We start from the raw sequence: 110,560 nt of genomic DNA, 5'->3' as shown, positions 1-110,560 counted from the left end.
TCTCCCAAAAGGGAGAGACCCCTATATTACGCGAGGGTGGGACTAAACAAAGTCCCACCCTGCCGTAAGGATGGAGCGTCGGATCAGACGGCGAACATCAGGAGCAGAGCGACGAGGAACGAGAAGATCCCCAGAGCTTCTGCGAAGGCCATGCCGATGAAGAGCGTCGCGGTTTGCGAAGCAGCGGCGGACGGGTTGCGCAGAGCGCCGGAGAGGTAGTTACCTGCAACGTTGCCCACACCCATTGCTGCGCCGCCCATGCCGATAGCGGTCAGACCAACACCGATGTATTTGCCGAGTTCTGCGATATTGCCTTCCATTGTGGTATCTCCTTACGTTGGAATTGGCTGGAATTGAGTTCGAACCTGAGTGCTTGCGGTCTTAGTGGACCGGGTGCAGCGCGTCTTTCAGATAGACACAGGTCAGAATGGTGAACACGTAGGCCTGGATGAAGGCCACGAGGATTTCGAGACCGTACATGGCGGTGATCGCCAGAACGGAAACCGGGGAGATCGCAGCGATAGCGGCGAAACCGGCGAAAACTTTGATCACGGCGTGACCTGCCATCATGTTACCCGCAAGACGGATGGAGTGGCTGACGGGACGCACGAAGTAGGAGATCAACTCGATCACCGCGAGAAGCGGGCGCACGGCCATCGGCGCGGAGCTGACCCAGAAGAGAGCGAGGAACTTGGTGCCGTTTTTCGCAAAACCGAGGATGGTCACGAAGAGGAACACCAAGAGAGCCAGAACGCCGGTGACGGCGATGTGGGAGGTCGTGGTGAACGAGAGCGGCAAAAGGCCCAGCATGTTCGAGAAAACGATGAAGATGAAGAGCGTCATCACATACGGGAAGTATTTCACGGCATCTTTGCCGGTCACGTCCTCGATCATCTTGTAAACGAAGCCGTAGGTCAGTTCCGCGATGGACTGGCTTTTCGACGGCACGATGGCGCGGCCACGGGAGCCGACGACCAGCAGAAGGATAACGCCGATGACGGAAATCGCCATCCAGAGCGTCACGTTGGTGATGGTGTACCAATGCACTGCCCCGTCGCCAAAGAGCGGCGTGACCTTGAACTGGTCCATCGGGTGAAACACCAGGCTGCTTTCCGAACCGTGAGCCTCAGTCGCCATGTTTGTCCCTCTCAGTACCTGCGGACGTCTCCGCGTTGTCATCTTCGGCCGCGTTCTGTTCAGCGACCTGTTGTTTTTCAATGTCCCGCGCGGTGCGCATCATCGTCTTGACGCCGGCCGCGAGGCCAAATCCGATAAAGATCACGAGAAACAGGGGCATTGTGCCCAAAAGCTTATCCAGCCCGTATCCCATGCCGAAACCGATCAGAAGACCGGCCACAAGTTCCGTCACCATCCGCCAGGCCATGTTCGCCTGAGAAAAGTGTTCTTCGCCGCGGGAGGTTTTAGGCTTTTGCGCCTCTTTCACCCTCGTCAGCCGCTCTTCCAAAGCGCGCAAACGCTCGGGATCATGCGGTTCGGACATGTGAAAGGCCCCCTACGGTCAGTTGCGGGCAAGCTATGCGGGGGAGGGTTTAGAGTCAACGCGGAATTGACCCTTTCGAAAACCAGTTAAGGCATTGAGTTTATTTAGAGTTTAAACACCATAGGAAACACAAGATCACCACAAAGGGCACCGTTAGCGCAAAAGGCTCGCGTTTTCGTTATTCAACCAAATGGTTGACCAAACTCGCCCGCGCGCCTATCGGCAAGATATGACAAACACCCCGACGCATGATCTCGACCTCATCTTCGCAGCCCTTGGAGACCCGACCCGTCGGGCCATCCTGTCGATGCTGTTGGAGGACGACATGGCGGTCACCGACGTGGCCGACCCCTTCGAGATGTCTTTGGCGGCGGTGTCCAAACACCTGACAATCCTCACCCGCGCAGGCCTCATCGCGCAGGAAAAGCGGGGGCGGGTAAAGTGGTGCAAGCTGGAGCCGGACGCGATGCGCGCGGCCTCTGTGTGGATGCAGGGCTTTGGACAATTCGACGAGATTGATCTGGACGGGCTGGAACGGTTTCTGGAGCGCGAGTTGTCGCCTCTTTCTGGCGCAGAAGACCCGGACCCACGCTAACCCGCCGCGCGATAGGCAAGACGGTTCTCACACATGTATTCGGTCTGGATCAGCCAGTCCGGCATCGTGCGCGCCAATTTGGCGTCTCCGCTCAGATATAGCCGCTCCGACTCCAACTCCCGTTCGATCGACGTCCGGGCCAAAAGAATCGCAGTGAGCGAGGGACTTGTGGTTTCGACATAGAGATGCACGTCGAAATCCGGAATCTCAGTACAGATCTCAATTGTCCCCTCCTCATGGATCAGTGCCCAATAGGTATCGTACTCGAGCCCCTCGTCATTGAAATGAAACCTGATCACCACGCGCTTTCGTGGCAGGAGCGCCGGATCGATGTGCTCCCGCATTTTCCACATCAGGGTCTCGACATCGACGCCGGAGACAACGGTTTCCGCCTTCACATACTCTTGTGACCAGTTTGCCAAGGCATTGAGCGCTGGCTCCAAAGCAATCGCCATCGGGGTTCGAAAGTAGTCCACCGTGCCTTGCGCCCGATCCTCAACCCGTTCGACGAGACCGAGCGCCTCCAACTCTTTGAGCCGCTTCGACAGGAGGCCGGGGGAGATATGACCGACGCCACGTCGGATGTCGTTGAACCGTGTCGATCCGCACCATAGCTCCGCCAGGATCGGGATGGTCCAGCGCGGCTCCAGAATTTCGCAGGCTTTGGTGATCGGACAGATCAGCCCATAAGGTTTGATCGACATGGCGGCCTCCTCTTCTCACAAGGCTAGGCGAAAACACCGATGTCAGACCAGTTCAGAATCTGTATCGGGCGTGGTTCACATCCTGCACTACGCACCCTGCCCCACCGTGTTGCACAGTCAGACCACACGCTCAGAACCACAAATGAGCGCCTCTGAGAAAGGCCGCACACATGACATATACACTTCCTTTCAAGGCATATCTCTCCGCCCACACCCTGCCGCTCTCCGGCTTCTTCGCCAAGTTCAGACCCCACCTGTCGCGCCGCTTGCCCCAACCGCATCAATGCGCAGGCGATGGCGACACGCTCCCGCCCGAGGGGTTGTGGGACGATCTTGGCCTCACAGAACACCAACTGCGCAAGATGGCCGGACGCGCCCAGCACCAGACTCTGCCGCATCCCACCACCAGACACGACCTCGAGGCCGCGCGGCGGTTTCAGTTTTATTGATCGGATTTTATGAAAAAGCCGACGAGGCTTCAAAGCCGATGCCCGAAACAAAAACACGCGGAGCATCACTGCTGCGCGTGTTTCTGACTTGTCTGTCGCGTGTCGGCGACGATCAAAAGACAAAGCTCAGGATCGCACCAACAACCACGACGAGACCAACAAGGTAGATGATGGAGTTCATGACTCTTCTCCGTATGTGTTCAGTTAGAGACACAACACAGGAGACGGGCCAAAAGTTCCCTCGGGCCTTATCGCACCACGAACACCGACATCTTGGCGTGCGATGCAAGCGTGCCGGCGTTCGAGCCAAAGATATATTCGGCAAAGCCCGGCACATGGCTGGCCATGACCACCAAATCAGCGCTCAGCTCATCGCTGACCTTCATAAGCAGCGCATCAAGATCGATCCGCAAGTCGGTTGCGATCACCGGATGGGGTGTGACGGGCCGCCCGTAACGGTCAGACAGGTCGGCAGCGAATTTCTCAAGCGCTGCCTTATATTCGGCTGGTGTATGCCCCAAGGCGTGCGGTGTCTCGGGGGCGACCCCCACCACATGCACAGCAGAGTCGTATTGTGCGGCAAGGTCACCTGCGACACTCAAAGCCTTTTCGAGACGGTCAACATGGCCGAGATCAACGGGGATGACGATTGTTTTAAACATGGCTCCTCCTTCCAAGCTGCCTTTTCAGACTGCTTCCAGCATACCAGAAACAGACGGCCGCTGATTTGCGGGAGGTCAAACCGTTACGCTTCGTGCTTGAGCAACAAATAAAGCGCGAGGATCGTCAGGCCGATGCCGCCAAAGACCAAGGCGGGCGGCGTCCCGTGGCCCAGCGCGATTTCCCAGATGATGACCCAAGAAGGCACGAGATAGGTGTAGGCCATGACCTTGGCCGCCGCCAGCCGCACGGAGGCATAGGCCAGAAGCGAGGCCGTGATCGTAGTGGCGAAGATCGTGATATAGCCCAGCGTGAACCAGACGATCGCAGGCAGGTTCGCCCAATCGGTCTCAAGCACATCGCGCCATCCGAAGAGGAAAATCGCGATGGAGGCAGAGGCGAGGATGAAGAACGTGAACACCAATGTGCGTTCGCCACGATGGAAACGGGGCACCAACGGCGTGTAGAGCGCGTGGGCCACCACGCCGACGAAATAAATCGCCTCGCCCCGCCCGACGTGAAAGGCCAGAGCCGCCTGAATATCGGCCCGGAAAATCACCCAAAGCGCCCCCACGGCCCCGATGGTCAGGGCGATGGCGATGCGGCGCGTGGTGATCTGACGCATGATCATATAGCCGAAACCCGCGGCGAGAAGCGGCGTCAGCGTAAAGACAGCGGCGGCCGAGACCGGCTCTGCGGTTTTCAGGCCGAAGAACATCATCACAAAATAGAGCGCGAATATGCCGCCCAAGATGAGATAGCGCCACGGCTGGCGCGTCGCTTCGCGCGGGATGCCGCCCGTGACCATGGCCAAAACACCGATCACAATAGCCGCCGCGACGAACCGCACACCGTTGAGCGCCAAGGGCGTGATCTCATTGGCAACCATGGCGCCCAAAGAGAACGACCCGGCCACGAGACAGGAAAAGGTGAGCATCGCCAGATGGCCATTGCGGCGATCCTTGGCGGCAGCAATATGGGGCACGGCGGCGTGTCCTCTCATAAAATCAAACGAATGCGCGTGTTTTAGCGACTGCCGCCGACAAGGTCCATGAGCCGCTTTCGCACAGGCTCCCCGCGCATTCCGTCAGAACAGACGTCTATTCGCCGATCTAAAGTTAGGACTGAGGCCATTCTTTCGCGCGCGCCTTCAGGAAGGTCAGGAAGGACTGAACCTTTGGCGTGCGGTGCAAATCGACATGGGTCACCAACCAGTTCTGGCTTTCCCATTCCGGTTGCGGTGGCATGATCTGAACCAGATCGGGATTGTCATGCGCCATCCACGTCGGCAGGAACCCCGCGCCTGCGCCCGCAAGGATCGCATCGGACATCGCCGTCATATCGGAGGTGCGGAACACGATCCGGTCCGAAGGCACATGATCGTTCATCCAGACCATGAAGGGCGCGCGGGAATTGACATCATCAAGCGAGACAAAGCGCAATTCATGCGCCAGCGCTTCGCCCTCGCCCTGCGGCGCCCCGAAAGCGTCGATGTAGCTTTGATGGGCGTAAAGGCCGAAGCCTTGGCGATAAAACGGCTGCACCACATTGTCGGGTTCCTGCGGCGGCTTGCCGCCCCGGATCGCGATATGGGCCTCGCCATACTCAAGACGAAACACCCGCTCGCCCGCGAGATAGCGCACGGTGAGACCGGGGTGATCGCGCTGGAACTCGGCCAGCACCGGCGCCAAGAGCGGCCCCATCCCTGGCAAGGAGGTCACAACCAACTCGCCAACCACCTCTTCGCCCCGGCCTTTGATCCGGGACACGAGTTGAGAGAATTGATCGTCGGTGGTCTGTGCCACTTTCAACAGGTCGATCCCCGCCTCGGTCGGCGTGTAGCCGCGGGCGTGGCGCTGGAACAGCTTGACGCCCAGACGGCCCTCGAGCGCATCAATGTGGCGGATCACGGTGGCGTGGTGGACGCCAAGCGCCTGAGCAGCGCCGGAGACGGTGCCCATTTTTGCGACCTGAAACGCGGTGCGGAACTCATCCCAATTTTCGACGGACATAGTGGCCTCATGTGCAGAGGGGAACGGTTGGCGCCGATCATCGTGAGACCTGTTCGGAATTACAAGCTATTTTGCAGCGGAGCGGTTTCTTAATTCGGCCCAGACCCGCGCCGCCTCCGGCAAATCCGCGTCTTTGGCCCATTCTTCGGCCAGAGCTTCGCGCTCGACCTTGAGAAGCGCTTCCAGGGTTGCGATCCGGACACCGCGCGCCTCATCGCCCTGTCCACGCATATGATCCTGAAACCGATGCGAATGCAGGATGGTCGGCACGGCGTCCAAAGGCTCCCAGGCATCGAGCATGGTCACCCGGCGCAGATTGAACTCCGGCGGCAGGACATAATAACGCAGATCGCTTTCCCAGAGCAGGTCCTTCAGGATGATCTGATCGCGATGAATGTCGTCGTCGGCAAAGAATCTCTCGGCCCAGTCATTGAGAAAGTCCAGCATCTCGGGGCTGTTGCGATAGAGGAAGACGCCGGAATTGTGCTGAGGAAAGGCGTAGGGCGTGGTGTGATCCCGGCCCTGCCGAATAAGCGCCCAGTCGCGGCGCACATCATGGCAGAGCGCACATTCGAAGCGGTCGAGAATCCCGAAGAGATCGCCCAGAGGCGCTACAAAGAGCGTGTCACTATCGACGTAAAGCGTGCGCTCGAACCGGCTCGCGGGCATGGCGCGGAGTTTCTCGCGCGGGTGCATGTCGTAGCTGGCGGTGACCCGATCAAACAGCCCGGAGGGCAGGTTTTCCGGCAGGTCCGTCACCAGATCGATGGCAATTCCGGGTTCATGGTCGCGCAAAGAGCGCGCCGATTGAATGGCCAGATCGACATAATCCTCGCCGCCCGCCACATAGAGCACACCGCAGGTCAGGCCGTCCTGTTCAGAAATCGCAGGCTGTAGGTCTTGCATCCGTCCCTCCCACCGGGTTCATAAACGGGCTCATAAGGAGTGTAGCGCAACAGACCCCGCAATCCAGTCGGCCATATGCGCTTTGTCTTGACTCCGCATACGCACGCGCGTAGAGACCGGATCAAATTTCCCGGAAGTGTGCATCTTCCGGTCCTCAGGCCACAGGCCAGGATCGCCCCCCGTCAGCGTTATACGCCCACGGGGGCAAATGTGCATTTGCCGCGTTGTCAGTGTGAGCTGGCGGTGCTCGGGGTGTAAAATTCGCCGCTTCGTCCCCAGATGGAGCATATCGTCAACGGCCCCTTTAAAGGAGAACGGCCCATGTTTGAAAATCTGTCCGACCGCCTCTCAGGCGTCTTCGACAAGCTCACCAAACAAGGTGCCCTGTCCGAAGACGATGTGAAAACCGCGCTGCGCGAAGTGCGTGTTGCCCTTCTGGAGGCCGACGTTTCGCTGCCGGTTGCCCGCGACTTCGTCAAGGCGGTGACCGAGAAAGCCACCGGCCAAGCCGTGACAAAATCCGTCACGCCGGGTCAGCAGGTCGTCAAGATCGTGCATGACGAGCTGGTGCATGTGCTGCAAGGCGACGAGGCCGACATCGGGTCTCTCAAGGTCGACAACCCGCCCGCCCCGATCCTTATGGTCGGTCTGCAGGGTGGTGGTAAAACCACGACGACAGCGAAACTCGCGAAGCGCCTCAAGGAAAAACATGGCAAGCGCGTGCTGATGGCGTCGCTCGACGTTTATCGCCCCGCCGCCATGGACCAGCTCAAGGTCTTGGGCGAACAGATCGGCGTCGACACGCTTCCGATCGTGCCGGGTCAAAGCCCCGCCGACATCGCCAAACGTGCGAAACAGCAGGCCGCGATGGCCGGCTATGACGTCTACATGCTCGACACCGCCGGTCGTCTGTCCATCGACGATGCGTTGATGGCCGAGGTCGAGGAGGTCAAACAAATCACCTCGCCGCGCGAGACGCTGTTGGTGGTGGACGGTCTGACCGGTCAGGACGCCGTGCACACCGCCGAGAACTTTGATGGTCGCATCGGCATCTCCGGCGTCGTGCTGACCCGGATGGACGGCGACGGTCGCGGTGGTGCGGCGCTTTCCATGCGCGCGGTCACCGGCAAGCCGATCAAATTCGTCGGCCTTGGCGAAAAGATGGACGCTCTTGAAGAGTTCCACCCGGACCGCGTCGCGGGCCGTATCCTTGGCATGGGCGACATCGTGGCCCTCGTCGAGAAAGCACAGGAAACCATCGAGGCCGAGCAGGCCGAAAAGATGGCCCGCCGCTTTGCCAAGGGTCGGTTCAACATGAACGACATGAAGATGCAGCTCGAGCAGATGCAGAAAATGGGCGGCATGGAATCGATCATGGGCATGATGCCGGGCATGAAAAAAGCCGCCTCCCAGATCAAGGAAAGCGGCTTTGACGACAGCGTTTTCAAACGTCAGGTCGCGCTGATCAACTCGATGACCAAGAAAGAGCGCGCCAACCCGCAGCTTTTGCAAGCCTCGCGCAAGAAACGCATCGCGGCAGGCGCGGGTCTTGAGGTTTCTGAGCTCAATCAGCTTATCAAGATGCACCGCCAGATGTCGGATGCGATGAAAAAGATGAGCAAGATGAAGGGCGGCATGTTCAAACAGGCGCTGAAAGGCATGTTGGGCAAAGGCGGTCCGCAAGGTCTTGAGGACATGGATCCCGCGAAAATGGCCGAGGCGACCAAAGCTTTGGGTGGCGCGATGCCCAAAGGCATGGGTGGACTTGGTGGCCTGCCGGGTCTGGGCGGCGCGTCCTTGCCGCCGGGTCTGTCGGGCTTCGGGAAGAAGAAATAATATGACCCTCGCCCCCACCATAGAAACCCAGCGCCTGCGGTTGCGCGGCCATGTCGAGGCGGATTTCAACGCCTTCGCCGACATGTTTGCCTCTGACCGCTCGCGCTACATGCACGGCCCGCTCACGCGGCGTCAGGCATGGTTTGCGTTCTGTGGTGACGTGGCACAATGGCAGCTTTTCGGGCATGGTGCCTGGGGCGTTGAACGTCTGGACGATGGCGCTTTCGTCGGCCAGGTCGCGCTGAACAAACCGCCACACTTCCCCGAACTTGAACTGGGCTGGTTCGTGGTCGAGGGCTTCGAGGGCCAAGGTTACGCGTTCGAGGCCGCCACGGCCGCCCGCGATTACGCCTATGTCGAGATGGGGCGTGACACGCTTGTGTCCTACATCGATGCGGCAAACACCCGCTCGGTCGCTTTGGCCGAACGCATGGGGGCCGAATGCGACGAGATGGCGGAGACCCCGGACGGGGAAGACTGCCTCGTCTACCGTCATCCGACACCCGAAGCGCTGCAAGACGGCGGTATGGAGGCCTACGCATGAACGAGACCCAAATCCGCGCCCAAGAGGTGCTCAAGGAGCACCGCGAAAGCATCGACCGTCTGGACGCGATCCTCGTCTACACACTGGGCGAGCGGTTCAAACACACGCAGGCCGTGGGGAAACTCAAGGCCGCCCACGATCTTCCGCCGTCGGACCCGGCGCGCGAAGAAAAACAGATTGCCCGGCTCGAAGAGCTCGCCGTTGCGGCAGATCTCGATCCGGAATTCGCAAAAGAGTTCCTGAAATTCATCATTCAGGAAGTCATTCACCACCACGAAAAACACCAGGATTGCTAAGGCCTTACCCGGACCTTGGCTCAATAGTCAGACTTAGGAGAAACACATCATGGCTATGAAAATTCGTCTCGCCCGCGGCGGTTCCAAAAAACGCCCCTTCTACAGCATCGTTGCCGCAGATTCCCGCATGCCGCGTGATGGCCGCTTCATCGAGAAACTGGGCACCTACAACCCGCTCCTGGCGAAAGACAGCGAAGAGCGCGTGAAAATGGATCTGGAGCGCGTGCAATACTGGCTCGGCCAAGGCGCCCAGCCGACCGACCGCGTTTCCCGCATGCTCGAAGCTGCTGGCGTGCTCGCGAAAAAAGAGCGCAACAACCCGAAGAAAGCCGTTCCGGGCAAAAAAGCTCAGGACCGCGCTGAAGAGAAAGCTGCAAAAGCTGCCGAGGCCGCTGAAGCTGCTGCTGCTCCGGCTGAAGAAGCCGCTGAAGAGTAAGCACACCCGGAATATTCTTCCGTGTGAGCACACTCACATGAGAGCGCAGATGGCCCGCCCATCTGCGCTTTTCTCTTTTCCTCGTTGCCTTTGAGCAATAAAACACGGCTGCGTCCTACATTTGCGCAGGGTCTAAAATGACCCCCCAAATCAACCCGTTACGCCACCGCCATATCTGAGCACTCCCAAGGGATCGAAGATGACCAACACCGCTGCAATCGGACAGTTTTCTGCCGCTTTTCGTAAAGATTTTTCCGAACTCATGCGTTGGCGCCGCGATGTGCGCAGCTTTCAGGACACGCCCGTGGACCCCGCCGCACTCGAGCGTTGTCTCGACGCGTTCAAACTTGCGCCCTCTGTCAGCCTGACCCAGCCTTGGCGTCTCGTTGACATCAAAAGCAACGGCGCTCGCAAGGCTGTCTTAGAGAATTTCAAAAATTTCAACGCCAGCGCCCTGTCGGGTGCGGACGGTGAAACCGCGCAAGGCTTTGCCACGCAAAAGCTGAAGGGCCTCGAGGCCGCGCCGGTGCAATACGCGGTGTTCAGCGACAGTGCCGCGACCGAAGGACATATGCTTGATCTCTCTTCCATCCCACAGGTGCTGGACTATTCCGTCGCTGCCGCGATCATGCAATTCTGGCTTGCGCTGCGGGTCGAGGGCATCGGCATGGGATGGGTCTCGCGCTTTGATCCGGCGCAGCTTCAGGCCGATCTCGACATCGCGCAAAGCTGGAAGCTGGTGGGCTATCTCTGCATCGGTTACCCGACCGCAGACAGCACCGAGCCGGACCTGCAAACCCGCGGCTATGAGACGCGCACGGCAGAACTTGAACTTCTCGCACGCTAACTTCTGCGCAAAGACCTGCAATTTTGCGTCAGGCGGGTGCTTCAAACCCGCCTTAAAACGCTTTAGGTTGGCGCAACCCGTCTCAAAACCCAAACAGCGAGCCAAACATGAGTGACACGCGGATCATCGTCGGAGCCATCGCGGGCGCCTTTGGCGTTCATGGCGAAGTGCGTATCAAAAGCTTTTGCTCTGACCCCGAAGCCATCGGCGACTACGCGCCTTTGACCTCGGAAGACGGCACGCAGACCTTCGAATTGACGCTGACCCGCGCGATCAAGAACGGCTTTGCCGCCGAGATCGAAGGTGTGGACAGCAAAGAAGAGGCCGATGCGCTCAAGGGCGTGACGCTGTTTGCGGACCGCGACGCGCTGCCCTCGCTGCCCGATGACGAATATTACCACGCCGATCTGATTGGCCTCACCGTACTGGACACCGGCGGCACCGAGCTTGGGCAGGTCCGCAATGTGCTCAACCACGGCGCGGGCGATCTGTTGGAAGTACATGGGTCGGGGCTCAAGGCGCCGGTGCTTTTGCCCTTCACCATGGCCAATGTGCCAACGGTCGATTTGGCCGCCGGACGCATCATCGCCGACCCGCCCGAGGGGCTGTTCGAATGAGCGATATGGACGACACACCCGCAGAGGAAGCGCCTGCCAAATCCCATGGCCGCCTCGCCGTGCGCCCGACGCTGCGCCCGCGCGAGTTGATGACAAACACGCCCGATCTCGTCGGCGTCTGGAAGGCCAAGGTGATCACGCTGTTCCCCGAGGCCTTTCCCGGCGTTTTGGGCGAAAGCCTGACCGGCAAGGCCCTGCAGGACGGCAAATGGCAGCTCGAACAAATCCACCTGCGTGAGTTCGGTGAGGGCAAGCACAAGAATGTCGATGACACCCCTGCAGGCGGTGGCGCGGGCATGGTGATCCGCCCCGACGTGATGGGCAACGCGATTGATTTCGCGATGAACGGCACCCCGCCGGATCGTCGCGAGTGGCCTATGGTCTATCTGTCGCCGCGCGGCAAACGGTTCGACCAAGCGACCGCGAAACGATGGTCCGAGGCGCGTGGCATCACGATGATCTGTGGCCGGTTCGAGGGCGTCGATGACCGCGTGCTGTTTCACTACGGGATCGAGGAAGTCAGCCTTGGCGATTTCGTCCTCACCGGCGGCGAGATCGCGGCGCAGGCGATGATCGACGCCACCGTGCGCCTTTTGCCCGGGGTCTTGGGCAATGCGGAAAGCATCGAAGAAGAGAGCCATTCAAACGGGCTTTTGGAGCACCCGCAATTCACCCGCCCCGCCGAATGGCGTGGGATGGCGATTCCCGAGGTTCTCATGTCCGGCCACCATGGAAAGATCGCCGAATGGCGTCACAAAATGGCTGAAAAAATCACCCGCGACCGTCGCCCCGATATGTGGGAGGCCTATGAGGCGGAAAAGTCGAAAGACTGACGCTCCCGGTCAGGATCAAGGTTCTGTCCCCTCTCCTATGATAGAATAGGGTAAAGGGAGAGTATGTTATGCGTCTATCGAGACAGATGGTCGTGCACGGAATATGGTTGTCGGGGCTGGGCCTCACAATCGGCCTCGGCATTCTCGCGCGCGAGACTCTCAGTGCACGCGGTGTGGACGTTGTGTCCATTGAACGGGGCATCAAATTACTCCTCCCCTTTGCGATCTGGGCCAATATGCCCTTCTTCGCTCTCGCGACCCTTGTCGCATGGCGACTGAAAAAGACACTGACAACCACACCGAACGACTTTAGCAAAATGGTCTTGATCTCTTTGGGATCATGGGCCGGGACAGCCGTTGTGCAGGGCATATCCCTGTTTCAGGCGATGACCTACACAGGTCCCGGCGGCTTCGCAGAAGTGGTCGGCATGATGATCGCCTTGTCCGTCATCACGATCCCTGCGATGATCCTGTCTTGTGCTGTCGGCGCGGCCATTGGCGGGGTGCTGGGTGCCCTCGTTTATGCACTGATCCTAGGGCCAAAATCGGGCACAGCTGACTGAGGCGAAAACCGCACTGAACCCCTTGCCACATGGGCTTTGAGCGCCTATACACCGCCCGTCTGGCACCGGGATTCGGCGCACAGACCTTTTTGCTATTGGCCGGACGGTTTCTTCTCTGTCCACCACGGCCTCGGCAGATTGAACAAAGCAAAGACGACCTGAACCCTCCGGCGGGCATATCTATGGACCCGATCGAAGACGCGGAGCTCTGAGGCAGTTGAAACCTTCGTGGACAAAACCACGAGCAAATTGGAGAACAAGCGATGGATCTTATCGCCCAGCTTGAAGCCGAGCAAATCGAAGCTCTCGGCAAAACCATCCCGGATTTCAAAGCCGGTGACACCATCCGCGTCGGTTACAAAGTGACCGAAGGCACGCGCACCCGTGTGCAGAACTACGAAGGTGTCTGCATCTCCCGTAAGAACGGCAAAGGCATTGCCGGTTCCTTCACGGTTCGCAAAATTTCCTTTGGTGAAGGTGTGGAACGTGTGTTCCCGCTCTACTCCACCAACATCGACTCCATCGAGGTGGTGCGTCGCGGTAAAGTTCGCCGCTCGAAACTCTACTACCTCCGTTCGCGTCGCGGCAAATCTGCCCGTATCGCCGAAGTCACCAACTACAAGCCGCTCGAAGCCTGAGGAGTATTTCGATGAAAACCGATATCCATCCCGATTACCACTTCATCGACGTCAAAATGACCGATGGCACGATCGTGAAAATGCGCTCCACCTGGGGTTCCGAAGGCGACACGCTCGCTCTCGACATCGACCCCTCTGCGCACCCGGCCTGGACCGGTGGCAGCTCCCGCCTCATGGATGCTGGCGGCCGTGTGTCCAAGTTCAAAAACAAATACGCAGGCCTCGGCTTCTAAGCCCTGCCCTAAGCGAATACATGAAAGGCCCGCCATTTCGGCGGGCCTTTTTCTTTGCTCCAGCATCGTCGCTAAGAGCCTATCTCACTGACCGCTCGCAACCACCTCACCCAGAAGCGGCGTGATCACCCTCACGGCGGCGCGACGGTTGGCGCGTTCGGCATCCACGGTCGGCACTTTAAGATAGCGTTCACCATAGCCTTGGATGATCATGTTTTCCGGCGGCACGTCGAAATACTCGGTCAGGGCCAGAGCAAGGCTCTCCGCGCGGCGATCCGACAGGGCGAGGTTGTAACTCGCATTGCCGACGGCATCCGTATGGCCCTCGACCAAGAACACCTCACGCGGGTTCTCAGCGATGGCATCGCGCATGGCGCGCCCCAGAGCGGCCAGTTCCTCGGCCTCCGACGGCGTGATCGCGGCAGAGCCAGAGCGGAAATTCACATTGGTCAGCTCGATCTCCGGCGCCAGCTCACGGACGGCGCGGATGGATCGGATTTGGTTGAGGGAGAAACTGCGATTGAGCCCTTCAGCACGCGCTTGGCTGGCGGCAAGGGCAGCACGCAGGGCGTCCTCTTCCTCATCCTCCGCATAGCGATAGGTCTCAGTCCGTTGCGGGCTGTCCGGCAAAGCCGACACATCCACCGCCTCAACGCGACGCGTGTCGTCGAACAGCGTCACCACAGTGCCGTCGGCCAACACCCGATCCCGACGCAGCACACGACCATCGGCGGCGCGCACGGTGATCACTTTCGAGCCATCCTCACGGGTGGTTGTGGTGCGGGCTGAGCCATCCGGAAAGCTTTCCGTCGTCACTTGGCTACCGGGCTGGCGCAGCAAGACGTCGTCATTTTTCAGAACGCGGAGTTGGCCGTTGTTCTCGACCACCACACGGTCGCCCGTGTTGGACACAACCTGATCGTCATTGCCCAGGATCTGCGAAAGAACCACGGCGCTCACGGCCCCTAGGAGCAGCTTCTCACGATCGCTCATCCCGCCATCGTCATTCTTGGACCGGTTGTTCGTGGTCAAAATCTCATCGGCTGAGCTGCGCGCGGTCTCTTCGGTCACGGTCTCAGTAACAACATCGACCTCCGCTTCAGCTTCCGGGTTTTCCATCGCAGCAGCGGCCGCGCTGTTCTGTTCCGCCTCAAGATCAGCCGCCATTTCGGCCTCTTCCGCGGCCTGTTCGGCCTGCGCTTCTTCGGTCATCGCCGCTTCAAGGCTCTCGTCGGTTTGACGGTCCTGCAACAGGGTCTCCGCACGGTCCAAAAGCGCACCTAACGCCCCTTCTTCCTGCGCGTCATCCGCCATTAGGGTCTCGCTCTCAGCCTCAGGCGCTGCCTCTTCGGCAACTTCCGGAGCGGCAGGCGCGTCGCCGACAGCTTCCTCGGTTTCCATCACGATCTCACCGCTGGCCGGGTTTTCCACTGTTTCAGGATCAACTTCCGCCTCTGCGACCGGATCAATCGGTGCCTCTTCCGCATCTTCCGCGACCTGCGCGTCTGCCTCCGGCACCTCTTCGGCCAGCTCCTCGGCGATTACCTCTTCTTCGACCACCTCGGCATGTTCCATGTCTGCCACGGCTTCTTCGCCGGCGGTGGTAACCTCCTCCGGCGCCGTCTCCTCTGTGGCCACGTCCTCGGCCATCTCTTCGCCCACTGCGACCTCCGCCTCGACCTCTGCACGCGGCGCGGCAATCCCGAGCGCCTCATAGGCCTCTTCAAGTGACACTTCTGTGCCATCCTTCAGCATGACGGTATTGTCCGACGTCATACAGGGCGGCGCGATATCGTCGCAGGCCTCCAGCTCAAGCTCTGCTGCCAGTTCCGTTTCAAGAGCAGCGTCCTGCGCATAGGCGGGCCATGTTGCACCGAGGCTCGCAAGGCAAAGCCCGGTCGCAGCGGTGCCGAAAATCATACGTTTCATGGAAGTCCTCCAGTCTTTCCTCTCAAAGCGCCCAACAGCCAAGACCAGAGCGCCACTACTTCAGCTTAACGCACAAACCCAACAAATGGTTTCAGAGGTCGCCCCAGAGCAGGACGGCAACAGTTTCAGTTAAGCCGTCGAAACGCTCTTGCACGGGGCGGGAAAGAGAGGTCATACAGAACTCCAAAGCAACATGAACGCGCGGAAAAATGCGCGTCGAAGCGGACGGGAATTCGGGAACGTGGCGCATATCATTATCGTCGGAAATGAGAAGGGTGGAGCGGGGAAATCCACCGTCTCCATGCATGTGGCAACCGCTCTGGCTCGCATGGGCCATCGGGTGGGCGCGCTGGATCTGGACCTGCGGCAAAAGACCTTTGCGCGCTATCTGGAGAACCGGTTGAGCTTTTGTTTGCGTGAAGGGTTTGAACTGGCAACGCCCGAGTATCGCGATCTGCCGCAAGTCGAAGCGACCGATTTGGCCGAGGGCGAAAACATCTATGACCGCCGCCTCTCCATGGCTGTGGCGGGTCTGGAAGAAACCTGTGATTTCATTCTGATCGACTGCCCCGGTTCACACACCCGCCTGTCTCAGGTGGCGCACACGCTCGCCGATACGCTGATCACGCCGATGAACGACAGTTTCATCGACTTCGACCTTTTGGCCCGCGTCGATCCCGATTCAAACAAAATCCTCGGGCCGTCGGTCTATTCAGAAATGGTTTGGAACGCGCGACAGTTGCGGGCGCAGGCCGGATTGAAACCCATCGACTGGGTCGTGCTGCGCAACCGTCTTGGCGCGCAGGCCATGCACAACAAAAAGAAAATCGGTGACGCGTTGGAAGAACTCAGCAAACGCATTGGCTTCCGCGTTGCGCCTGGATTTTCCGAGCGGGTGATTTTCCGTGAATTGTTCCCGCGCGGCCTGACGCTTTTGGATCTCAAAGACATTGGCGTCAAATCCGCGCTCAACATTTCCAACGTCGCCGCACGCCAGGAATTGCGCGATCTGATGAAAGAGTTGTCCCTGCCGGGCGTCGAGATCGACATCTAAGTCCTGATCGGGTCTATCAGGCCGGACCACCACAGCTTCACGAGCAACCCCCTGCGCAGCCAATTACGCCGCGCAGGGGTTGAACAATGGTGTCAGGCGTGATGTCAGGCCAGCCGATCAAGACGACGCATAAAAGCATCGCCCTTTTCCCGCGCCACAACATGACGCTCCCCCGGCACAATAGATGCCATTTCGGCCTGTTGCGGGGCGCGCACGAGACCGCTCTGGGATTTCTCCCGGCTGCGCTGCCACAAGAGGGCGGCGACGGCAAAAATCATCAGGCCAAATCCGATCGCCAAAAGCGTCACATGGTCGGCTGCGGTCAAACCTGCGGCCCAATCCTGATAGATTGCCATGATATCCATTCACCGGTCTCCTTCGCCTTCGGTCTTTGACCCAAATGTCACTCCGCAAAGCGGCAAAAATCGGGCCAAGGCGTGGAAAAACCTGTCGAATTTCGTGTTGAATTAAAGTTCAACGCTTGAAAGGCATTAAACCCGCGCCGCCCAAAGCGCGGCGGCTTTGGCCTCGGCCTCCGCGACGCCCAGCGTATCCAGCGCAAGCGCCGCCGTGGCCAGCACGATGCCCTTGGCAAAAGGATCGTCCAATTCCCCCGACCAAAGCGCCGAAATCCTCGCGAGATCGGTTTCGCCATCGTTGAGACGCCGCGCGTCGTCTTGGCTGGGCGGCACGAGCATGTCCCAGGGCTCGCCGTCTCTTAGGCCAAACACCTGAATATCCTTCGAAGGATTGCGTTCAAACTCGCCACCGCCGCCTTTGATCACCGACATGGCGTTGAGGCGCAAGAGATGCGAGGCATCGGCCTGAAGCTCGCGATACGGCGGATGAAACACGCCCTGAACCGAGGCCCCTGCCCCGCCCGGATTGAGCATCCGTGCCACAGTATTAAGACAGGACCGCAGCCCGAAATCCGCCCGCAGTTGCAACAGGCGCAACAGTTCCGGCGAGAAATTTTCCAGCGGCAGATAGGCAATGTTGTCGCGCGCCAGAACCTCAACGGCTTCATCCGGACCGGCGCAGCTCGTGATCCCGGCATAGGGCAGGCCGTCGCGCACCAGATGACCGCGCTCACTTAACCCGTTCCAGCCATGCATCAGGACTTTATGCCCGCCCTGCGCCACCAAGCGCGCGGCGAGCAAGAACCAAGGCAGCCCCCGCGTGCGCCCGGCAGCATAGGACGGCCAGTCGAGATCAGGGGTTGGCACTTTGGTCAGCACCTCACGCAGCGCAGCGGTAAAGCCCGCAAGCTCCTCGGGCACCTCGCCCTTCATACGCATCAGCATCAACATGGCACCAATGCTTTCCGGCGCCGCCTCACCACGCAGCACGCGCGCCATGGCCTCACGCGCCTCCTCTTGGGTCAAAGAGCGCGAGCGCCCCGGACCACGGCCAAGGATGCGGACGAATTCAGCGATGCTCATCAGGTGCCTCTCAGGTCTGAAATCAGGCCTTGGGAGGGCCTCATTCTGCGGCTTCTTTGCCTTCTGCACGTTTGATGAGAGCCGCGATCTCGGAGCGACAGGAGCCACAATTCGTGCCCGCCTGCAGCGCCTCGCCAATCGCATCGACCGTCATTAATCCGCGCGTCTCGATGGCGTCGAGAATAGTATTCACTCCGACATTGAAGCAAGAGCAGAGCGTAGGCCCCGGATCAGGTTGATCGGCAGGTGACTTGCCCGAAAGAACCATGGGCGCCGCCTCTCCCGGCAGGTTGGCAAGATAGTCTCGCATCACGGCCACAGGGCCGCGTGAGATGAACAAAGCGGCCTTGAGCGCACCATCTTGGTGAAGCGCGATGCGCGCCGTGCCTTTGGCCGGGTCGAGCATGGTCTGGACATCCGCATCGGGTAAGCCAAAGATTCGGCGCGCTTCATCGACCCAATCTTCCGGCGTCTCTTTTCCAGCCATTTCAACGCGATAGCCCGCATAAGTTTTCGCCAGCGCCCAATAGTCGGAGGTGGCATGCACCGGCGCCTGCGAGATCGCAAAGCCATACCATTCGGCCTCAAACGGCGCGATGGAGGCGACCGAGCCTTTGCTCTCCGGCTGGCCCGAAACGGGATCGGTGACGGGCGCCACCAGCGCATCAACCCGCGCGGCGGGGGCGTTTTCGCCGGTCCAATGCATCGGCGCGAATACCTCGCCACGCGCAATCCGATCGGTGATCATCGCGCGCAGGATCGCCGTGCCATTGGGCGTTTTCACCTCGACAAGAGAGGTCGGGCCAATGCCTTTCGCCTTGGCGTCTTCGGGGTGAATCTCAAGGAAGGGTTCGCCCAGATGCGCCGACAAACGCGGCGAGCGGGCCGTGCGGGTCATCGTGTGCCATTGGTCGCGAATCCGGCCCGTGTTGAGCCGGAACGGGTAGCGCGGTTCTTGTCTCGCCACCGGCGGCTTCCAAGTGACGGGCAACATCCGGCCCTTGCCATCAGGGGTAAAGAACTTGCCATCGGCAAAGAACCGTCCACCCGCTTTGCCGTCCGTCACCGGCCAGCGGGTCGGCGCGAGCGTGTCATATTGCGTGTCTGTCAGGTCCTTGAGCCCCGAGATGTCGAAGTCCTTACCGAAGCCGCCCGCAATGCCGGAAAGCGCGGCATATTCGCGGAAAATCTCCGCAGGCGTCTCGTAATCGAACCCGTCTTTGAAGCCCATGCGGCGGGCGACCTCGGCCAGTTGTTCCCAATCGGCGCGGGCCCGACCGGGAGCAGGCAGCGCGGGACGTTGGCGGGAAATCAGACGATCGGAATTGGTCACCGTGCCGCTTTTTTCTCCCCATGCGGTGGCGGGAAGCAAAACATGCGCCAGCCGCGCGGTGTCGGTCGCGCCGGTGATGTCGGAGACGACAACGAAATCACAGCCCGCAATGGCATCGCGCACCCGATCTGCATCGGGCATGGAGACGGCGGGGTTGGTGTGAAGAATCCAGAGCGCCTTGATTTTGCCCTCGCCTACCGCGCGAAACATGTCGACAGCTTTGAGGCCGGGGTGTTCCGGCATCTCGGGCGCGGACCAAAAGGATTTTACGGCATTGCGATGTGCGGCATTTTCGATGTCGAGGTGACAGGCGAGCATATTGGCAAGCCCGCCCACCTCCCGCCCGCCCATGGCGTTGGGCTGGCCGGTGACCGAAAACGGCCCCATGCCGACGCGCCCGATACGCCCCGTGGCGAGGTGGCAATTGGTGATGGAATTGACCTTATCGGTGCCCGACGAGGACTGGTTCACGCCTTGGGAAAAGATCGTGACAACCTTTTCCGAGCCGCACCACAGGTCATAGAAGGTCGTGAGCAGATCATCCGACAGGCCGGTGACGGAGAGATCGTCGGCTTTGGCGGCGGCGATGGCTTCATCCAGCCCGCTGACGTTTTCGGCAAATTCACGATAAATCAACCCGCGTTTGTCGATCTCCGCCAGCAACCCGTTGAACAGCGCCACATCGGAACCAAGCGCCAGGGGCAAATGCAAGTCGGCCAGATCGCAGGATGCGGTGCGACGCGGATCGATGACGATGAGCTTTTGATCGGGGCGTTTTTTTCGGGTGGCGAGGATGCGTTGGTAGAGCACGGGATGACACCATGCGAGGTTCGATCCGGTCAGCACGATGACGTCGGCCTCGTCCAGATCCTCATAGGTGCCGGGCACCGTATCCGTGCCAAAAGCGCGTTTGTGTCCCGCCACGGTGGAGGCCATGCAGAGCCGCGAGTTCGTGTCGATATTAGCCGAGCCGATGTAGCCTTTCATCAGCTTGTTGGCGACATAATAGTCCTCGGTCAGAAGCTGGCCGGAGACGTAAAACGCAACACTATCAGGGCCATGTTCGGCAATCGTGTCGGAAAACCTGCGCGCCACGAGATCCAGCGCCGTGTCCCAATCCGCCTCGCGCCCGTCGATCTGCGGCGCCAAGAGGCGGCCCTCAAGCGACACGGTTTCGCCCAAGGCCGAGCCTTTGGAACAGAGCCGCCCGAAATTGGCCGGGTGGTCCTGATCGCCGCGCACATCTAGGCCGCCCTGCCCGTCCGGTCCCAGCAGAACGCCACAGCCGACGCCGCAATAGGGACAGGTCGAGCGGATCGCGCACATCGATGTGAGATTGGATTTCGGACTGCTCATGCGATCGCCTCCAGAAGAACCGGTGCCGGAATGGGGGGCGGCGGGGGCGCATCCTGATAGGCCGGACCAAAGATCATCATCTCGCGCATAGCGGAGACATCGGCGCCCTCGCGGATCAGGTTGAAAAACCACGCGCCGTCATTCGTGTCGCCATACATCACAGCGCCAATCAGCCGGTCATTCTCGATCACCAGACGTTTGTAGACGGCAGAGGGCGCGTCGGAATAGGTGATGCATTCGCGGCCCTCTCCATCGCGAAAATCCCCTGCGGAGAACAGGTCACAGCCCGTGACCTTGAGCTTGGTCGAGACCTCTTTGTTGACGTAGTGCGCAGGCTCACCACACAGGGTTTTCGCCAGCACTTTGGCCTGTTCGAACAAGGGCGCCACGAGACCGAAGAGCGCGCCGTCATGTTCGACACATTCGCCCAGCGCGAAGATGTTCGGGTCCGAGGTCAGAAGTTGGTCATCGACGATCACGCCCCGGCCCGTCTCAATCCCGGCCGCTTGCGCCAATGTGATCGAGGGCCGAATGCCCACGGCCATGACCAGCAAATCGCAGTGGAGCCTCCGCCCATCTTCAAGCAAAAGAGCTGAAACGCGCCCGTCGTCACCCGCGATGATTTCTTTCGAATTGGCGCTGCAAACTACCTCAATTCCGCGCGCTTCCAGTGCCCGCCGCAAAAGCCCCGCCGCCTCGCAATCCAACTGGCGGTCCATCAGGTGGCCGTTGAGATGCACCACCGTGACGTGGACCCCGCGCGCAGCCATCCCCGCCGCCGCCTCCAAGCCCAAAAGGCCGCCACCGATCACTACGGCCCGCGTTCCGGGTGTGTCGCCCAGACGCATCATCTCTTCGGTGTCTTCAAGGTCACGATAGGCGATCACCCCCGGCAGGTCATGACCTGGAAGCGGCACGATGAAGGGGGTCGAACCGGTGGCGATGACCAACTTGTCGTAGGGCACTTCGCCCTTCTCACCGATGACAACCTTACGATCACGGTCGATGCCATGCACCCATTCGCCAAAACGACAGGTCACATCGTTCTTGGCATACCAGGCGTCATCATGGGTGACGATCTCGGCGTAGCATTTCTCACCGGCCAGCACCGGAGACAGCATCAAGCGGTCATAGGTGCCGCGCGGCTCGGCGTTGAACAGCGTGATGTCGAAGGCATCCGGCGCCTCTCCGGTCAGATGATCGAGAAGCCGCCCAGAGGCCATCCCCGCCCCGACGATGACAAGCCGTTCCACCATCAGGCGCCCTCCCCCTCATCGGTCGCATAGGCTGCCGAAATCATCACGGCCGAGAGCGCAGCATAGGCGGTGGTCCAGGCCTCACGCACATCCGGCGTGAAGTCCGGCCCCAGCCCCTGTTCGAGCGTCCGAAGCAAAGAGGCGCCCACCGCATCATAATGTGCGGGTGTAACGCCATAGGCGACATGCTTGCGCGCCAGATCTTCGACCACCGGAAGGATCGCTCCCAGATCGCTCAGCCCGCGCACCACCACGCCCAGAGTGGCCATGAGTTTCATACCCTGCGCGTTGATGTCACCCTTGAACAAGGGACGGACCTCGGGCGCGGAGGTGAAGAGATCGGCATAGAACAGCTCGCCTGCAGTCTCCGAGATGGGTCGGATCTTGGCGAAACTGTCCTGCACGAGGGCGATGGTGAGGCTGTCCATATCTTTTACTCCGCCGCGATGGCTTTCGGCTCAGGCTTTTTTGCCTTGGGCTTGGCGCCGTGTTCGTATTCCTCGAGGAAATCGAGCACTTCCTGACGATATGTGTAGTAGTCCGGGTGCTCCAAAAGCGCCTTGCGGGTGCGCGGACGCGGCAGGTTCACTTCGGTGATCTTGCCGATCGTGGCCTGCGGGCCGTTGGTCATCATCACCACCCGGTCGGCCAGAAGGATGGCTTCATCCACGTCATGCGTCACACAGATGGCCGTCACTTTCGTGCGTTCCCAAACCTCCATCAGAACCTCTTGGAGCTCCCAGCGCGTGAGGCTGTCGAGCATGCCGAAGGGTTCATCCAAAAGCAGAAGTTTCGGAGAGAGCGCAAAGGCGCGGGCGATGCCCACACGTTGCCTCATACCGTTGGACATCTCCGACGCGGGCTTGTCCATAGAGTCAGCGAGACCGACCCTTTCAAGATAATATTCAACGACATCCTGCCGTTCGGGCTGCGAGGCGGTGGGGTAAACTCTGTCGACACCAATGGACACGTTCTCCTTTGCTGTGAGCCAGGGAAACAGGTTCGGCGATTGGAAGACTACGGCGCGCTCCGGGTCGGCACCGCGCACCTCGAAGCCGTCGAGTTTGATCGCGCCTTTCGAGATGTCGTTGAGACCGGCAGCCATAGTGAGAACCGTGGATTTGCCACAGCCCGAATGCCCAATGAGCGAAATGAATTCGCCGCGGTTGAGTTTCAGGTTGAAATCCTCGACCACCGTGAGCGGGCCTTTCGGCGTTGGGTAGACTTTGTGAAGGCCTTCGAAGCTCAGGAAACGGTTGTCGATCAGGCCTTCCTGCGCCTTGGTCACGGCCTTCGGCACTTGGTGAATTGCGGTGACGTTGGGCAAAAGCTTGCTGCCCTCGGCCTTCGCCTCGATCCCCACATCCATGAGGTAAGTCGTGACCTCAGCGCGCAGTTTGTGGAAGGTCTCGTCATGGTTCATCTCGCCGCGTTCACGCGGACGCGGAATGGTGACTTTGAATTCTTCGCCAAGACTACCATCGGGATTGAGCGCTATGATGCGGTCGGCCAAAAGAATGGCCTCGTCCACATCGTTGGTGATCAGCACACAGGTCTTTTTGTCAGCCTCCCAGATGTGTTCGATCTCATCGGCAAGGTTCGCCCGCGTCAGCGCATCGAGCGCCGAGAGCGGCTCGTCCAGAAGCAACACTTCCGGGTTCATCGCCAGAGCCCGCGCCACGTTCACACGCTGGCGCATCCCGCCCGAAAGCTCCGCCGGACGACGGGTTTTCGCATGGCTCAGCCCCACCATTTTGACGAAATGATCGACCTTTTCCTGCTTCTCCGCTTTGGGCAGATCGGGAAAGATCGTGTCCACCGCCAGAGCGACGTTCTGATCCACCGTCAGCCAGGGCATCAGCGAATAGTTCTGAAAGATCACACCGCGCTCCGGACCGGGCCCCGTGATGTCTTTGCCCTTGAACGTGACCTTGCCGGAGGACGGCATCTCAAGCCCCGCCATCAGGTTGATCAGCGTCGTCTTGCCAGTGCCGGAAAAGCCCAGAAGGACAAGGAACTCGCCCTCCTGCACATCGAGGTTGATGTTTTTCAGAACTTCAGTGCGGTGCAGACCCTCACCGAAGCCTTTGGACACATTGTCAAACGTCAGAATACCCATGGCGATCACCGGTTGTTCGTGAAGGTGAAGAGGGATTGCAGCGCGAACATCACACGGTCCAGAAGGAAGCCGATAATCCCGATGGTCAGCACGGCGACGATGATTTTCGCGAGCGATTGCGAGGAGCCGTTCTGGAACTCGTCCCAGACGAATTTGCCGAGACCGGGGTTCTGCGCCAGCATTTCAGCGGCGATCAGCACCATCCAGCCCACACCGAGGGACAGGCGCAGACCGGTGAAGATCAGCGGCAGGGCGGAGGGCAGGACAAGTTTCGTGATCTTCTGCCATGTGCCCATTTTCAGCACTTTGGAGACCGACACGAGGTCCTTGTCGATGGAGGCCACACCTAAAGAGGTGTTGATCAGCGTCGGCCACAGAGAGCAAAGCGTCACGGTGATGGCGGAGACGAGGAAGGACTTCGCGAAAAGCCCGTCATTCGTCGTGTAAAGCGCGGAAACCACCATGGTCACGATCGGCAACCACGCCAGCGGTGACACGGGTTTGAAGATTTGCACCAGCGGGTTGATCGCGGCATTGGCATAGGGCGACAGACCGGCGAGGATGCCCAGCGGGATCGCGATGGCCGAGCCGATCAGGAAGCCGAAGAACACGGTTTTGATCGAGGTCCAGATTTGTTCATAGTAAGACGGCGAACCGGTGTAGGGAATGTCCTTCACCTTTTCGGGCTGACCGTTGGCGATGAAACGTTCATTGCGTGCATCGACGCGCTCGATAAAGGCGGCCTTTTTCTCGGCCTTGGCGATGGCGTCCTGATGCAGGTTCACCGCCTCATCCCAAACAGCCGCAGGACCGGGGATCGCGCCCAGAGAGGTCTGCACCTTCGGCGCCAATGTTCCCCAGAGCATCAGGAACCCGACGATGGCCAGTACCGGCACACCGAGGAGTTTCCAGATCTCCTTGCCCTGCGCCTTCGGGTTGTCACCCGCGAGCGCTTTCAAGACAGGCGTCATCCATGACAGGCCCAGAACCTGAAACCAGGCGTCGGCCTTGTTGATACGGGTGAAAAGTTTCGCGCGACGGGCCGCACGAGCTTTCGCTGTGGCCTCGGCGTCAAGCGCTTGGGGGTCGATAGCAGTCATTGCGGCGTCCTCACGAGAGACAAGAGAGTTTGATTTGGGGTGGTTGGGGCGCGCTCAGGAAGCGGCGCGCCCCCAGGGGAATTTAGCCCTTAACTTCGGTACCAACGACGGTCTGATCGCCTTTCAGGCCAATCGGCAGGCTGTCGAGGTAAGCGTTCGGAGCTTTGCCGTCATAGGCGATGCCGTCGATGATGTCGGCGGAGGGCGTCGGCGCTTTGTAGCCATCGCTGTCCCAAGGGAAGTCGGCTTCGTTGGCGAGACCTTCGTCGACCAAAAGACGGGCCGCTTCGAGGTAGATCTCCGGCTTGTAGACGGATTTCGCGACCTCATCATACCAGCTGTCCGGCTTGGCCTCGGAAATCTGGCCCCAACGACGCATCTGGGTCAGATACCATACGGCATCGGAATAGAACGGATAAGTCGCGTTATAGCGGAAGAACACGTTGAAGTCCGGCACCTCACGCACATCGCCCGGTTCATATTCGAAGGTGCCGGTCATGGAGGCGGCAATCACCTCCTGGTCGGCGCCGACGTAATCGGGACGCGACAGGATTTCCACGGCCTCTTCGCGGTTGGCGTTGTCATTCTCATCAAGCCACATGGCCGCACGAATGAGCGCCTTGGTCACGGCGAGCGTGGTGTTCGGGTACTCTTCGGCAAACTCTGCGGTGATGCCGAAGACCTTCTCCGGGTTGTTCTTCCAAAGCTCGTAGTCGGTGATCACTGGCACGCCGATTCCTTTGGCGACGGCCTGCTGGTTCCACGGCTCACCGACGCAGTAGCCGTAGATCGTGCCTGCCTCCAAGGTGGCGGGCATCTGCGGCGGGGGTGTCACGGAGAGGAACACGTCAGCACCAATCTGGCCGGTGATGTTCTCGGGGGAGTAGTAGCCCGGATGCAGACCACCCGCGGCCAGCCAGTAGCGCAACTCGTAGTTATGCGTGGACACCGGGAAAACCATACCCATGTTGAAGGGCTTGCCTTCGGATTTGTATTTCTCGACGACCGGCGCCAGAGCGGAGGCCGAAATCGGGTGCTGGACTTTGCCGTCCGCATCCACCGGAATGTTCGGCTTCATCTCTTCCCAGACCTCGTTGGAGACGGTGATGCCGTTGCCGTTCAGATCCATCGAAAAGGGCGTGATGATATGCGCCTCGGTGCCAAAACCGATGGTCGCGGCCAGCGGCTGACCGGCGAGCATATGCGCCCCATCCAGCGTGCCGTCGATCACGCCATCCAGAAGCACTTTCCAGTTGGCTTGGGCTTCGAGCGTGACAAAGAGACCTTCGTCGTCAAAGAAACCCTGTTCATAAGCCACCGCGAGCGGCGCCATGTCGGTCAGTTTGATGAACCCGAAGGTCAGTTCGTCTTTTTCCAGATCGAGCATTTCTGCCCAGGCACCCGTGGCGAGTGCGGTCGTGGCTGCGAGGCCGAGGAGAAGGTTCTTCATCTATTTGTCCCTGTTGTTCCCTGTTGAGGAGAAAAAACGAAAAAAGCCGCCGATAGACCGCCTGGGAGGAGAAGGGGCGGTGTATCGAGCGGCTTTGCTCTGTTGCCCCGTTCGCCGAGGCATATGCAGACTTCCCGATCTTCGGGAAAATGTTCCGTATCGCGGCATCGTTGCCTTGCGATGCTTCCAATGTCCGCCGAAATGCTGCGCTGGCAAAGGTGATTTCGATGTCTTTCCCTCAAATCTTGCCGCAGGTGCAAAGATCAGCCTAAATTTTGCGCATCATTTCACGAAAGGATCAAAAACGCGTCCGTCGAAAAACTGGTTCTTCTCAAGAATCAGCTGCCCGACCTTCGATGCAACCGCCGTTGGCACGCTCAATCCGCCCTCTTGTTTCGAAGATGCACCAGGCAAATCGGCGGAGGTCGAATCGAGTGCTTGCCGATAGAGATCAGACCGGAACACGCCATGCGCCGCCCGCTGTGCCGCCTCGCGATCAAGCCCCGTGCGCGCCGCCAATTGCGTGCCGATCCACTCCGCCTGAGACCGCCACGGGAAACTCGCGGCACCTTTGTAGAACTCGACGAACCCCTCGACCCGACGCGCGTCGCCCTGCGCGGAAATCACCATATTGCCGGTCAGCGCGCGCTCCAGCATCTCAGACGGCAGATCGAGATACTCAGGACGGCTCAGCAGTTCAGAGGCCAGCATCGGACTGTCCGCCGTGCCCAGCCACCGCCCCGCGCGCCAGACCGCTCGGATCAGACGACCCATCAGGGCTTGTTCCTGCTCCGCCCAATCAGCGCGCACAGCCAGCACTTTTTCGGGCGCAGCCGACCAGATCGCGCAGCCCGGCAGCAACAACTCGCCCCCGCCATGTTCCACCGCCTGCGAGCCCCAAGGTTCACCAACGCAGAACGCGTCGATCTCGCCCGCTTCAATCGCGGCGCCCATCAATGGCGGCGGCACCGTACGGATATCAACGGATTGCGGCGCGGGCAGACCCAGCGCAGAGAGCCAATAATACAAAAGCTCGGCATGCATCGAAAACGGGAAAGGCACCCCGATGCGCAGACGGCCATTCGCCGCCTTGATCAAATCGCGCCCGGCTTTCTCAGCATCGTCAAACCCGAACCCGTGCCCAACATCGCGCAGCCGTGCGGCGAGATCATTCGACACACCGATGACATTGCCATTCATAGACAGGACGGAAAGCGCCGCGAATTGCACCCCAGAACCGCCCAGACCGAGCGCCGTGGCCACAGGCACCGGAGACAACATATGCGCGGCGTCCGCCCGACCAAAGGCCAGCATGTCGCGCACCGACGACCACGAGGGCGCGGGCTTGAGATCAAGCGACAGCCCTTCTTCGGCGGCAAAACCCATCTCCTGCGCCACGATCAAAGGGGCGGCGTCGATCAAGGGAATATAGCCAACGGACAGTGTGGTGGGTCTCATGACAGTAGCCCCGCCGCCGTCACCAGAGCCTGCGCCACATCGGCGACGCGTTTGCCCTGATCCATCGCAGTCTTCCGCAGGAGCGCATAGGCTTCGTCTTCACCGATGCCTTTGGCGCGCATCAACATGCCCTTGGCGCGGTCGATGACCTTGCGCTCTTCCAGCGCCTTTTTCGTCTCCGCCAGTTCCGTACGCATGCGCTGGAACATGCGAAACCGCGCGATGGCGGCGTCCATGATCGGCTTGACGCGCGGAGATTGCAGCCCGTCGACGATATAGGCCGACACGCCCGCCTCGATCGCCGCAGAGGACAGGCCTTCGTCCGAGCGGTCGACAAACATCGCAACCGGACGATCCAGCGGGCCGGAGGCCAGCGCCAGTTCTTCCATCGTGTCGCGCGACGGGTTTTCGATGTCGATCAGGACCACATCCGGATTGCGCGCCTGAATTTGACGCGCAAGGCCTGTAACTTCGGAGATGACGAAAATGTCGAAATCCCCGGCATCGCGCAGGCTGTCGACGATCAGCTGGGCGCGGGTGCGGTCGGTTTCGACGACGATGATGGAAAGAGCGGCACTCATGGCTTCAAATCGCGCCAAGCTGTGCAGGAAGTAAACGATTCCTGTCGGTAGGCGATGGCACGACTTCTCTCTCGCCTAATTCATGGACAACATCGCCCAATATTTAATCACCTCAAAGAGTCTCCAGACACCAGCCATGCAGCGCCTCAATCTCCGGCGCGAGCTCTTCGGCGAAGTCTCCAGCAAACGCCAGAAACCCGGCGATGTTTTTGGCATTGACGCCGACAATGACTGGCACGCCCTGTGACAGAGCCTCGCCGATCAGATTGCGAAAGCCGCGGCCTTCGACCTCTTGCTTGCCGAATTTGTTGATCAGAACCATCTCGGCGCCTGTATCGAGGCCCTTTTCCGTATGATGCACCGCCTGTTCCAGCCCCTCCGGATTCAGACGACAGCCCTTGGACAACGCCCCGAGGCTTTGCGAGATTTGCACCCGCTCGCCCGCAGGCAACAACTGCAGCTCCATCCGACATTTGACGTCATTGGGCAGTTCGGTGTTGATCTGAACCGCACCCGTGACACGACGCCCCTCGGCCTGCAACCGCTCCGCAAGCGCCGCAAGCAGCGCATCGACCTCTCCGCGGCCTTCCGCCATCACATATCCGAGCATGTCTTTGCCCCTTGATTTGCCTCTCCTCGGACATACAGAATGGCAGCCACGGGGGGAAGCTCATAGAGGGAGCACAGGATATGTCACTAGGTCCCAGGGTCTCTGAGGGTGTCTTTCCCGGCGTCATTCTCGCAGGCGGGCAAGGCACCCGCCTCGGCGGCGTCGACAAAGGCATGGTGGAATTGGGCGGCGCGCGTTTGATCGAGCGGATCATCGACCGGCTAGCCCCGCAATGCGCCACGTTGGCGATCAGCGCCAATGGCGACCCGAAACGCTATTCCGAATTCGGCTTTCCGATCCTGCCCGATGGCACGCCCGAGGAACAGGGGCCTTTGGCTGGCGTCTTGGCCGGGCTCGATTGGGCCGCAATGAAAGGCTTTGAGGCCATCGTCACGGTCGCGACCGACACGCCGTTTTTCCCGACCGATCTGGTGACGCGACTGGCTACGGTGTCACATCCCGAAGGCTTCGGCATCGCGGTGACCAAGGAAAAGGATGAGGTGCGCTGGCATCCGACCTTTGGACTCTGGCCGGTGACCTTGCGCCACGACCTGCGCGTCGCACTTCAGCGCAATCAACGCCGGATGCAGCAATTTGCCGAAGGCAAAGGCGCCGTGCCAGTGCTATTCGAGGCAGAGCACCCCGAGGAGCTTTTCTTCAACATCAACACGCCCGAGGATCTGGCTCGCGCCGAGAACCGGCTTATCCGCGCTTGAGAAAATAGCTTTGGCTCTCGCCATGATCCGTCATGGCGAGAAAGCTATGCCCGGCCTCCTGACAGAAATGCGGCACGTCGATCACCGCGGCAGGGTCAGAGGCCAGAAGCCGCAACACCTGCCCCGGCGCCATCGACAAAAGCCGCTTTCGCGCCTTGAGCACTGGCAACGGACAGATCAGCCCGATGGCATCTAGGGTCTCGTCCCAAGCCTCCGGGCCAATTTCCTGACTGTGCTGATCTGTCGTTTCCGTCATATTCAGAGGCTTAATCCAGCCTCAGCGCCCCTGTCCAGAGGCAAGCGGCAGATAGGTCTGCTCGAGCCGCACCCGCAGATAATCCGCCGCCCGCACCGGCGGGTATTGCGGCGCCCCCAGCCCCGGCAAAGGCGCGATCAGACTTTCGGGGTTGGGATCGAAATAAAAGGCGGCGAGCGTCCTTGGCTTCGACGGGGACAACATCCGATGGGGCGCGGCACGGTAGAGATCGTTGCTCCAGCGCATCAATTCCTCTCCCACGAGCACCGTCAAAGTGTCGGGCGTGTCCGGGATGTCATACCATCGCCCAGCGCGGTTCTGCACCTGTAGCCCCGCAACCCCATCCGACAACACAAAGGTCAGCGCGCCGTAATCAAATTGCGGCACCTCTGTCACGGGCCCCTCTGCCCATGGATCGACCGGCGTGTGAGACAGACGCAGGGTCGCAAGCGGGTCCGAGAAATGTGGTTTGAAAAAGTCTTTCGGCAGATCGAGATCACTTTCGACCGCCCGCATCAGGCCGCGCCCGAGGCCCAGCATCTCTTTGTAGTAGTCGCGCATCACATCGCGAAACTGATCGCAATCGGGCCAGACATTGAGCCCGCGAAAGGGCTCGCCGGCCAAGACACGCGGATCGTCCGGGCGCAGATCCAAACCGATGCTGAAACTTTCTTTGCGCAACGGCAGGCCATCCTGGCCGCCCGAGCGCTCCACTCCCATCCCGGCCCATCCGCGATTGCAATCGGAATGGCGAATGTCGAGCGGGGCCTTGTCGTCCTCCGGCAGAGCAAAGAACTCCTGTGCCGCGTCGATGACATCGCGCAAAAGTCCGCGCGGGATGCCGTGTTCCTTGAGTTGGAACACACCTTCACTGCGGCAGGCCTGTCCAAGTTTGGCTGAAAATCCTCCGGGATCTTTCCCGGAAATGAGATCGTGGTAGTCCAGAATTTGTATCATATCCGCACTTTCAAATGATCCGTCTGCGTCCTCCTCCCCGCAATGACCCGCAGACCGATCATCCGGTCACTTCAAGATACACAGCCGCAGAGCGCCCCGAGGCACAACCTATGGGAGAGGCGTAAAAAAATAGGGGCATGATGAAAGCGCGGGCATTTTTTTAGCGCCTTGGTCAGTTTCAATGCAGAAGGGATTTCACCAAAGCGCTTGCGGAAAATGTCCTTTCAGACCAGCGGGCGTGGGCGATGCGCGCATGAGGCGCGTCCGTGCTCTGTTTTTGCCAGCCCTAGAATTTGATCCAAACGATAAAAAACCTTCACAGAACCATCACAGAGCACGGGTAGGCGAACGTCTGTGCAAAACGGCGCGAGGGCGATGTGCTCTGCCCGCTTTGTCTCTCCCAAAGCTACCGCGGGAGAAAGGATCGCAACGCCACAGGCCCCCGCGGGCCGCGGCGTGAACCGACATAAGGCCCAGAGAGTGGGCCAAACCGGAGACAGTGTGATGAACACGATCAAATTCACGGCAGCTGCTGCCACCTTCGCCCTCGCAGGCACCGCCGCTTTCGCGGAAACCGAGATCACCTGGTGGCACGCCATGGGCGGCAACCTCGGCGAGACCGTCAACAAAATCGCCGCAGGCTTCAACGCCTCGCAGGACGAGTACAAAATCACCCCGATCTTCAAAGGCTCCTATGAGGAGACCCTGACCTCAGGCATCGCCGCCTTCCGTGCGGGCGAACAGCCGAACATCATGCAGGTGTTTGACGCCGGTTCCGCCACCGTGATCGGTGCTCAGGGCGCGACTGTTCCGGTGCAGGATCTTCTGTCCGAGAACGGCGTTGATTTCGACATCAACGACTATATCCCGGGTGTGCGTTACTTCTACGCCGACAACCAAGGCAAGATGATCGGCATGCCGTTCAACTCTTCCTCGCCGGTGATGTATTACAACGCCGACGCACTGGCCGCCGCTGGCGTCGAAGTGCCGACCACCTACGAAGAATTCGAAGCCATCGCCCCCGCGCTCAAAGAAGCCGGTTACATCCCGCTCGTGCAGACGCACCTGCCGTGGGAATTCGTCGAGAACTTCCATTCCCGTCACAACCTGCCGTTTGCGACCAACGCCAATGGTTATGACGGCGCAGAAGGCACCCAGATCCTCGTCAACTCCGACGAGATGAAAATGCACTTCACCAAGGTCAAAGAATGGCTCGACGAAGGTTACTTCGGTTTCTTCGGCACCGGCTGGGACGACAACCAAGCGCAATTCGAAGCCGGCAAAGCCGCCATGTACATCGGCTCCTCGGGTGACTTCGGTGGTCTGAGCTCGAAAGGCATGTCCTTCGAGTGGGGCTCTTCCTACCTCCCCTACTGGGCATCGATCACTGAAGAGGGCTACCAGACCTTCATCGGCGGCGCGTCGCTCTTCGCTATGGCTGGCAAATCCGCAGAAGAAAACAAGGCCACGGCCGAATTCTTCCGCTACCTGACCTCGCCGGAAGTTCAATACATGTGGCACCGTGAAACCGGTTACGTTCCGGTCACCACCGCCGCTTACGAGCTTGCCAAAGCAGATGGTCACTACGACCGTTTCCCGGCCGCTGAAACCGGCCCGAAACAGCTGATGCTCGCCGCTGGTGAAAACACCCGTGGCTACCGCATGGGCTTCTACGTCCAGATCCGTGACGTGGAAAACCGCGAGCTGTCCCGTGTGCTCTCCGGCGAGACCACCGTCGAGGACGCTCTGGCCACGATCGAAGAAGAAGGCAACGAACTTCTCGCCCGTTTCGCCAAGACCCAAGGCTAAATCCGGTCTTCAAGACATCTCTGGCGGCCGCGTCTTCGCGGCCGTCAGGCTTTTGCGAAAGGTCCCCCCATGAAACGCGCAGGCTTTGCCTCCCGCTGGTTGCCAATCCTTCTACTGGTGCCGCAGCTCTCGATCATCCTCGTCTTTTTCTATTGGCCCGCCGCCTATGCGGTAAAATCTTCCTTCTACCTGCAAGACCCGTTCGGCTTTGGCCAAACTTTCGTCGGGCTGGAGAATTACGCCTCGCTGTCCAATTCGGCCGAGTATTTCAAAGTCACGAATTTCACCGTGATCTTCACCGTGTTGGTGACCTTCTTCTCGCTGGCGCTGGCGCTTTTGTTGGCGGTAAAGGCGGATAAGGTGATCCGGGGCGCCAAGACCTATCGCACGCTCCTCATGTGGGTCTACGCGGTGGCACCGCCGGTCGCGGGCTTTGTGGGACTTTTGCTCTTTAACCAGCGCTGGGGACCGCTCACCGAATTTTTCGGCAGCCTCGGCTGGGACTTCAACCTGCGGGCGGATTATTTCGACACGGCCTTTGCCATGGTCGTGGTCTCCGTCTGGAAACAGGTGCCGGTGAACTTCATCTTTTTCCTCTCCGGGCTTCAGAGCATCCCGAAGTCCGTGCGCGAAGCGGCATTGATCGACAACCGCTCGGCCTCTGGCCGGTTCTGGGACGTGACTTTCCCCTTACTCGCGCCCACAGGGTTCTTCTTGCTGATCATCAACATCACCTACGCGCTTTTCGACACCTTCGGTGTCATCGACACGCTGGTGCAAGGCGAGCCGGGCAACAACCCGATGACGCTGGTCTACAAAGTCTATGTCGATGGCTTCCGTGGCAATGACCTTGGCGGGTCTTCGGCGCAATCTGTCGTGCTGATGGTGTTGGTTCTGGCGCTGACCGTGTTCCAGTTCCGCATGGTCGAAAAACGCATTCATTATACGTGAGGGAAGGATTTGATGACCAAACGTCCTTATTCTCTCGGAGAAAAGCCGCGCACTCGCCTGACCGGGGGCTGGCGATCAACGTCTGCTACGGTGCGCTTTATACCAGCCATGTCCGTAGAACATCTGAGCGGCACATCTCCCTCACAAAATCGCCAGACCGCCGGACGGTCAGGCGAGTGCGCGGCGGCCTGCGGCCTTGATTCCGCGCCTCCTCTCCGCATGAACTCTCACGCACTGGATCACGCTCATGGCTGACATTTCCCTCTCCGCGGCGGCCCCGGTCGTCCCTCGCCGCCGCTTTCGCTGGTCCACCGTGGTGGATCACGCGATCCTCATCACCGGCGCACTTATCATGTTCCTGCCCTTGCTCATCTTGGTGCAAACCGCCTCGACGCCCGACGTCGAGACGATGAAATACGGCCCCGGCCTCTATTTCGGCGACCAGCTCGATGACAACTTCCGCAAGGCGCTGTTCGAGGCCTCGGGGTTCTCCGGCGAGAACACCGGGCTTGCGATGTTCAAGAACTCGATGATCCTCGGGCTTGGCTTTGCTTTCGGCAAAATCATCATCGGCATGATGGCCGCCTATGCCATCGTCTACTTCCGCCTGCGCTTCGCCACTTTTGCCTTCTGGCTGATCTTCACCACGCTCTTGTTGCCGCTCGAAGTGCGCATCCTGCCGTCCTATGAGATCACACAGAAACTGGGCCTGTTGAACACCTACACCGGCCTGATCGTCCCGCTCATTGCCTCCGCCACCGCGACGTTCTTTTTCCGCCAGTTCTTCCGCTCCGTGCCCGAAGAGCTGGTCGAAGCCGCTCGCATCGACGGCGCAGGTCCGGTGAAATTCTTCATCGACATCCTCGTGCCGCTCTCGCAGACCATGATCGCCGCGATGTTCATCATCATGTTCGTTTACGGCTGGAACCAATATCTCTGGCCCACGATGGTGACCACCGAAGAGGGTATGTACACCCTCGTGCGCGGCATCAAACAGATCGTTCAGGTGCTGCAAGGCGGCAATGAAATCCCCGAATACGGACGCGCGAATGTGCTGGCGATCATCGCCGTTTTGCCGCCCGTCGCCATCGTCATTTTCTTCCAGAGCTGGTTCGTCAAGGGCCTCACGGAATCCGACAAATAAGGACAACATCAATGGCTCAGGTCACTTTGGACTCCGTCCGCAAAATCTACCCGAACGGCGTCGAGGCCGTCACCCCCGCAAGCTTTCAGATCAAGGACGGCGAATTCGTCGTTCTGGTCGGCCCCTCGGGTTGCGGCAAATCCACGCTCCTGCGCATGATCGCAGGGCTAGAGGACATCACCGAGGGCGCGCTCTGCATCGGCGACAACGTGGTCAACACGCTCGACCCCGCGGATCGCGACATCGCCATGGTCTTTCAAAACTACGCGCTCTACCCGCATATGACGGTGCGCAAAAACATCGCCTACGGCCTCAAAAACCGCAAAACGCCAAAAGACGTCATCGCGCAAAAGGTCGATGAGGCCGCGAAGATGCTCAACCTCACCGACTATCTCGATCGCAAACCGGCGCAGCTTTCCGGTGGTCAGCGTCAGCGCGTCGCCATGGGCCGCGCCATCGTGCGCGACCCGGCGCTGTTCCTCTTCGATGAGCCTTTGTCGAATTTGGACGCAAAACTCCGCAACCAGATGCGGATCGAGATCAAAGCGCTTCAGCGTCGCCTTGGCGTGACCTCGATCTACGTCACCCACGATCAGGTCGAAGCCATGACCATGGCCGACCGCATCATCGTATTGAACGGCGGCAGGATCGAACAGATCGGCACGCCCTCGGAGATTTACCACAACCCGGCCTCGACCTTTGTCGCCTCCTTCATGGGCGCGCCGCCGATGAACCTCGTAGGCGCCGAAATGCAGGACGGGACCCTCAGCTTTGCCGGACTGGAGCTGCCGCTGGCCTCGTCGATGCGCGGCCCGGTGACGCTGGGCCTGCGGCCCGAGGATTTGATCATCGACAGCCACGGCCCGCTGGCGATGGAGGTCGAATTGATCGAAGAACTGGGCGCGCATCGTCTGTTGCACGGCCAGGTCGACGGGCAGCGCCTCACCGTGCATCTCGCCAAAGAAGAACAGGTCGCGCTTGGCCCCCTGCGCCTGTCGTGTCGGGTGCAAAACCTCTGCCTGTTCCACCCCGAAACAGGTCAGCGTATGGACGGCGGCTTTGCCTTCAACCCTGCGCAAACACGTACGGAAGAACGCGTATGATCTCGCTCCTCGACACCCTGCCCCCGGTCACAGACAGCCAGCGCAATACGCTGTTGTCCGCGCCCCGCACGGCAGACGCGCACCGCGCCATGATGGCGGATGTGCTGGCGATGAATGCCGTGCAAATCGGCGGCACGGCAACGCAGAAGACCCTGCCCTCTGAGATCACCGTGGCCGCATGGAATGTCGAACGGTGTCTCTTTCCGGCGGCCACCGCCGCGCATCTGATGCCCCTTGCGCCCGATGTGGTGCTTCTCTCCGAAGTCGATCACGGCATGGCCCGCACCGGCCAGCGCCACACCACCGAAGAGGTCGCCGCAGCGCTTGGTATGAGTTATGCCTATGGTGTCGAATTCTTTGAAATAGGGCTCGGTGGACCGACCGAACGGCATTTCTGCAAAGATAATGCCAACGCACTCGGCTGGCACGGCAATGCGGTGCTGTCCAAGGTGCCACTCTCCAAAGGAACGCTCATTCGTCTCGACGATCACGGCCACTGGTTCTCTGAAGAGAGCGGCGCTGACCCGGAACAGCCGCGCCTTGGCGGGCGGATGGCGATTGCCGCTGTGCTGCCCACCGATGCAGGAGAGATTTGCGTCGTCTCCACCCATCTGGAAAGCAACTCCGGCGCCGCGCATCGGCTCGCCCAATTCGAAATTCTGCTCGACGCGATCGATGAGTTTGCGCCAGGGATGCCCGTGTTGATCGGCGGCGATCTCAACACTGGCAACCACATCCCGCCCAACTTTGACCATCGCGACGAAACGCTGTTCGAGCTGGGTGAGGCGCGGGGTTATGATTGGGGCTTCACGGCCGAGGGCATGACCACGCGTCCGTCTTTGATCACACCGCATCCTGAGCGGGTGATGAAACTCGACTGGATCGCAGCACGTGACATGCGATGCCTCGATAAAGGCGTGTTGTCATCTTTGGACGCCAACGACCGCCCGCTCGCGGATCACGATTGCGTCTGGGCACGGGTCGCGTTTTAGACGCGATCCGTCCGCATCACCGAGCTCGAAATGCTCTGCACAACCTGTTCGCGCAGCATCAGCTGCGCGTCCTCGGCAAAAAGATCGTCGCCGAAGTTCATCGAAAACGTTGCCCGGTTCGAGACGTTGAAAAAGCTCATCGCCGAGATTTGCCAGTGGATCACCAAGGGCGAGACATCTTCGCGAAACAGCCCGGCCTCGATGCCTCGGCGACAAATTCGGTCCAGCTGATCAATCGCTGCGATGTTGGTCGTCGCCAGCGTTTGAATGCGGGACATGTGATTGCCGTCGTGGATGTTTTCGATCATCACGAGACGAATGAAATCCGGGTTGTGTCGGTGGTGATCGAAGGTGAACTCCACCACTTTGCGCAGCGCCTCATCCGGCGGCAGGTGACGAATGTCGAGATTGGCCTCGGCCTCACGGACCTCGCGGTATGCTTGATCCAACACGGCGAGATAGAGGCTCTCCTTGTCGCCGAAATAGTAGAAAATCATCCGTTTTGAGGTCTGGGTGCGCTCCACGATGGCGCTGATCCGCGCGCCCGACAGCCCGTGTGCTGCAAACTCTGCACGCGCCGCGTTGAGAATGTCCGCCTTCACAGTTTCCGGGTCCTGTTTCCAAGACCGCCCCTGTGACCGCCCTTGAGCGCGAGCCTGCGTTGGTTTGTTTTTTATTTCATTGGCCATATTCGGCGTCCTCCGTCTCGGAAATGTTGCACATTTAACCGCGGGGTTCAATTGTCTTGACGTAATTAACCGAGTGGTTCATTGTAACTGTAACGAATCGTCAAAACCGCCTGGGAGGAGCGTCTTGACCACGCCAAACGCACCAAAAGACGTCACCAAGGACTCTGTCCTCACCGGCCTGATCGGTCGCGGCATCGCCTTGTCGCGCACGCCCGCCATGCACATGGCCGAGGCTCGTGCCCAAGGCATCAACGGCGTTTACCGCATTCTCGACATGGACGCGCCGGAGCGCGCGAACACCTCTCTCAAAGAGCTGATCGAGCAGGCTGAAATCCTTGGCTATGACGGGTTCAACGTCACCTACCCCTATAAGATCGAGGTCATCGAGCATCTCGACGAACTTTCCGACAACGCCCGCGCTGTGGGCGCCGTGAACACGGTAGTTTTGAAGGACGGCAAGCGGTACGGGCACAACACCGATCTTTGGGGCTTTGCCGAGAGCTTTCGCCGTGGCCTGCCCGACGCCAAACGCGATCATGCGCTTTTGATTGGCGCAGGTGGGGCCGGCGTGGCCGTGGCGCATGCTCTGGTGGATTGCGGTGTGAAAGTGCTTTCGATCACCGACACCGATCCGGCGCGCGCAGAAAGCCTTGCTGCTCAGGTCCGCGCCAACCGCCCGAACTGCACAACCCGCGCCGTGACCGATGTGGCCGCCCTTGTGAACGAAGATCGCACAGAAGATCGCCTTGACGGCATCATCAACGCCACGCCTGTGGGGATGGCGAAACTGCCCGGCACCTCTTTTCCGGTCGACCTGATTGACCCGGTGATGTGGGTCGCTGACATCGTCTACTTCCCGCTGGAAACCGAATTGCTGAGCGCCGCGCGCGCCAAGGGCTGCGCCGTATTGCCCGGCTCCGGCATGGCGGTGTTTCAGGCGGTTCGCGCCTTTGAACTGTTCACCGGCTTGCCCGCCAGCCCAGAGCGGATGAAAGCCCGTTTCGATGCCTTTGACGAGGTCCCGCAAGCGCAGGCGAGCTAACGTCACGCACACGACAAGACACGAAAGATACGCAAATGGGAGGAACACTATGCGTTTTGAACTGAAAACCCTCACCGCCGCCGCGGCGCTCACGCTCGGCATGGGTGCCATGGCCAGCGCGGAAACCATCCGCATCGCCCACGTCGACCCGGACGAATGGACCGGCTCGAAAAAAGGTGCTGCTGCCCAGATTTTCAAGAACATCGTCGAAGGTGAGACCGATCTCGAGGTCGAGATCTTCCCGGCCGGTGCCCTTGGCAACGAAGATGAGCTGATCGGCCAGGCCCAAGAAGGTCTGTTGCAGATGGCCATCGTCTCCGGCGCCATGTCGAAAGCCTGCCCGGCGGCCTCCGTTCTCGACATCCCCTACACCTTTGCGTCTGCGACCGTGGCTTGGGACGTGCTCGACGGCGAGTTCGGCGACAGCCTTGCCCAGCACTGCCTCGACCAAACCGGCCTGCGCACGCTGGCTTACGGTGAGACCGGTTTCCGCAACTTCACCAACGGCACCCGCGAAATCCGTAGCCCCGAGGATATGGAAGGCCTGAAATTCCGCGTTCAGCCGATCCCGCTTTACGTCGAAATGGTCAAAGGTCTGGGCGGCGAGCCGACCCCGATCGCATGGACCGAACTGCCGAACGCGCTCTCCACGGGTGTGGTTGACGGTCAGGAAAACCCGGTCGGCGTGATCTACAACAACGGCCTGCACAAGCTGCAGAAATACATGACGCTTGACGGCCACGTCTACGCCGCCGACTTCATCGTGATCGACGACGCATTCTTTGGCGATCTGTCCGCGTCCGAGCAGGAAGTCGTCGCGAAAGCCGCGCGCATCGCGGGCAACATGGGCCGCTCGATCCAACAGTGGAACACCGCAGAAGGCGTCAAGAAGGTTCAGGAAGAAGGCATGGAAGTCTACTCCCCGACCTCCGATGAGATCGCCGCTTTCGCCGAGAAAGCACAGCCCGCTGTGGTCGAATACCTCCGTGGCGAGTTGGGCGACGATGCCGTCTGGATCGACAACCTGCAGGCCGCCGTGGCCGCCGCGTCTGAGTGATCCGTCACTCAGAACACGACACGTAACTGACGGCGGACCGGCGCAAAATGTGCCGGTCCAACGCCGTAAAGAGGGGGCTCCATGCACCGTTTCAACGCCATTCTCAGACGGGTTTTCGCCTTTGGCTCCGGCCTGTCCATGGCGCTCGTCTTTGCGATCATCTTCGTGAACTCGCTGCGCCGCTACATCGTCGGGCAATCCGTGCCTTGGGGCGAGGAGCTTCCGATCTACCTGACCGTTTACGGCGTGATGTTCGGCGTGGCCTGGGCCTATAGCGTCGACCAGCACATCCGCTTCACGATCCTTGTCGACATGATCAAACGTCGGACCCGCGAAAAGCTTTATCTCGCGGTGGATGTGGTCACCATGATCTCCGGGCTTTGCCTCGCTTACTCCGGGCATATGTTCGCGATGCGTCGCGGAAATCTGGCCTCGTCTGGTCTCAAGTCCACCGCCGACAGCCTTGCGCAATCCACCGGCATCGAGGCGCTCACCTGGATCGGCAAAGTCGGAACCTGGCAATATGCCATGGCCATCGGCGGCGTGCTTTTGGCGCTTGCGGCCTTTGGGAAATTTTTTGAGCGTTATGACGCTTTGAAAGGAGGGCAGCGATGATTTACGCCGTTCTGATCCTTGCGCTGATCGCCGGTGTGCCGATCGCCTTCTCGATCCTCGCCGCGCTGTTTTCCTTTATGGCGACGCAGGACAACCCCTATGTCATGCGCATCGTCGCCACCGAGATGTTCAGAAGCCTGAACTCTTTCCCGCTTCTCGCCATCCCGCTCTTTGTGCTTGCGGGCGAGATGATGAACGAGAGCGGCATTACCGGCCGTATCATCGCCTTTGCCAACGTCCTCGTCGGGCGGATGCGCGCGGGTCTGGCGCTCGTGAACATCTGGGCCTCTGTGATCTTTGCCGGGCTGTCCGGCTCTGCCGTGGCCGACACCTCCGCCATCGGGCGCGTGTTCATCCCCGAGATGGAGAAACACGGCTACAAACGCGATTTCGCCGCCGCCCTGACCGCCGCCTCTTCGGTGATCGGGCCGATCATTCCGCCCTCGATCCCGGTGATCATCTATGCGCTGATCGTCTCCGGCGTTTCTGTGCCCGCGCTCTTCATGGCGGGTGTGATCCCCGGCATCCTTCTGGCCGTGTTCCTCTCGGCGTATGTGATGCTGACGGTCAAAATCGACCACGGCGATCAAACCAGCGATCTGGTGGCACAACCTGCGGGTCAGGCCCTGATGGGCGGCATCTTGCCGCTGTTGATGCCGGTCTTTGTGGTGGGGTCCATCCTCTTGGGCATCGTGACGCCCACTGAAGCCGCCAGCTTTGCGGTTGCCTATGCGCTGTTCCTCGGTCTCTTCGTTTACCGCAAGATCAAGCTCAACCGCCTGCCGACGATCTTTGCCGCCGCCATGCGCGACAGCGCTGTGATCCTTGTGATCATCTCTGCCGTCGGTGCGGGCAACTGGCTTTTGACCTACAACCGCGTGCCGAACATGCTCACCGATTGGGTGCTGTCGAACGTTGACGGTCAGACCGCCTTCCTGATCGCCGTGATCCTGTTGTTCCTCTTCGTGGGTCTCTTCCTCGAAGGCATCGCGGCCATGTTGGTCCTCGTGCCGATCCTGCATCCGATTGCCGTCAGCCTCGGCATCGACCCGGTGCATTTCGGCATTCTCGTGATCTTCAACCTGATGATCGGCCTGATCACCCCACCTCTGGGCCTCTGTCTCTTCGTCGCCGAAGGGGTGGCGCAGGTCGGGATGGCCAAGATCACGCGCGCGATCTTGCCATTCTTTTTGGTCGAGGTGCTGGTGCTCCTGATCCTCACCTTCGTGCCGCAAACGGTGACCTGGCTGCCGACCGTGCTCGGCTATTGATAAAACCGCCCCATGCCTGACGTAGGCGTGGGGTCATCCTCATAGGAGTTCCCCGCGATGAAGACCTCGATTGCCACCGTCTCGATTTCCGGCAACTTCCGGGAAAAACTCGATGCCATCGCCAAGGCGGGCTATGACGGCATCGAGATTTTCGAACAGGATTTCATCGCCCATGACGGCGGCCCGCGCGAAGTGGCGCGGATGGTGCGCGATCACGGCCTCGACATCCCGCTGTTCCAGCCGTTTCGCGATTTCGAATGCCTGCCGGAGCCGCTTCGGTCCAAGGCCTTTGATCGCGCGAAACGCAAATTCGACGTGATGAACGAGCTGGGCACAGATCTTATCCTGTTCTGTTCCTCCTGCCACCCTGCCAGCCTCGGCGGCATCGACCGCGCGGCGGATGATTTCGCGGAGCTGGGCGAAGTGGCCAAAGCGCATGGCGTCCGTGTCGGTTACGAGGCGCTCGCCTGGGGGCGGCATATCAACGACCACCGCGACGCTTGGGAAATCGTGCGCCGCGCCGATCACGACAACATCGGCCTGATCGTCGACAGTTTCCATACGCTCGGGCGCAAGCTCGATCCGAACTCGATCCGCTCCATCCCCGGTGACAAGATTTTCTTTGTGCAACTGGCCGACGCGCCCCTCATCGACATGGACCTGCTCTATTGGTCGCGCCACTTCCGGAACATGCCGGGCGAGGGCGATCTCGATGTCACGGGCTTCATGCGTGCGGTCATGGCGTCGGGCTATGCCGGGCCGATCAGCCTTGAGATTTTCAACGATCAGTTCCGCGGCGGCAATCCTTTGACCATCGCGCAGGACGGCTATCGCTCGCTGATTTCGCTGATGGACGATGTGCGCACGGCGGAGCCCACGATCTTGATCGACCTGCCGCCGATCCCGCCGCGTGTCGATATCAAAGGCGTGTCCTTCATCGAATTCGCCGCCCGTGGCGAAGATGCGAAGAAGCTCTCGACACTTCTGACTTCTCTGGGCTTCGTGCACACCGGCCATCACCGCAACAAGGAAATCGGCCTCTGGCAACAGGGCGACATTCGCATCGTGCTCAACTCCGAAGACAGTGGCCACGCCGCCCATGTATGGAACGCGCGGGGGCTCAGTGTCTGTGACATCGGGCTCAAAGTCGGCTCGGCCAAGGACACCGTTGCCCGCGCCACCGCATTGGGCGCCAGCCCCTTTGAACAACCCATCGGCCCCGGCGAGTTGTCGATCCCGGCCATTCGCGGACTTGAGGGCTCGGTCTTGCATTTCATCGACGAGGAAAGCGGGCTGTCGCGGGTTTGGGACGTGGAATTCGTGGCGACTGGCGAGGCAGCAACCGCCGACGCCGGTCTCAAACGCATCGACCACATCGCCCAGACCATGAGCTACGACAATATGCTCAGCTGGACCCTATTCTACACTGCGCTTTTCGACATGGACAAATCGCCGATGGTCGATGTGATCGACCCGGACGGTCTGGTCCGGTCTCAGGTTGTTGAGAGCGAAGGTCGCGGGTTCTGCGTCTCGCTCAATGGCGCGGAGACGCATCGCACGCTGGCCGGGGATTTCTTGGCGCAAAGCTTTGGCGCCTCGGTGCAGCACATCGCGCTTGCGACCGATGACATTTTCGCCACGGCCGAGGCGTTGAAAGCCTGTGGCTTCGACCCCCTGCCCCTGTCGGACAACTACTACGCCGATCTCGCGGCGCGTTTCGATCTTTCGCCCGGGCTTTTGGAACGTTTGAAAGCCGCCAATGTGTTCTACGACGAACTCAATGGCAGCCCCTTCTTCCAGCTCTATTCCCGCAGCTTCGCCGGCGGCATGTTCTTTGAGATCGTGCAGCGCGAGCCGGGCTATGGTGGCTACGGCGCGGCCAATGCGCCCTTCCGGATTGCCGCACAAAAACGTCTGGCGCGGCCAAAGGGCATGCCCGCGATGAAGGGCTGACACATTTCCAAATCCACAAAGACCGGGCCCCAATGAGGCCCGGTCTTTTTTCTTATGCGCCCTCGCTTAGAGGAAAGCGCCGTTGTCGACCTGAATGATCTGACCTGTGACGGCCTTGCCCATTTCGCTGGCGAGATAGAGCGCCGCATAGGCCTGATCGCGCGGCTCGGTCATCGGCACGGTGGTGTTGGTGTATTTGTCGGAAAACTCCAGCATCACATCGCCACCTTCCTGTTCGCCCGCAGCCCATGCGCGCGCCGCATCCGTGTCGGTCACACCCGGCGCGATGGCGTTACAGCGGATGTTGGTGCCAGACAGGCGGATCGCGATGTTTTTCGTCATCGTGTTCAGCCCGCCCTTGGTCGAGGTATAGGCCACACCGCAGATCGGCAGGGTGCCGTTCACCGACGACACGTTGATGATCCGGCCCTCGTTGCGCGGCATGAAATGTTTCACCGCCTCGCGGCAATAGCGGAACGGCCCGGCGAGGTTCAGCTCCATGATCTTGGCGAAATGTTCGTCGGTGGCTTCCTCGATGGCGACCATATCGCCGGAGCCCGCGTTGTTGACCATGATGTCGACCTGACCATAGGCCTTGATCGCCTCTTCGAACACGCGCGCAGGCGCCTCAGGATCGGAGGAGTCGGCCACAAGACCCATCGCCGTGCCGCCCTTGGCGTTGATCTCAGCGACTTTCCCGTCGAGCAGGTCCTTGCCGCGCGCGGTCAGGATGACATTCGCGCCCTCTTCCGCGAAGAGCTCGGCAATCGCAAGGCCGATGCCTTTGGTGGCGCCGGTGACAATCGCTGTTTTTCCTTCGAGCATCTTATGCATGATCTTCTTCCTTTCTTAAAATCTGTGAACGGCTCAGCGCAGCGTGATGCGCACGCTGGCAGCGCGGGTCCGGGCGGAGATCATCGGCGCAAGGTATGCGCTTTTGGCGTATTTCGCCTGATAAGCGGCATCGATCACGTCATTGAGCGCCGCGTCAGCAGGCGCAAAATCCACGTCGTAGACCTGCCCCGCGACCGAAATCCGACCTGCGCCTTCGCGCATCGCGGCCTTGTACCAACGAGACGAAGAGCCGTTATACGGCCGCACGTAAAGCCCGTCGCCCACGACAACCGACCAGATGAAAGTCGGCGTGCCATAGGTCGTGCCATCCTCGCGAAACGGGGAAATCCTCAGGCCGTCTGCAGCCGCGATCTCAATGAGTTGATCCTTGGTCCAGTCCATTTTCCGGCTCCTGTTTTCCGTCTCGAACATCCAGCGGGCGCCGAAGTGCCTGCCGGTTGAGACACATATAACCCGGCACCGGAACACGATTAGTGCCGCGCGAAAACTGGCACTCATGACCAGAATTCATGAACCCCACTGAGTGATCCGACGCCGCAAAATGCCCCGTTCTCATGATCTCAGCTCATCAGTGTTTGAAACTTTCAAAGCATAGTCTCGCCTATCCATGCGCCCTAGGTCTTCACGCAACCTACCCCGCCAAGGACCGCACAGTATGCACAGCACAACCGAGCCTCACGCCGCGACCACCTCCCCCGTCCTGCCCTTGCTGGCCCTGGGCCTCGGCTCCTTCGGCATCGGCACCACGGAATTCGCGCCTATGGGGCTACTCCCCGCGATAGCCGAGGGAACCGGCACGTCGATCCCCGCGGCGGGCCAATTGGTCACCGCCTATGCCATCGGTGTCATGGTCAGCGCGCCGGTGATGACCCTGTTCATGTCGCGGTTCGACCGCAAAGCCGCGCTGATGGCAATGATGGCCGTGCTTGTTTTGGGCAACCTGATTTCGGCCCTCGCGCCGGGCTATTGGACGCTCTTGGTCGGGCGGCTGATCACCAGCATGTGCCAAGGCGCGTTTTTCGGCATCGGCGCAGTCGTGGCGACGAGCCTTGTCCCGAAAGACCGCCAAGCCAGCGCGGTGGCCACCATGTTTATGGGGCTCAGCATCGCCAATATCGGCGGGGTGCCCGCTTCGGCCTGGCTCGGCTCCCATGTCGGCTGGCGCATGGCCTTCGGCGCCACGGTTATCATCGGCCTCCTTGCTATCGCCGCGCTGGCGCTTGCCCTGCCGAAAGAAGCCCCCGGCCCGCGCCCGAATGCCAAGGCCGAGCTGCATGCGCTGCTCAATCCACAGATGGCAATCACACTCATCGCCACGGTGCTGTTCGCCGGCGGGTTCTTTGCGGTTTACACCTATGTCGCGCCGCTTTTGCACACGCTGGCGGGTGCGGATGACAGTTTCGTCGTGCTGGTGCTGGCGCTGATTGGTCTGGGCCTGACCTTTGGCAATTGGTTCGGCGGGCGGCTGGCCGATTGGTCTCTGGATAAAGGCGCGCGCATCGCGATGCTCGCCCTTGCGCTGTCGTCTCTCCTACTGCCGCTTTTGGCCACCTCGGGTCCCGGCGCAATGATCGGCTTTGTGCTTTGGGCCGTCACTGCCTTTGCCTGTGTGCCTGCGCTGCAAATCCGCGCGATGCAGGCCGCCGCTGCCGCGCCCTCCCTCGGTGCCGCGTTCAACATCGCCGCATTCAATTTGGGCAATGCTGTGGGCGCGGGCGCAGGCGGGGCTGTGATCGGCTGGGATTTGGGCTACGCCGCCGTGCCGGTGGCGGGCGGGCTGATCGTGTTTCTGGGGCTCGCCAGCCTCTGGGCCACCAAAAGACAACACACGCTCTAACCAACAGATGAGGAGACATACCATGACAGAGACCCCCATCCGGGTCGGCTTTATCGGCCTCAACCCCGACAGCCACTGGGCCGCCACCGCCCACCTTCCCGCCCTCAAATCTCTGGGCGACACATATGAAATCACCGGCGTCGCCAACAGCACGCTCGAAAGCGCCAAACGCACCGCAGAGGCGCTCGGGCTGAAACATGCCTTCGACACCCCCGCCGATCTGGTCGCCTCTCCCGATATAGATCTGGTCGTTGTCACTGTGAAAGTGCCCTATCATTTCGAACTGGTGAGCACGGCGTTGAACGCTGGCAAACATGTCTATTGCGAATGGCCGCTCGGCAACGGTCTCGATGAAGCGCGCCGTCTCGCAGAACTGGCCGCTGAAAAAGGCGTCGTCGCCGTTGCGGGTACCCAGGCGCGCACCGCGCTTGAAATCCTGCACCTCAAACAGCTCATCGAAGACGGCTTTGTCGGCGAGGTGCTTTCGACCAGCCTGATCGGGTCCGGCGGCAACTGGTCCGACAAAACCATCGAGGAATATTACTACCTCTTCGACAGCAATAACGGCGCGACGATGCAATCCATCCCGATGGCGCACACGTTGGCAGCCGTGCAGGATGTGCTGGGCAACTTCGGCACACTCGACGTCCGCTTCCTCAACCGGTTCAAAACCGTCGAAGTGACCGATGCCGGAGGGGAAAGCCGCCCCAAAACCGCGCCCGATCAGCTCATGGTGCACGGCACGATGGAGAGCGGCGCAGCGGTGTCGATCCACTATCGCGGCGGCGTGTCGCGCGGCACCAACCTCTTGTGGGAGATCAACGGCAGCGAAGGCGACATTCAGGTCACCGCCGATCTGGGCCACGCCCAAATGGTGCAACTCACCGTCAAGGGCGCACGCGGAGAGGACAAGGAGTTGACCAATCTGATGCCCGCGCCTGAGCTCTATAAGGGCAAACCCGAATTCGCAGGCGCTCGCAACGTGGCCGGGATCTACGCCCGTCTCGCCGAGGACATCCGCACCGGCAGCCAAAGCGCGCCAAGCTTTGCCGAGGCCGTGGCTCTTCACGATCTTCTGGACCGGATCGAACGCTCCGCCGCCGCAAAAGGCTAAGCCTTGCCCAAGACACAAAAGGCCGCCCCGAGCTCACGGAGGCGGCCTTTTACTATGGTGTCGGCAAATGTCAGGCCGGATCACCCATCGTCAGGACAAGCCGCCCCTTCACATCGCCCGCCGCCAGACGTTCAAGCCCCGCGCCAACCTCTTCGAAGGGCAGAGCCTCAATTTCGACGGGCGGCATGTGTTTGGCGGCGAAGTTGAGAAAGGCGCGCAATTCGGCGCGGGTGCCGACAGAGGACCCCATCACCCGATGCCCGCCATTGATCAGCCACATCATCGACAGCGGCACGGGATCGTGCACCAAAGCGACTGCGACGATCTGGCTCAGCGGATTGACGATGGCGGCGATCATGTCCCAGACCTTCGACGTCGGCGCGAAGTTCAGCGTGATGTCGGCCCCGCCCCAAGCGCGCAGGGCCTCGATCTCATCGGGGGCCACGGCCAGACTGGCCCCATGACGCAACGCCTCGGCGCGTTTGGCGGGATCGAGATCAACCACCGCCACCTCAAGCCCGCGCGCCAGCCCGATGGCAATGGCATATTGCCCCAACCCACCGGCACCGACGATCACAAGCCGCTTGCCGGCCTGCACCTCGCAACGTTCCAGCGCCGACCAAGCGGTCAGCCCGGCACAGAGCAAAGGCCCGCCGGTGACCGGGTCGATCTCGTCCGGGATTTCGGTGGCAAAGGCGGCCTCGACAATCGCATATTCCGCGAAGGCGCCATAGGCGTCGAGACCGCGCGCCTTTTGCAATTGGCAGAAGGTCTCATGCCCGGTCAGACAGGGATCGCAATGTTGGCAGGTCTCATAGAGCCACGGCAAGCCGATCCGCGTGCCCTCAGCCAAAGGTCCGTCGCCCGCAACGATCCGACCGATGCCTTCGTGACCGAGGATGAGCGGAAAGGCCTCCTCCGGCATCGGTTCCTCGCCGCGCTGCACATGCAGGTCCGAATGACAAATGCCGCAGGCTTCGATCTTGACGAGATATTGCCCCGGCCCCGGCACGGGCACGGGCACCTCGGCCATCCGAAGCGCCGCCCCCGGCGCATCGCAAAGCGCAGCCTTCATCGTGGTGGGAAGATCAGTCATGTTGGCTCCTTTCGGCGCCCAAAAGTCGCGGCAGATTGCCGAACCGACCAATGAGGCCAAAGATCAGCGCCGAGAGGGCGGCAAAGATCACGGAGACCACGGCGAGGATCGGCGTATAGCCATAGCGGAGCGCGTTGAAAATCTTGATCGGCAGGGTTTCGACGGTGAAGCCCGCGACCATATAGGCGATGATATATTCGTTGAGGCTCAAGACGAAGGCGAAGGCATAGCCCGAAACCATATAGGGGATCAGCAACGGCAGAATGACGGTGCGAAACACGCCCCATCGCCCGGCGCCCATCACCCGTGCGGCCTCAATGAGAGAGCGGTCGATGCCCTTGAGACCCAGGGAGATGGTGACCAAAGGCAGGGTCACGAGGAAGATGCCGTGGGAGATGATGGTGGCGTAAATTCGGCCATAGCCGCCGAGCGTCATCCAGAAGATCATGAACCCAAGCGCGGAGATCACCGGCGGCAAGGCGAAGGGGGCCAGCCCCATGCCGGTGAGCGCCCTGGCCGCGATCCCGCGGCGTTCCCAAACGTAAAGCGCCAGAGGCAGGGCAATCGCCACCGCAAGCGCCGCCGCGCAGGCCGCGATCACCAGAGAATGGCGCAAAGGCACCAACCATTCGCTTTGCCGAAACAGCTCGCCATACCAGCGCAGCGACGGATCGACCGGCGGAAAGCGCAAGGACTGCGGGCCGTTCAAAGACACCGCCGCCACGATCACCAGAGGCGCCAAAAGCAGGGCGAGGATCACCAGAACATAGGTGGTTTTCAAAGCGCGCGTCATGCCGCCCCCCTTTCACGTCCGGCCAGAGAAGCCAGCCCCACAAGCGCCAGCGCCACCAGCATGAGAAACACCGACATCGCCGCACCAAAGGGCAAGTTGGATTGATAAACCGCCTGATCGGTGATGTGGACGGACAGGGTCCAATGCTCGGAACGGCCCAGAAGCTGTGGCAAAAGATAAGAACCCAGCGTGAAGACGAAGACGAGGATGAAGGCGCCGACGATGGCGCCCCGGAGGTTCGGGACGATCACGCCAAAGAACGCGCGCGGACCGGAGGCGCCCATGACGCGGGCGGCTTCGACGATCTCGGGATCGAGCCGCGAGACCGGCGGGTAGAGCACCAGAACGGCGAAGGGAAAGCCGATGTAACAAAGCCCGGTGATCAACGCGAAAAGCGAGGGCGTGTAGGCGCGCGGTTCATCAATCAGGCCCAGCCAGTGGAACAGATTGCCGATGCCCGCCGTCTGCGACAGGAGCGTCGAGAGCGAAAATCCGATGATCACCTCGGAAAGCGCCAGCGCAGACAAAAGCACCACGAGAATGCGGGTCTGCGCCCGATGCCCCATGTTTGAGAGAAAGACCGTGAAGGGAAAGGCCAGCGCGACACAGATCGCCGCCGCCGTGAGCGAGACGGAGATCGAGACCGCCATGACCTTGCCGAAAAACGCGGAGAGAAACCGCGCGTAGCTGTCCCATTCGAACGACCATTCGTAAAAACCGCTCACATCGCGATGGGCGACGGAGACGGCCAGCATGATGCCGAAAGGCACGAGGAAAAACAGCGTCAGCATGGCGGCGGGCCATAGTCCGAGCCAGCGTGGGGCGGCGGTTTGCACAGGTGTCGCGCTCATTGCACCACCACCTTTTCGCCATCGCGAAAGCGGATGCCGACGGTCTGACCGGTGACCAGATCATGACCATGCCCGGGGGCCAGATGCGCGGTGATCTCCTGATCACCGACACGCATCAGAACATGCAGGCTCTCGCCCAAATCGCGCAGGAAACTGACTTCGGCGGGCAGGCCCTCGTCCGGTGCGCCGAGCAACACATGTTCGGGGCGCACGGAGAGCTGCGCTTCGCCTGACGTGATGGCGATCCGGTCGCCTTCGGTGATCGGGAAGGCATGACCAAGCACGGAGACCACGCCATCGGCCACGGTGCAGGGCATCAGGTTCGTCGTGCCGATGAACCCGGCCACAAAGGCATTGGCAGGCGTGTGATAAAGCTCCATCGGCGCGCCCGCCTGTTGGATCACGCCGTCCTTCATGACAATCACCAGATCGGCCATGGTCAAAGCCTCTTTCTGGTCATGGGTCACGACCACGGTGGTCACGCCGAGGCGTTGTTGAATCTGGCGCAGTTCGATCTGCATATGCTCGCGCAGGCTGGCGTCGAGCGCAGAGAGCGGCTCGTCGAGCAAAAACACCTGCGGGTTGATCGACAGGCCGCGTGCGATGGCAACCCGTTGACGCTGGCCGCCCGACAATTGGTGGATGCGGCGCGATCCGAGACCGGGCAGCTGTACCAACTCCAAAAGCTCCTCGGCGCGGGCCCGCCTGGTCGCCTTGTCGACGCCGCGAATGGCCAGCGGATAGGCAATGTTGTCAGCGACATCGAGATGCGGGAACAGCGCCAGAGATTGGAACACCATGCCCATGCCGCGTTTGTGCGTCGGCACCTCGGTCTGATCGGCGCCGCCGACATAGACGCGCCCATCGGTGGGGGTTTCAAGCCCGGCGATGAGGCGCAAAAGCGTGGTCTTGCCACAACCCGAGGGGCCAAGCAGACAGACGAATTTGCCGTTGGGAATATCGAGCGACACGGAGTCGAGCGCTCTGAAAGTGCCAAAGTCTTTGCTCAAGCTGTCGATGCGCAATTCGGTCATATCGGGTCTCCTGTCGTCAAAACGCGCGCCGCGGAAAGGGGACAACCGCGGCGCGCCAGGGAAATTTTAGAGGGAAAACTTCACTGACAAATCAGCCAGTGATTTTCTCGGACCACATCTGGTTGATCCAATCGCCACGATCCACATAGATCTCGTTGAACGGCAGGATCGGCGTCTTGTCGGACGACACGGCGGCGAATTCCTCGTCGGTGAGATCGGTCAATTCGCGCGACACGGTCGGCGCGGTGCCGACGAAGCGCGACAGCTTCGCCTGAATTTCGGGCTGAGCCATGTAGTTGATGAACTCCTGCGCCGGCTCGATGGCCTTCGAGGCTTTCGACACCACCCAGGAGCCGCTGTCCAACACAGCACCTTCGTCGGGGAAGCTGGAGCGCACCGGCTTGCCTTGCGAGGCGGCGAGGCCCGTCACATCGTGGTAATATTGCCCCATCGGAATCTCGCCGGTTTCGAGCGCCTGCTGGAACTGGCCTTCGTCACGATACCACAGGCGCACGTTGGGTTTCACCTCGGCGAGCTTGTCCATCACCTGCAACACGCCCTCGTCGGTCTTGAGAATATCCGTGCCGCCGAAATAGGTCGTCGCGGTGATTTCCAGAAGGAAGGAGTTGGTCGCCATGGACATGAGGCCCAGTTTGTCGGCATTCGCCGCATCCCAAAGCGCGGTCCAGGACGTCGGCGCCTCGACAAAGGCACCGGTGTTGGTCACCAAAGTGATGTACCAGCTCACAGCCCCCGTGCCGTAGACCTTGCCGTCTTCATAGCGGTGCACGAAGTGATCCGGCAGGTTACCGAGATTGCTCAGAGCCGCCTCATCGAGCGGCGCCCAGAGCCCCGAACGCTCGCCTTTGATGCGCGCGAGTTGCGCCATCATCGACACGTCTGCCGGGGCCTGACCGGCACGGGCGGCCTGCGCCAGCTGCACGAGCCAAGCTTCGCCGGTCGGCTCGGCGATGCTCTCAATCTCGATGCCTGTGGCGGCGGTGAACTCCGGATAGATGTATTGATCAAAGCTTTCCTGGAAATAGCCGCCATAGGTGCCGACCTTGAGCGGGCTGTTGGCGGCGCGCAGGATCGAGGGGGCGGACAGAGCGGCCACGGTGGCGGCGCTCGCTTTTAGGAACTGACGTCTTTGCATGGTTGGAAACTCCCTGTGGTTCCGACTTTGGATTAGCGACCCTGCGGCACGCCGGGCAGCGCGCAGAGCATTTCAAAGAGAAAATTGGCGGCGATCACGGCGGTGTTGCCCGCCGGATCGTAGGGCGGCGAAACCTCGACGAGATCGCAGCCCACGAGGTTCAGACCGGCGGTGCCGCGGATGATTTCGAGGCCCTGCATCGTGGTCAGACCGCCCACCTCGACGGTGCCGGTGCCGGGCGCGAAAGCCGGGTCGAGGCTGTCGATGTCATAGGACAGGTAGACCGGCGCATCGCCGATCTTTTCGCGGATCTCGGCCATCAGCGGCGTCAAAGATTTGTGCCAGCACTCCTCTGCCTGAATACAAGTCCAGCCCTGCTCGCGGCCCCAGTCGAAATCGGCCTTGCTATAGCCCGTACCACGCAGACCGATCTGAAACACCTTGTCGTTTTGCAGACAGCCCTCTTCCCACGCCCGGCGGAACGGGCAGCCATGCGCCTCTTTCTCGCCGAACATGTCTTCGTTGGTGTCGGAATGCGCATCGACGTGGATGAGCGCGACAGGCCCGTGTTTTTCGGCCACGGCGCGCAGGATCGGCCATGTCAGCGTGTGATCACCGCCCAAGGTCAAGGGGATCGCGCCATGGGACATCACACCGCGATAATGCTCGGCGATGATCTCGACGGATTTCTTCAGATCGTAAAGGTTGATCGGCACGTCGCCGATGTCGGCCACTTGCAGATGCTCGAAAGGCGCAGCCCCCGTAGCCATGTTGTAGGGACGGATCATCCGGCTTTCGTCCCGGATCTGACGCGGGCCAAGGCGCGTGCCCGGGCGGTTCGAGGTGCCGATGTCCATCGGAATCCCCAGAAAAAAGGCATCCAGCCCCTCGGCACTTTGCGCCACTGGCAGGCGCATCATCGAGGCCAGCCCGCCAGTGCGGGGCATCTCGTTGCCAGAGAGGGGTTGATTGAATCGGTGTTCGCTCATCGGCTTTCTCCTTAAATCGAGCGGAGAATGCGCCGGAGTGTTCGTCCGATAAATATCGCGATTAAGATTTTTAGTTTGATAAAAATCGAAGCTCTAAGAAGCTGCGCCGCTTTTTTCGGCAATTTCCCTCACCTCGTTCCCGACCGGCTCCGGCGGGTCGACATAGATCCGCGACAGCTCCTTGAGCATCTCTTGGGCCAGAGGCGAAGCATCGACATCAGGGCGGGTGATCGCCTCGAAGGTGCATCGATAGATAAAGCGGTCGCTCAGCACTGGTTTGAGCCGTCCTTGCTGGACCCAAGTCGTCACAGAATGATCCGGCAGATAGCCGATATAGGCGCCCGAGAGGATCATGATCAGCTGTTGCTCCAACCCCTGTGCCATGGCCGGAGAATTCGGAAAATCGCGGTTGTTCCAGTGATCGTCGCGCCAATAGCTGCGCCCGACGGTGCGCATGGTGGTGACGAATTCTGGCGTCATCTCCTCTTCCGGCACTTTCCATAACAGGTGGTTCGAAGCGCAGTAGAGATAGTTGGTCTCGGTGTAGAGCGGTTTGTAATCGAGCCCTGCAACCTTATGCGGGAACGAGCCGATGCCGAGATGCAGCGAGCCGTCACGCACGCGGGCCTGCAACTCCTGCGGGCTGCATTGCGCCAATTCAAACCGCAGCGAGGTGGCGCGATTTTCCAGCGCGCCTATTGCCTCGGACAGGCGAAAATTCGGGTCTGTTACAACGTGATCGACCACGCCAATCCGCAAAGTCCCCGACAGCGCACCGCGTAGCACGGCGGTTTCCGAGACGAATTCCTCAGAAGCCGCGAGAAAGCGCACCACGGCGGCATGCACCGCCTCGCCCTTTTGCGTCAGCCGAAACCCCGCCCGCCCGCGACGACAGAGCGTCATGCCGAGCCGGTCCTCGAAAGCGGTGATCTGGGTCGAAATCGTCGATTGGCTGACGTTCAACTCGGCCTGCGCCGCGGCAAACCCCCGGTGGCGCACCACCGCGTCGAACACGCGCATCAATCGAACGTCTGCCCCAGAAAGTTGCATTATACCTCGGTGTCAATCGGCCTGTAATCGCGCTCCTGTGTGGAGAGCGTCGACGGATCATAGCACGCAGGCACGGTGGCGAGAAGCATCGCCGGATCGCGCCCGGCCTGAGCCAAAATCTTGCCATCCGCGCCGACAAAAACGGAGCCGCCGAAGTAGCTCAGATGCGCCTCCGTACCACAGAGATTGGCATACACAATGCTCAACCCGTGATTGGCGGCCATCGCCGGGACGACATGGGCGCCGACATGGTCAAACGGGTCCATCGCCGCCGTGGGCGTGAGGATGATCTCGACACCTTGGCGCTTGAGCGCGGCGATATGCGGCGCGAACTCAACGTCGTAACAGATCAACATGGCGGCCTTGCGACCGGCCAGTTCAAACAGCGTATAGCGGTCTCCAGGGGTGAACCGCTCGGCCTCTTCCGGACCGTAAAGCTGAATTTTGCGATGGTTGCCGAGGGTCTCGCCCGCCGCCGAGACACAGAGCGCTGCATTGTAAATCGTGTCGCCCGCCCGCTCCGGGTAGCCGACACAGATCGCACAACCCGCCGCCTGCGCGAGCGGGGCGAGACGGGCACGCAAAGTCTCTTGGTTGAGCGCCAGATCTGCCAGATCGGGGCGCTCATAGCCGGTCAGGAACAGCTCAGGAAAGACCACGACCTCCGCCCCCGCAAGACCCGCCGCAGCCGAGGCACTCGCGATCTGATCGAACGCCAGATCGCAGTCGCCTGCAACAGAGGGCGCTTGCCAGAGGGCGACGGTCAAGGCGCTCATAGCCCGTGCACCGCTTTCACCTCGGTGAAATCCTCGAGCCCCAAAAGCCCGCCTTCGCGGCCGTTGCCAGACTGGCCGTAGCCGCCGAATGGGCTGCCGTAATTGTGCGGCGCGCCGTTGAGGTGAACCATGCCCGCGCGCAGCCCCTTGGCCACACGCCGCGCCCGTGCCGGATCGCCGGTCTGGACATAGGCCGCCAGCCCGTAAGGCGTGTCATTGCCAAGCGCGATGGCCTCTGCCTCGTCTTCAAAAGGCGTGATCACCAAGACCGGGCCAAAGACCTCTTCGCGCCACAGACGCATGTCGGGCGTGACATCGGCGAAGACCGTTGGGCGGGCGTAGTGACCGCGATTGAGGCCCTCGGGTTTGCCAGTCCCCCCCGCGATCAGGCGCGCGCCGTCGTCGATGCCAGCTTGAATGAGGGTCTGCACCCGGTCCCATTGCAGCGCGGACACCAGTGGGCCGATGTGATCGCCCTCTTGGGTCGGGTCGCCCACGACCGTGGCCTCCGCCGCCGCTTGGGCCAGCGCGACGACCTTGTCGTAGACCGAGGCCTCAACGATGAGCCGCGTCGGCGCGTCACAGCTTTGGCCGGTGTTGTTCATGCATTCGGCGACCGAGGCCGCGACTTGCGTTTCCAAATCGCAATCGGCAAAGACCAGATTGGGGCTCTTGCCGCCCAGCTCCAGCGTCACGCGTTTCACGCTCTCGGCGGCATCGCTGGTCACGGCGGCGCCTGCGCGGGTGGAGCCGGTGAAGGACATCATGGCAATATCCGGATGACGCGAAAGCGCAGCGCCGACCTCCGGCCCGTCCCCATTCACGAGGTTGAACACCCCCGCCGGAAAGCCCGCCTCATGGATCATCTCGGCATACAGCATGGCCGACAAAGGCGCGATCTCGGAGGGTTTGAGCACACATGTGCAGCCGGTCAAAAGCGCCGGGATCACTTTCAAGGCGATCTGGTTCATCGGCCAGTTCCACGGCGTGATCAGGCCGACGACACCAATCGGTTCACGCATCAGCGTGTCGCCATTGGGCAGTTGCCATTCCCATTCCATCGCATCCAGCGCCTCAAGAAAGCCCTCGACATGTCCGACGCCGGTGTCGGCCTGTTGCGCCCGCGACATAGAAATCGGCGCGCCCATCTCGGTGGTGATCGCCTGCGCCATCTCCTCATAACGGGCTTTGTAAATCTCCAAGAGGCGTACCACACAGGCGCGTCGCTCCGAGAGCGGCGTCGCGGCCCAGCCCGGGAAGGCGGATTTGGCGGCGGCCACCGCACGATCGACATCGGCGGCGGTGCCGAGGCTGATCTGGGTGACGATCTCTTCGGTGGCGGGGTTCTCGACGGCAAAGTCACGTGCGGTGAGCGGCGCAACGAAAGCGCCGTCGATGTAGAAGGTCTTGTGGTCCATCAGCGGCCCTTTTCTTTCAACCAGGTGGTGATGATGTCGGTGAGACGCGCGCCGGAGAACGACGGGAAATGCCCGCCATGCACCACGCGCACCGGCAGACGCGCAAGGCGCTGCATCGAGCTGATGTAGGCCTCCGCATCGGCATGGTAGGTGTCTTCAATGAGCGGCCCGTCATAGACGAGATCGCCGGAAATCAGAACGCCCGAGGCCGCCTCCCAAAGCGCGATGCCTCCGGGACTATGACCCGGGGTATGGATCACTTCGAACTGCCGGTCGCCCAGATCAATCATGTCGCCGTCTTCGAGAATGCGCGTCGCGGGGGCGGCTTTCACGGCGTAAGTCGTCGAGCTGTAGGGCACATCCGGCAGGGCGTCGAAAATCTCGTCGGTGACATAGGGATCGGCCAGCGTGTTGGCGCGTGTTGGATCGGCGAGGATCTCGGCCTCGGCACTGTGACAGAGGCGACAGGGGAATTCGTGGTGGCATCCGATGTGATCGAAATGCGTGTGGCTGGCCACGGCATCCAGAGGGCGTTCGCTCACGAGCGGCACCCATTCACGCAGGGACACAACCCCCATGCCGCTGTCGACCATCAGGTCGCGATCACGGCCCCGCACATGCCAAATGTTGCAGCGATAGAATTCCTGAATGTAAGGCTCGTCGATCCAGGTGATGCCGTCGCCTACGGCGCGTTGGCGATACCAGTTCTTGGGTGGAATACGGGTCATGCGGCCTCCGTCATGGCGGGCGGCAGGATAACCGGATCGCGACCGAAGAGTTCGACCTCCGCGCCGACTTGCGGGTAGGCCCCCTGCGGCAGATGCGCGACCAAAGTCAGATCGGGGGCGTTCACCGGCGTGAAGTGACACCGGTGATGCGCGCCGAAGAACGACGCCTCAGTGAGGCGCGCGGGGCCGAGACTAAACTGGCCTTCAAGACCGATGTTTTCGGGCCGCAGACAGAGAAGACCTTCCCCAGCTGGAACATCCAACTGACCAAGCGGCGAGGCCCCCGCCGCACTCACCGGAATGCGGTTCATCTCGCCCATGAAATTGGCGGAGAACAGTGTTTTGGGCGTGAGGTACACCTCTTCGGGCGTGCCGCAATGTTCGATACGCCCGTGGTTCATCACCACGATGCGGTCGGCGATGGCCATGGCCTCTTCCTGATCGTGGGTCACATGCACAAAGGTGGTACCGACACGGCGCTGGATGGCTTTCAATTCGTCCTGCATCTGGCGGCGCAGCTTGAGATCGAGCGCGCCCAGTGGTTCGTCGAGCAAAAGCACATCCGGCTCCACCGCCAGCGCACGCGCGAGCGCGACACGTTGGCGTTGCCCGCCCGAGAGCTCATGCGGCTTGCGCCCGGCCTTGTCGGCAAGCCCCACCATGTCGAGCATCTCCATGGCTTTTTCACTCCGCGCCACCTTGGACATCCCGCGCATCCGCAGCCCAAAAGCCACGTTGTCGCACAGGGTCATATGCGGGAACAGGGCATAATCTTGGAACATGGTCGTGGTCGGACGGTCTTTCGGGCCGACATGGGTCATGTCCTTGCCGCCGATCAGAACCTGCCCCTCAGAGGGGGTGTAAAACCCGCCGATGATGGACAACAGCGTGGTCTTGCCACAGCCCGACGGGCCAAGCAGAACGATGAATTCGCCCGCTGCGATCTCAAGGTCGACCCGATGCAGCGCAGTGAAGCTGTTGAACCGGTGCTCGACGGCGTTGATATGAACATCGGCGGTCATTTCGATCCCTTTCGAAACAGGGTGAGTTCCAGCACCACGACGATGGCGATGGACACGAGGAAGACGAGAGAGCCGACCGCGTTGGTCTCGGGCGAGAGACCCGAACGCAGCATGGACCAGATCTCGACAGGCAAAGTGACGTCGAAGCGGGTCAGCAGGAAGGCAATGATGAACTCGTCCCAAGAGAAGGTGAAGGCGAGGAAGAAAGCGGCGGCCAGCGAGGGCATGAGCATGGGAGCGGCAACGAGCCAGAGCACCTGCCACTCGCGCGCGCCCAGATCACGGGCAGCTTTGAGCGCGCTTTTTTGGTGCTCACCGATGGCCGCATAGATGATCGCGAAACACAAAGGCAGGTTGATCACCACATGGCCGATCCCGGTCGCCAAAAGCGAGGGGCGCAGACCGATCTGGTTGAACATCTGCAAGAGACCCAGCGCGATGATCAGGTAGCTCACCGTCATCGGCGCAATCAACGCTCCGCGCATGAGCGCAGAGCCCGGAAGAATGACGCGGGCCAGTCCCGATGCGGCGAGAAAGCCCAAAGTGAGCGCGCAAAGTGAGGACAGCAAAGCGACGATCAGCGAGTTGAACAATGCCTCCATCATGGCGCGATCCGAGAGCACCTTGGCATACCACTCGAAGGTCACCCCCTTGAACGGTGGCACCGGCAGGCGACCGTCCTGAAAGGAGAACACCACGAGGGTGACGACCGGCAAAAGGATAAATGTGAAGAGCGCCAGAAGGTAGACCCAAGACAGATACCGCATCACACACGCTCCATTTTCAACCAGCGCGCCGAGGCGGCATAGGCCAGCGTCACGATCGCCATCAGGACAATCGACAGCGCCGAGGCCATCGGATAATCGCCCCGCCGCCCAAGCTGCAACATGATGAGCTGCGGCAGGGTCAGCTCGTTGTTGCCGCCAAGGATTTGCGGCGTGATGTAGTCGCCGATGCACAGAACAAAGGTCAGGAACGCCCCCGTCATCACCCCTGGCAAAGTGAGCGGAAGGATCACGAGGCGGATGACTTGCCATTGCGAGGCGCCCAAATCCTGCGCCGCGCGGGCGTAGTTGGGCGAGAGTTGAATGAGGTTGGAATAGATCGTCAGCGTCAAAAGCATGACGAAGAAATGCACAAATCCCGTGACGGTGGCGGCGCGGGTGGCCATGATCTGAACGGGTTCCGCCAAGAGGCCCAGCCCCACCAGAGCATTCATCACCACGCCCTTTTCGCCCAAAACCAAAGCCCAGGAATAAGACCGCACCACGTAAGAGGTCCAAAACGGCAAGACCGCCAGCAAGAGCACCATACGCCGCCAGCGCTGGGGCACGCGGGTGGCAATGATCCACGCCAGAGGCCAAGCCAAAAGCACCGAGATCACCGTGACCGTCGCGGTGATCTCAAGCGAGACAAAGATGCCACGGCGCAAAGACGGATCGGTGAAAATCCGAAGGTAATTGCCGAGGTCATGCCCCTGCACGATCTCGCGCCCCTCAAGATGCGCAAGGCTCATCAGGGCCATCGCCCCGAAAGGCACGGCGAAAAAGACGAGGGTCCATAGCAGCGCGGGGGTGACGAGTGCCACCCCCTGCCGTTTTTCCTGGGCTTCGATGCTCATATCCGGCTCAGTTCTGAAGCATATCGGTCCAGAGGTCCTGCATCGCAGCATCGGTATCTGCATCCGGCACCGGGTAAAGCTGGGCGCGGGTCAGATACTCGGCCTGATCGTCCCACCGCAGGATGTCTTTTTGCGCGTCGCTCAGCACATCACCAGCGGCTTTGTTCGCAGGCATGCCCCAGTAGCAGGACGAGGTCGCAAGCCGCGCCTGACCTTCGGGAGAGGTGACATATTTGATGAACTCCGCCGCCAGCTCCGGCTTTTCGGTGCCTTCGACGATGGCCAAAGATTGCGCCCAAAGCAGGCCGCCCTCTTCGGGGATCGTCCAGTCGAGATCGGGATTCTCGGCATTCAGCACGGCGGTCAGCCATTCGCCGCCACCAATGAGCACGTCGACTTCGCCGGTCGCCAGAGCGGTCTGGCTGCCGACCACATCGGAGACCTGTTTCGAAGCGGCTTTCAATTGCATCAGCGGATCGCGCAGGGTTTCGAGCGCTGCGGCATCCAGATCGGTGGTGTCGACACCGGCGTTCAGACCGACAAGACCCAAAACCGGCAGGTAATAGTCGTAGATCGCGATGCGCCCGTCATATTTGCCAGACCACAGCGCCGCGAGGCTGGTCATATCCGCGGGGTCCACAGCGGATTTGTTGTAGGCGACCGTGTTATAGCCGAATTTCTCGACAGCGGCGTAGGTCGTGCCGTTAATCGTCACATGATCCTCAAGCAGCACTTCGGGGAAATAATCGGCGGTCGGGGCAGTGCCTTCGGGCAGCGGCGCCAAGAAGCCACGCTCCACTGCGCGCCCGACATCCACCGCATCAATCACCATGACATCCCAGTCGCCGGGGCGTGATTGCTCCAAAAGCGTCAGACCAGCTGCGGTACCTTCGTATTCTTTGACATTCACCCGCACGTCATGAGCGGTCTCGAAGGGTTCGAGAAGTTCGGGATCGGCGTGGTCGCACCAGATCAAAGCATTGAGGTCTTCGGCATAAGCGGCCGGGCCAAGACCGGCCATAAGCGCCGCGATTGCACAGCTGTGTTTAAAGGTCATTGTCATCTCCTGTTGGCAGTTTCGGCTTTTTGGAACGCCGTATGAGAAAAAAGTTGAACGCATTCATTTTTAGAGTCAATACTAATTTTAACACAGGAAGGGAGTGCCGATGGCCGGGCTGCGAGAAAAACAGAAGGCGAGCAGAAAGCGTGCGCTCGTCGAGGCAGCAAGTCTGCTTTTTAAGCAACACGGCTATGAGGCCGCCAAAATCGGCGAGATCGCGGAACGCGCAGAGGTCTCCGTCGGCACTTTTTACAATTACTTTCCGAGCAAGGCCGATCTGTTGCTGGCCATCGTGTCCTTGGAGGTCGAAGAGGTGCTTCACCAAGGCGAAGCGGTGCTGGGTTGGTCGCACGACAGCGCGCCCGAGGCCATCTGTCGGCTGGCGTCGATCTACTACGACCACTCGCTCGTCTATCTGACCAAAGAAATGTGGCGCACCGCCATGGCGCTGGCCATCCAGCACCCGGAAACGCCGTTTTCTGATCGCTACAGAATGCTCGACAGTGAGTTGGTGAAACAGGTCACAAAGCTTGTCGAAGTGCTGCAAGCCCAATCGCTTTTGCGTGCGGAGATCGACCCGGCGGCCTTCGGAGAGGTTCTCTTCATGAGCCTGAACGGGCTGTTCACCACCTATACCATGTCAGAAGACATGACACTCGAAGATCTTAACCAATCGCTCTCTACACATATGCGCGCCGTCTGCGGCTAGCCTCGCGCTCACCTCTGGCGAGAGCCTGCGTTGACCTGCACTCAACGCGACGCCATAACGGAGACAAACGACGGAGCGGCTCTTTGTCTCGACTTGTGATCCTATTGCTCATCGGGGTTCTGACCCTCTTCTCCGCGCCCCGCGCGGGGATGATGCATGCTGCGGCCACACCTGAGACGTCGGCGCATGAGTCGAGCGGCCATCAGATGATCGGGATGGTGCAGGACACCCTGGAGACAGCACATTCTCACGACACCTGCCCGGACTGTCTCACCAAAACTCTGCCCGCCGACATTCCCTGTCCGCATGGGGCGATCTGCGTGTTGTTCACGCCGTCCAGTGGGCTTGAGCATCGCGTAAGCCGCACGCTTCAGCCGGTCGGATTTCCTGCGCCTTCTGCGAAGGAAGTCACAACGCGCGCGCCCGCTCTGGACCTTCCCCCTCCCCGTATCGGTGTCACCCTCGCCTGACCCTTTTTCCGTGACGCGCCAAGGTGTCACTTTTCGATACGGATAACCCCATGAAAAAACTCATCCTGCCTCTGGCCGGTGTCGCCATTCTCGCCGTCGGGGCCTTTACCCTCCTCAAACCGGAACCTGCGCCCCTCGCCTCCTCCTCAAGCCCCGCAGAAGGCGCACCGATTGTGGCAGTGACCTTGCCGGAGACGCTGTCCTCCGATGCACAAATCGGCAAACGGGCCTTTGATGGCACCTGCGCAACCTGTCACGGCGAAAACGCCGCTGGCAAAGAGGGCTTTGGGCCGCCGCTGGTTCATAAGATTTACGAACCGTCCCATCACGGCGACATGTCATTCCTCTTGGCCGCCCAGCGCGGGGTTCAGGCCCATCACTGGCGCTTTGGCGACATGCCGCCACAAGAAGGCGTCACCCAAGGCGATGTCAAAGCGATCATTGCCTATGTGCGGGAATTACAACGCGCCAATGGCACCAACTGAGGGACCTTCGCCCCTCGCGCCCGGCAACCTTTGCCGGGCCATCAAACACCGTCAAAGCGGCTGGACGGCATTGTAGCGCCGGTCGTGCCACACAAGTGGCCGCGCTGCGCGGTCAAGAACAATTCCGGACAGCCCGCCCGCGAACAGGATATGTGTGCCGAGGTCAATTTCGGCGATCACCGCACAGTCCATCGCGGCAACCGCATTCTCAAGGCGCGGATGACCGGAGGGCCATGCGTCCCATGCACCCTGCGCAAACCGAAATTCCGGCGCGGTTTTTCCGGCGAAAGCATCGGCCACCGCCCTTTGCCCTTCCGCCAGCATAGCAAATGAAAAGCCGCCAGATTTGCGGATCAGTGCGGCCAGTTCAGATTTGGCATCAATCGACACAAGAATCGCGGGTGGCGTTGCGGTGAGCGACATGGCCGCTGTCACCGTGCGCCCACGGCGGGTGTCGCCCTCGCCCGCTGTCACAAGACAGGCGGTTGCTGCGAGAGACGCCATCGCATCGCGAAAATCTTGCATTTCGACACCGCTCTCAAAGCTTGGATCGAGCGTCAGGTTTTGCAGTAAACTCATGACCCGCTCCCCGGTTTAGGCGAGAACAGCGTCTCGAATTTGTCCGGCACGCCATCCATCTCACTTGCGTTCGCAGGCGGTGTGCCGATCTGCGTGATCACCGGCCAGATCTCGGCGTATTTGCGGTTCATTTCCACCCATTGCGCCACATCCGGTTCGGTGTCCGGACGGATCGCATCGGCGGGGCATTCCGGCTCGCACACACCGCAGTCGATGCATTCGTCCGGGTGGATCACCAACATGTTCTCGCCTTCGTAAAAGCAATCGACAGGACAGACTTCAACGCAGTCCATGTGTTTACAGGCGATGCAGTTCTCTAACACGACATAGGTCATTGGGGGGGGCTTCGACTTTTCAGAGAAAAAACATCCCGCCCGCAGAGGGCGCGGGCGGGACAGGTCTGGCGCAACGGGGGGAATGTCGGTCAGACCAGATTGGATTCGGCGAATTCGTAGTTCGCCAAAGTGTCGAGGAAGTTGGTCACGTAGTCCGGGCGACGGTTGCGGAAGTCAACGTAGTAGCTGTGCTCCCAGACATCGAGACCCAAGAGAGCCCTGCCTTCGCCGGTTGCCAGCGGGTTTACACCATTGGGCGTTTTGGTCACGGCGAGCGTGCCGTCCGCTTTCTGGATCAGCCATGCCCAACCGGAGCCGAACTGACCGACAGCTGCGGCTTTGAAGGCGGCTTTGAACTCGTCGACCGTACCGAAGGCTTCGGTGATTTTGGTCTCAAGCTTGCCCGGGATGCCACCACCGGTCGGGGACAGAGCGTTCCAGAAATGGATGTGGTTCCAGTGCTGGCCCGCGTTGTTGAAAATCGGCGCACGGGCGTCATCGCCATAGGTCAGCGCGATGATCTCTTCGAGGCTCTTGCCTTGCAGGTCGGCATTGGCGTCGACAAAGCCATTGAGCGCCGTCACGTAGGCCTGGTGGTGTTTGTCATGGTGCAGCTCAAGCGTTTCCTGGCTCATACCACGTTCGGCCAAAGCGGTGTGTGCGTAGGTCAGGGAGGGAAGTTCGAAGGTCATGTGCGTCTCCTTTCGAGGCGGGACGGTTCAGGGCAAGTCGACCTCAACAGGGCTTGCGTCATTGCGACCGTCGCATTATTAAAACAAGTATGCGCTTTGAAAAACATTGAGGGCAATATGTCAAGTGATGACTTGGAAAAAAGTCAGGGCGAAAAATATCGCCAAGGTGGTGAACGCTCCGAAACGCCTGTGCGGAACACCGGGCCGGATCAGACCGCCTGGTCGCCCCGCGCGCCCTCGGAACGCATCCTGATGACCCTCAAAATGCATGGCGCGATGACCTCGGCGCAGGTCGGCAAGCAGTTGCAGATCACCGGCGAGGCGGCGCGCCAACAGCTTGCCAAACTCATGGACGACGGTCTGATCACCGAAGAACGCCGCGCCGCCGGACGTGGACGCCCGGCGGTGTATTGGCATCTGACGGAGAAGGCGCAAACGCGCTTTCCCGACACCCATGCCGCGCTCACCGTCGAGATTTTGAACAACATCTCCGCCGTGCTCGGCGACGAGGCGCTGGATAAAATCATCGCCGCGCGCGAGGCCGGCACGGAGGCGCAATATCGCGCCGCGATGACCGGCTGCACCGACCTCGCCGCACGCGTCCACAAGCTGGCGCAGCTGCGCAAGGAGGACGGCTATATGGCCACGGTCGAGGACCCCGGCGATGGCACGCTTTATTTGATCGAGAACCACTGTCCGATCTGCGCAGCCGCGAACATCTGTCAGGGATTTTGCCGCGCCGAGATGGAGGTGTTCCGGGCGATTCTGGGGCCAGACGCCCATATCGAGCGCGCCGAACATGTGCTGAGCGGCGGGCGGCGGTGCACCTATGTGATTTCCGAAGGTCAACGCGCAAAGGCACTCGGATAACCTCTCATGCGCCTCACGGATTACTTCGACCTATCTCACCGCAACAGTTTCGGCTTCTCGTCGCGTGCCCGCTATGGCGCAGAGGTAACCCGTGTTGAAGAGATTTCCGAGATCGCCTGCTTCGCCGAACGGCTAAACCTGCCGCTTTATATACTTGGCGGGGGCAGCAATTGCCTCTTGCCAGAGCGCCTTCAAGGGGTGGTTGCCGTGATGGCGATCAAGGGGTGGTCCGTCGATGACAGCGCACAAGATCATATCAAGGTGACCGCTCAGGCGGGCGAAGACTGGCCCTCTCTGGTGGCCCAGATCACGGCCTGCGGGATCGGCGGATTGGAAAATCTAGCGGGCATTCCCGGCACGGTCGGTGCCGCGCCGATCCAGAACATCGGCGCCTATGGCGTGGAACTCTCCGATGTCTTCGAGCGCCTCGAAGCCTATGATCGCAAAGAGAATAGGATGGTCACGCTGACCAAGGCCGACTGTCGTTTTGCCTATCGTCACAGTGTCTTCAAGGAACAACCCGGGCGTTACATCGTCTCTGAGGTGACGCTGCGCCTGCCCCGTCCTTGGGCCCCGGTTCTGAGCTATGCGGGGCTGCGCGATCTGCCCACACCGCAGACGCCCGAGACGGTGATGCAGGCGGTTCTCGCGCAACGCGCGGCCAAGCTGCCGGATTGGCGTGTGCTCGGCAATGTGGGCTCATTCTTTCACAATCCGGTCGTCTCTGAGGAAATCTGGCGCGCCCTGCCCGAGATGCCTGGACACCCGACCGACGGCGGCGTGAAACTCTCTGCGGGCTGGCTGATCGATCACGCTGGGCTCAAAGGCCTGCGGATCGGCGATGCCGGGGTGCATGAGGGGCATGCTTTGGTGATCGTGAACCACGGGCACGCGACATTGCCGCAGGTTCAGGCACTGGCCGATCAGGTGATCCGCCGGGTGCGCGCCAAGTTTGGCGTCACATTGGTGCCCGAACCGATCACGCTTGGGAGCAGCTAAAGTCTCGCGGCCTCGCGTGCCGCTTTCGGGCTTTGACCGAATTGGCGCCGGAACTGACGGCTGAACAGGGACTGATCCGAGAACCCGCATTTATAGCTGATCTGACCGATACTTTGCGACGCGTAACTCGGGTCCTGCAACAGGTGCAGCGCCATGGTCAGCCGCCTTTGGCCGATCATCTGCCGCACCGTAACGCCTTCGCGGGCGAAGACCCGGTTGAGATGTCTGAGAGAGATGTTTAGCGCCTCGGCAATCTGTCCGGGTGTAAGCGCGGGATCGGAAAGATGATCGGCGATCCAGGCCTGAGCCGCCAGAAAATGCGGTCGCATGCGGCCGTCTTGGCCCAGCGGAGAGGTGCCCTCCGAAGGACCGAACAGCGCCGCGACCAGTTCCAGCCCCTTGAGCACCTGATTGGGTTTGCGGGCAGTGTCGCTCAGCGACGCAAGCGCCTGTTCAGACAGCCAAGAGACGTTCTTTTTGCCGAGCTGCGCCTGTGTCGCGCGCTCAAGACCGGTGATCTCGCGTCCGCACAACTCGGTAAACTCGCAGGTTGGCAGGGTCATCACCATCTGCCGCACGGGACGGCTATAGATGCCCTGAAACGCTCGATCAGAGCGCAGCGCGAGGATTTCCCCCGCCTGAGCGGTCATCCAAACACCGCCCTGCCCATAGGTCGCCTCGCCTTCTAGCAGCATGATCAACAGGACCATGTCGCAGGGATCGTCGATCAGGTCCTGTTCGCTGCGCTCCACCACATGCGGCGTCACACGCATGTCGGAAAAATGGATCGATCCGGTTTCGAAATTGCGCTGGGTGCCGTGCAGGGTTTCGACATTCACGGTCTGAAACCGCACCCGAAACACATTGGCCTGCGTGTAGTTTTGCCAAAGCGTCACCTGTTGATCCGGCTGCAAACCGTCCGTGTCACAGGTCGAAATATGAGACGCTTGCGCTTTGGGACGCATGGTGTGGCCTCGTGATCCAGAAATGCGGTGGCGAAAAAATGCACCTCAGCGTTCAATACGCCCCAAAAGCGCCTGCATCAATGCGGAGCAGCTTTGACGGCGCGCACAGAGACCCTCTCGGCTCTCACAGGCCGCGTCCCTCAGAGCCATAACTTTGGTCCCTCAGCGACAAGACCGTCCGCCTGCGTCGTTTTATATCTGCCTCAAAATGTCGCAATTTGTGCAGCCGGGAGTCGGGAACATCCATCGTTCGCGCGCCGCCGGTACGGAGACCCAAGCAAACGCCATGTCCTCACCTACGCCCTCCTCCCCCTCGCCGCTCCGCCGCAAGCTGATCACAGGTGTCGCCGTCCTCGCCATCGCCGGGATCGCGGTGGCAGGGTATATGTTCAGCCCGATCAATCGCCAGCTCGCCGAGACGCCAATGCCCGCCTTGGGACAGCATCTCGACGATGAAATCGCCCGCGGCGCATATGTCGCCCGCGCCGCCGACTGCGCACCGTGCCACACCGCGCCGGACGGCATTCCTTATGCGGGCGGCTTGGTGATCAACACGCCCTTTGGCAAGATGGCCAGCCCCAACATCACCCCCGACCCCGAGACCGGCATCGGCGGTTGGAGCCGCGACGCGTTCGCCCGCGCTGTGCGCGAAGGCGTGACGGCGCATCCCGGCAATCTCTACCCGACGATGACCTTTACGTCTTACACCAAGATGTCGGACGCCGACATCGACGCGCTTTACGCCTATATGATGGCGATGCCGCCGGTGACCCAAGAGGCGCCCGATCTGGAGTTGGACTTTCCGTTCAACCAGCGGCTTTTGCTCAGCGGTTGGCGCAAGCTGTTCTTCGACAACAGTGAATTCGAAGCCGACCCGGCCTTAAGCGACGAAGTGAACCGCGGTGCCTATCTGGTGCAGGGTCCGGCGCATTGTTCCGAATGCCACACCCCGCGCAACGCCTTTGGCGCCCAGAAGGCCAGCATGATGTTGGCAGGAGCGCAGATCGACGGCTTCTGGGCCCCGAACCTGACGCCGGATGCGGAAACCGGTCTGGGCAAATGGTCGGAAGACGATCTTTACACCTATCTGTCCGGCAAAGACGGCGTGCATGGCGGCCCCTTCGGCCCGATGTATGACGTGGTTGCCGAGGGCACCTCGCATCTGACCGAAAGCGACCTGCGTGCCATGGCCGCTTACCTCCATCAGCTTGAGCCGATCCGGCACGCCACAGGTGCGGCGCTCGATCATGCCGACGCCAGTGCGTCGATCGAGCGCGGGCGGGTGGCCTACCGCGTCAACTGTTCCGCCTGTCACCGCTTGAACGGCGAAGGCGTGCCCAATTTCGCGCCCGCCATTGCCGGGCATCACGCCGTGGGCGCCTCCGCCGACAACGTGATCGCGCCGGTGCTGACCGGCCTGTCGGACAAGGACGGGCGCATCGCGATGCCTGCCTTCCTGCTGGACGACACCTCCATCGCCGACATCGCCAACTATGTGCGCAACGCGATGAACGACACCGAAAGCGCCACTGCCACGCCTGAACAGGTCGCGGCGGTGCGTGAGACCCTTCACTGAGACCGCGGAGAGAGCCATGCGATTTTCCAAAACCCCGCTGCGCGTCTGCGCCCTTGCCCTTGGGCTTTTGACCTTCGGGTCGGCCACAGTTGCGCAGGAAATGACCGTCGATCCGGCAGCCGCCGCCGAAATGCAAGGCGACCGCACCGGCGCGCGTCTCGCGCAGAACACCTGTTTCCAATGCCACGGCACGGGCGTCGGCCCGGATTTGCGGCTGCAAAAGCTGGAATTTGAGACCCTGCGCCACGTCACGCGGCATGGGCTGAACGCCATGCCCGCTTTCCGTGAGAGCGAAATCTCTGACGACGAGTTACGTCAGGTGGCCGCCTATATCGCCTCTCTGCGGGTCGAGCCGGGCGAAAAACCGGGCAAGGCGCCGGGCACCGTCCACCATGTGGAGGAACATTGATGTCCAACACCACACTCACACGCCGGGGTTTCATGGCCGCGGGTTTTGCGGGGCTGTCGCTCTCGGCGCTGCCCGTGTCTTCGGTCTTGGCCAATCCCGCCCTGTCGCGCCCGCCGCTTCGGGTGATCCTCGCCCTCCCGAAAAACGACGCGCTGACGCATACGCTTCAGGACGCCGGATGTGTCGTCACGGAGAGCGACACCGGCGCCTTCCTGACCGATCCCGCGCGTCTCAAAGCCCTCAAAGGTCAGCGCGTGATGCTGATCGGGCGCGAGGCCGATCTGGTGCTTTTTGATCTCGCGCTTGGCGATCATGCGCCGAAAGCCCGCGTGATCCAGCGCAGCCGTCACCAGATGCCGCGCGCGGCGACCACCGCAGGCTGGCAGGCGCAAGACCTCTCGAAGGTTCTCGCCGAGACCCTGAACCAGCCCCATTCCGAAATGACGTGGACTAACGCCCCCAGCGCCTTTTCCACCCTGATTGCCGATCTCTGAGGGAGACCCCCCATGGCCACTGAAGATATTACATTCCTGCCCCCGGGCGTGTCTCACAGCGACTTTGCCGCCGCCCTTCGCGAATGGCGCGCTATTGTTGGCGAAGACAATGTGCACGCCGACGTCGAGAACCTCGCGCCCTACGCCAAAGTCATGCTGCCCGAACCCGACGCGCGTCACCGTCCGGCGGGTGCCGTTGCTCCGGCTTCTGTCGAAGAGGTGCAGGCCGTCGTCAAAATCGCAGATGCTTACGGCATCCCGCTTTGGATGATTTCGACCGGAAAGAACCTCGGTTATGGTGACGCAGCCCCCGCGACCCCCGGTCAGGTGGTGCTTGATCTGAAACGCATGAACCGCATCATCGAGGTGGATGAAAAGCTGGGCTACGCGCTGGTGGAACCGGGCGTGACCTATATGCAGCTCAAGCAATTCCTTGAGACCAACAACATCCCACTGTGGATTTCGTTTCCCTCCTCCGGGCCGGTCGCAGGGCCGATGGGCAACACGCTCGACCGTGGTGTGGGCTACAACCGCTACGGTCAGCATTTCGAGAATTTCTGCGGTCTCGAAGTGGTTCTGGCCGACGGCTCTCTGGTGCGCACCGGCATGGGTGGCGTCGAGAACAGCCGCGAATGGAATGTCTATCGATGGGGCTACGGGCCTTGGGTGGACGGGATTTTCAGCCAGTCGAACTTTGGCGTCGTGACCAAGATCGGCATCTGGCTGATGCCGAAACCGGCGATGAGCCTCGGGTTTCTGTGCGGTTGGAACGATGACGACGGCATGGCCGCGGGCGTCGACGCCGTGCGTCATCTCAACCTCAACAAGGTGATCGAGAACGGCGTTTTGGGCCACACGATGTATCACATCGCCCAGACCTATCGCCGCGACGAGATCTACACCGGCCCCGGCGCCATCCCGCGCGACCGGGTGCGGGAGATTTGTAACGATATCGGGCTCGGCATCTGGGGCCACATCTCGACGCTCTACGGCACCGAGGAACAGATCGAGGTCAATCTGAAGATCGCGCGCGAGGCCTTTGCCACCACCGGCGGCGAATTCCTGACGGAACGCGACCCGGCGATTGAAGCGACGCCGTTCCATCACTGGAACCTGAATATGACCAACGAACCGACCCTGACCGAGTTCACGATCTACAACTACAAAGGCGGCGGTGGCTCGTCCTGGCTGGCACCTGTCGTGCGCTGCGAAGGTTCCGAGGCGCTCAAGCAAATGAACCTGATGCACGGGGTTCTGGATGAATACGGGTTCGACTATATCGGCGGCTTCCTGTTCGGCGGACGTCACGCCGAACAGCTCACCGACATTCTCTATGACCGCAACAACGCCGAGGAAATGGACCGTGCGCGGCGCTGTTACCTCGCGCTGATCGACGCGCTGCATGGCGCGGGCTACGGGATTTACCGCACCTCGACCTCGTTCATGAACGAGGTGGCTGAGACCTATGGTCCGGGGCAGCGCGATCTGAACCGAAGGATCAAACGGGCGCTGGACCCGAACGGCGTTCTTGCCCCGGGAAAATCCGGAATCACCAATTGATCTGACACCGGCGGAGGCACGATGCCTCCGCCATTTTGATTTTAAGGAGACTCAAAATGACCGACGCAATTCTCGATTATGACGGCAAAGTGGTACTAATCACCGGAGCCGCGACGGGCATCGGGCGCGCCACGGCGCTGGCATTCGCCAAACGCGGCGCACGGCTTGTGATCGGCGACATGGCCGATGCGGCAGAAGAGACCGCACAGGCCTGTCGCGATCTCGGCACCGAGGCCGTGTTCGTCAAAACCAATGTCGCCGAGGCGGCGCAGGTCGAGGCGCTTGTAGCCGAAGCCGAAAGCCGCTTTGGCCGCTTGGATGTAGCGTTCAACAACGCAGGCATCCTGCCCGCAACGAAACCGCTGGCCGAGGTCAGCAACGAGGAATTCGACCGCATCATCTCTGTCGACTTGCGTGGCGTCTTCCTGTCGATGAAATACGAAATCCAAGCCATGCTGCGCGCAGGCGGCGGTGCGATCATCAACACCTCGTCGGTGGCGGGTGTCGTCGCCGACCCCGACATGGCGCCCTATGCGGCGGCGAAACATGGCGTGGCGGGTCTGACCAAGGCGGCGGCTTTGGACTATGCGACGAAAAACATCCGCATCAACGCCGTGGCGCCGGGTCTCATCGAGACGCCGATGACCAAACGTTGGCTGGCTGACCCGGAGATCTCCGGCGCGTTGATGGCCAACAGCCCGATGAAACGCGCGGCCCAGCCCGAAGAGATCGCCGCGGCGGTGCTCTTCCTCGCCTCGCCGGGCGCGTCGTTCGTCAACGGCACGGTCTTTGTCGCCGATGGTGGGCAAACCGCGCACTGAGGCGTCACATAAACGGGACATCAAAAAGCCCGCCGCGGTTGTCACACCGTCGGCGGGCTTTGTTTTTCAAGGGATCGCACAGGCGCGCGATGCGCCTTATGCGGTTCCGGGCTGGGCGTTCACAGGACGCGCCAAGATCGCCAGCACGATCAGCGCCCCGACTGTGATCGTCGCGAAATGCGTCGAGATCAGCAAAAGCCCCGCGACCGTCAGCGCCAGTTTTTCCCAGAGCACGAGCGAGCGACGGAACCAGCCGATATAGGCCGCGGACAGCGCCACCACGCCCATCAGACCGGACAAAAGCGCGGTGATGAACTCGAGCCAGGTGAAATCAACGAACAGCAAACTCGGCGCGTAGATGAACATGAACGGCACCAAAGCCTTGCCCATCGACAGCCGGAACGCGGTCGTCCCCGTCGTCATCGGCTCGGCCCGCGCCAGACCCGCTGCCGCATAAGCAGCCAGCGCCACCGGCGGCGTCACATCAGCCAAAACACCGAAGTAGAAGACGAAGAAGTGGGTCGCGATCAGAGGCACACCGAATTCGGTGAGCGCCGGAGCAGCGATTGAGGCGAGGATGATGTAGGTCGGCGTCGTCGGGATGCCCGCGCCCATGATGATACAGGCGATGGCCACGAAGATCAGACCAAAGAACAGCGCCAAACCGTTTTCCGACAGCAACCCGGTGAAATCGAGCGCGACGACAAACCCGGCGACGTCATGGGCAAGCTGCACCACGGCGGCGGAGAATTTGAAGCCGAGGCCGGTCAGAGTGGTCATCCCCAAGAGGAAGCCCACACAGGCACAGGCGGCACCAATGGCAAGCGCAAATTTAGCCCCATCCTCAAAGCCCCGCACGAGACGCGGCGGCGTCAACACGGTCGAGGTGTCCATCGTGGTGTTGCCAAGCGCGCGCATCAAAAGCGGCACATAGCTAAAGACGATGGTCAGAATGATGCCCCAGAAGGCAGCGAGGAAGGGGGTGTATTGCATCAAAAGCAGCGCCACCATCACACCCAGTGGCACGAAGAGGTGCCAAGACCGTGCCAGCACCGTGCCGAACTGCGGGATCTTGTCCTTGGACAGCCCTGTCAGGCCAAGTTTCTTGGCCTCAAGGTGCACCATCAGAAGGATAGCGATGTAGTGGAAGGCAGCCGGCACGATGGCGATCAGGATCAGCTCGTTATAGGGCACGCCCAGCATTTCGGTCATGACAAAGGCCGAGGCCCCCATGATCGGTGGCGTGATCTGACCGCCGCATGAGGCAGAGGCCTCCACCGCGCCGGAGAACCGCCCGGAGAACCCCGACTTTTTCATCAGCGGAATGGTGAAGGCACCCGTGGTCACCGTGTTGGCGATCGGAGAGCCGGAGATCATACCGAAGAAGCCCGAGGATACGACGGAAACCTTCGCCGAGCCACCGGAGGCGCGGCCTGCGATGATCGTCGCAAGGTCGATGAAGAGTTGGCCGAGGCCACTCATCTGGGCAAGGATGCCGAAGAGAACGAAGTGGAACACATAGGTCGCCACCACGCCGACCGCGACGCCGTAGATGCCTTCGGTGCCGACAAAGAGGTGGTTGATGATGCGGGTGATCGAATAGCCGCGGTGCGCCATAATGCCCGGCAGATAAGGCCCGGCCAGCGCATAGATCAGACAGAACACCCCGATCCACGCCAGCGTCGGCCCCATCGTGCGGCGCGTCGCCTCCAACGTCATGATGATCGCCAGAAAGCCCATCATATAGGCGGCCTCAGGCGGATTGCCGACGTTGTCGATGAAGATATATTTAAACAGGATCGTCAGATAGGCCGAAAAGCCTGCGCCTGCGGCAGCAAAGATCCAGTCCCGGATCGCGACCTTTTCGGGGTCGGCGCCCTTGCGATTGAACGGCAGCGTCAAAGCGACCAGCAACAGCATGACGGCGATGAACACCGTCTTGACCATGCCGCCCGTCAGCGATCCAGCCAGACCGTAGAGGATATAGAGATAGAAGGCCGCGAAAAGCCCGGACTCAACCCAAAGACGGGTGGTCGGCGTGGCCCGTTTGCGCGGGAAGACGAGGAAGATCAGGCCCATCACGAAACTCAGGTGGATCGTGCGGTGCATCACCTCGTTCAGAAGGCCAAAACCGGCGGTGTAGACGTGAAACAGCGACAGCACGACCGAGGCGATCGTGACCAAAATCGCGGTCGGGCCCACGAGGTTTCGGAAATTCGATTCCGAGTCGTATTCGCGAACGAGGGCTTCGACCTCATCGGCGGTGAATTCATGATCGCCATCGGCCGCGGTATGGCCGTGGTTATCTTTGGGGGGAAGACCTTGGGTCATTGGGGTGTCTCCTCGTCGCATGGGGCAAGGGTGAGAGCCGAATGGCCCAGATCGGCCAGAGGCAGATCGGTGCCGTCAATCGACAGGGTGTTCTTGAATTGCGCTTGAATGCGCAGGGGGATCGGGCCGGTATAGCGCTGCATATCAAGGATAAAATGACCATCCTCATGCCGCCAGCCGGTGGCATCCATATCGTTGGCAATCGAGGGAAGTCCAGCGCCATGCGCCATGAAAACCTCCCGCGTCTGAAGAATTTCGCCATCCTCCACACGATAGCTGTCGACGACAGGCGTGCGCGATACGGAATGGATGAAACTGAGATCAAAGCTCTGGTCGGGACCAAGCGGCAGGCGGGTGACTTCGGCCTGTGTGCCGCGCGTTTCCGCCAGGCAAAGCCAAGTGCCAGCCGCTCTCGCCGTCGCCGGGAAGGCCAGCGTCACGACAAGCGTAAGGAGAAGGGCGGCATAGGCCGCCCTTCCGATCATGTATGAGGGGAAAACTCCCCGCATTACTTGGAAATACCTTGCTCGGCGTAGTATTTCTCAGCCCCTGCGTGAACCGGGATCGACACGGATTCGAGGGCCTTGTCGAGGGCGATTTGTTTGCCCATCGGGTGCACCTGACCGAGCGTTTCGGTGTTCTCGTAGAGCGCTTTGGTGACGGCGTAGACGACGTCTTCCGGCACATCGGCATGGGTCGCCCAGATCGCACGAACGGCGAGCGTCGGCACATCCTCTTCGACGCCTTTGTAGCTGCCAGCCGCGATGGTGGAGTTGGCGTAATAGGGCTGCGCTTCTTGCAGTTTGGCAATCGCCGGACCGGTCAGCGGCACGATGCGAATGTCGTGCCCATTGGCCAGATCGGTCACCGAGGAGGTCGGCAGACCGGCGGTGATCAGAGAGGCGTCGAGGTTGCCGTCTTTGATCTTGTCCACGGATTGCGCGAAGGAGGAATAGTCCTCGGACACGTCATCACGGGTCATACCGTGAGCTTCAAGCAGGTCGCCCAGAAGCTGCCACTGGCCGGAGCCCGGCGAACCCGAGGAGATGGACTTGCCTTTGAGATCCTCAAAAGTCGCGATGCCGCTGTCGGCACGCACAACGAGCTGCACGGTTTCCGGATAGAGCGCACCGATGGCGCGCAGGTTTTCGATCGGACCGCCGTCTTCGAACTGGTTCACGCCTTTGTAGGCGGCGTCCAGAATGTCGGCAGCTGCAAAGGCGGATTCAATCTCGCCACGACCCAGAAGCTGGGCGTTTGCGACGGAGGCGTTGCCGGTTTCTGCCGTGGCCGACAGTTTCGTGTCCGGCAGTTCCGCGGTGTTCGAGATCAGCTGAGCCAGCATGCCGCCGAGCGGATAGTAGGTGCCGCCGGTGCCACCGGTGGCGATCCCGAAGAAAGTGCGGCTTTGCGCAAAGGCCGGGACGGACAGCAGGGCGAGGCTCGCCGTGGTCGCGCCGAGAAATTGGCGACGGGAAAGGGACATGAAATCCTCCATTGTTGGTTAACAGGTGCACGCTCGCACGTTTCCGACCGAGCGGCCCTCGGGTGTCGGATGCATAATTTCTTGACCTGAGAATTTTGTATGTCAATAACAGTTTTCAAATATGAAAGGATCGGAGATGCAGGATTCACCGGCCGCCCCCGAAAAACGCCCAGTTTTTGAACAGATTAGAGGCAGCTCCCCGCTTTTGCTTCACGTTCCCCATGCCGGAACGTTGGTGCCCGACTCACTTCGCGAGGCTCTTACTCCCGAAGCGCTCGACCTGAGCGACACCGATTGGCACATGGATCGCATCGCCCGCGATCTCTTGCCCGACGGCGCCAGCTTGATGACCGCGCAGATCACGCGCTATGCGGTCGACCTGAACCGTCCACCGGATGACAAGCCGCTCTACACGAGCGCGACGACGGGGCTGATGTCGACGATCACCTTCGACGGCGTGCCGCTCTATCGGGCCGGCACCGAGCCGGATGAGGCGGAACAAAGCAAACGAATAGCGACATGGTGGGCGCCACATCACGCCGCCCTGGCCGCAGAGATCACCCGTATCAAAGCCACGCATGGCTATTGCGTGTTGCTGGACATGCACTCGATCCGCAGCCACATTCCGCGCCTTTTCGAGGGCCGTCTGCCGGACCTCAATCTCGGCACCAATTCCGGAGCAGCCTGCGCGCAAGAGCTCTCAGACGCCGCCCTCGCGGCGCTTCAGGCCAGTGACTACAGCGTAGTGCGCGATGGGCGCTTCAAAGGCGGCTACATCACCCGCCATTACGGCCAACCGGAGCAAAACGTGCACGCCCTGCAAATCGAGATCGCGCAGGACTGTTACATGATCGAAGAGACCCCGTGGACCTACCTCCCCGACCGCGCCGAGCGCCTGAAAAAGGTGCTGGCGCAGCTGATCGCAGTCATGGCCGATTTCACCCCCAAGACGGAGCAATCGTAATGGCGTTCGAGACACTCAAAGGCGCACATTTCCGCCTTGCACTGACCCCCGATGGCTGGGTGCGCAATCTTTCGGTACAGTTTTCGCCCGACGGCCTGATCCAATCCGCCGCCGAGGACGACAACCCGGAAGGATTCGCGGTCTATGACAACCCCGTCGTGCCGGGGATCACCGATCTGCACAGCCACGCCTTTCAATACGCGATGGCGGGCCTGTCAGAGGTACGCCGCAACCCGATCGACAGTTTCTGGTCCTGGCGCGACATCATGTATTTCTTCGCTCTGACCCTGTCGCCCGAGGACCTGCAAGCCATCGCCGCACGACTCTATCTGTCGCTGCTCAAGGGCGGCTACACCGGGATCGTGGAATTCCACTATGTGCACAACGACCTCGACGGCACGCCCTATGCGCGGCGCGAGGAGCTGTCGCTTGGCATATTCGAGGCGGCTCAGGCCACGGGTCTCGATCTGACGCATCTGCCGGTGTTCTACGCGCACTCCAACTTTGGCGGGCTGACTCCAACGGAGGGGCAGCGGCGGTTTATCCAGAGCCTCGACGGCTATGCCGAAATGCTCGACAGCCTGCGTGCACCGGCCAAAGCTGCGGGCCATACGCTTGGCATCGCCCCGCACTCTCTGCGCGCCGCCACGCCGGAAGAGATCGCGAAACTTCTCGAACTGCGCGACGACCTCATTCCCGACAGCCCGGTGCATATCCACGTCGCCGAGCAGGTCAAAGAGGTCGAAGACGCGCTGGCATGGAACGGTCGCCGTCCAGTGGAACAGCTGTTCGACATCGCACCGGTCGACGCGCGCTGGTGCCTGATACACGCAACCCATCTGGACGACCGCGAGGTTGGAATGATTGCGAAATCGGGTGCCACCGTCGGCCTTTGCCCGATGACGGAGGCAAACCTTGGCGACGGCATTTTCCGGGCGACCGATTACATCGCACAGGGAGGTGTCTTCGGCATCGGTTCAGATTCTAACATCGCCACCTTTGCCGCGCAGGAACTGCAACAGCTTGAATACAGCCAGCGCCTTCGCGACCGTCAGCGCAACGTCTTGGCCGCGATGGACACACCGCATGTCGCCGCCAATCTCTGGAACCGTGCGGCCCAAGGCGGCGCGCGGGCCTCTGGGCGCCCGGAACAGGGACTTGCAGTCGGCGGCATGGCCAGCTTCGTCGAGATCACCTCGCCGGAACCGGCGGCGATGCTACCCGTCGATCCCGAGGCCGCGCTTGACTTTCATGTCTTCGCTGGACGAGGCTTTCATATCGGCGATGTCGTGGTCCGCGGGAAAAAGGTGATCTCTGACGGCCATCACCCGCTCGAAGAAAAGATTGTCACTGACTATGCCGTGGCCATGGCACGTGTCGCAGAGCGGCTGTCCGCCAGAAAGGCGACCTGACAGCACGGCTCTCACAAAGACGCATCGGGGAGGCGCTTTGGTAAAAGAACCTGACTACCGCTCGAATTCGCTTTTGCGCGGGCTCAGCATTCTCGAATGCTTTAGCGCCGACCGCCCTGAACTGACGCTCTCGGAAATTGCCGAGGCGCTGTCGATCACCAGCAGCGCGGCATATCGCTTTGTCGTCACTCTTGAACGCGAAGGCTATCTCAGCAAGCGCAAGACCAGCTATCGCCTCGCCCCGCGCGTGATGGATTTGGGCTATCGCTACCTCGCCTCGCAAGACGTCTACGACATCGCCCGCATCCCCGCCGACGACCTGCGGGCCGACACAGGGTTCACCGTGCATGTCTCTGTCCTCGAAGGGACGGAAATCGTCTATGTCTACCGCGCCTTGTCCGACCGCGCGTTGGTGTCGAACGTGCCGGTCGGCTCGCGCTTGCCAGCCTTTTCGACCACCATGGGCCGCGTGTTGTTGTCGGACCTCCCAGAGGCGGAACTCGACCGTCGTTTCAAAGACTATGTGTTTGAAAAGATGAGCCCAAAGGCCCCCTCGTCCCTCGCGGAACTCAAGACGCTTTTGAAGGCCGATCGGAAACGCGGATATGTCGCGCAAAAATCGCATCTCTCGACCGGCACGGTCTCCATCGCCGCGCCGATCGTGTCCCGGCATGGCGATTACATCGCGGCCATCAACCTGTCTGGCCACGAAATGCAGATGAACCCGAACGACGATCTGGTCAAGAAGGTCAGAACAACCGCGCATTTGATTTCGCAGATGCTGTAATCGTTGTGGCGTTCGGCCACGCGAGAAGGCCGAGACACGTGATGCCTCGGCCCAGAAGTGCGTTATGCCAGTGGCAAACGTTGACGCACCAAAGTCGTCCAATAGGAACTGCCCCAAGCGATCACATCGTCGTTGAAATCGTATTTCGGGTGGTGCAGCGCTGCGGATGGTCCGTTGCCGACATTGATCATCGCACCGGGCACCTCATTGAGCATAAAAGAGAAATCCTCTCCGCCCAGCGTCTGCGGCATGTCGAGGAACACATTTTCGACGCCCGCCACCTCTTGCGCAGCCTTGGCGGCCAGTTCGGTTTCACGCTCGTGGTTCACCGTCACCGGATAGTGGCGCAGGTATTCGGTCGTACCCACCGCACCGTAGGCGGCGGCGATATTGCCGACCATGGCCGACAAGCGTTCCTCGATCATGTCGCGCACTTCTTCGCGCAGCGTGCGCACCGTGCCGGTCAGGGTCACATCTTGCGGAATGACGTTGAACGCATTTCCGGCCTGAATGGTGCAGAGCGAGATCACCGCACTGTCGATCGGGTCCATATTGCGCGATGTCAGCGTCTGAACCGCCTGCAACAGCGCCCCCGCGATGGGCAGCGGGTCAATCGTCTGATCCGGGCGCGCCGCATGGCCGCCGCGACCGGTGATGGAGATTTTGACCTCATCGACAGAGCCCATGATCGGACCTGAGTTGATGATGAATTGCCCGACCGGAAGGTTCGGGCGATTGTGCATGCCATAGACCTCATTACAAGGCCAGCGGGTGAACAGCCCGTCCTCGATCATCGCGCGCGCGCCGGCGCCGCCCTCTTCTGCGGGTTGGAAGATCACGATCACGGTCCCGTCAAAGGCCCGGCTTTCCGCCAGATGCCGCGCAGCCCCCAAGAGCATCGTGGTGTGTCCATCATGGCCGCAGGCGTGCATTTTGCCCGGCACTTGCGAGGCGTAGGGCTTGCCGGTTTCTTCAATAATAGGCAGCGCATCCATATCGGCGCGCAGACCAATAGAGCGCCCGGACACATTGCTTTGACCCCGGATCACTCCGACGACGCCGGTTTTACCGATGCCCTCATGGACCTCGTCGACCCCAGCGGCCCGAAGCGCATCGGCCACCTTCTGCGCCGTGCGTTCGACATCATAAAGAAGCTCTGGATTCATATGCAGATCGCGGCGGAACTCCGTCAGATCAGCGACCTGTTTGGCGACCCAATTTTCGACAGCCATCTCAGGCCTCCTTCTTCATTCTGTAACGGAAATCGCAGTGGCTTGCGCCTTTCATGATCGTCTGGGTCCGGGTCATTTCGATCTCAGGATTGTAGCCGATGCAGAAATCACCATCTCGGTTGCAGGACAGAAGGTGGCCTATATCGCCCAGCCCCATCTCCTGATACATCTCCGCGTACCGGCATTTCACCACGTTGAAATCCATCTTTTCTTCAGACATCTCGATGGTCTCGATCCGAAGCGCATCCTCGCGGGTCCAGTTCGGCTGGATCGCGGCGAAATCCGTCAGGTCGGGCGCGTGGCCCAACTCTTCGGCCAGCATCTGCCCCTGTTCAATCGCCGATTTGGAACAGGCCGCACCGATCACGGCCTCGGCCTCTTCGCGACCAGAACGCTCGGTGATCACGTCGAGCACATGTTTGAGCATCATCGCCTCAATCCGGCGGCGCAGGAGGATCGGAACGTCGTTCAGGTCCATCTTTTTTTCTTCAGTCATAGGTTCACTTCCTTATGGTCCTGGCGCTTGAGCCAAGCCAGATAGGTGGGGGCAAAGCGGCGCACAAAGCTGTGCACCGGGAAAGGATGCGGCTCGGTCACCGGCAGGGCAAGTTCGTCTTCGGGCTGGCCTGTGGCGGCGCGGGCCAGTTCGCGGCCCAAAGAGGTGCCAAGCGCGACGCCGCGCCCGTTACAACCAACCCAGGCCCAGCCATCCGGGCCGAGTTTGTGAACGCGCGGAAACCGGTCCCAGTTCATACCAATATAACCCGACCAGACATGGGTCATCTCCGGCACGCCCAACTCGGGGAAGGCCTCGGCCAAACTGCGCGCGGCTTTCTTGCGCACGCGGTTGGCGACATCGAACGAGCCCATCACGGCACCCCCGGTGATCAACCGATTGCGCGCATCATAGCGGAAGAACCGCAAGTCCCCACGCGTGTCAGAGACCGCCTGACGCCCCGGCAGAATTTTCTGACGCAGGTTGTCACCTACAGGCTCCGTCGCCATTTGCCAGCTCAGAACCGGCACGACAGAGCGTGCGATGCGGGGCGCCAGACGCGGAGCCAACTCGCCCGTGTAAGCGTTGGTGGCAAGGATCAGTGCCCGAGCCTTGAGCGTGCCCTGCGCGGTCTTGATCACCCATTCATTGCCGATGCGCTCATACGACGTGACGGGGCTGTCCTCATGGATCACCGCGCCGAGATGTTCCGCGATCCGCGCCATTTCACGTGCCAATGCGAGTGGGTTGATATGGCCGCCCGTCGGGTTGAACATACCGCCATACCAGAAATCGGTGCCCAGAATGTCCGCGCATTGCTTGGCGTCTTTCAGCTCCGCGGGAAAGCCATAGCGCTGCCATGCATCGACCCGTTTTTGCGACAGTTTCACACGTCCGGGGCTATGAGCGGGCTGGAACCAGCCGTTCTGTTCCGCTTCGGCCTGCATGTCGAATTCGCGCACCAGATCAAAGAGCACATCGCCGGAGTTGCCAATCAGCCGCACCATGCGTTTGCCCGCCTCGCCATAGCGCGAAACCCAGACATCGGGTTCGGCGGAGGTGAGGATCGGAATGACCTGACCGTTGTTACGTCCCGACGCGCCCCAACCGGCCGCTTTACCTTCGACGATGGTGACCGCATGGCCGCGTTTGCGGGCCTCGATGGCTGCAGACAGGCCAGTGAACCCTGCGCCGATCACGGCAACATCGGTTTCCTCGACACCAGAGAGCGGCGCAGACAAATTGCGTTCGGGCGCGGTCGCCGCCCAAATAGATTTCGGAAATTCGACGGACATCACGCAGCCCCTTCCGTGGTCAAGCCGGTGACTTCCTGTGGCAGCCAGAACCAGCGCAGCGCTTCTTCTTCGGCGGACAGGTCCGGCCCTTTGCAACACGTCAGGGTTTTGGCGGTTTCGGCCAGCGCCTCAGCCTGCGCGAGACAGGTGGTGAAATCAGGCACTGTATCGGTGCTGGTTGCCTGCCCTTCCCACAGCGCGGAGAGCGCGGAGGGGCAAGTGTCCTCGAACGCAGGCGTGGCGCGCCAAATGCCCTCAACGGCGTCCAACCTGTAATAGGCCAGCATGTCGAGACCGTGCTCGGCGACAAAGCGGATCGCGGTGGCGATCTTGTCCACATCCTCGTCTTCAAAGAACCAATTCACGCCGAACCGCGCCCAGCCCGGACGGAAGATCGAGTGGCCATGCTGGACAGCGGCCTCATGGCGCGCGCTTGTCGTCAGGTCAATGTCGAGCAGAGAGTGTCCATAAGGCCCCGCACAGGAACAGCCTCCGCGCGCCTGAATGCCGAAGAGGTCATTGAGCAGCGCCACGACATAGTTGTGGTGCAAGAGCTTGCCTTTGACGCGTAGGTTAAACGAGAAAATCCCCAGACGCGGCACGTTGGACGGCCCCAAAAGCTCCATCCCCGGAATGGCGCGCAGCGCCTCTTCCATCCGGCGGGTCAGCACGGTTTCGCGGGCCTCGACACGCGCCTCGTCCATGTCACGCTTGAGCTGCATCACCATGCCGGCGCGGATGTTGTCGACGATGGCGGGCGTACCGCCTTCTTCGCGATGCTCGGGATCGGTGATGTAGCTGTGGCCTTCGGAGGTGACATAGCTCACCGTGCCGCCGCCCGTCAGCGTCGGACGCGCGGTGTCGAACAGGCTTCGGTCCGCGATCAGTACACCGGACGCCCCCGGACCGCCCGGGAATTTATGCGGAGAGATCACGGCGGCATCGATCCGGTCGCCTGCACCCTCAAAGGTTGCCGAAAGTTCCACCGGCATATAGGGCGCGGCGGCGGCGAAATCGGCGATACAGAAAGCCTCATGCGCGTGGAGCAGTTTGGCAATGGCCCGCAGATCGGTGCGCACGCCGGTGACGTTTGAGGCGGCGGAAAAGGCCCCGATTTTGAGCGGCGCGTCGGCATGGGTTTTGAGGGCCTGCTCCAGCGCCTTAAGACAGATTGTGCCCGCCGCGTTCAGAGGAATGCGCACCAGTTCTGCACCACTTTCACGCCAGGGCAGATCGTTGGAGTGATGCTCATAGGGGCCGACAAAAACGACCCCCTCAGAGAGACCTTTCATCGCGAAGGCCCGCACCAGCTTGTCGACCGCGCCGGTGGCGCCCGAGCCGGTGAAGATCACCGCGTGGTTCTCATCCGCATCGACCGCCGAACGCACCGCTTCGCGCGCCATTTCACGCAGCTGCGTGGTGCGCCGTCCGACAAAGGAGGTCTCGGTGTGAGTGTTGCCATAGTAGGGCAGAACATGGGTGCGGATCGCGTCTTCGATAAAGCCAAGCGCGCGGCCGGAGGCAACATAATCCGCATAGATCAGCGCACGCGGTCCGAAGGGGCCCGACATCGCCGCCCCCTCACCGATCAGAGCGCTACGGATATCTTTAAATTCCAGTGACATCATAAATCCTCAGGCGGCATCCGTGTGCAGCGACGGGGGTGTCCAGTCGCGGCCCGGAATGGAAGAGAGCAGGTTTTGCGTATAGGGGTGCTGCGGGTTGGCGAAGACCTCGGCGGTGAGCCCGCTTTCCACGATTTCGCCCTTTTGCATAACGATGATCCGGTCACAGAGTTGAGCTGCGACGCGCAGATCATGGGTGACGAAGAGCAAGGACAGGTTAAGCCGGTCGCGCAGGTCTGCGAGCAGTTTCAAAACCTGCGCCTGCACCGAAACGTCAAGCGCGGAGACGGGTTCGTCGGCCACGATCACCTTGGGCTCCATCGCAAGCGCGCGGGCGATGCCGATGCGCTGGCGCTGACCGCCAGAGAACTCATGCGGAAAACGGTTCGCGGCGGCGGGGGACAGTTCGACCAGCTCCAAAAGCCGCTTCGCGTCTTCGCGGGCCTTTTTCGGATCGGCCCCATGGACGATAGGACCCTGCGCGATGAGATCGACCACACGTTTGCGCGGATTGAGAGAGGCCATCGGGTCCTGGAACACCATTTGAATGTGCTGACGCAACGCGCGCAATTCTTTCGGCGTCGCGGCCAAAAGATCGGTGCCGTCCAACTCGACGGAGCCATGATCACATTCCAAAAGACGCGTGACGATGCGCGACACGGTGGTCTTGCCAGATCCACTTTCGCCCACCACGCCAAGGGTTTCGCCCTGACGCAGTTCAAAGGTCAAATCCTTGACCGCTGTCACCGCCTTGCGTTTGCCGGACAACAATCCGCCACGCGCGGCGAAGGTCTTTTTCAACCCCGTGCCCTGGAGCACGACAGGCGCATCAGAGGCGGCTTTGACCGGCGGCGGGGTGAGTGCAGGAACGGCCCCGATCAGCGCACGGGTGTAAGGATGCTGCGGGCGGTTGAGCACCGCATCCGTCGTGCCGCTCTCCACCAATTCGCCGCGACAGAGCACGGCCACCTTATCGGCAATCTCCGCCACCACGCCAAAGTCGTGGGTGATGAAAAGAACGCCCGCGCCCTCTTCTTCCTGCAACTCCCGAATGAGTTTGAGGATCTGAAGCTGGGTCGTCACATCGAGCGCCGTGGTCGGTTCGTCGGCGATGATGAGTTTCGGCGAAAGCACCAAAGACATGGCGATCATCACGCGCTGACGTTGGCCGCCGGAGATTTGATGCGGATAGGCGTTATAGGCGGAGCTAGGTTCCGGGATGTGGACGCGCTCCAACATCTCAAGCGCGCGAGCTTTGCGCTCCGCCTTGGTCATTTTGGTGTGGAGCCGCAGCACTTCGTCGATCTGCCAGCCCACGGTTTTCTGCGGGTTGAGCGCGGTCATAGGTTCCTGGAAGATCATCGAAATATCAGCGCCGCGCAGCTTGCGCATCTCGGCATCCGATTTGCCGCGAAGCTCTTCGCCCATGAACCGGATCGCACCACCGGTGACGCGCACATGCGGCTCCGGCAGAAGGCCCATGATGGCGCCTGCACACAGCGATTTGCCGGAGCCACTTTCGCCGACGAGACAGACAATCTCGCCCGCGTTGATGGTCAGATCGAGGCCTTCGAGGGCATAGGGGCGATCCGCGCCCTTGGGCAAAGAGATCTCAAGTTTGCAGAGATCGAGAACGGGAGGAGGTGTCTGGGTCATTTCTTCTGCCTCGGATTGAGCGCATCGTTGAGCCCTTCGCCCAGAAGCGAGAAGGACAGCACAGTCAGGATGATCGCGATGCCGGGGATCACGGCACAGTAAGGCGCGGAGCGCAGCACGGCGCGGCCTTGACCGATCATATTGCCCCAGCTTGCGTAGTTCGGATCGCCCAGCGCGAGAAACGCCAGCGCGCTTTCCATCAGGATCGACAGCGCCATGATGACGGAGGCGTAAACCACGATCGGCGGCAGAGCGTTGGGGAGGATTTCGCGGAAGATGATCGAGGTGTTCGACACGCCCAGATTGCGCGCGGCATCGACGAATTCTCGATTTCGCAGCGACATGAACTCGGCGCGCACCATACGGGCGGGTGCGGTCCAACTGACGATACCAATGGCCAGCGTGATCCATTCGATCTTGGAGCCCATGATGGCGACGAGCGTCAAAAGGAGGACAAAGTTCGGGATGGTCTGAAAGGCCTCGGTGATGCGCATCAGCACGTCATCGACCCAACCGCCAAAGTAGCCAGCAAGGGCGCCGATGACGACACCGATGACGATGGCCACGAGGGTGGCGACCACGCCGATCAAAAGCGAGATGCGCGCGCCGTAGAAGACACCAGAGAGCACATCGCGGCCCAATTGGTCAGTGCCCAAAGGCGTGTCCCAGTTCATGAACGGCGGAGTGAGCGGTTCCCCCGCGCGGCGCAGAGGGTCACCGGGATCAATGATGCCCGCCGTCAACGCCATGAGCACGACGAGGACAAAGAGCACGAGGCCAAGCAAAGCGGCACGGTTGCGTTTGTAACGGCGCCAGAACATGACGTAGCGCGGCGGCTCGGGCGGGGCGATTTCTGTATCGGCGAAGGTCATGCGAGTTCGATCCGGCTGTCGAGACGTGCATAGAGCAGGTCGGTGAGGAAATTGACGACGACAACGATGATGGCGCAGAGGAAGATGATCCCCATCAAGGTGTTCATGTCGCGCTGGACGACGGACTGGTAGGCCAGCTGGCCCAGCCCCGGCAGGGTAAAGATGGTTTCAACCACGATGGAGCCGCCCAAAACGGTGGAGAATTGCAACCCCAAAAGTGTGACCACCGGCAAGAGCGCGTTGCGCATAATGTGGTGGGTCATAAGACGGCCTTCGCGGGCGCCTTTGGCGCGGGCGGTGCGGACGTAATCGAGATCGGCAACCTCCATCACGGACGCCCGCATCAGGCGCAGGTAAAACGCCAGATAGATCAGCGACAAAGCGGTGGTCGGCATGATCAGGTGACGCACCACGTCCCAGACGTGATCCCAGCCGGTGTAAAAGGCGGCGATGGTCTTGATCCCGCCCACCGGCAGCCAGCCGAGCTTTACAGAGAAGACCAGCATCAGCATCAGCGACAGGAAGAACGACGGCGTGGCGTAGAACACGAGGCCCAGAACGGAAATCAGGTTGTCGGTCGCGGAATAGGCGCGGCGCGCGGCAATGGCGCCCAACACGATCCCAGCGCAAAAGGCGATGCTCAGAGAGGCAGCCATCAGCATCAGCGTGGTGCCGAGGCGGTCCATCAAAACGGTCGCCACGGGTTGCTCATAAACAAAGGACCAGCCGAAATCGAAGCTCGCCAGCTTGACCATATAGCGCCAGAGCTGCACCCAGATCGGCTGATCGAGACCGTATTCGGCCCGAAGCCGCGCGATGAAGGCGGCATCTGCGCCCCCCATGTCGCCCACAAGCGCATCGACCGTGTCGCCGGGGGCAAGTTTGAGCAAAAGAAATGTGCCGATCATGATCAGGATGACCACGGGAATGGCCTGAACCAACCGCCTCAGCGCGTAAGTCAGGATCGGGGGCATGTGCAGTGTCATTGTCTTTGGATCCTTCGGGATCATGGGCAAATGTCAAAAGAGCGGGCGCGCAGGGACAACGCGCCCGCCAGTGTCAGATCACTGTTCGAGCCAGAGATCGTACCAGCTCGAAGAGTTCCACCGCGGCGTGTTGTGGTGGTTACGGAGCTTGGTCGAGGTGACGGAAATGAACGGGTGCTCGATCGCGAAGATCACCGGAAGCTCTTCCATCGCCTTGGCCTGAATCACGTGATACATCTCGGCGCGCTTCTCGACGTCCAGCTCGGAGGCCGCATCGTCGATCATCTGGTCAATCTCGTCGCTCTTCCAACCGAACTGGTTGGTCCAGGGCGTGCCATTCGGCTGACCGGACCGCAGCCACACCATGGTGGACACAGCCGGGTCAGACCGGAACTGGTGCCAGCCGTTCGCAGTGTCGAAATCGTGGTCACGATAAACGCCATTGAGGAACCCAGGCGCGTCGTTGGTCAGGATTTCGACATCGATGCCGATCTCTTTCATCGCCTGCGCGTAATATTCCGCCCAAAGCTGGGTGTATTCACCCCAAGGCGCCGGACGGTGTTTCAGGTGAAAGCGGAAGCCATCGTCCTGCACCGGATAGCCAGCTTCGTCGAGCATCTGCTTGGCGAGTTCCGGATCGTAGGCATAGGTCGGCACGTCGTCGGTGTAGTTGATGCCACCGGCGCTCGGCACCGGACCACGGCCCGGTTTTGCAAAGCCATGCATGATCGTCTGGATCGCATAGTCGATGTCGAGACCATGATACATCGCCTGACGCACTTTCAGGTCGGCGAGGATCGGGTTGCGGTGATTGAATTCAACGGTCGAGTGGGCGACGTTGTTTTCATAGCCCTGCGTGCCGACGTCAAAGCGATCGTCTTCGCCGAAGCGCGCCACATCGGCCATGGAAACGCCGATAAAGCCGGATTCATGCACCTCGCCCGCCTCAAGGGCTGCGGCGGCGGCGGATTTATCCTTGATGAAACGCCAGACGATGCGGTCGAGATAGGGGTAGCCCTCGCGCCAGTAGTCTTCGTTTTTCTCGGCCAGCACATATTGCCCGCGCTCATATTCAACGAATTTGAACGGACCGGTGCCGACGGGCGCGGTGTTGTATTCGTTCTTCAGGATGTCGGTGCCCTCGAACAGGTGTTTCGGCACCGGATGGCCCAGATCGGGCATGGCGGCGACAAAGAGTTCGAGCGGCATCGGTTTGGAATAGTTGAACACTGCCGTGTGCGGGGTCGGGCAATCGACACTTTCAAGGTTGGCCTGAAGCGCGGAGGAGTAGTTCAGCAACTCTTTCCAAAGCTCCATCGCCGAAAACGCCACGTCGTCACAGGTGAAGGGTTCGCCATCGTGCCAGTTCACACCTTCGCGCAGCTGCACCGTGATCGCCAGACCGTCGTCGGAGCTGGACCATTCGGTCGCCAGCACCGGCTCGTAGCCGTCGTAGCTTTTGTCGATCAGCGGCTCCATGATCTTGCCGGTGATGTTGTACACCCCAGTGGAGGCACGCAGGCCCGGATTGAGGATACGCTGTTCGGAAATCATGTGGATGACGGCGGTGCCGCCTTTTTGGACCTCTTCCTGCGCTTGGGCCGAGAAGGCCACGGAACTCAGAGCCCCGGTCATGGCGAGCGTCAGCCCCGCCTGTTTTATCGTCAAACTCATTTTTTCTGGTTCTCCCGGTCGAGTGTTTGCCCTGTATCGGGCCTGTGCGGACATTATGCCCCCTCACCTGAGTGTAGCACAACGCGTTCGTCAACATCAAAAACCAACTTTTAAGACAAGATTGGAAAAAAATTCTACACAATGATTAAATTTTGGTGCTAGCATCCTCATTAATTCGACAACACTGGGACAGAACATATGACAAAAACTGCATGGATCACCGGCGCGGGCTCCGGCATCGGCGCGGCCATGGCAAAGGGCTTTGCAGAGGCCGGATATCGCGTGGCGCTGACCGCGCGCGGGCGCGACAGCCTTGAGGCCGTGGCCGCCACCCTGCCCGACCCAGAAGCCGTGCTGATCCTGCCCGGAGATGTCACAGACCGCACCAGCATGTCAGAAGCCGCGCAAAGCATTGCGAACTGGTCCGGTGGGCTCAATGTGCTGTGCAACAACGCCGGCCTCAACATCCCGAAACGCAGCTGGGCCGATCTCGATTGGGAGAGCTGGGATCGGGTGATCGACGTCAACATCACCGGTGCGCTCAATGTGATCGCCGCCTGCCTGCCGATCATGCGCACCCAGAAAGACGGCGTGATGATCCATACGTCGAGCTGGGCCGGGCGGTTTCATTCACCGGTCAGCGGCGTGGTCTATGGCGCCTCGAAACATGCGCTGTCCGATCTCTCGCTCAGCCTCAATGACGAGGAGGGCAAGAACGGCATCCGCTCCACCGCCCTTTGCCCCGCCGAGGTGGCGACGCCGCTTTTGGCGAAACGCCCCGGCTTCGATGCCGCACAAATGGCCGCGATGATCCAACCGGAGGATATGGCGAAAACCGCGCTCTTCGTCGCCGAAATGCAGCCCGGCATCTGCCTGCCGGAAATCGTTCTGAGCCCCGTTCGCACGTAACGCCTATTTATAAAGAGACTCGCACATGACCCATCCCGTCAAAGGCATCGACCATTGCTTTGCCCTCGTAGACGACCTCGACAATGCCGCCGCGCAATATGAAGCGCTCGGCTTTACCCTCTCGCCACGCGGCACACATTCTGCCGCCAAAGGCACGGCGAATTACACCATCATGTTCCCGGAAGACTACTTCGAGCTTTTGGGCATCGTCACCCCGACCGAACTAAACGCCTCACGTCGCGAGATGTTGGCCACGATGGGTCAGGGCCTTCATGCCATTGCCTGTCGGATTGACGACGCCGAAGCTGCCGCAGAGGCTCTTGGCGCTTTGGGTATTACGACACAAGGGCTTGGAAGTTTCTCTCGCCCGGTCCCCCTGCCCGACGGCTCCGAAGGCATCGCGGCCTTTTCCACCGTCAGCTTTACCACGGATGAGACCCCATTCGGCACGGTGTTCATGTGCCAACACAAGACCCGTGAGACGGTGTGGGTTCCAGAACTTTTGGAACACGCCAACACCGCCTGCGGATTGGATGCCGTGCTTGCGATCTCCGAGACACCCGAGGAGGACGCCCCGCGCTTTGCGAGACTTTGGGCCGACGGCGCGGTGCAGACCGAAGACGGGCTCACGACCATCACGACAGGCCCCAATTCCGCACCGCTCATCCTTGCGACGGCGGCGCGCATGGCCGCTCTTTATCCAGACATCAACATCTCCGGCACGACCAAGGGAGCGTTTACAGCGCTTCGCATCAAAGTGCGCAGCCTTGAAACCCTGCGCGACTGCCTTAAAGATGCGAATGTAAAGATTTGTGACACCGCCTCCGGCCTCGCCGTGGGACCCGAATTTTCAGCCGGTGTAATTTTGGAGTTTGTTTCCGCATGACAGAGCCTCGCCCACGCAAAACCGGATCGAAACCGATCGAAAGCATGACTTTCGACGAGACCGATCAACGCATTCTGGAAATCCTTCAACAGGACAGCGACACGCCGATTCAGGCCATTTCCGAAGCGGTCGGCCTGTCGACCAACCCCTGTTGGCGGCGGATCAAGCGCATGGAAGAGGCCGGCGTGATCAAGAAGCGCGTCGTCCTCGTGGATCAGACCCGCGCCAATGTGCCGCTGACCGTGTTCATCGGGGTCAGCACCTCGCGCCACGAGATCGATTGGCTCAACACCTTTCGCGAACTGATCGACGACATCCCGGAGGTGGTCGAAGCCTACCGGCTCACAGGCACCGTGGATTACATCCTCAAGGTCGTAGTGGCAGATATGGCCGCCTATGATGCGGTCTACAAACGCATGATCCAACGCCTCGAGTTCAGCCAGGTGAATTCCATGATCTCCATGGAAGAACTGAAATTCACCACGGCTATTCCGACCTCTTACTTGTAAGCGCCTCAGATCGTCATATGACGCTCCACCATTTCGTCAGAGAGGGCCGCGATCTGGCCCGCCTCGACGACGCGACCTTTTTCCAGCATGGCAAAGCTGCTCGCCGCACGGCGCAGGAAGCCGATGTTCTGTTCGACCAGCACAACTGTCAGACCAAGATCGTCCTTCATTCGCAAAATGACAGCTTCGATTTCCTCGACGATCGACGGCTGAATGCCCTCGTTCGGCTCATCGAGCAACACGACATCCGGCTCCGCCGCCAAGGCCCGTGCGATGGCGAGTTGTTGCTGTTGCCCACCCGAGAGAACTCCACCGGGACGAGACATATTGTCGGCAAGATAGGGGAAAAGCTCCGGCACGATCTCGGGTATGCTGCGCTTGCCTTCGCGATGAGCGAAAGCACCCATCAGAATGTTTTCGCGCACAGTGAATTCGGGAATGATCCCCCGCCCCTGCGGCACATAGGCGATGCCGGACAGCGCACGCTCATGCGTCGGGCAGGTGATCAGATCCTTGTCCGCAAGGCGGATCGTCCCGGAACTGTCATCCGTCAGCCCCATGATGGTTTTCAAGAGCGTCGTTTTACCTGTGCCATTGCGCCCGGCAATGCCGGTAATCTCGCCTTTGGGGATCGACAGGGTGATGCCGTTGAGCGCCTTTGAGCGGCCATAATAGCTTTCGAGATTGATCAGATCGAGCATCAGGAAATCCCCTGCTTTCCGAGATAGGCGGCTTTGACGTCAGGATGGTTTTCGATGAAGGCCACATTGCCTTCGGCCAGAACCTTGCCGAGATGCAACACGGTGATGCGTTCGGCGATGTCGCGCACGAAAGCCATATCGTGTTCGACCACCAAAAGCGTGTGTTTGCCCTTGAGGCGGTTGATGATCTCCGCCGTTTTCGCGGTCTCACCCGCTGTCATCCCCGCCGTGGGTTCATCCAACAGGATCACAGAGGCATTCTGGATCATCAACATCCCAAGTTCGAGCCATTGCGTTTGCCCATGGCTGAGCACACCCGCTTCTGTCTCTGCCTCATCCGTCAAACCGATGAGATCGAGCGTCTCGTCAAGGCGCTCTTGCGCCTCCGTGTCCAACCGCATTTTGAGGTTGGCGAACACGCCCGGCTGCCCGGACTGGGCCACTTCGAGGTTCTGGCGCACGGTCAGGCCCGAAAACACCGATGGGATCTGAAACTTGCGCCCCACACCGGCGCGGGCGATTTTATGCTCGCGCTGGTTGGTCACGTCACGACCATGGACATAGACGCGGCCTTCGGTGGATTTGGTCTTGCCGGAAATCAGGTCCATCAGCGTGGTTTTCCCGGCGCCATTCGCCCCCAAAAGAACCCGCAACTCGCCATGCGCCACCGCCATGGACACGCCGTCCACGGCACGGAACCCCGAAAAATCGACGGCCAAACCGTCCAGCTCCAATGCAACGGCATTCATTGGTGCGCCTCCTCTTTCTGAACGGACGACAGTTTGGGCGCGCTTTGCAGTTTGGACATGAGATCATGCGCCAACCCGGAGAGGCCTTTCGGCAGGTAGATGACGACGATCACAAAGACGAAACCGATGATCAGTTTCCACGCTTCCACAAGGCTTTCGGTCTCGGAGACCCGCGCCTCCAGCATATTGATCAGGATGGCACCGATACAGGCCCCAAGGATCGAACCACGCCCGCCGACAGCGGCCCAGACGACCATGGTCACAGAGAAAGATAGTTCGAGGAAAGACGGCGAGGCGAATTCAGCCACGATCACATAAAGCATGCCCGCAAGACCGGCGATCCCGGCAGAGACGGCAAAGAAAAAGCTCTGATAGGCGGGCACGTCATAGCCCAGATAGAGCGCGCGCGTGTCGCTGTCGCGGGTGGCCTGAAGGATGGTACCTGCGCGCGTGGCGACCAGCATTCGGGTGAGCGCCAGAACGATGATCAGTGCCACGGCGACGACCATATAGGTCACCTTGCTATAGGGATCGAGTTCGACACCAAAGACGGTGAACCAGCCCAGATCCGTCAGGCCATTGAAGCCGTTCGTCAGGGGCTGCGCGTCCGTCACGATAAGCCGCGTCAACAGCACCAGCGCCAGCGTGATGATCGAGACGAACACGCCCGAAATGCGCTGACCGAAGATGATGCGCCCCATGATATAGGCAAACACCGCAGGGAGCACGACGGCCACGATGAGGCCAACCCATTGCGATTGAAACGGAATCCAAAGCCAGGAGCCGGGGGTGATGCAGCATAGATCGGTTGGAGCACCGGGTTCCGCGTTCCAGAGCATGAAATCCGGCACAGGCGTCTCAGAGCCTTGCTGCATCGAGGTGTAGCTTTTGAGCTTGAGCGACATCGCCATGGCATAGGCGCCGATGCCAAAGAATAGCCCCTGCCCGAGGTTCAGAATACCCGCATAGCCCCAAGTGAGCGCGACAGCCGCGCCCAACATGCCATAGCAGAGGTATTTCGCGACCCGGTTGAGCCAGAATTCGTCCCCGATCAGGGGCAGCGCGAGAATGACAATCGCAAAGGCCAGATAGGCCCAGACATGATAGGAAGAGAAAAGCGTTTTCATATCAGCGCCCTTTGAATGTGAAGAGCCCGGCAGGCTTGATCAGGATGACGCAGATCACCACGGCAAAGACCGCAGCCCGCCCGATGATGTCGTTGGAAACCATCGCGACAAGCGCGTTGAATTCACCCAAAAGACCCGAGGCCGCGATGGTGCCGAAGAGGCTTCCGACGCCGCCGGTGACCACCACCATAAAGCCGTCCACAACCATGGTCGCGCCCATGTCGGGGGCCACGGTTTTGAATCCGGCCATCAAGACGCCCGCGACACCCGCAAGGCCCGAGCCCAGCGCGAAAGTGATCGCATTCGTGCGTTTGACGTCGATGCCGCAGGCGGCGGCCATGCCCGGATTGCGAATGATCGCGCGGACTTTCATGCCCAGAGATGTCCGGTACATCACCGCCCAAGTGGCGACGGCCAGCACCAGCGTCATCGCGACGATGAAAATTCGGTAGGCGTTCAGGTCTTGTCCAAAGATCGACACGGTGCCCTGCAAGGCCTGTGGCACCGGCACGTTTTGCAGACCGGAGCCGAGCCCTTTGACGTGAATGCCGAAAAAGCTCAGGCCGAATTCGAGGCGGATCGCCTGTTGCAGGATGATCGCAATGCCCCAAGTGGCCAGAAGCGTATCGAGCAATCGCCCGTAGAGCCGCCGCACCACGAGGCGTTCGATCAAAAGACCGATGAGCGCCGTGACCACAAAAGCAATCGGGATCGCGACCAAAAGATTGGCCCCAAGCCAAATGTTGGCGAGAACGGAGACATAGGCCCCCAGCATAACCATCTCGCCATGCGCCATATTGATGATCCCCATCGCGCCATAGGTCACAGCCAGACCAAGCGCCACGAGGAGAAGGATCGAACTGAGGCTTAGCCCGATGAAGAGGACGTCGAACACGACATGCGTCTCCTTGTCGAAATGTCTTATCTCATTTCATCCCGCGGACGCGGACGCCCGCGGGACAGGGGAACAGGTTTTGAGCCTTACAGCTTAGAGCTGTCGAGGCCCTGCGCCGTGCAGAACAGGTTGTCTGCCGCTTCACCATAGGCGGCGTAAGGCAACGGCTTGATCGGCTCGGGATACTCATCGACGATTTGCGACTGACCGTCTGCAGTCCATTGCCCGATGCGCGGCGTGAGCCAGCAGTGCAGGTTGTCTTCGTCGATTTTCACATCGCCGCCAGGAGCGGCATAGGTCTGGCCGCGCACACCTTCGCGGATCGCTTCGGCGGTGGTGTCCTGCGACGCCTCGATGGCCTGTTTCCACAGGAAGACCTGAAAATATGCGGCTTCGAGCGAGTGATAGGTGGTCGCGGCCGGATCGCCCACAAAGGCGCGATAGCGTTCGATGAAGCTTTTGTTGGCCTCGGTGTCGAGCGACATGAAGTAGGGGAAAGAGGTGTAAGAGCCTGCCGCATATTCTGCACCCATTGCGGCGATCTCGATCTCGGAGGTCACGGTCGCACAGATCGGGATCTCTTCGTGGCTCAGACCCTGGTTGATGAACTCGCGGTAGAAGGAAATGATCGAGTCGCCCACGACATTCGACAGCACGACATCGGCGCCCGATTCCTTGATCTTGTTGACCATGACAGCCCATTCGGAGTGGCCCAGTTCGAGATATTCGTCGGCCACCCATTCGGCACCGCCCGCCTCAATGAGACCTTTGGACACTTTCGCCATCTCGCGCGGATAGACGTAGTTCGAGCCGACGATGAAGAATTTCTTCTTGCCGAGTTTCTCGATGATCCAGGGGATGTAATTGCCGAGCTGCTGGTTCGGCACAGCACCGGAATATACCACGTTCGGGGAGCATTCGAAGCCCTCGTAGTGGGTTTGATAAAACAGCATCGCATCGCGGCGTTCAAAGATCGGCAGCACGGCTTTGCGCGAGGCGGAAGTGTGACAGCCGAAGACGGTGGAAACGCGATCCTTGATCACCAGCTTCTGCGCCTTTTCGGCAAAGGTTTTCGGATCGGAGGCGCCGTCTTCAGTCACCACTTCGATCGGACGGCCCATCACGCCACCGGCAGCATTGATTTCTGAGGCGGCCATTTGCACGGCGGAGGCGAGCATCTTTTCGACCACCGAAAGCCCGCCGGTCTGCGAATACAGCGCCCCGACCTTGATCGCGTCTCCTTCGGCGAATGCGCTGCGCAGATAGCCCGGCATGGCGAGCGTCCCGGTGGCCAGCGCGGCGGTGGAGAGGAACTGACGACGTTTCATATTCATGTTTGTTTTCCCTGTTGACGGATGCAACATTCAGCCCGCTGGAGCCTTCACCCCAGACACAACAAGCCTTTGTTACAAATGAAAAAAATGCGTCGACGACATTGTCGAATGCAAAACGCCCGCATGATCCGAGAGGGATCAAAACGGGCGTCTTTGCCTATGGGTCTATCGGAGTAAACCGATCAGGGAGATGGCCAGAAATCTGGGGATCTTCCCTTATGTGAGGAGAGACTAGCGCGAGGTTTAACGCACTGACAAGTGCTATTCTGTTCGCCGTTTGCTGATATTTTCATCGCTTTTGGCGGCTTTTCCGGCTTCCCGCGCGTCATAGGCCTCGACGAATTCCTTGGCGAGCACTTCGATGGCCACACGTTGCCGCATGGCCCGCGCGCGCAACTCGCGATGAGCCTCGTCTTCGCGCAGTTTGAGCTCCGCCATCAGAATCGATTTCGCCCGAAGAACGAGCTGATCGCCCTTTACCTTCCGTTTGTAGCGGCGGGCATCGCGGGCGAGATCCTGGGTTCGCTTCCACGCATTGCGGGCAATCGCGAGGTTGGCCAAAAGCCCGAAAGGTTTGATCGGACGCCCCAGAACCGCCATCGCGCCGCTTTCCAAAACCAGTTGCAAGGTCGCCGGGTTTTCATAGCTGACAATCGCCAGAATGGTCGGGCTCGGGTTCGGGATCGAGCGCACAAAATTGCGCAGCTCTTTGTGCTCATGCCCTTCGATGGACAGGATCAGAATATCAGTGCGCGCGGGCAATTTATCGGGCACCGGCCAGATCAGTTGAGGCGAACACCCAATGCGGCGCAGGTGATCCGTGAGGGCGATCCCCTCTTCGTCCATCGGGTGCAGCACAACCACCGAAAGATTACGAAGCTCTTTGAGAAAAGCGTAAGACATCGTTTTCCCCTTAATTTCCGACCAGAGACATCAGATCGGCCACTTCGTCATCTGACGAGCCAATCACATTGACGAGGTAGGGATCGGGCGCGACACGGCGCGACGGACTATTGACGATTTGGTACGGGCTATCTTCCCGAATGCGTGCAACGCGTGGCCAGAGATGTGTATGGTTGGTCAAACGATCAATCCGCACTGGGCCTTGAGGGGCGTCGACTTCGACCTCGTAGAGCGCGGGCAAAAGCCGGTCGATGTGATCCTCCCCGGCCAGAGCCAAGGCTTTGGCAAAGAGATGGACCGAGTAATAAGCTGCTTCTGCGGGGGCGGTTGCGGGCAGCCCGCCAGAGACCTCGTGAAACGCCTTGATGAACCCCAAGGCGGAAGGCACCTGCAAGCTGTCAAAGAAGGGCGCGGCGATGATATGCCCCTCTGCGGTACCGGGTTTCATGCGCATGACATCCACTTCGGAGGTGGATTGCGATGCAATGGGCATGGTTTCCGGGTCAAACCCCGCCGCTTTGAAAGCCTCATAGAATTTGACGATGCCATCGCCCACGATGGTCGAATAAATCATGTCGGGCTGCATCTCGTAAATCCGATTGAGGATCGGTTTGATGTCCTCGTCGCGCAGATCGAGCGGCACGAAAATCTCGTCGAGAACCCGCCCACCTTTCGAGCGAAACAGATCCGCGACGATGCGGTTGGATTCGTAGGGGTAGACGTAATCCGACCCGACCAGAAAGATGCGTTTGCCGAAGGCTTCGATCAGGTAATCGACCAGCGGCACAGAGTTCTGGTTGGGCGCAGCCCCGGTGTAGATGCAATGGCGCGAATACTCGAACCCCTCATAGAGCGTCGGGTAGAACATCAACGCGTTCTGGGATTCGACCATCGGCAGCATGGCCTTGCGCGTACTGGACATATGCCCGCCGAAGATCACCCGCACGCCGTGGTCTCGGCACAATTCATGGGTCATGTCACGGTAGTTGCGCGGCGTCGAGGCCGGGTCCCGGAACACCGGCAAAAGAGGTTTGCCGAGGACACCGCCCTCCGCGTTGACCTCATCGACCGCCAGCTTCACAGCCGTGACCTGCGTTTTCTCGACCGTTCCCGTGACGCCCGTTTCCGACATCACGACGCCAATCGGCCAGACATTTTCCATCGTCAAATTGACCCCCACAAAAAACAAAAAGCGGCCCTATCCAGAAACACGTTCTGGAAAGAGAGCCGCCCTGCTCAAGGTTGAATAGTTTAAGACAATTCGAATTCAGATCGAATGTCAAACGGCGATTTTCAGAAGCCTCGTGGCGAGAGACGCCCAGCCAGACAGGACAATTTTCGCGCTTGACCAGAACGCCGCGAGCGATCAGGATCAGAAGCATAGCCGGTCCCCTGCCCCATCGCGTCAGGCCACCGGACCCCATTCAGACCCTTGGTCTTAAAGGGAAATCATCTTTCTCGAATGATTTCCTCATACTGACAACGCCGTCAGACCCTCTCACTTCGATTGTCGTTCGACCCCGTTGGGTGACCTGCACGGTTGCTGGCATGTCGCATGACGATCTCTCGTATTTATGCTGTCCGGCCCCTTGTGGCCGGGCCATGGCGGCGCTGTGTCTGGCGCCGGGAAAGGACCGTTATGACGACGACCAAAGAGACACTCGATCTGACCGCTGAGGCGCTGGGCGAGCTGACGATTCGCGACATTCAAAAAGGCCTCGAAAGCGGCCACTACAGCGCTGAAGCCCTGACCAAAGCCGCAATCGCGCAGATGAAAGCGGTGAATGGAAAATACAATGCGGTGATCTTTGAAAACGACGCGGCGCTCGACACCGCCAGAGATATCGACCGCCGCCGCGCCGCGGGAGAAGCGCTTGGCCCTCTGGCCGGTGTGCCCGTCGTCGTCAAAGATCCGATGGACATGAAGGGCTTTCCCTCGACCGCCGGGTGGCGGTTGCTTCATGCCGCGTCGGGCGGCGTCGATCTCATGCCCGAGCGTGACAGCCCGGTCGTAGCCCGAATGCGCGCGGCGGACGCGGTCATTCTCGGCAAAACCAATGTGCCGATCCTAAGCTGGACCGGCACCCACGCCAATGACAGCTGGGCTGGCCCGACCATCAACCCCGCCATCGAAGACCGCGCCCCCGGCGGGTCGAGCGCGGGGACTGCGGCCGCAGTCGCGACCCATATGGCCGTCGTCGGCCTGGCCGAAGAAACCGGCGGATCGATCCAGAACCCGGCCTCCGCGCAGGGGCTTGTGGGCATCAAACCGACCATCGGCCTCGTGCCAAATGCCGGTGTCGTTCCCCTGTCCGGCAACCGCGATGTCGTCGGCCCGATTGCCCGCACCGTCGAAGACGCCGCGCTGTGCCTTGACGCCCTCGCAGGCTTTACCACCGAAGACCCCAAGACGCTGGCCTCTGTCGGGAAAATCCCGACGAGCTACGCGGACGACCTGTCGAAAGACGGACTAAAAGGCAAACGTCTCGGCCTATATGGCCCGGGCTGGCGTCCGGATCAGCTGTCTGACGAAGCAGCGGATCTCTACGCTCGCGCCAAATCGGAATTGGAAGCCGCAGGTGCCATTCTGGTAGAGGATCCTTTTGCCGGCACGGAGTTTTCCAGCCTGCGCCAAGTCACGCCGGGCACGCCGTTCTTTGACGGGCGCGGCCTCGAATCCATCGCATATGACATGACGATGTATCTGCGCCGCCTTGGCCCGGATGCAGCTCTGAAAACTTGGGACGAGTTTGTCGCCGCCACCGCGTCGGAAAACCCGTTCGAAAAAGGCGCGATCCTTGGCTACCTCTACGAACTGAAAGACTTCTGCGAAGCGATCAAATCACCGGAAACGCCACCCGCGCTACCGGAATTCACCGCATTGAAAGCCGCCTACCTTACACTTCTGGACGAGGTGTTTGCGCGGCATAACCTCGACGGGCTTGTCTATCCGCAAATGCTTCAGGAGTTGCCGGGGCTGCACTCCGGCGATGCCATCCTGGAGACCACGGTTGGGGAACTCAACATCGCGGGCATTCCCGGCGTGACAGTCCCGGCAGGTTATTACGCCTCCGGCGCCCCATTCGAGCTTATATTCCTTGGAAAGCAATGGTCTGAGGCGCTTTTGATCCAATGCGCTTACGCCTACGAACAAAACACCAGGCACCGCAAACCTGCGGTGTGATCGCTGATTGCGATCAGATTCTCAGCACTCGAAACGGCCTCAAGCTTTGTCTTTCTTGACAGAGCTTGGGGCTTTTTCATGTTGTGAGAGCATCCTGAGGGCCGCGGATGGAGGTTTGAGAAGGCACGTCCCGCGATGGCACCCCGGAAGGGTGCACACCATCAACGTTTGGCCGAAACAGAAGGCCGCATGACCGACCTGACGAGCAGGTCGTTTCGATGCAGCATCTTAAAGGAGGGTAGTGGCGGACCGAGGAGGATTCGAACCCCCGACCCCTTGATTCGTAGTCAAGTACTCTATCCAGCTGAGCTATCGGTCCACTGGAGGCGGGGAATACATATAAGCTCGGAGGGGTGCAAGAGGCATTTGTCAGAAAAATGAAAAAACATCATTTAAATTTCTTCACCGCTCAATGCGCGCGCAGTTCCTCCTTGTCCGCCACAGAGGCGCCACGCACGGAATAGCCCTTTGGCAGATGGATGGCGAAGGCCGTTCCGGTTTCGTCGGAGCGCTCCAGCAAGAGCTGACCACCATGCCCGCGCACCAATTCGGCAGAAATCGCAAGGCCAAGACCGAAGCCGCCTTTGCGCGTGCCGCCTTGGAACGGCTGGAACAGGTATTCACGCGCGCGCGGCGGCAGACCCGGCCCGGTGTCGATCACGGAAAGCACCCATTCGTCCTCATCCTCGCGCCCCGAGACGGAAATCTCGCCACAGGTGCCGGTCGCCATGATCGCCTGACGGGCGTTGCGCACCAGATTGGACAGCACGCGGTGCATTTGTTCGGGATCGGCGCGCACAACCATGGTGGCGGGGATGTCTTCGGAGAAGGACAGATCGAAATCGCCGATGGAAAGTCGCTCGCCCTCTATGACCTCGCCGACCAGCTCGGCCAGCCGCACGCCGGTGAGCGTCGGGGCGGGCTCTTCGGCCTTGCCAAAAGCCAGCGTGGTTTCACAAAGATTGACCGCGCGCTGGATCGAATTGACAAGCTTTGGCGCGGAGCGGGTCACGGCGGGATCTTGGGACATTTCCAGCCGGTCGGTGAAAAGCTGCGCCGTGGTCAGGATGTTGCGCAGATCGTGCGAGACTTTGGCAACCGCGCCGCCAAGCTGGGCAAGACGTTCCTTTTGGCGCAGGGAGGCCGTGAGTTCGGTTTCCATGACTTTGAGCGCCACTTCGGCTTCGCGCAGTTCTGCGACCTTGGCCGAGGGCGTGATGATGCGGCGGGCGTCTTCGGGCGCTTGCGTGTAAGACGTCATTGCGCCCACCACACGTTTGATCGGCCGCACCAAAAGCGCACGCACCGCGAGGAACAACAGAAACGCCGTGATGAAAGAGATCACCGCCGACAGCAACAGAATGCGGAAACCATAATCGAGCATTGCCATACGCAGAGGCGCCGTAGGCAGGGTGACTTCGATCAACAGACCGGCCTGTTTGACCGGATCGCCGATCACCCGGATCACACGCTCCTCGGGATCGAAAAGCGTCACCATGGCGTCCCGGATCAACTCAAACGCGTTGGCATTGCGCAGATCGTACGTGGCGTGGACCTGATCGGGTATCGGAGAGGAGAGCACAAGCTGGCGAATCTCGTTACGACGCAACACAACGTTGTAGACACCCGCATTCGCCAAAAGCTCGTCTTCGAGATCCATATCAAGACTGTCATTGGCCAAGAGCGCCAGCGAGGCAATCTGGGCGCGTTCCAGACGGGACAGGAGAAAGTCCTCGCGAAAACGCGCGACAGAAGGCATGAAAATCATGACTTCGGCGGCCATCACGAAAATGACCGTCAGGATCAGGAAGCGCCCGGACAGGGTGTTGATGAAACGCGGTAACGTCATGGCTCCTCTTCGCCGCACTGGGCCGCCCCTTAGGGCACAAGTCTCTGAATTATCTTAACGATCGTCTTAACCTTGGGACTGTCGAACAGCCTCGGGGTAAAATAGGCACTCACAGCGCGTTTGTTAAGTTCGGCCAATGTGGGATATGGCGCGACCATCCCCGCGATTTTGCTCATCTTCAATTTGAGCGACAGCACAAGCGACCAAAAGGCGATCAATTCGCCCGCGTCGGGGCCCACGATGGTGACGCCGACCGGGCGGGATTTGACCACCATGAGTTTGATAAAGCCGGGGCCAGACCGCCCAGTCGCAATCGCGCGATCATTGCCGGACACGTCTGCGCGGACGATTTCCAGCTTGTCTTGGTAGGTCTCGCGCGCCTGTGCCTCCGTCAAACCGACCTGCGCCAGTTCGGGGCTTGTGTAGGTGGCGTGCGGGATGTGATGGGTCGCGGCCTTAGCAGGCAAACCAAACAAAAGCGCGCGCACGATGACGCCAGCCTGATAGCCCGCCACATGGGTGAATTGCATCCCGCCCGCCACGACATCGCCGATGGCATAGACCCGGCGATTGGAGGTGCGCAGGTTGGGCCCGACTTTGATGCCAGTCTTTGTGCGATCCACATCGGCGTGTTGCAGGCCCAAGTCGTCACAATTCGCCCGCCGTCCGGTGGCGACCAAAAGATGCGAGCCAGTGACGGTCTGGCCATCCGACAGGCTAACCGAAATCGAGCCATTCGTGCCAGACACGCGCTCCGCACCCGTGCCTTCGATCAGGGTCACACCCTCACCCCGCAGCGCCGTTTTGACGATCTTCGCAGCCTCCGGATCCTCGCGCCCCAATGCCTCGAAGGCTTCAATCACCGTCACTTTCGCCCCTAGACGCCGATGCGCCTGCGCCATTTCCATACCGATCGCGCCGCCGCCGAGGATGATGAGATGATCGGGACAGGCGGTCAGCGACCAGAGCGTTTCATTGGTGAGATAGGGCACGGAGGCGAGGCCCTCGATCTCCGGCACACGCGGGCTTGAGCCTGTGGCGATGACAAAGCGACGGGCCTTGATGGTCACACCGCCCGCCTCCACCGTCTTGGGCGAGGTAAATCGCGCCTCGGCTCGGATGACTTTGCACCCCAGCCCCTCGAACCGCTCCTGACTGTCATGCGGAGCGATGGTGGCGATGCTCTGGCAGACATGGTCCATGGCGGCGGGATAGCTCATGCCGGCGCCTGCGGCATGCAAGAGCGCCTTCGACGGCACGCAGCCGGTGTTGAGACAATCGCCACCCATCTCGCCCTTTTCAATCAGAACGACCCGCGCCCCCATCTGAACCGCACCGGCGGCCACGGACAACCCGCCCGAGCCCGCGCCGATGACACAGATATCCGTCTTGAGTTTGCTCATGTCGCCTCCTTGCCCCTGCGCCAAGCCTTCCACAAAATCGGCAAAAGCGCGAGCAGGCAAAGCCCCAGCAGCGGGAAAAGAATATGTGGCTCAAAGATGATGCCGAGATTCGGTGCCTCGCCTGTCTCGAACACCCTGCCGAGGCCGGCGCCCACGGACGTGTAAACCAATGCTCCCGGAATGATGCCCAGCGCCGTCGAGATCACGAAGCGCGAAAACGGCACCCCGAAAAGCGCGGGCAGGAGATTGGCGACGAAGAACGGCACCACGGGCAGGAAGCGGATCAGGAAGAGCATCGACCATTGGTTCTCGTCGATGCCGCGTTTGATCTTGTGAATGCGACCCTCGGAGGCGTCGATTTTGCCCGCCAGCCAATCGCCGAGCCCCCAGCGCGCGGCTAGGAACAGGACAGAAGCGCCCAGAACAGCACCGGACATATTATAAAGGACACCTGGAAACGTGCCAAAGAGGAACCCACCGGTCAGCGTCGCCACCGTCGCGCCAGGCAGGGAAAGCCCCACGACAACCGCATAGCAGAGGATGAACAGGACAATAGCCATTCCAGTATGACGCTCGGTGTAGTCCACAAGCATCGCGCGATTCTCTGCGAGCGCCTCGAAACTCAAGTGATCACGCAGCAGGACGGCCAGCCCCAAAGCAACAAGCGCCAGAAGGCCCAAAATCCAGACATGGCGTTTACCGGCTTTTTCCCGCACGTTTTTCCCTGTAGCATTGCAATTTGCGGCAAGATGGGCCGCAGAGACGCCCGAGGCCAGCATTTTGAGCCCTCTTCACGGCTCAGTGATAGCCTGTCATAGGATTTTGGTGCGGTTTGGGTCCGCCCCAGCAATTTGTTATCGAATTCTGGCGCATGAGAATTGACAACGGACCGAAGGCCTCCTATTGGCAGGGCTTCGAACGATTACTCGCCTTCGAATCCCTTTGTCATGCCACCCGGTTTGATGTTTGGGGGATTTGGGCCCCAACGCAACCGATGGAGATAGCGCGATGAAACGCACCTATCAACCGAGCAACCTCGTCCGCAAGCGCCGCCACGGCTTCCGTGCGCGTATGGCCACCAAAGCGGGCCGCAAGGTTCTGAACGCTCGCCGTGCTCGCGGCCGCAAGTCCCTGTCCGCGTAATCCACGCTTTCGGGACTGCCTGAACAGGCAAAGCTGATGACACCGCCGAACGCACCCAAGGATCAGGCACATGCCGACGCCGAAGGGTCGCAGTCGGCGGTTTTGTCATGTTCAGATGACGAAATTGCGCTGATCACGCTGGCCAAACGCAACGACTTTCTCAAAGCCGCCCGTGCCCGTCGTCAGGGTACGGCGAGCTTTTTGTTGCAGGGTCGGAGACGCAGCGAGGGCGAAGAGGCCTCCGGCATCCGTGTCGGCTACACCTGCTCCAAAAAAGTCGGCAACGCCGTCGCTCGCAACCATGCCAAACGACGCCTGCGCGAAGCGGCGCGCCTCGTGATCCCTGAGTTGGGGCGTGACGGTTGGGATTATGTCCTGATCGGCAAGAAGGGCGACACAAGTGAGCGGCCTTTCGATCTTTTGCTGAAAGACCTCCGATATGCGCTGAAAAAGGTGCATGGTGAGCGCAAAAATGGACCTCAGGGAGCGCCAAAATGACGCCTCTGGCTTTCATCGTCTCCCTCCCCGTCCGCGCCTATCGCCGCATTTTTTCGCCCTTCGTCGGGCACAATTGCCGCTATCAACCCACCTGCTCCGCCTATGCGATGGAAGCGCTGGAGAAACACGGCGCTTTCAAAGGCTCCTGGCTGACCATTCGCCGCATCGGGCGCTGTCATCCGCTGGGCGGCATGGGTTATGATCCCGTGCCTGAGCCAAAACGCACGCCGCAAAACACCGAGGAAAAGCACGATGCTTGACGATCTCGACGACATCCACCCACTGTTCCACGGCGCGCCCTCCACCACGGAGTTCAAAAAGCTGCGCAAGCGGATCATTCGCAATGTGCGCGAGGCGATTGAGCAATACGGCATGGTCGAGCGTGGCGCGAAGTGGCTTGTGTGTCTTTCGGGCGGCAAGGACAGCTATACAATGCTGGCCGCGCTCTATGAGTTGAAATGGCGCGGCATGTTGCCGGTCGAACTGGTCGCCTGCAATCTCGATCAGGGCCAGCCGGGGTTCCCTGCGACGGTGTTGCCGGAGTTCTTGGAGCGGATGCAAGTGCCGCATCGCATCGAGTATCAGGACACCTATTCCATCGTCATGGATAAAGTACCGCAGGGCCGGACGTTTTGTGCGCTTTGCTCGCGTCTGCGTCGCGGCAATCTCTACCGAATCGCACGTGAAGAGGGCTGTACCGCCGTGGTGCTGGGTCATCACCGCGACGACATTCTCGAGACCTTTTTTATGAACCTTTTCCACGGCGGGCGCTTGGCGACCATGCCGCCGAAACTGGTAAACGAAGAAGGCGATCTCTTTGTCTATCGCCCGCTCGCACATGTGGCAGAGGAAGATTGTGAGAGATTCGCCAAGGCGATGAACTACCCGATCATTCCCTGCGATCTCTGCGGCTCTCAAGACGGTTTGCAGCGTCAACAGGTCAAACAAATCCTTGATGGCTGGGAGAAAAACAGCCCCGGTCGCCGTCAGGTGATGTTCAAGGCGCTGACCAATATCAGGCCCTCACATATGATGGACCCGAAGCTGTTCGACTTTCTTGGACTTTCGTTAACAGAGAGTCCGGAAGCAGGAGAAAATACCGAAAATTCTTCTGAAATCCCGAAGTTGCGTTAACCGCACGACTACCTTCTTGGATCACTCTCCCAGTTGATGACGGTCAATCGACCACACATGACTTCGGGACAGAACACATGCCAAGATCCATCGCCGACATGCTTGACCGCCTGCGCGATGCCCTGATGGGGCCGCATAGCATTGCCTTCCTTCCGGCGCTCTGCCTCGGGGCCTATTGGTATGGCGGAGAACGGATGTTGGTGCTTTGCGCCTTGGCCATTCCGTCTCTCGCGGCCTTGCTCACTCTCGCTCCGAACCTTGCGCGTCGCTTTGAGGATCATGCGCTTCACACGACGGACGGTCTGACGCGCCTCCCCCTGCGCGCCCGCGTCCTTCATACGCTCAATCAGATCCTCGACGCCCGCGACATCTCGGGACGCACGACTGCATGCCTCGCTCTCGAAATCGACGACTTTCGTGCGCTCTGCGCCACCTTTGGCAACCCGGCCGGAGATATGATTCTCAAAACGACCGCGCGCCGGATACAGGACGTGCTGCGCGAACATGACATCGTGGCGCGCCTCAACGGCCCACGCTTCGCAATTGCCCTCGCGCCGGTGCGGTGCGCCGATCTTGAGACGCTAATTCAGCTGTCCTCACGCATTCAGGCCGCATTGACAGAACCCTACTCAATTGATGCGACGAAAATCTATGCGACATGTTCTGTTGGATTTTGCCTGCCCGGCCGCGCCCCAGCACACTCAGGGCAGGCCTTCCTTGACGCTGCCGAAATCGCTTTAAGCGAAGCGCGACACAATGGACCCGGCTCCATTCGCGCTTATTCACCCAATCTCGCCCCACGCACGCTGGAGCACGGCAGTCTCAGTGCCGATCTTGGCGCGGCCTTGGAGAACGGCCAAATTATCCCTTGGTTCCAACCGCAGATTTCGACGGACACCGGTGAAATTTCGGGGGTGGAGGCGCTCGCCCGCTGGGAACATCCGGAGCGCGGGGTGCTTTCCCCCAGTCAGTTCATGACGGAGATCGAAGAACTCGGCCTTCTCGAACGCCTGAACGAGATTGTACTTTATCACGCGCTTATGGCCATAAAAACATGGGACAAAGCCGGGTTTCACATCGCGTCTGTGGCTGTCAATTTCTCGCCGACAGATTTGGCAAACCCGAAAATCGTAGACAAAGTCCGCTGGGAATTGGACCGGTTCGAACTGGAACCCTCGCGTTTAAGCGTTGAAATCCTTGAAAGTGTCATCTCCTCCTCGGACAACGACACGATCAGTCGCAACATTTGGGCGCTCAAAGAGATGGGCTGCGGCATTGATCTCGACGACTACGGAACCGGCCATGCCTCCATTGCCAATATTCGCCGTTTCGCGGTGAAGAGGATTAAAATCGACCGTTCCTATGTGACACGTTGCGATCTGGACCGAGATCAACAAATCATGCTGGCGGCCATTCTCACCATGGCGGAAAGGCTTGATCTCGAAACTCTGGCGGAAGGTGTCGAAACCGTTGGCGAACACGCGATGCTGGCCCAACTCGGCTGCGATCATATTCAAGGATTTTCCATTTCGCGACCGATGACTTTCGAAAAAACACTCGGCTGGATGGACAGCCACAAACGCAAACTCGCCCAGACACCCCAAATCGGGCGCCGCGCCAGTTGATCACTTTGCTGCATTTTCCGCAAGAAATGGCCGAAACTGCTTGACCTCAGGCCCTCTGGGAGGTTGAACCACCCGAGACTGAATTCCAACAACCAGGCGGCCGTGATGGACGATCAAAACAAGAACCTGATTCTTGCCGTGGTACTGAGCGGCATTGTATTGCTGGGGTGGACGATTTTCTTCCCAGCCCCGGAACCGGTAACGGATCCGAATGCACCTATCGCATCTGAGACCTCCACGGCTCAAGGAACGGGTTCCACCGCGGCGCTCGCGCCTCCGGCAGCCTTCACCGCAGGCGAAACTGCCGGCTCGGAAATGCAAGCTGCCACTCAGGCCGAGAATGCGCCCCGCCTTTCCATCGAAACCCCGCGTGTCAAAGGGTCTATCTCTTTGATCGGTGGTCGGATCGACGATCTGGCGTTGAAAGACTATAAAGTCGAGATCGACGGCGACGAGATTGTCACTTTGCTCGAACCTGTCGGCGCAGACGCGCCCTATTATGCCACCTACGGCTGGGCCCCCGGCGGCGCGCTGACCATCGACGACGTGCCCGGCGCCAATACGCTCTGGTCCGTAGAAGAAGGCGCAACCCTGACACCGGACACGCCCGTGACCCTCACTTGGGACAATGGCAACGGCCTCGTCTTCCAACGCGACATCGCAATCGACGAGAACTACCTCTTCACCGTGACGCAGTCCGTGGAAAACAATTCCGGAGCCGCCGCGCGCCTCTTCCCTTATGGTGTCGTCGCGCGCCACGGTACGCCCGATGTGTCGAAGTATTTCGTGCTTCACGAAGGTCTCGTGCGTCTGTCCGACAAAGAACTCGACGAAGAGAAATACAAAGACATCGCCGACTTTGACCTTGATCCGCGCGAGGGCGGGCGAGTGTCTATCACGCCGGTTGCTGAAAACGGCTGGACCGGCTTCACCGACAAAAACTGGATGACCACGCTGGTTCCGACGCCGGGGCAGAGCTTTACATCCGTCGCGAAATACGTCGAATCCTCCGACATCTATCAGGTCGAAACCCGTATGCCGACGATCGACGTCGCACCGGGCGCCTCTGCGGACAGCACCTCCTACCTCTTCGCCGGTGCAAAAGAATGGGAAACCATTAAGCACTACGAAGAGGACAAAGGGTTCTACCGCTTTGTCGATTCCATTGACTGGGGCTGGTTCTGGTATTTCACCAAACCGATCTTCCGCATCCTGCACGCTCTGAACGGCTTGCTGGGCAACATGGGCTGGTCCATCGTGATCCTGACGCTCATCATCAAGGGCATCATGCTTCCGCTGGCTTACAAATCCTACGTCTCCATGGCGCGGATGAAAGAACTTCAGCCGGAGATGGAAAAGCTCAAAGAAGCTGCTGGTGACGACAAAGAAAAGCTCCAGCGCGGCATGATGGAGCTGTACAAGTCGAACAAGGTCAACCCGGCCTCCGGGTGTTTGCCGCTGATCCTGCAAATCCCGGTGTTCTTCTCGCTCTACAAGGTGATTTTCGTCACCATCGAACTGCGTCACGCGCCTTGGATCGGTTGGATTCGCGACCTTTCCGCGCCGGACCCGAGCTCGATCCTGAACCTGTTTGGCCTCCTGCCCTATGCGCCGCCGGAACCCGGTTCCATGCTCGCCTTCCTGAGCCTTGGCGTCTTGCCGATCCTCTTGGGCATTTCGATGTGGCTGCAACAGAAACTGAATCCGGCGCCGACCGATCCGTCGCAGGCGATGATCATGGCTTGGATGCCCTGGGTGTTCATGTTCATGCTCGGCAATTTCGCCTCGGGTCTGGTGCTCTACTGGATTTGCAACAACACGATCACCTTCATCCAACAGTATCTGATCATGCGCAGTCACGGACACAAACCCGATGTGTTCGGCAACATCCTGCGCTCGCTCAAGCTCAAGAAAAAGGACGCCTGATCAGGGCGTAATCCCGATGGATCTACAATTCCCCATCGCTGAACCAGATGCGGCGGCCCTCGAAAAGGGCCGCTTGCTGTTTGCAGGCGAGACCGATTTTCTCAAAGGCGTCGTCGCCATGGACGGTATGCCCCCGGACGACCGGTTGGAGGTCTGTTTTGCAGGCCGGTCCAACGTGGGCAAATCCACGCTGATCAATGCGCTGACGGGCCGTAAGGCGCTGGCACGCGCGTCGAACACGCCGGGCCGGACTCAGGAGATCAACTTTTTCACCTGCGCAGATAGCCATTATGTGGTCGACCTTCCGGGCTATGGCTTTGCCAAAGCGCCGGTGAAGACGGTCGAAAAATGGCAGCGCCTGCTCAAGGCCTACCTGTCGGGTCGCGCCACTTTGCGCCGGGCATTCGTGCTGATCGACAGCCGCCATGGAGTCAAAGAGGTGGATGAAGAGATCATGACTCTTCTCGACAAATCCGCCGTAACCTTTCAGGTCGTTTTGACCAAGGCCGACAAGGTCAAAGAGGTCGAACGTCAAAAAGTGATCGAACAGGTCCGCGGCGCCGTGTCGAAACACCCGGCCGCCTACCCCGAGTTGATCGTGACCTCGTCCGAAAAGGGCTGGGGCGTCGATGTTTTGCGCGCGGTGATCGCCACACTCGTCTGAGCCGCTTGGCCTCTGACCGGGAAAATTG

113 protein-coding genes, 1 tRNA gene and 1 pseudogene are annotated in these 110,560 nt (G+C 60.4%); 50 read left to right on the top strand and 65 right to left on the bottom strand.

Annotated features, from left to right (window positions below; genetic code table 11):
• Window positions 1-83: 83 nt before the first annotated feature.
• The 3 genes from J5Y17_RS14200 to J5Y17_RS14190 all read right to left on the bottom strand — a co-directional run bounded on the left by J5Y17_RS14200 (window position 84) and on the right by J5Y17_RS14190 (window position 1,501).
• Complete coding sequence (locus tag J5Y17_RS14200) at window positions 84-320, bottom strand: F0F1 ATP synthase subunit C (RefSeq protein WP_066608699.1); 237 nt, start codon at window positions 318-320, stop codon at window positions 84-86.
• A 61-nt stretch (window positions 321-381) separates the two neighbouring features.
• Entirely contained in the window at window positions 382-1,137 is a 756-nt protein-coding gene (locus tag J5Y17_RS14195) for a F0F1 ATP synthase subunit A (protein WP_219785903.1), read from the bottom strand.
• Window positions 1,127-1,501 carry an AtpZ/AtpI family protein gene (locus J5Y17_RS14190; protein ID WP_219785902.1) on the bottom strand — a complete coding sequence of 125 codons (375 nt, stop codon included), beginning with the start codon at window positions 1,499-1,501 and terminating at the stop codon, window positions 1,127-1,129. The genes J5Y17_RS14195 and J5Y17_RS14190 overlap by 11 nt, the downstream gene beginning before the upstream one ends.
• 229 nt (window positions 1,502-1,730) lie before the next feature.
• On the opposite strand from J5Y17_RS14190, the gene J5Y17_RS14185 reads away from it, so the two are divergent.
• On the top strand, window positions 1,731-2,096 hold the full coding sequence (locus J5Y17_RS14185; protein ID WP_219785901.1) for a helix-turn-helix transcriptional regulator: 366 nt from the start codon (window positions 1,731-1,733) through the stop codon (window positions 2,094-2,096).
• Here the strand turns inward: J5Y17_RS14185 and J5Y17_RS14180 are convergent.
• On the bottom strand, window positions 2,093-2,800 hold the full coding sequence (locus tag J5Y17_RS14180) for a helix-turn-helix domain-containing protein (RefSeq protein WP_219785900.1): 708 nt from the start codon (window positions 2,798-2,800) through the stop codon (window positions 2,093-2,095). The two genes, J5Y17_RS14185 and J5Y17_RS14180, sit on opposite strands and share 4 nt — an antisense overlap.
• Before the next feature lie 170 nt (window positions 2,801-2,970).
• Here J5Y17_RS14180 and J5Y17_RS14175 point away from each other — a divergent pair, with 170 nt between their 5' ends.
• Entirely contained in the window at window positions 2,971-3,249 is a 279-nt protein-coding gene (locus J5Y17_RS14175) for a hypothetical protein (protein ID WP_219785899.1), read from the top strand.
• 248 nt (window positions 3,250-3,497) lie between these two features.
• Here the strand turns inward: J5Y17_RS14175 and J5Y17_RS14170 are convergent, their stop codons facing one another.
• The 4 genes from J5Y17_RS14170 to J5Y17_RS14155 all read right to left on the bottom strand — a co-directional run bounded on the left by J5Y17_RS14170 (window position 3,498) and on the right by J5Y17_RS14155 (window position 6,827).
• Window positions 3,498-3,911, bottom strand: coding sequence for a universal stress protein (locus J5Y17_RS14170; protein WP_219785898.1), 414 nt, complete (start codon window positions 3,909-3,911; stop codon window positions 3,498-3,500).
• 83 nt (window positions 3,912-3,994) lie between these two features.
• Entirely contained in the window at window positions 3,995-4,912 is a 918-nt protein-coding gene (locus tag J5Y17_RS14165; protein WP_219785897.1) for a DMT family transporter, read from the bottom strand.
• Window positions 4,913-5,027: 115 nt separating this feature from the next.
• The gene (locus J5Y17_RS14160) at window positions 5,028-5,921 is read right to left on the bottom strand and encodes a LysR family transcriptional regulator (protein ID WP_219785896.1); all 894 of its coding nucleotides are present in this window, start codon (window positions 5,919-5,921) and stop codon (window positions 5,028-5,030) included.
• Between the two features lie 66 nt (window positions 5,922-5,987).
• Window positions 5,988-6,827 (bottom strand): putative nucleotide-diphospho-sugar transferase, encoded by an 840-nt coding sequence (locus J5Y17_RS14155; protein WP_219785895.1) that lies wholly within the window; start codon window positions 6,825-6,827, stop codon window positions 5,988-5,990.
• A 321-nt stretch (window positions 6,828-7,148) separates the two neighbouring features.
• On the opposite strand from J5Y17_RS14155, the gene ffh reads away from it, so the two are divergent.
• The 10 genes from ffh (at window position 7,149) to rpmE (ending at window position 13,670) form a co-directional block, all read left to right on the top strand.
• Window positions 7,149-8,663 (top strand): signal recognition particle protein, encoded by a 1,515-nt coding sequence (gene ffh / locus J5Y17_RS14150; protein WP_219785894.1) that lies wholly within the window; start codon window positions 7,149-7,151, stop codon window positions 8,661-8,663.
• 1 nt (window position 8,664) lies between these two features.
• A complete protein-coding gene (locus J5Y17_RS14145) occupies window positions 8,665-9,207 on the top strand; it encodes a GNAT family N-acetyltransferase (protein ID WP_219785893.1) in 543 nt (180 codons plus the stop codon).
• Window positions 9,204-9,503: a chorismate mutase gene (locus J5Y17_RS14140; RefSeq protein ID WP_219785892.1), complete on the top strand. Its 300-nt coding sequence runs from the start codon at window positions 9,204-9,206 to the stop codon at window positions 9,501-9,503. The genes J5Y17_RS14145 and J5Y17_RS14140 overlap by 4 nt, the downstream gene beginning before the upstream one ends.
• Window positions 9,504-9,552: 49 nt before the next feature.
• The gene (gene rpsP, locus J5Y17_RS14135; RefSeq protein ID WP_219785891.1) at window positions 9,553-9,939 is read left to right on the top strand and encodes a 30S ribosomal protein S16; all 387 of its coding nucleotides are present in this window, start codon (window positions 9,553-9,555) and stop codon (window positions 9,937-9,939) included.
• Window positions 9,940-10,138: 199 nt separating this feature from the next.
• Complete coding sequence (bluB, locus tag J5Y17_RS14130) at window positions 10,139-10,786, top strand: 5,6-dimethylbenzimidazole synthase (RefSeq protein ID WP_219785890.1); 648 nt, start codon at window positions 10,139-10,141, stop codon at window positions 10,784-10,786.
• Between the two features lie 107 nt (window positions 10,787-10,893).
• A complete protein-coding gene (gene rimM, locus J5Y17_RS14125) occupies window positions 10,894-11,403 on the top strand; it encodes a ribosome maturation factor RimM (protein WP_219785889.1) in 510 nt (169 codons plus the stop codon).
• A complete protein-coding gene (gene trmD / locus J5Y17_RS14120) occupies window positions 11,400-12,236 on the top strand; it encodes a tRNA (guanosine(37)-N1)-methyltransferase TrmD (protein ID WP_255572101.1) in 837 nt (278 codons plus the stop codon). The genes rimM and trmD overlap by 4 nt, the downstream gene beginning before the upstream one ends.
• Before the next feature lie 68 nt (window positions 12,237-12,304).
• Window positions 12,305-12,799, top strand: coding sequence for a hypothetical protein (locus J5Y17_RS14115; protein ID WP_219785888.1), 495 nt, complete (start codon window positions 12,305-12,307; stop codon window positions 12,797-12,799).
• 263 nt (window positions 12,800-13,062) lie between these two features.
• Entirely contained in the window at window positions 13,063-13,437 is a 375-nt protein-coding gene (gene rplS / locus J5Y17_RS14110; RefSeq protein WP_066608665.1) for a 50S ribosomal protein L19, read from the top strand.
• Between the two features lie 11 nt (window positions 13,438-13,448).
• Complete coding sequence (gene rpmE / locus J5Y17_RS14105; RefSeq protein WP_219785887.1) at window positions 13,449-13,670, top strand: 50S ribosomal protein L31; 222 nt, start codon at window positions 13,449-13,451, stop codon at window positions 13,668-13,670.
• A gap of 84 nt (window positions 13,671-13,754) precedes the next feature.
• On the opposite strand, the gene J5Y17_RS14100 is transcribed toward rpmE, so the two are convergent.
• Complete coding sequence (locus J5Y17_RS14100) at window positions 13,755-15,599, bottom strand: OmpA family protein (RefSeq protein ID WP_219785886.1); 1,845 nt, start codon at window positions 15,597-15,599, stop codon at window positions 13,755-13,757.
• 241 nt (window positions 15,600-15,840) lie between these two features.
• On the opposite strand from J5Y17_RS14100, the gene J5Y17_RS14095 reads away from it, so the two are divergent.
• Complete coding sequence (locus J5Y17_RS14095; RefSeq protein ID WP_219785885.1) at window positions 15,841-16,653, top strand: division plane positioning ATPase MipZ; 813 nt, start codon at window positions 15,841-15,843, stop codon at window positions 16,651-16,653.
• A 104-nt stretch (window positions 16,654-16,757) separates the two neighbouring features.
• Here J5Y17_RS14095 and J5Y17_RS14090 read toward each other — a convergent pair whose 3' ends face one another.
• The 11 genes and pseudogenes from J5Y17_RS14090 to J5Y17_RS14040 all read right to left on the bottom strand — a co-directional run bounded on the left by J5Y17_RS14090 (window position 16,758) and on the right by J5Y17_RS14040 (window position 29,358).
• Window positions 16,758-17,018 (bottom strand): hypothetical protein, encoded by a 261-nt coding sequence (locus tag J5Y17_RS14090; protein WP_219785884.1) that lies wholly within the window; start codon window positions 17,016-17,018, stop codon window positions 16,758-16,760.
• 126 nt (window positions 17,019-17,144) lie between these two features.
• Window positions 17,145-18,095 (bottom strand): glycosyl transferase family protein, encoded by a 951-nt coding sequence (locus J5Y17_RS14085; RefSeq protein ID WP_219785883.1) that lies wholly within the window; start codon window positions 18,093-18,095, stop codon window positions 17,145-17,147.
• Window positions 18,096-18,135: 40 nt separating this feature from the next.
• Window positions 18,136-20,784 carry a nitrate reductase gene (locus J5Y17_RS14080; RefSeq protein WP_219785882.1) on the bottom strand — a complete coding sequence of 883 codons (2,649 nt, stop codon included), beginning with the start codon at window positions 20,782-20,784 and terminating at the stop codon, window positions 18,136-18,138.
• Window positions 20,785-20,795: 11 nt separating this feature from the next.
• Window positions 20,796-22,040 (bottom strand): annotated as a pseudogene (locus tag J5Y17_RS14075) (NAD(P)/FAD-dependent oxidoreductase); the annotation flags it as partial.
• Window positions 22,040-22,468 (bottom strand): globin family protein, encoded by a 429-nt coding sequence (locus J5Y17_RS14070; RefSeq protein ID WP_219785880.1) that lies wholly within the window; start codon window positions 22,466-22,468, stop codon window positions 22,040-22,042. The pseudogene J5Y17_RS14075 and the gene J5Y17_RS14070, both read right to left, overlap by 1 nt.
• A 5-nt stretch (window positions 22,469-22,473) precedes the next feature.
• The gene (locus J5Y17_RS14065) at window positions 22,474-24,159 is read right to left on the bottom strand and encodes an ABC transporter ATP-binding protein (protein ID WP_219785879.1); all 1,686 of its coding nucleotides are present in this window, start codon (window positions 24,157-24,159) and stop codon (window positions 22,474-22,476) included.
• A 5-nt stretch (window positions 24,160-24,164) separates the two neighbouring features.
• On the bottom strand, window positions 24,165-25,259 hold the full coding sequence (locus J5Y17_RS14060; RefSeq protein ID WP_219785878.1) for an ABC transporter permease: 1,095 nt from the start codon (window positions 25,257-25,259) through the stop codon (window positions 24,165-24,167).
• Window positions 25,260-25,341: 82 nt separating this feature from the next.
• Window positions 25,342-26,709, bottom strand: coding sequence for a CmpA/NrtA family ABC transporter substrate-binding protein (locus J5Y17_RS14055; RefSeq protein ID WP_219785877.1), 1,368 nt, complete (start codon window positions 26,707-26,709; stop codon window positions 25,342-25,344).
• 282 nt (window positions 26,710-26,991) lie between these two features.
• Window positions 26,992-28,167 carry a CmpA/NrtA family ABC transporter substrate-binding protein gene (locus tag J5Y17_RS14050; protein ID WP_219785876.1) on the bottom strand — a complete coding sequence of 392 codons (1,176 nt, stop codon included), beginning with the start codon at window positions 28,165-28,167 and terminating at the stop codon, window positions 26,992-26,994.
• Window positions 28,164-28,748, bottom strand: a complete 585-nt coding sequence (locus J5Y17_RS14045; protein WP_219785875.1) for an ANTAR domain-containing response regulator — start codon at window positions 28,746-28,748, stop codon at window positions 28,164-28,166. The genes J5Y17_RS14050 and J5Y17_RS14045 overlap by 4 nt, the downstream gene beginning before the upstream one ends.
• Before the next feature lie 112 nt (window positions 28,749-28,860).
• On the bottom strand, window positions 28,861-29,358 hold the full coding sequence (locus J5Y17_RS14040; RefSeq protein ID WP_219785874.1) for a DUF2478 domain-containing protein: 498 nt from the start codon (window positions 29,356-29,358) through the stop codon (window positions 28,861-28,863).
• An 80-nt stretch (window positions 29,359-29,438) separates the two neighbouring features.
• On the opposite strand from J5Y17_RS14040, the gene mobA reads away from it, so the two are divergent.
• Window positions 29,439-30,074, top strand: a complete 636-nt coding sequence (gene mobA / locus J5Y17_RS14035; RefSeq protein ID WP_219785873.1) for a molybdenum cofactor guanylyltransferase MobA — start codon at window positions 29,439-29,441, stop codon at window positions 30,072-30,074.
• Here mobA and J5Y17_RS14030 read toward each other — a convergent pair.
• Entirely contained in the window at window positions 30,061-30,330 is a 270-nt protein-coding gene (locus J5Y17_RS14030; protein ID WP_219785872.1) for a sulfurtransferase TusA family protein, read from the bottom strand. The genes mobA and J5Y17_RS14030 overlap by 14 nt on opposite strands.
• A 21-nt stretch (window positions 30,331-30,351) precedes the next feature.
• Window positions 30,352-31,287, bottom strand: coding sequence for an isopenicillin N synthase family oxygenase (locus J5Y17_RS14025; protein WP_219785871.1), 936 nt, complete (start codon window positions 31,285-31,287; stop codon window positions 30,352-30,354).
• A gap of 504 nt (window positions 31,288-31,791) precedes the next feature.
• Between J5Y17_RS14025 and J5Y17_RS14020 the strand changes: the two genes are divergently transcribed.
• From J5Y17_RS14020 to J5Y17_RS14000, 5 genes are all read left to right on the top strand, one after another.
• Complete coding sequence (locus J5Y17_RS14020; protein ID WP_219785870.1) at window positions 31,792-33,096, top strand: extracellular solute-binding protein; 1,305 nt, start codon at window positions 31,792-31,794, stop codon at window positions 33,094-33,096.
• A gap of 69 nt (window positions 33,097-33,165) precedes the next feature.
• Window positions 33,166-34,047 carry an ABC transporter permease subunit gene (locus J5Y17_RS14015; protein ID WP_219785869.1) on the top strand — a complete coding sequence of 294 codons (882 nt, stop codon included), beginning with the start codon at window positions 33,166-33,168 and terminating at the stop codon, window positions 34,045-34,047.
• 247 nt (window positions 34,048-34,294) lie between these two features.
• A complete protein-coding gene (locus J5Y17_RS14010) occupies window positions 34,295-35,191 on the top strand; it encodes an ABC transporter permease subunit (protein WP_219785868.1) in 897 nt (298 codons plus the stop codon).
• An 11-nt stretch (window positions 35,192-35,202) separates the two neighbouring features.
• Window positions 35,203-36,294: an ABC transporter ATP-binding protein gene (locus J5Y17_RS14005; protein ID WP_219785867.1), complete on the top strand. Its 1,092-nt coding sequence runs from the start codon at window positions 35,203-35,205 to the stop codon at window positions 36,292-36,294.
• Window positions 36,291-37,286 (top strand): endonuclease/exonuclease/phosphatase family protein, encoded by a 996-nt coding sequence (locus tag J5Y17_RS14000; protein ID WP_219785866.1) that lies wholly within the window; start codon window positions 36,291-36,293, stop codon window positions 37,284-37,286. The genes J5Y17_RS14005 and J5Y17_RS14000 overlap by 4 nt, the downstream gene beginning before the upstream one ends.
• Here J5Y17_RS14000 and J5Y17_RS13995 read toward each other — a convergent pair.
• The gene (locus tag J5Y17_RS13995; protein ID WP_219785865.1) at window positions 37,283-37,975 is read right to left on the bottom strand and encodes a TetR/AcrR family transcriptional regulator; all 693 of its coding nucleotides are present in this window, start codon (window positions 37,973-37,975) and stop codon (window positions 37,283-37,285) included. The genes J5Y17_RS14000 and J5Y17_RS13995 overlap by 4 nt on opposite strands.
• 124 nt (window positions 37,976-38,099) lie before the next feature.
• Here J5Y17_RS13995 and J5Y17_RS13990 point away from each other — a divergent pair, with 124 nt between their 5' ends.
• From J5Y17_RS13990 to J5Y17_RS13970, 5 genes are all read left to right on the top strand, one after another.
• Window positions 38,100-39,017 (top strand): shikimate dehydrogenase, encoded by a 918-nt coding sequence (locus tag J5Y17_RS13990; protein WP_219785864.1) that lies wholly within the window; start codon window positions 38,100-38,102, stop codon window positions 39,015-39,017.
• A gap of 49 nt (window positions 39,018-39,066) precedes the next feature.
• Window positions 39,067-40,074, top strand: coding sequence for a TRAP transporter substrate-binding protein DctP (gene dctP / locus J5Y17_RS13985; protein WP_219785863.1), 1,008 nt, complete (start codon window positions 39,067-39,069; stop codon window positions 40,072-40,074).
• An 81-nt stretch (window positions 40,075-40,155) separates the two neighbouring features.
• Window positions 40,156-40,689: a TRAP transporter small permease gene (locus J5Y17_RS13980; protein ID WP_219785862.1), complete on the top strand. Its 534-nt coding sequence runs from the start codon at window positions 40,156-40,158 to the stop codon at window positions 40,687-40,689.
• On the top strand, window positions 40,686-41,960 hold the full coding sequence (locus tag J5Y17_RS13975) for a TRAP transporter large permease (protein WP_219785861.1): 1,275 nt from the start codon (window positions 40,686-40,688) through the stop codon (window positions 41,958-41,960). Before J5Y17_RS13980 ends, J5Y17_RS13975 begins: the two co-directional genes overlap by 4 nt.
• Before the next feature lie 57 nt (window positions 41,961-42,017).
• Entirely contained in the window at window positions 42,018-43,913 is a 1,896-nt protein-coding gene (locus tag J5Y17_RS13970) for a bifunctional sugar phosphate isomerase/epimerase/4-hydroxyphenylpyruvate dioxygenase family protein (RefSeq protein WP_219785860.1), read from the top strand.
• Between the two features lie 66 nt (window positions 43,914-43,979).
• Here the strand turns inward: J5Y17_RS13970 and J5Y17_RS13965 are convergent, their stop codons facing one another.
• The gene (locus J5Y17_RS13965) at window positions 43,980-44,747 is read right to left on the bottom strand and encodes an SDR family NAD(P)-dependent oxidoreductase (RefSeq protein ID WP_219785859.1); all 768 of its coding nucleotides are present in this window, start codon (window positions 44,745-44,747) and stop codon (window positions 43,980-43,982) included.
• A 33-nt stretch (window positions 44,748-44,780) separates the two neighbouring features.
• Window positions 44,781-45,149 carry a DUF2255 family protein gene (locus J5Y17_RS13960; protein ID WP_219785858.1) on the bottom strand — a complete coding sequence of 123 codons (369 nt, stop codon included), beginning with the start codon at window positions 45,147-45,149 and terminating at the stop codon, window positions 44,781-44,783.
• Window positions 45,150-45,423: 274 nt separating this feature from the next.
• On the opposite strand from J5Y17_RS13960, the gene J5Y17_RS13955 reads away from it, so the two are divergent.
• The gene (locus J5Y17_RS13955) at window positions 45,424-46,605 is read left to right on the top strand and encodes an MFS transporter (RefSeq protein WP_219785857.1); all 1,182 of its coding nucleotides are present in this window, start codon (window positions 45,424-45,426) and stop codon (window positions 46,603-46,605) included.
• Window positions 46,606-46,627: 22 nt separating this feature from the next.
• Complete coding sequence (locus tag J5Y17_RS13950) at window positions 46,628-47,719, top strand: Gfo/Idh/MocA family protein (RefSeq protein ID WP_219785856.1); 1,092 nt, start codon at window positions 46,628-46,630, stop codon at window positions 47,717-47,719.
• A gap of 70 nt (window positions 47,720-47,789) precedes the next feature.
• On the opposite strand, the gene J5Y17_RS13945 is transcribed toward J5Y17_RS13950, so the two are convergent.
• The 14 genes from J5Y17_RS13945 to J5Y17_RS13880 all read right to left on the bottom strand — a co-directional run bounded on the left by J5Y17_RS13945 (window position 47,790) and on the right by J5Y17_RS13880 (window position 61,310).
• Window positions 47,790-48,815 (bottom strand): alcohol dehydrogenase catalytic domain-containing protein, encoded by a 1,026-nt coding sequence (locus tag J5Y17_RS13945; protein ID WP_219785855.1) that lies wholly within the window; start codon window positions 48,813-48,815, stop codon window positions 47,790-47,792.
• On the bottom strand, window positions 48,808-49,608 hold the full coding sequence (locus J5Y17_RS13940) for an ABC transporter permease (protein WP_219785854.1): 801 nt from the start codon (window positions 49,606-49,608) through the stop codon (window positions 48,808-48,810). The genes J5Y17_RS13945 and J5Y17_RS13940 overlap by 8 nt, the downstream gene beginning before the upstream one ends.
• Complete coding sequence (locus J5Y17_RS13935; protein WP_219785853.1) at window positions 49,605-50,459, bottom strand: ABC transporter permease; 855 nt, start codon at window positions 50,457-50,459, stop codon at window positions 49,605-49,607. The genes J5Y17_RS13940 and J5Y17_RS13935 overlap by 4 nt, the downstream gene beginning before the upstream one ends.
• Window positions 50,456-51,493 carry an ABC transporter ATP-binding protein gene (locus tag J5Y17_RS13930; RefSeq protein WP_219785852.1) on the bottom strand — a complete coding sequence of 346 codons (1,038 nt, stop codon included), beginning with the start codon at window positions 51,491-51,493 and terminating at the stop codon, window positions 50,456-50,458. The genes J5Y17_RS13935 and J5Y17_RS13930 overlap by 4 nt, the downstream gene beginning before the upstream one ends.
• A 91-nt stretch (window positions 51,494-51,584) precedes the next feature.
• Entirely contained in the window at window positions 51,585-52,649 is a 1,065-nt protein-coding gene (locus tag J5Y17_RS13925) for a PotD/PotF family extracellular solute-binding protein (protein WP_219785851.1), read from the bottom strand.
• Window positions 52,650-52,681: 32 nt separating this feature from the next.
• Window positions 52,682-53,638, bottom strand: a complete 957-nt coding sequence (gene speB, locus J5Y17_RS13920; RefSeq protein ID WP_219785850.1) for an agmatinase — start codon at window positions 53,636-53,638, stop codon at window positions 52,682-52,684.
• A gap of 93 nt (window positions 53,639-53,731) precedes the next feature.
• Entirely contained in the window at window positions 53,732-54,688 is a 957-nt protein-coding gene (locus tag J5Y17_RS13915) for a LysR family transcriptional regulator (RefSeq protein ID WP_219785849.1), read from the bottom strand.
• Entirely contained in the window at window positions 54,688-55,464 is a 777-nt protein-coding gene (locus J5Y17_RS13910; RefSeq protein ID WP_219785848.1) for a nitrilase-related carbon-nitrogen hydrolase, read from the bottom strand. The genes J5Y17_RS13915 and J5Y17_RS13910 overlap by 1 nt, the downstream gene beginning before the upstream one ends.
• Window positions 55,461-56,882, bottom strand: coding sequence for an aldehyde dehydrogenase family protein (locus J5Y17_RS13905; protein ID WP_219785847.1), 1,422 nt, complete (start codon window positions 56,880-56,882; stop codon window positions 55,461-55,463). The genes J5Y17_RS13910 and J5Y17_RS13905 overlap by 4 nt, the downstream gene beginning before the upstream one ends.
• Entirely contained in the window at window positions 56,882-57,610 is a 729-nt protein-coding gene (locus tag J5Y17_RS13900) for an MBL fold metallo-hydrolase (RefSeq protein WP_219785846.1), read from the bottom strand. The genes J5Y17_RS13905 and J5Y17_RS13900 overlap by 1 nt, the downstream gene beginning before the upstream one ends.
• A complete protein-coding gene (locus tag J5Y17_RS19335; protein WP_219785845.1) occupies window positions 57,607-58,632 on the bottom strand; it encodes an ABC transporter ATP-binding protein in 1,026 nt (341 codons plus the stop codon). The genes J5Y17_RS13900 and J5Y17_RS19335 overlap by 4 nt, the downstream gene beginning before the upstream one ends.
• Window positions 58,629-59,399, bottom strand: a complete 771-nt coding sequence (locus J5Y17_RS13890; RefSeq protein ID WP_219785844.1) for an ABC transporter permease — start codon at window positions 59,397-59,399, stop codon at window positions 58,629-58,631. The genes J5Y17_RS19335 and J5Y17_RS13890 overlap by 4 nt, the downstream gene beginning before the upstream one ends.
• The gene (locus tag J5Y17_RS13885) at window positions 59,399-60,253 is read right to left on the bottom strand and encodes an ABC transporter permease (protein ID WP_219785843.1); all 855 of its coding nucleotides are present in this window, start codon (window positions 60,251-60,253) and stop codon (window positions 59,399-59,401) included. Before J5Y17_RS13885 ends, J5Y17_RS13890 begins: the two co-directional genes overlap by 1 nt.
• Before the next feature lie 7 nt (window positions 60,254-60,260).
• Entirely contained in the window at window positions 60,261-61,310 is a 1,050-nt protein-coding gene (locus tag J5Y17_RS13880; RefSeq protein ID WP_219785842.1) for a spermidine/putrescine ABC transporter substrate-binding protein, read from the bottom strand.
• A 109-nt stretch (window positions 61,311-61,419) separates the two neighbouring features.
• Between J5Y17_RS13880 and J5Y17_RS13875 the strand changes: the two genes are divergently transcribed.
• From J5Y17_RS13875 to J5Y17_RS13865, 3 genes are all read left to right on the top strand, one after another.
• Window positions 61,420-62,022 carry a TetR/AcrR family transcriptional regulator gene (locus J5Y17_RS13875; RefSeq protein ID WP_219785841.1) on the top strand — a complete coding sequence of 201 codons (603 nt, stop codon included), beginning with the start codon at window positions 61,420-61,422 and terminating at the stop codon, window positions 62,020-62,022.
• A gap of 83 nt (window positions 62,023-62,105) precedes the next feature.
• A complete protein-coding gene (locus J5Y17_RS13870) occupies window positions 62,106-62,492 on the top strand; it encodes a hypothetical protein (RefSeq protein ID WP_219785840.1) in 387 nt (128 codons plus the stop codon).
• Window positions 62,493-62,542: 50 nt separating this feature from the next.
• The gene (locus J5Y17_RS13865) at window positions 62,543-62,977 is read left to right on the top strand and encodes a cytochrome c (protein WP_219785839.1); all 435 of its coding nucleotides are present in this window, start codon (window positions 62,543-62,545) and stop codon (window positions 62,975-62,977) included.
• 51 nt (window positions 62,978-63,028) lie between these two features.
• Here the strand turns inward: J5Y17_RS13865 and J5Y17_RS13860 are convergent, their stop codons facing one another.
• From J5Y17_RS13860 to J5Y17_RS13850, 3 genes are all read right to left on the bottom strand, one after another.
• Window positions 63,029-63,556, bottom strand: a complete 528-nt coding sequence (locus tag J5Y17_RS13860; RefSeq protein ID WP_219785838.1) for a flavin reductase family protein — start codon at window positions 63,554-63,556, stop codon at window positions 63,029-63,031.
• Window positions 63,553-63,891, bottom strand: coding sequence for a ferredoxin FdxA (gene fdxA, locus J5Y17_RS13855; RefSeq protein WP_219785837.1), 339 nt, complete (start codon window positions 63,889-63,891; stop codon window positions 63,553-63,555). Before fdxA ends, J5Y17_RS13860 begins: the two co-directional genes overlap by 4 nt.
• Window positions 63,892-63,980: 89 nt before the next feature.
• Window positions 63,981-64,583, bottom strand: a complete 603-nt coding sequence (locus J5Y17_RS13850; RefSeq protein WP_219785836.1) for a superoxide dismutase — start codon at window positions 64,581-64,583, stop codon at window positions 63,981-63,983.
• 117 nt (window positions 64,584-64,700) lie between these two features.
• Here J5Y17_RS13850 and J5Y17_RS13845 point away from each other — a divergent pair, with 117 nt between their 5' ends.
• A complete protein-coding gene (locus J5Y17_RS13845; RefSeq protein ID WP_255572099.1) occupies window positions 64,701-65,453 on the top strand; it encodes a metalloregulator ArsR/SmtB family transcription factor in 753 nt (250 codons plus the stop codon).
• Between the two features lie 6 nt (window positions 65,454-65,459).
• Window positions 65,460-66,452, top strand: a complete 993-nt coding sequence (murB, locus tag J5Y17_RS13840) for a UDP-N-acetylmuramate dehydrogenase (protein WP_219785835.1) — start codon at window positions 65,460-65,462, stop codon at window positions 66,450-66,452.
• Here the strand turns inward: murB and J5Y17_RS13835 are convergent.
• A complete protein-coding gene (locus tag J5Y17_RS13835) occupies window positions 66,449-67,417 on the bottom strand; it encodes a helix-turn-helix domain-containing protein (RefSeq protein WP_219785834.1) in 969 nt (322 codons plus the stop codon). The genes murB and J5Y17_RS13835 overlap by 4 nt on opposite strands.
• A 286-nt stretch (window positions 67,418-67,703) precedes the next feature.
• Here J5Y17_RS13835 and J5Y17_RS13830 point away from each other — a divergent pair, with 286 nt between their 5' ends.
• Genes J5Y17_RS13830 through J5Y17_RS13810 form a run of 5 tightly spaced genes read left to right on the top strand, consistent with a single transcriptional unit; the run spans window position 67,704 to window position 72,277 of the window.
• Window positions 67,704-68,993 (top strand): cytochrome c, encoded by a 1,290-nt coding sequence (locus tag J5Y17_RS13830; protein ID WP_219785833.1) that lies wholly within the window; start codon window positions 67,704-67,706, stop codon window positions 68,991-68,993.
• A gap of 16 nt (window positions 68,994-69,009) precedes the next feature.
• Window positions 69,010-69,402, top strand: a complete 393-nt coding sequence (locus J5Y17_RS13825) for a cytochrome c (RefSeq protein WP_219785832.1) — start codon at window positions 69,010-69,012, stop codon at window positions 69,400-69,402.
• A complete protein-coding gene (locus tag J5Y17_RS13820) occupies window positions 69,402-69,896 on the top strand; it encodes a hypothetical protein (RefSeq protein ID WP_219785831.1) in 495 nt (164 codons plus the stop codon). The genes J5Y17_RS13825 and J5Y17_RS13820 overlap by 1 nt, the downstream gene beginning before the upstream one ends.
• Window positions 69,897-69,908: 12 nt before the next feature.
• Window positions 69,909-71,456, top strand: a complete 1,548-nt coding sequence (locus J5Y17_RS13815; RefSeq protein WP_219785830.1) for an FAD-binding oxidoreductase — start codon at window positions 69,909-69,911, stop codon at window positions 71,454-71,456.
• Between the two features lie 56 nt (window positions 71,457-71,512).
• Window positions 71,513-72,277: an SDR family NAD(P)-dependent oxidoreductase gene (locus tag J5Y17_RS13810; RefSeq protein WP_219785829.1), complete on the top strand. Its 765-nt coding sequence runs from the start codon at window positions 71,513-71,515 to the stop codon at window positions 72,275-72,277.
• Window positions 72,278-72,373: 96 nt separating this feature from the next.
• Here the strand turns inward: J5Y17_RS13810 and J5Y17_RS13805 are convergent, their stop codons facing one another.
• Genes J5Y17_RS13805 through J5Y17_RS13795 form a run of 3 tightly spaced genes read right to left on the bottom strand, consistent with a single transcriptional unit; the run spans window position 72,374 to window position 76,094 of the window.
• Window positions 72,374-74,608, bottom strand: a complete 2,235-nt coding sequence (locus tag J5Y17_RS13805) for a TRAP transporter permease (protein ID WP_219785828.1) — start codon at window positions 74,606-74,608, stop codon at window positions 72,374-72,376.
• Window positions 74,605-75,093, bottom strand: a complete 489-nt coding sequence (locus J5Y17_RS13800; protein ID WP_219785827.1) for a DUF1850 domain-containing protein — start codon at window positions 75,091-75,093, stop codon at window positions 74,605-74,607. Before J5Y17_RS13800 ends, J5Y17_RS13805 begins: the two co-directional genes overlap by 4 nt.
• A gap of 23 nt (window positions 75,094-75,116) precedes the next feature.
• The gene (locus tag J5Y17_RS13795) at window positions 75,117-76,094 is read right to left on the bottom strand and encodes a TAXI family TRAP transporter solute-binding subunit (protein ID WP_219785826.1); all 978 of its coding nucleotides are present in this window, start codon (window positions 76,092-76,094) and stop codon (window positions 75,117-75,119) included.
• Between the two features lie 136 nt (window positions 76,095-76,230).
• Between J5Y17_RS13795 and hutG the strand changes: the two genes are divergently transcribed.
• From hutG to J5Y17_RS13780, 3 genes are read left to right on the top strand one after another with little or no spacing between them, the layout of a single operon-like run.
• Window positions 76,231-77,058, top strand: coding sequence for an N-formylglutamate deformylase (gene hutG / locus J5Y17_RS13790; protein WP_219785825.1), 828 nt, complete (start codon window positions 76,231-76,233; stop codon window positions 77,056-77,058).
• On the top strand, window positions 77,058-78,470 hold the full coding sequence (locus J5Y17_RS13785; RefSeq protein WP_219785824.1) for a formimidoylglutamate deiminase: 1,413 nt from the start codon (window positions 77,058-77,060) through the stop codon (window positions 78,468-78,470). Before hutG ends, J5Y17_RS13785 begins: the two co-directional genes overlap by 1 nt.
• A 37-nt stretch (window positions 78,471-78,507) precedes the next feature.
• Window positions 78,508-79,257 carry an IclR family transcriptional regulator gene (locus J5Y17_RS13780; protein ID WP_219785823.1) on the top strand — a complete coding sequence of 250 codons (750 nt, stop codon included), beginning with the start codon at window positions 78,508-78,510 and terminating at the stop codon, window positions 79,255-79,257.
• A gap of 62 nt (window positions 79,258-79,319) precedes the next feature.
• On the opposite strand, the gene J5Y17_RS13775 is transcribed toward J5Y17_RS13780, so the two are convergent.
• The 8 genes from J5Y17_RS13775 to J5Y17_RS13740 form a co-directional block, all read right to left on the bottom strand.
• Window positions 79,320-80,489, bottom strand: coding sequence for a M20 aminoacylase family protein (locus J5Y17_RS13775; protein WP_219785822.1), 1,170 nt, complete (start codon window positions 80,487-80,489; stop codon window positions 79,320-79,322).
• 1 nt (window position 80,490) lies between these two features.
• Complete coding sequence (locus J5Y17_RS13770; RefSeq protein WP_255572098.1) at window positions 80,491-80,985, bottom strand: L-2-amino-thiazoline-4-carboxylic acid hydrolase; 495 nt, start codon at window positions 80,983-80,985, stop codon at window positions 80,491-80,493.
• Window positions 80,982-82,280 carry an FAD-binding oxidoreductase gene (locus tag J5Y17_RS13765; protein WP_219785821.1) on the bottom strand — a complete coding sequence of 433 codons (1,299 nt, stop codon included), beginning with the start codon at window positions 82,278-82,280 and terminating at the stop codon, window positions 80,982-80,984. The genes J5Y17_RS13770 and J5Y17_RS13765 overlap by 4 nt, the downstream gene beginning before the upstream one ends.
• Window positions 82,280-83,905, bottom strand: coding sequence for an aminotransferase class V-fold PLP-dependent enzyme (locus J5Y17_RS13760; RefSeq protein ID WP_219785820.1), 1,626 nt, complete (start codon window positions 83,903-83,905; stop codon window positions 82,280-82,282). Before J5Y17_RS13760 ends, J5Y17_RS13765 begins: the two co-directional genes overlap by 1 nt.
• Before the next feature lie 9 nt (window positions 83,906-83,914).
• Window positions 83,915-85,561: an ABC transporter ATP-binding protein gene (locus J5Y17_RS13755; protein WP_219785819.1), complete on the bottom strand. Its 1,647-nt coding sequence runs from the start codon at window positions 85,559-85,561 to the stop codon at window positions 83,915-83,917.
• A complete protein-coding gene (locus tag J5Y17_RS13750) occupies window positions 85,558-86,433 on the bottom strand; it encodes an ABC transporter permease (protein WP_255572097.1) in 876 nt (291 codons plus the stop codon). Before J5Y17_RS13750 ends, J5Y17_RS13755 begins: the two co-directional genes overlap by 4 nt.
• Complete coding sequence (locus J5Y17_RS13745; protein ID WP_219785818.1) at window positions 86,430-87,419, bottom strand: ABC transporter permease; 990 nt, start codon at window positions 87,417-87,419, stop codon at window positions 86,430-86,432. The genes J5Y17_RS13750 and J5Y17_RS13745 overlap by 4 nt, the downstream gene beginning before the upstream one ends.
• 78 nt (window positions 87,420-87,497) lie before the next feature.
• Window positions 87,498-89,093, bottom strand: a complete 1,596-nt coding sequence (locus J5Y17_RS13740) for an ABC transporter substrate-binding protein (protein WP_219785817.1) — start codon at window positions 89,091-89,093, stop codon at window positions 87,498-87,500.
• A 198-nt stretch (window positions 89,094-89,291) separates the two neighbouring features.
• Here J5Y17_RS13740 and J5Y17_RS13735 point away from each other — a divergent pair, with 198 nt between their 5' ends.
• The 3 genes from J5Y17_RS13735 to J5Y17_RS13725 are packed head-to-tail and all read left to right on the top strand — an operon-like array spanning window position 89,292 to window position 91,397.
• On the top strand, window positions 89,292-90,002 hold the full coding sequence (locus tag J5Y17_RS13735) for an SDR family oxidoreductase (protein WP_219785816.1): 711 nt from the start codon (window positions 89,292-89,294) through the stop codon (window positions 90,000-90,002).
• Window positions 90,003-90,027: 25 nt separating this feature from the next.
• Window positions 90,028-90,888, top strand: a complete 861-nt coding sequence (locus J5Y17_RS13730; RefSeq protein WP_219785815.1) for a VOC family protein — start codon at window positions 90,028-90,030, stop codon at window positions 90,886-90,888.
• On the top strand, window positions 90,885-91,397 hold the full coding sequence (locus tag J5Y17_RS13725; protein WP_219785814.1) for an Lrp/AsnC family transcriptional regulator: 513 nt from the start codon (window positions 90,885-90,887) through the stop codon (window positions 91,395-91,397). Before J5Y17_RS13730 ends, J5Y17_RS13725 begins: the two co-directional genes overlap by 4 nt.
• A 5-nt stretch (window positions 91,398-91,402) precedes the next feature.
• On the opposite strand, the gene urtE is transcribed toward J5Y17_RS13725, so the two are convergent.
• The 7 genes from urtE to J5Y17_RS13690 form a co-directional block, all read right to left on the bottom strand.
• Window positions 91,403-92,098, bottom strand: a complete 696-nt coding sequence (urtE, locus tag J5Y17_RS13720; protein WP_219785813.1) for an urea ABC transporter ATP-binding subunit UrtE — start codon at window positions 92,096-92,098, stop codon at window positions 91,403-91,405.
• Window positions 92,098-92,847, bottom strand: coding sequence for an urea ABC transporter ATP-binding protein UrtD (urtD, locus tag J5Y17_RS13715; RefSeq protein ID WP_219785812.1), 750 nt, complete (start codon window positions 92,845-92,847; stop codon window positions 92,098-92,100). Before urtD ends, urtE begins: the two co-directional genes overlap by 1 nt.
• On the bottom strand, window positions 92,844-93,974 hold the full coding sequence (gene urtC, locus J5Y17_RS13710; protein ID WP_219785811.1) for an urea ABC transporter permease subunit UrtC: 1,131 nt from the start codon (window positions 93,972-93,974) through the stop codon (window positions 92,844-92,846). The genes urtD and urtC overlap by 4 nt, the downstream gene beginning before the upstream one ends.
• A 1-nt stretch (window position 93,975) precedes the next feature.
• Window positions 93,976-94,869 carry an urea ABC transporter permease subunit UrtB gene (urtB, locus tag J5Y17_RS13705; protein WP_219785810.1) on the bottom strand — a complete coding sequence of 298 codons (894 nt, stop codon included), beginning with the start codon at window positions 94,867-94,869 and terminating at the stop codon, window positions 93,976-93,978.
• Between the two features lie 86 nt (window positions 94,870-94,955).
• Window positions 94,956-96,203, bottom strand: coding sequence for a transporter substrate-binding domain-containing protein (locus J5Y17_RS13700; protein ID WP_219785809.1), 1,248 nt, complete (start codon window positions 96,201-96,203; stop codon window positions 94,956-94,958).
• A 261-nt stretch (window positions 96,204-96,464) separates the two neighbouring features.
• Window positions 96,465-97,106, bottom strand: a complete 642-nt coding sequence (locus tag J5Y17_RS13695; protein ID WP_219785808.1) for an ANTAR domain-containing response regulator — start codon at window positions 97,104-97,106, stop codon at window positions 96,465-96,467.
• 10 nt (window positions 97,107-97,116) lie between these two features.
• Window positions 97,117-98,268, bottom strand: a complete 1,152-nt coding sequence (locus tag J5Y17_RS13690; RefSeq protein ID WP_255572104.1) for a transporter substrate-binding domain-containing protein — start codon at window positions 98,266-98,268, stop codon at window positions 97,117-97,119.
• 477 nt (window positions 98,269-98,745) lie between these two features.
• Between J5Y17_RS13690 and J5Y17_RS13685 the strand changes: the two genes are divergently transcribed.
• Window positions 98,746-100,290 (top strand): amidase, encoded by a 1,545-nt coding sequence (locus tag J5Y17_RS13685; RefSeq protein WP_219785806.1) that lies wholly within the window; start codon window positions 98,746-98,748, stop codon window positions 100,288-100,290.
• Window positions 100,291-100,532: 242 nt separating this feature from the next.
• On the opposite strand, the gene J5Y17_RS13680 is transcribed toward J5Y17_RS13685, so the two are convergent.
• The 4 genes from J5Y17_RS13680 to J5Y17_RS13665 form a co-directional block, all read right to left on the bottom strand.
• Window positions 100,533-100,609, bottom strand: a tRNA-Arg gene (locus J5Y17_RS13680).
• 90 nt (window positions 100,610-100,699) lie between these two features.
• Window positions 100,700-102,139, bottom strand: a complete 1,440-nt coding sequence (locus J5Y17_RS13675) for a HAMP domain-containing sensor histidine kinase (RefSeq protein WP_219785805.1) — start codon at window positions 102,137-102,139, stop codon at window positions 100,700-100,702.
• 29 nt (window positions 102,140-102,168) lie between these two features.
• On the bottom strand, window positions 102,169-103,542 hold the full coding sequence (locus tag J5Y17_RS13670; RefSeq protein WP_219785804.1) for an NAD(P)/FAD-dependent oxidoreductase: 1,374 nt from the start codon (window positions 103,540-103,542) through the stop codon (window positions 102,169-102,171).
• Window positions 103,539-104,321: a TVP38/TMEM64 family protein gene (locus tag J5Y17_RS13665; RefSeq protein ID WP_219785803.1), complete on the bottom strand. Its 783-nt coding sequence runs from the start codon at window positions 104,319-104,321 to the stop codon at window positions 103,539-103,541. The genes J5Y17_RS13670 and J5Y17_RS13665 overlap by 4 nt, the downstream gene beginning before the upstream one ends.
• A gap of 229 nt (window positions 104,322-104,550) precedes the next feature.
• On the opposite strand from J5Y17_RS13665, the gene rpmH reads away from it, so the two are divergent.
• From rpmH to yihA, 7 genes are all read left to right on the top strand, one after another.
• Window positions 104,551-104,685, top strand: coding sequence for a 50S ribosomal protein L34 (gene rpmH, locus J5Y17_RS13660; RefSeq protein ID WP_043868490.1), 135 nt, complete (start codon window positions 104,551-104,553; stop codon window positions 104,683-104,685).
• 36 nt (window positions 104,686-104,721) lie between these two features.
• A complete protein-coding gene (rnpA, locus tag J5Y17_RS13655; protein ID WP_219785802.1) occupies window positions 104,722-105,183 on the top strand; it encodes a ribonuclease P protein component in 462 nt (153 codons plus the stop codon).
• A complete protein-coding gene (gene yidD, locus J5Y17_RS13650; protein ID WP_219785801.1) occupies window positions 105,180-105,443 on the top strand; it encodes a membrane protein insertion efficiency factor YidD in 264 nt (87 codons plus the stop codon). The genes rnpA and yidD overlap by 4 nt, the downstream gene beginning before the upstream one ends.
• Window positions 105,436-106,317 carry a tRNA 2-thiocytidine(32) synthetase TtcA gene (gene ttcA / locus J5Y17_RS13645; RefSeq protein WP_219785800.1) on the top strand — a complete coding sequence of 294 codons (882 nt, stop codon included), beginning with the start codon at window positions 105,436-105,438 and terminating at the stop codon, window positions 106,315-106,317. Before yidD ends, ttcA begins: the two co-directional genes overlap by 8 nt.
• A 77-nt stretch (window positions 106,318-106,394) precedes the next feature.
• Window positions 106,395-107,942 carry a bifunctional diguanylate cyclase/phosphodiesterase gene (locus J5Y17_RS13640; RefSeq protein ID WP_255572096.1) on the top strand — a complete coding sequence of 516 codons (1,548 nt, stop codon included), beginning with the start codon at window positions 106,395-106,397 and terminating at the stop codon, window positions 107,940-107,942.
• Window positions 107,943-108,047: 105 nt separating this feature from the next.
• The gene (gene yidC / locus J5Y17_RS13635; RefSeq protein ID WP_219785799.1) at window positions 108,048-109,868 is read left to right on the top strand and encodes a membrane protein insertase YidC; all 1,821 of its coding nucleotides are present in this window, start codon (window positions 108,048-108,050) and stop codon (window positions 109,866-109,868) included.
• Between the two features lie 16 nt (window positions 109,869-109,884).
• A complete protein-coding gene (gene yihA, locus J5Y17_RS13630) occupies window positions 109,885-110,532 on the top strand; it encodes a ribosome biogenesis GTP-binding protein YihA/YsxC (protein WP_219785798.1) in 648 nt (215 codons plus the stop codon).
• Window positions 110,533-110,560: the final 28 nt, after the last annotated feature.

The sequence above is a fragment of the Celeribacter sp. PS-C1 genome (genome assembly GCF_019429625.1).
Taxonomy (GTDB): Bacteria; Pseudomonadota; Alphaproteobacteria; order Rhodobacterales; family Rhodobacteraceae; genus Celeribacter.
Note: the sequence above shows the minus strand (reverse complement) of the source record. Positions and strands in the feature narration are given on the sequence as shown.

What these genes read in the sequence shown, in the direction of transcription:
- J5Y17_RS14200 (WP_066608699.1), bottom strand. Translation starts at nt 320, where the DNA reads ATGGAAGGCAATATCGCAGAACTCGGCAAATACATCGGTGTTGGTCTG.
- J5Y17_RS14195 (WP_219785903.1), bottom strand. Translation starts at nt 1,137, where the DNA reads ATGGCGACTGAGGCTCACGGTTCGGAAAGCAGCCTGGTGTTTCACCCG.
- J5Y17_RS14190 (WP_219785902.1), bottom strand. Translation starts at nt 1,501, where the DNA reads ATGTCCGAACCGCATGATCCCGAGCGTTTGCGCGCTTTGGAAGAGCGG.
- J5Y17_RS14185 (WP_219785901.1), top strand. Translation starts at nt 1,731, where the DNA reads ATGACAAACACCCCGACGCATGATCTCGACCTCATCTTCGCAGCCCTT.
- J5Y17_RS14180 (WP_219785900.1), bottom strand. Translation starts at nt 2,800, where the DNA reads ATGTCGATCAAACCTTATGGGCTGATCTGTCCGATCACCAAAGCCTGC.
- J5Y17_RS14175 (WP_219785899.1), top strand. Translation starts at nt 2,971, where the DNA reads ATGACATATACACTTCCTTTCAAGGCATATCTCTCCGCCCACACCCTG.
- J5Y17_RS14170 (WP_219785898.1), bottom strand. Translation starts at nt 3,911, where the DNA reads ATGTTTAAAACAATCGTCATCCCCGTTGATCTCGGCCATGTTGACCGT.
- J5Y17_RS14165 (WP_219785897.1), bottom strand. Translation starts at nt 4,912, where the DNA reads ATGAGAGGACACGCCGCCGTGCCCCATATTGCTGCCGCCAAGGATCGC.
- J5Y17_RS14160 (WP_219785896.1), bottom strand. Translation starts at nt 5,921, where the DNA reads ATGTCCGTCGAAAATTGGGATGAGTTCCGCACCGCGTTTCAGGTCGCA.
- J5Y17_RS14155 (WP_219785895.1), bottom strand. Translation starts at nt 6,827, where the DNA reads ATGCAAGACCTACAGCCTGCGATTTCTGAACAGGACGGCCTGACCTGC.
- ffh (WP_219785894.1), top strand. Translation starts at nt 7,149, where the DNA reads ATGTTTGAAAATCTGTCCGACCGCCTCTCAGGCGTCTTCGACAAGCTC.
- J5Y17_RS14145 (WP_219785893.1), top strand. Translation starts at nt 8,665, where the DNA reads ATGACCCTCGCCCCCACCATAGAAACCCAGCGCCTGCGGTTGCGCGGC.
- J5Y17_RS14140 (WP_219785892.1), top strand. Translation starts at nt 9,204, where the DNA reads ATGAACGAGACCCAAATCCGCGCCCAAGAGGTGCTCAAGGAGCACCGC.
- rpsP (WP_219785891.1), top strand. Translation starts at nt 9,553, where the DNA reads ATGGCTATGAAAATTCGTCTCGCCCGCGGCGGTTCCAAAAAACGCCCC.
- bluB (WP_219785890.1), top strand. Translation starts at nt 10,139, where the DNA reads ATGACCAACACCGCTGCAATCGGACAGTTTTCTGCCGCTTTTCGTAAA.
- rimM (WP_219785889.1), top strand. Translation starts at nt 10,894, where the DNA reads ATGAGTGACACGCGGATCATCGTCGGAGCCATCGCGGGCGCCTTTGGC.
- trmD (WP_255572101.1), top strand. Translation starts at nt 11,400, where the DNA reads ATGAGCGATATGGACGACACACCCGCAGAGGAAGCGCCTGCCAAATCC.
- J5Y17_RS14115 (WP_219785888.1), top strand. Translation starts at nt 12,305, where the DNA reads ATGCGTCTATCGAGACAGATGGTCGTGCACGGAATATGGTTGTCGGGG.
- rplS (WP_066608665.1), top strand. Translation starts at nt 13,063, where the DNA reads ATGGATCTTATCGCCCAGCTTGAAGCCGAGCAAATCGAAGCTCTCGGC.
- rpmE (WP_219785887.1), top strand. Translation starts at nt 13,449, where the DNA reads ATGAAAACCGATATCCATCCCGATTACCACTTCATCGACGTCAAAATG.
- J5Y17_RS14100 (WP_219785886.1), bottom strand. Translation starts at nt 15,599, where the DNA reads ATGAAACGTATGATTTTCGGCACCGCTGCGACCGGGCTTTGCCTTGCG.
- J5Y17_RS14090 (WP_219785884.1), bottom strand. Translation starts at nt 17,018, where the DNA reads ATGGATATCATGGCAATCTATCAGGATTGGGCCGCAGGTTTGACCGCA.
- J5Y17_RS14085 (WP_219785883.1), bottom strand. Translation starts at nt 18,095, where the DNA reads ATGAGCATCGCTGAATTCGTCCGCATCCTTGGCCGTGGTCCGGGGCGC.
- J5Y17_RS14080 (WP_219785882.1), bottom strand. Translation starts at nt 20,784, where the DNA reads ATGAGCAGTCCGAAATCCAATCTCACATCGATGTGCGCGATCCGCTCG.
- J5Y17_RS14070 (WP_219785880.1), bottom strand. Translation starts at nt 22,468, where the DNA reads ATGGACAGCCTCACCATCGCCCTCGTGCAGGACAGTTTCGCCAAGATC.
- J5Y17_RS14065 (WP_219785879.1), bottom strand. Translation starts at nt 24,159, where the DNA reads ATGGGTATTCTGACGTTTGACAATGTGTCCAAAGGCTTCGGTGAGGGT.
- J5Y17_RS14060 (WP_219785878.1), bottom strand. Translation starts at nt 25,259, where the DNA reads ATGACTGCTATCGACCCCCAAGCGCTTGACGCCGAGGCCACAGCGAAA.
- J5Y17_RS14055 (WP_219785877.1), bottom strand. Translation starts at nt 26,709, where the DNA reads ATGAAGAACCTTCTCCTCGGCCTCGCAGCCACGACCGCACTCGCCACG.
- J5Y17_RS14050 (WP_219785876.1), bottom strand. Translation starts at nt 28,167, where the DNA reads ATGAGACCCACCACACTGTCCGTTGGCTATATTCCCTTGATCGACGCC.
- J5Y17_RS14045 (WP_219785875.1), bottom strand. Translation starts at nt 28,748, where the DNA reads ATGAGTGCCGCTCTTTCCATCATCGTCGTCGAAACCGACCGCACCCGC.
- J5Y17_RS14040 (WP_219785874.1), bottom strand. Translation starts at nt 29,358, where the DNA reads ATGCTCGGATATGTGATGGCGGAAGGCCGCGGAGAGGTCGATGCGCTG.
- mobA (WP_219785873.1), top strand. Translation starts at nt 29,439, where the DNA reads ATGTCACTAGGTCCCAGGGTCTCTGAGGGTGTCTTTCCCGGCGTCATT.
- J5Y17_RS14030 (WP_219785872.1), bottom strand. Translation starts at nt 30,330, where the DNA reads ATGACGGAAACGACAGATCAGCACAGTCAGGAAATTGGCCCGGAGGCT.
- J5Y17_RS14025 (WP_219785871.1), bottom strand. Translation starts at nt 31,287, where the DNA reads ATGATACAAATTCTGGACTACCACGATCTCATTTCCGGGAAAGATCCC.
- J5Y17_RS14020 (WP_219785870.1), top strand. Translation starts at nt 31,792, where the DNA reads ATGAACACGATCAAATTCACGGCAGCTGCTGCCACCTTCGCCCTCGCA.
- J5Y17_RS14015 (WP_219785869.1), top strand. Translation starts at nt 33,166, where the DNA reads ATGAAACGCGCAGGCTTTGCCTCCCGCTGGTTGCCAATCCTTCTACTG.
- J5Y17_RS14010 (WP_219785868.1), top strand. Translation starts at nt 34,295, where the DNA reads ATGGCTGACATTTCCCTCTCCGCGGCGGCCCCGGTCGTCCCTCGCCGC.
- J5Y17_RS14005 (WP_219785867.1), top strand. Translation starts at nt 35,203, where the DNA reads ATGGCTCAGGTCACTTTGGACTCCGTCCGCAAAATCTACCCGAACGGC.
- J5Y17_RS14000 (WP_219785866.1), top strand. Translation starts at nt 36,291, where the DNA reads ATGATCTCGCTCCTCGACACCCTGCCCCCGGTCACAGACAGCCAGCGC.
- J5Y17_RS13995 (WP_219785865.1), bottom strand. Translation starts at nt 37,975, where the DNA reads ATGGCCAATGAAATAAAAAACAAACCAACGCAGGCTCGCGCTCAAGGG.
- dctP (WP_219785863.1), top strand. Translation starts at nt 39,067, where the DNA reads ATGCGTTTTGAACTGAAAACCCTCACCGCCGCCGCGGCGCTCACGCTC.
- J5Y17_RS13980 (WP_219785862.1), top strand. Translation starts at nt 40,156, where the DNA reads ATGCACCGTTTCAACGCCATTCTCAGACGGGTTTTCGCCTTTGGCTCC.
- J5Y17_RS13975 (WP_219785861.1), top strand. Translation starts at nt 40,686, where the DNA reads ATGATTTACGCCGTTCTGATCCTTGCGCTGATCGCCGGTGTGCCGATC.
- J5Y17_RS13970 (WP_219785860.1), top strand. Translation starts at nt 42,018, where the DNA reads ATGAAGACCTCGATTGCCACCGTCTCGATTTCCGGCAACTTCCGGGAA.
- J5Y17_RS13965 (WP_219785859.1), bottom strand. Translation starts at nt 44,747, where the DNA reads ATGCATAAGATGCTCGAAGGAAAAACAGCGATTGTCACCGGCGCCACC.
- J5Y17_RS13960 (WP_219785858.1), bottom strand. Translation starts at nt 45,149, where the DNA reads ATGGACTGGACCAAGGATCAACTCATTGAGATCGCGGCTGCAGACGGC.
- J5Y17_RS13955 (WP_219785857.1), top strand. Translation starts at nt 45,424, where the DNA reads ATGCACAGCACAACCGAGCCTCACGCCGCGACCACCTCCCCCGTCCTG.
- J5Y17_RS13950 (WP_219785856.1), top strand. Translation starts at nt 46,628, where the DNA reads ATGACAGAGACCCCCATCCGGGTCGGCTTTATCGGCCTCAACCCCGAC.
- J5Y17_RS13945 (WP_219785855.1), bottom strand. Translation starts at nt 48,815, where the DNA reads ATGACTGATCTTCCCACCACGATGAAGGCTGCGCTTTGCGATGCGCCG.
- J5Y17_RS13940 (WP_219785854.1), bottom strand. Translation starts at nt 49,608, where the DNA reads ATGACGCGCGCTTTGAAAACCACCTATGTTCTGGTGATCCTCGCCCTG.
- J5Y17_RS13935 (WP_219785853.1), bottom strand. Translation starts at nt 50,459, where the DNA reads ATGAGCGCGACACCTGTGCAAACCGCCGCCCCACGCTGGCTCGGACTA.
- J5Y17_RS13930 (WP_219785852.1), bottom strand. Translation starts at nt 51,493, where the DNA reads ATGACCGAATTGCGCATCGACAGCTTGAGCAAAGACTTTGGCACTTTC.
- J5Y17_RS13925 (WP_219785851.1), bottom strand. Translation starts at nt 52,649, where the DNA reads ATGCAAAGACGTCAGTTCCTAAAAGCGAGCGCCGCCACCGTGGCCGCT.
- speB (WP_219785850.1), bottom strand. Translation starts at nt 53,638, where the DNA reads ATGAGCGAACACCGATTCAATCAACCCCTCTCTGGCAACGAGATGCCC.
- J5Y17_RS13915 (WP_219785849.1), bottom strand. Translation starts at nt 54,688, where the DNA reads ATGCAACTTTCTGGGGCAGACGTTCGATTGATGCGCGTGTTCGACGCG.
- J5Y17_RS13910 (WP_219785848.1), bottom strand. Translation starts at nt 55,464, where the DNA reads ATGAGCGCCTTGACCGTCGCCCTCTGGCAAGCGCCCTCTGTTGCAGGC.
- J5Y17_RS13905 (WP_219785847.1), bottom strand. Translation starts at nt 56,882, where the DNA reads ATGGACCACAAGACCTTCTACATCGACGGCGCTTTCGTTGCGCCGCTC.
- J5Y17_RS13900 (WP_219785846.1), bottom strand. Translation starts at nt 57,610, where the DNA reads ATGACCCGTATTCCACCCAAGAACTGGTATCGCCAACGCGCCGTAGGC.
- J5Y17_RS19335 (WP_219785845.1), bottom strand. Translation starts at nt 58,632, where the DNA reads ATGACCGCCGATGTTCATATCAACGCCGTCGAGCACCGGTTCAACAGC.
- J5Y17_RS13890 (WP_219785844.1), bottom strand. Translation starts at nt 59,399, where the DNA reads ATGCGGTATCTGTCTTGGGTCTACCTTCTGGCGCTCTTCACATTTATC.
- J5Y17_RS13885 (WP_219785843.1), bottom strand. Translation starts at nt 60,253, where the DNA reads ATGAGCATCGAAGCCCAGGAAAAACGGCAGGGGGTGGCACTCGTCACC.
- J5Y17_RS13880 (WP_219785842.1), bottom strand. Translation starts at nt 61,310, where the DNA reads ATGACCTTTAAACACAGCTGTGCAATCGCGGCGCTTATGGCCGGTCTT.
- J5Y17_RS13875 (WP_219785841.1), top strand. Translation starts at nt 61,420, where the DNA reads ATGGCCGGGCTGCGAGAAAAACAGAAGGCGAGCAGAAAGCGTGCGCTC.
- J5Y17_RS13865 (WP_219785839.1), top strand. Translation starts at nt 62,543, where the DNA reads ATGAAAAAACTCATCCTGCCTCTGGCCGGTGTCGCCATTCTCGCCGTC.
- J5Y17_RS13860 (WP_219785838.1), bottom strand. Translation starts at nt 63,556, where the DNA reads ATGAGTTTACTGCAAAACCTGACGCTCGATCCAAGCTTTGAGAGCGGT.
- fdxA (WP_219785837.1), bottom strand. Translation starts at nt 63,891, where the DNA reads ATGACCTATGTCGTGTTAGAGAACTGCATCGCCTGTAAACACATGGAC.
- J5Y17_RS13850 (WP_219785836.1), bottom strand. Translation starts at nt 64,583, where the DNA reads ATGACCTTCGAACTTCCCTCCCTGACCTACGCACACACCGCTTTGGCC.
- J5Y17_RS13845 (WP_255572099.1), top strand. Translation starts at nt 64,701, where the DNA reads ATGTCAAGTGATGACTTGGAAAAAAGTCAGGGCGAAAAATATCGCCAA.
- murB (WP_219785835.1), top strand. Translation starts at nt 65,460, where the DNA reads ATGCGCCTCACGGATTACTTCGACCTATCTCACCGCAACAGTTTCGGC.
- J5Y17_RS13835 (WP_219785834.1), bottom strand. Translation starts at nt 67,417, where the DNA reads ATGCGTCCCAAAGCGCAAGCGTCTCATATTTCGACCTGTGACACGGAC.
- J5Y17_RS13830 (WP_219785833.1), top strand. Translation starts at nt 67,704, where the DNA reads ATGTCCTCACCTACGCCCTCCTCCCCCTCGCCGCTCCGCCGCAAGCTG.
- J5Y17_RS13825 (WP_219785832.1), top strand. Translation starts at nt 69,010, where the DNA reads ATGCGATTTTCCAAAACCCCGCTGCGCGTCTGCGCCCTTGCCCTTGGG.
- J5Y17_RS13820 (WP_219785831.1), top strand. Translation starts at nt 69,402, where the DNA reads ATGTCCAACACCACACTCACACGCCGGGGTTTCATGGCCGCGGGTTTT.
- J5Y17_RS13815 (WP_219785830.1), top strand. Translation starts at nt 69,909, where the DNA reads ATGGCCACTGAAGATATTACATTCCTGCCCCCGGGCGTGTCTCACAGC.
- J5Y17_RS13810 (WP_219785829.1), top strand. Translation starts at nt 71,513, where the DNA reads ATGACCGACGCAATTCTCGATTATGACGGCAAAGTGGTACTAATCACC.
- J5Y17_RS13805 (WP_219785828.1), bottom strand. Translation starts at nt 74,608, where the DNA reads ATGACCCAAGGTCTTCCCCCCAAAGATAACCACGGCCATACCGCGGCC.
- J5Y17_RS13800 (WP_219785827.1), bottom strand. Translation starts at nt 75,093, where the DNA reads ATGATCGGAAGGGCGGCCTATGCCGCCCTTCTCCTTACGCTTGTCGTG.
- J5Y17_RS13795 (WP_219785826.1), bottom strand. Translation starts at nt 76,094, where the DNA reads ATGTCCCTTTCCCGTCGCCAATTTCTCGGCGCGACCACGGCGAGCCTC.
- hutG (WP_219785825.1), top strand. Translation starts at nt 76,231, where the DNA reads ATGCAGGATTCACCGGCCGCCCCCGAAAAACGCCCAGTTTTTGAACAG.
- J5Y17_RS13785 (WP_219785824.1), top strand. Translation starts at nt 77,058, where the DNA reads ATGGCGTTCGAGACACTCAAAGGCGCACATTTCCGCCTTGCACTGACC.
- J5Y17_RS13775 (WP_219785822.1), bottom strand. Translation starts at nt 80,489, where the DNA reads ATGGCTGTCGAAAATTGGGTCGCCAAACAGGTCGCTGATCTGACGGAG.
- J5Y17_RS13770 (WP_255572098.1), bottom strand. Translation starts at nt 80,985, where the DNA reads ATGACTGAAGAAAAAAAGATGGACCTGAACGACGTTCCGATCCTCCTG.
- J5Y17_RS13765 (WP_219785821.1), bottom strand. Translation starts at nt 82,280, where the DNA reads ATGTCCGTCGAATTTCCGAAATCTATTTGGGCGGCGACCGCGCCCGAA.
- J5Y17_RS13760 (WP_219785820.1), bottom strand. Translation starts at nt 83,905, where the DNA reads ATGTCACTGGAATTTAAAGATATCCGTAGCGCTCTGATCGGTGAGGGG.
- J5Y17_RS13755 (WP_219785819.1), bottom strand. Translation starts at nt 85,561, where the DNA reads ATGACCCAGACACCTCCTCCCGTTCTCGATCTCTGCAAACTTGAGATC.
- J5Y17_RS13750 (WP_255572097.1), bottom strand. Translation starts at nt 86,433, where the DNA reads ATGACCTTCGCCGATACAGAAATCGCCCCGCCCGAGCCGCCGCGCTAC.
- J5Y17_RS13745 (WP_219785818.1), bottom strand. Translation starts at nt 87,419, where the DNA reads ATGACACTGCACATGCCCCCGATCCTGACTTACGCGCTGAGGCGGTTG.
- J5Y17_RS13740 (WP_219785817.1), bottom strand. Translation starts at nt 89,093, where the DNA reads ATGAGTTTGACGATAAAACAGGCGGGGCTGACGCTCGCCATGACCGGG.
- J5Y17_RS13735 (WP_219785816.1), top strand. Translation starts at nt 89,292, where the DNA reads ATGACAAAAACTGCATGGATCACCGGCGCGGGCTCCGGCATCGGCGCG.
- J5Y17_RS13730 (WP_219785815.1), top strand. Translation starts at nt 90,028, where the DNA reads ATGACCCATCCCGTCAAAGGCATCGACCATTGCTTTGCCCTCGTAGAC.
- J5Y17_RS13725 (WP_219785814.1), top strand. Translation starts at nt 90,885, where the DNA reads ATGACAGAGCCTCGCCCACGCAAAACCGGATCGAAACCGATCGAAAGC.
- urtE (WP_219785813.1), bottom strand. Translation starts at nt 92,098, where the DNA reads ATGCTCGATCTGATCAATCTCGAAAGCTATTATGGCCGCTCAAAGGCG.
- urtD (WP_219785812.1), bottom strand. Translation starts at nt 92,847, where the DNA reads ATGAATGCCGTTGCATTGGAGCTGGACGGTTTGGCCGTCGATTTTTCG.
- urtC (WP_219785811.1), bottom strand. Translation starts at nt 93,974, where the DNA reads ATGAAAACGCTTTTCTCTTCCTATCATGTCTGGGCCTATCTGGCCTTT.
- J5Y17_RS13700 (WP_219785809.1), bottom strand. Translation starts at nt 96,203, where the DNA reads ATGAATATGAAACGTCGTCAGTTCCTCTCCACCGCCGCGCTGGCCACC.
- J5Y17_RS13695 (WP_219785808.1), bottom strand. Translation starts at nt 97,106, where the DNA reads ATGTCTTACGCTTTTCTCAAAGAGCTTCGTAATCTTTCGGTGGTTGTG.
- J5Y17_RS13690 (WP_255572104.1), bottom strand. Translation starts at nt 98,268, where the DNA reads ATGGAAAATGTCTGGCCGATTGGCGTCGTGATGTCGGAAACGGGCGTC.
- J5Y17_RS13685 (WP_219785806.1), top strand. Translation starts at nt 98,746, where the DNA reads ATGACGACGACCAAAGAGACACTCGATCTGACCGCTGAGGCGCTGGGC.
- J5Y17_RS13675 (WP_219785805.1), bottom strand. Translation starts at nt 102,139, where the DNA reads ATGACGTTACCGCGTTTCATCAACACCCTGTCCGGGCGCTTCCTGATC.
- J5Y17_RS13670 (WP_219785804.1), bottom strand. Translation starts at nt 103,542, where the DNA reads ATGAGCAAACTCAAGACGGATATCTGTGTCATCGGCGCGGGCTCGGGC.
- J5Y17_RS13665 (WP_219785803.1), bottom strand. Translation starts at nt 104,321, where the DNA reads ATGCTGGCCTCGGGCGTCTCTGCGGCCCATCTTGCCGCAAATTGCAAT.
- rpmH (WP_043868490.1), top strand. Translation starts at nt 104,551, where the DNA reads ATGAAACGCACCTATCAACCGAGCAACCTCGTCCGCAAGCGCCGCCAC.
- rnpA (WP_219785802.1), top strand. Translation starts at nt 104,722, where the DNA reads ATGACACCGCCGAACGCACCCAAGGATCAGGCACATGCCGACGCCGAA.
- yidD (WP_219785801.1), top strand. Translation starts at nt 105,180, where the DNA reads ATGACGCCTCTGGCTTTCATCGTCTCCCTCCCCGTCCGCGCCTATCGC.
- ttcA (WP_219785800.1), top strand. Translation starts at nt 105,436, where the DNA reads ATGCTTGACGATCTCGACGACATCCACCCACTGTTCCACGGCGCGCCC.
- J5Y17_RS13640 (WP_255572096.1), top strand. Translation starts at nt 106,395, where the DNA reads ATGCCAAGATCCATCGCCGACATGCTTGACCGCCTGCGCGATGCCCTG.
- yidC (WP_219785799.1), top strand. Translation starts at nt 108,048, where the DNA reads ATGGACGATCAAAACAAGAACCTGATTCTTGCCGTGGTACTGAGCGGC.
- yihA (WP_219785798.1), top strand. Translation starts at nt 109,885, where the DNA reads ATGGATCTACAATTCCCCATCGCTGAACCAGATGCGGCGGCCCTCGAA.